This window comes from Nocardia sp. NPDC058705 (assembly GCF_042749305.1).
Taxonomy (GTDB): domain Bacteria; phylum Actinomycetota; class Actinomycetes; order Mycobacteriales; family Mycobacteriaceae; genus Nocardia.
Map to the genome: position 1 here is coordinate 57,672 of NZ_JBHYRN010000011.1, position 115,191 is coordinate 172,862.

At 65.9% G+C, this 115,191-nt stretch carries 96 protein-coding genes, 1 tRNA gene and 1 pseudogene (1 of these 98 cut by a window edge); 53 read left to right on the top strand and 45 right to left on the bottom strand.

From position 1 onward, the window contains the following. Both ACFW6D_RS15480 and ACFW6D_RS15485 read left to right on the top strand, forming a co-directional pair. On the top strand, positions 1–3,055 hold the 3' portion of the coding sequence (locus tag ACFW6D_RS15480) for a carboxyl transferase domain-containing protein (RefSeq protein ID WP_379328590.1). 2,408 nt of this gene lie to the left of the window's left edge; 3,055 of the gene's 5,463 nt are visible here — the last part of the coding sequence; its start codon lies beyond the left edge, outside the window; the stop codon is at positions 3,053–3,055. A gap of 131 nt (positions 3,056–3,186) precedes the next feature. Next, entirely contained in the window at positions 3,187–3,375 is a 189-nt protein-coding gene (locus ACFW6D_RS15485) for a hypothetical protein (protein ID WP_379328591.1), read from the top strand. A 12-nt stretch (positions 3,376–3,387) separates the two neighbouring features. On the opposite strand, the gene ACFW6D_RS15490 is transcribed toward ACFW6D_RS15485, so the two are convergent. Continuing rightward, complete coding sequence (locus ACFW6D_RS15490) at positions 3,388–3,894, bottom strand: hypothetical protein (RefSeq protein ID WP_379328592.1); 507 nt, start codon at positions 3,892–3,894, stop codon at positions 3,388–3,390. Between the two features lie 234 nt (positions 3,895–4,128). On the opposite strand from ACFW6D_RS15490, the gene ACFW6D_RS15495 reads away from it, so the two are divergent. Genes ACFW6D_RS15495 through ACFW6D_RS15510 form a run of 4 tightly spaced genes read left to right on the top strand, consistent with a single transcriptional unit; the run spans position 4,129 to position 6,367 of the window. Further along, positions 4,129–4,419 carry a hypothetical protein gene (locus ACFW6D_RS15495; protein WP_379328593.1) on the top strand — a complete coding sequence of 97 codons (291 nt, stop codon included), beginning with the start codon at positions 4,129–4,131 and terminating at the stop codon, positions 4,417–4,419. A 1-nt stretch (position 4,420) separates the two neighbouring features. Continuing rightward, on the top strand, positions 4,421–5,095 hold the full coding sequence (locus ACFW6D_RS15500) for a HemK2/MTQ2 family protein methyltransferase (protein ID WP_379328595.1): 675 nt from the start codon (positions 4,421–4,423) through the stop codon (positions 5,093–5,095). Beyond that, positions 5,052–5,372, top strand: a complete 321-nt coding sequence (locus ACFW6D_RS15505; RefSeq protein WP_379328596.1) for a CDGSH iron-sulfur domain-containing protein — start codon at positions 5,052–5,054, stop codon at positions 5,370–5,372. Before ACFW6D_RS15500 ends, ACFW6D_RS15505 begins: the two co-directional genes overlap by 44 nt. Further along, complete coding sequence (locus ACFW6D_RS15510; RefSeq protein ID WP_379328598.1) at positions 5,372–6,367, top strand: iron-containing redox enzyme family protein; 996 nt, start codon at positions 5,372–5,374, stop codon at positions 6,365–6,367. Before ACFW6D_RS15505 ends, ACFW6D_RS15510 begins: the two co-directional genes overlap by 1 nt. On the opposite strand, the gene ACFW6D_RS15515 is transcribed toward ACFW6D_RS15510, so the two are convergent. From ACFW6D_RS15515 to ACFW6D_RS15530, 4 genes are all read right to left on the bottom strand, one after another. Next, a complete protein-coding gene (locus tag ACFW6D_RS15515; protein ID WP_379328600.1) occupies positions 6,342–6,770 on the bottom strand; it encodes an anti-sigma factor in 429 nt (142 codons plus the stop codon). The two genes, ACFW6D_RS15510 and ACFW6D_RS15515, sit on opposite strands and share 26 nt — an antisense overlap. Positions 6,771–6,844: 74 nt before the next feature. After that, on the bottom strand, positions 6,845–7,252 hold the full coding sequence (locus ACFW6D_RS15520) for an STAS domain-containing protein (RefSeq protein ID WP_379328602.1): 408 nt from the start codon (positions 7,250–7,252) through the stop codon (positions 6,845–6,847). Positions 7,253–7,438: 186 nt separating this feature from the next. After that, entirely contained in the window at positions 7,439–8,275 is an 837-nt protein-coding gene (locus ACFW6D_RS15525) for an RNA polymerase sigma factor SigF (protein WP_379328604.1), read from the bottom strand. A gap of 97 nt (positions 8,276–8,372) precedes the next feature. Then, positions 8,373–8,810: an anti-sigma factor gene (locus ACFW6D_RS15530; protein ID WP_379328606.1), complete on the bottom strand. Its 438-nt coding sequence runs from the start codon at positions 8,808–8,810 to the stop codon at positions 8,373–8,375. Positions 8,811–9,167: 357 nt separating this feature from the next. On the opposite strand from ACFW6D_RS15530, the gene ACFW6D_RS15535 reads away from it, so the two are divergent. Together ACFW6D_RS15535 and ACFW6D_RS15540 are read left to right on the top strand one after the other, a co-directional pair. Then, positions 9,168–11,315: a catalase gene (locus ACFW6D_RS15535; RefSeq protein ID WP_379328608.1), complete on the top strand. Its 2,148-nt coding sequence runs from the start codon at positions 9,168–9,170 to the stop codon at positions 11,313–11,315. Between the two features lie 72 nt (positions 11,316–11,387). Then, positions 11,388–11,630 (top strand): hypothetical protein, encoded by a 243-nt coding sequence (locus ACFW6D_RS15540; RefSeq protein ID WP_379328610.1) that lies wholly within the window; start codon positions 11,388–11,390, stop codon positions 11,628–11,630. A gap of 4 nt (positions 11,631–11,634) precedes the next feature. Here ACFW6D_RS15540 and ACFW6D_RS15545 read toward each other — a convergent pair whose 3' ends face one another. Continuing rightward, the gene (locus ACFW6D_RS15545) at positions 11,635–12,297 is read right to left on the bottom strand and encodes a PAS and ANTAR domain-containing protein (RefSeq protein WP_379328612.1); all 663 of its coding nucleotides are present in this window, start codon (positions 12,295–12,297) and stop codon (positions 11,635–11,637) included. A 148-nt stretch (positions 12,298–12,445) separates the two neighbouring features. Between ACFW6D_RS15545 and ACFW6D_RS15550 the strand changes: the two genes are divergently transcribed. The 4 genes from ACFW6D_RS15550 (at position 12,446) to ACFW6D_RS15565 (ending at position 15,139) form a co-directional block, all read left to right on the top strand. Next, the gene (locus ACFW6D_RS15550; RefSeq protein WP_379328614.1) at positions 12,446–12,619 is read left to right on the top strand and encodes a CsbD family protein; all 174 of its coding nucleotides are present in this window, start codon (positions 12,446–12,448) and stop codon (positions 12,617–12,619) included. A gap of 73 nt (positions 12,620–12,692) precedes the next feature. After that, positions 12,693–13,796, top strand: coding sequence for a glutamate--cysteine ligase (locus ACFW6D_RS15555; protein ID WP_379328616.1), 1,104 nt, complete (start codon positions 12,693–12,695; stop codon positions 13,794–13,796). A gap of 147 nt (positions 13,797–13,943) precedes the next feature. After that, complete coding sequence (locus ACFW6D_RS15560) at positions 13,944–14,387, top strand: anti-sigma factor antagonist (RefSeq protein ID WP_379328618.1); 444 nt, start codon at positions 13,944–13,946, stop codon at positions 14,385–14,387. Positions 14,388–14,782: 395 nt separating this feature from the next. After that, positions 14,783–15,139 (top strand): MerR family transcriptional regulator, encoded by a 357-nt coding sequence (locus ACFW6D_RS15565; RefSeq protein ID WP_379328620.1) that lies wholly within the window; start codon positions 14,783–14,785, stop codon positions 15,137–15,139. 55 nt (positions 15,140–15,194) lie between these two features. Here ACFW6D_RS15565 and ACFW6D_RS15570 read toward each other — a convergent pair whose 3' ends face one another. The 3 genes from ACFW6D_RS15570 to ACFW6D_RS15580 all read right to left on the bottom strand — a co-directional run bounded on the left by ACFW6D_RS15570 (position 15,195) and on the right by ACFW6D_RS15580 (position 17,454). Then, entirely contained in the window at positions 15,195–15,974 is a 780-nt protein-coding gene (locus ACFW6D_RS15570) for an alpha/beta fold hydrolase (RefSeq protein ID WP_379328622.1), read from the bottom strand. 84 nt (positions 15,975–16,058) lie between these two features. Beyond that, a complete protein-coding gene (locus ACFW6D_RS15575) occupies positions 16,059–16,574 on the bottom strand; it encodes a hypothetical protein (RefSeq protein WP_379328624.1) in 516 nt (171 codons plus the stop codon). A gap of 19 nt (positions 16,575–16,593) precedes the next feature. Next, positions 16,594–17,454, bottom strand: coding sequence for a haloalkane dehalogenase (locus tag ACFW6D_RS15580; RefSeq protein ID WP_379328626.1), 861 nt, complete (start codon positions 17,452–17,454; stop codon positions 16,594–16,596). A 266-nt stretch (positions 17,455–17,720) separates the two neighbouring features. Here ACFW6D_RS15580 and ACFW6D_RS15585 point away from each other — a divergent pair, with 266 nt between their 5' ends. From ACFW6D_RS15585 to ACFW6D_RS15595, 3 genes are read left to right on the top strand one after another with little or no spacing between them, the layout of a single operon-like run. Beyond that, complete coding sequence (locus ACFW6D_RS15585; RefSeq protein WP_379328628.1) at positions 17,721–18,224, top strand: 2Fe-2S iron-sulfur cluster-binding protein; 504 nt, start codon at positions 17,721–17,723, stop codon at positions 18,222–18,224. Beyond that, complete coding sequence (locus tag ACFW6D_RS15590; RefSeq protein WP_379328630.1) at positions 18,221–19,207, top strand: FAD binding domain-containing protein; 987 nt, start codon at positions 18,221–18,223, stop codon at positions 19,205–19,207. Before ACFW6D_RS15585 ends, ACFW6D_RS15590 begins: the two co-directional genes overlap by 4 nt. Further along, the gene (locus tag ACFW6D_RS15595) at positions 19,204–21,279 is read left to right on the top strand and encodes a xanthine dehydrogenase family protein molybdopterin-binding subunit (RefSeq protein WP_379328632.1); all 2,076 of its coding nucleotides are present in this window, start codon (positions 19,204–19,206) and stop codon (positions 21,277–21,279) included. The genes ACFW6D_RS15590 and ACFW6D_RS15595 overlap by 4 nt, the downstream gene beginning before the upstream one ends. On the opposite strand, the gene ACFW6D_RS15600 is transcribed toward ACFW6D_RS15595, so the two are convergent. From ACFW6D_RS15600 to ACFW6D_RS15610, 3 genes are read right to left on the bottom strand one after another with little or no spacing between them, the layout of a single operon-like run. Continuing rightward, the gene (locus ACFW6D_RS15600) at positions 21,280–22,467 is read right to left on the bottom strand and encodes a lipase family protein (protein ID WP_379328634.1); all 1,188 of its coding nucleotides are present in this window, start codon (positions 22,465–22,467) and stop codon (positions 21,280–21,282) included. A 22-nt stretch (positions 22,468–22,489) separates the two neighbouring features. After that, on the bottom strand, positions 22,490–23,662 hold the full coding sequence (locus ACFW6D_RS15605) for a lipase family protein (protein ID WP_379328771.1): 1,173 nt from the start codon (positions 23,660–23,662) through the stop codon (positions 22,490–22,492). A gap of 25 nt (positions 23,663–23,687) precedes the next feature. After that, a complete protein-coding gene (locus tag ACFW6D_RS15610) occupies positions 23,688–24,584 on the bottom strand; it encodes an SDR family NAD(P)-dependent oxidoreductase (protein ID WP_379328636.1) in 897 nt (298 codons plus the stop codon). 238 nt (positions 24,585–24,822) lie between these two features. On the opposite strand from ACFW6D_RS15610, the gene ACFW6D_RS15615 reads away from it, so the two are divergent. Genes ACFW6D_RS15615 through ACFW6D_RS15630 form a run of 4 tightly spaced genes read left to right on the top strand, consistent with a single transcriptional unit; the run spans position 24,823 to position 36,842 of the window. Continuing rightward, the gene (locus tag ACFW6D_RS15615) at positions 24,823–31,407 is read left to right on the top strand and encodes a type I polyketide synthase (RefSeq protein ID WP_379328638.1); all 6,585 of its coding nucleotides are present in this window, start codon (positions 24,823–24,825) and stop codon (positions 31,405–31,407) included. Positions 31,408–31,426: 19 nt separating this feature from the next. Next, positions 31,427–34,570, top strand: a complete 3,144-nt coding sequence (locus tag ACFW6D_RS15620) for a type I polyketide synthase (protein WP_379328640.1) — start codon at positions 31,427–31,429, stop codon at positions 34,568–34,570. Continuing rightward, positions 34,567–35,553: an AfsA-related hotdog domain-containing protein gene (locus ACFW6D_RS15625; protein ID WP_379328642.1), complete on the top strand. Its 987-nt coding sequence runs from the start codon at positions 34,567–34,569 to the stop codon at positions 35,551–35,553. The genes ACFW6D_RS15620 and ACFW6D_RS15625 overlap by 4 nt, the downstream gene beginning before the upstream one ends. Further along, positions 35,550–36,842: an FAD-dependent oxidoreductase gene (locus ACFW6D_RS15630; RefSeq protein ID WP_379328644.1), complete on the top strand. Its 1,293-nt coding sequence runs from the start codon at positions 35,550–35,552 to the stop codon at positions 36,840–36,842. Before ACFW6D_RS15625 ends, ACFW6D_RS15630 begins: the two co-directional genes overlap by 4 nt. A 22-nt stretch (positions 36,843–36,864) precedes the next feature. Here ACFW6D_RS15630 and ACFW6D_RS15635 read toward each other — a convergent pair whose 3' ends face one another. From ACFW6D_RS15635 to ACFW6D_RS15645, 3 genes are all read right to left on the bottom strand, one after another. Beyond that, complete coding sequence (locus tag ACFW6D_RS15635) at positions 36,865–38,115, bottom strand: PucR family transcriptional regulator (protein ID WP_379328646.1); 1,251 nt, start codon at positions 38,113–38,115, stop codon at positions 36,865–36,867. A 135-nt stretch (positions 38,116–38,250) separates the two neighbouring features. Then, entirely contained in the window at positions 38,251–39,516 is a 1,266-nt protein-coding gene (locus ACFW6D_RS15640; RefSeq protein WP_379328648.1) for a YhgE/Pip domain-containing protein, read from the bottom strand. Positions 39,517–39,609: 93 nt separating this feature from the next. Next, on the bottom strand, positions 39,610–39,888 hold the full coding sequence (locus ACFW6D_RS15645; protein ID WP_379328650.1) for a hypothetical protein: 279 nt from the start codon (positions 39,886–39,888) through the stop codon (positions 39,610–39,612). A 154-nt stretch (positions 39,889–40,042) separates the two neighbouring features. Here ACFW6D_RS15645 and ACFW6D_RS15650 point away from each other — a divergent pair, with 154 nt between their 5' ends. Further along, positions 40,043–40,954, top strand: coding sequence for a hypothetical protein (locus ACFW6D_RS15650; protein ID WP_379328651.1), 912 nt, complete (start codon positions 40,043–40,045; stop codon positions 40,952–40,954). A gap of 7 nt (positions 40,955–40,961) precedes the next feature. Here ACFW6D_RS15650 and ACFW6D_RS15655 read toward each other — a convergent pair whose 3' ends face one another. The 4 genes from ACFW6D_RS15655 to fdxA form a co-directional block, all read right to left on the bottom strand. Then, positions 40,962–42,632: a DUF885 domain-containing protein gene (locus ACFW6D_RS15655; RefSeq protein WP_379328652.1), complete on the bottom strand. Its 1,671-nt coding sequence runs from the start codon at positions 42,630–42,632 to the stop codon at positions 40,962–40,964. 53 nt (positions 42,633–42,685) lie between these two features. Continuing rightward, positions 42,686–43,303, bottom strand: a complete 618-nt coding sequence (locus ACFW6D_RS15660; protein ID WP_379328653.1) for a class I SAM-dependent methyltransferase — start codon at positions 43,301–43,303, stop codon at positions 42,686–42,688. Positions 43,304–43,457: 154 nt separating this feature from the next. Next, on the bottom strand, positions 43,458–44,012 hold the full coding sequence (locus ACFW6D_RS15665; RefSeq protein WP_379328654.1) for a hypothetical protein: 555 nt from the start codon (positions 44,010–44,012) through the stop codon (positions 43,458–43,460). A gap of 182 nt (positions 44,013–44,194) precedes the next feature. Next, the gene (fdxA, locus tag ACFW6D_RS15670; protein WP_379328656.1) at positions 44,195–44,530 is read right to left on the bottom strand and encodes a ferredoxin; all 336 of its coding nucleotides are present in this window, start codon (positions 44,528–44,530) and stop codon (positions 44,195–44,197) included. 196 nt (positions 44,531–44,726) lie between these two features. Between fdxA and ACFW6D_RS15675 the strand changes: the two genes are divergently transcribed. Further along, positions 44,727–45,536 (top strand): NAD(P)H-binding protein, encoded by an 810-nt coding sequence (locus tag ACFW6D_RS15675; protein WP_379328658.1) that lies wholly within the window; start codon positions 44,727–44,729, stop codon positions 45,534–45,536. A 320-nt stretch (positions 45,537–45,856) separates the two neighbouring features. After that, positions 45,857–46,666, top strand: a complete 810-nt coding sequence (locus ACFW6D_RS15680) for a DUF4129 domain-containing protein (RefSeq protein WP_379328660.1) — start codon at positions 45,857–45,859, stop codon at positions 46,664–46,666. A gap of 8 nt (positions 46,667–46,674) precedes the next feature. On the opposite strand, the gene ACFW6D_RS15685 is transcribed toward ACFW6D_RS15680, so the two are convergent. Continuing rightward, positions 46,675–47,325 (bottom strand): TetR/AcrR family transcriptional regulator, encoded by a 651-nt coding sequence (locus tag ACFW6D_RS15685; RefSeq protein ID WP_379328662.1) that lies wholly within the window; start codon positions 47,323–47,325, stop codon positions 46,675–46,677. Positions 47,326–47,475: 150 nt separating this feature from the next. Between ACFW6D_RS15685 and ACFW6D_RS15690 the strand changes: the two genes are divergently transcribed. Then, complete coding sequence (locus tag ACFW6D_RS15690; RefSeq protein WP_379328663.1) at positions 47,476–48,864, top strand: ABC1 kinase family protein; 1,389 nt, start codon at positions 47,476–47,478, stop codon at positions 48,862–48,864. Here ACFW6D_RS15690 and ACFW6D_RS15695 read toward each other — a convergent pair. Beyond that, a complete protein-coding gene (locus ACFW6D_RS15695) occupies positions 48,848–49,525 on the bottom strand; it encodes a cutinase family protein (protein ID WP_379328665.1) in 678 nt (225 codons plus the stop codon). The two genes, ACFW6D_RS15690 and ACFW6D_RS15695, sit on opposite strands and share 17 nt — an antisense overlap. A 149-nt stretch (positions 49,526–49,674) precedes the next feature. On the opposite strand from ACFW6D_RS15695, the gene ACFW6D_RS15700 reads away from it, so the two are divergent. The 5 genes from ACFW6D_RS15700 to ACFW6D_RS15720 all read left to right on the top strand — a co-directional run bounded on the left by ACFW6D_RS15700 (position 49,675) and on the right by ACFW6D_RS15720 (position 57,577). Beyond that, complete coding sequence (locus ACFW6D_RS15700; protein WP_379328667.1) at positions 49,675–51,600, top strand: nitrate- and nitrite sensing domain-containing protein; 1,926 nt, start codon at positions 49,675–49,677, stop codon at positions 51,598–51,600. Between the two features lie 79 nt (positions 51,601–51,679). After that, positions 51,680–52,852 carry a PucR family transcriptional regulator gene (locus ACFW6D_RS15705; protein ID WP_379328669.1) on the top strand — a complete coding sequence of 391 codons (1,173 nt, stop codon included), beginning with the start codon at positions 51,680–51,682 and terminating at the stop codon, positions 52,850–52,852. Beyond that, positions 52,849–53,706 carry an acetylxylan esterase gene (locus tag ACFW6D_RS15710; protein ID WP_379328671.1) on the top strand — a complete coding sequence of 286 codons (858 nt, stop codon included), beginning with the start codon at positions 52,849–52,851 and terminating at the stop codon, positions 53,704–53,706. The genes ACFW6D_RS15705 and ACFW6D_RS15710 overlap by 4 nt, the downstream gene beginning before the upstream one ends. A 115-nt stretch (positions 53,707–53,821) precedes the next feature. After that, positions 53,822–56,104: an ATP-binding protein gene (locus ACFW6D_RS15715; protein WP_379328672.1), complete on the top strand. Its 2,283-nt coding sequence runs from the start codon at positions 53,822–53,824 to the stop codon at positions 56,102–56,104. 264 nt (positions 56,105–56,368) lie between these two features. Next, positions 56,369–57,577 (top strand): esterase/lipase family protein, encoded by a 1,209-nt coding sequence (locus ACFW6D_RS15720; protein ID WP_379328674.1) that lies wholly within the window; start codon positions 56,369–56,371, stop codon positions 57,575–57,577. A gap of 68 nt (positions 57,578–57,645) precedes the next feature. Here ACFW6D_RS15720 and ACFW6D_RS15725 read toward each other — a convergent pair whose 3' ends face one another. The 3 genes from ACFW6D_RS15725 to ACFW6D_RS15735 are packed head-to-tail and all read right to left on the bottom strand — an operon-like array spanning position 57,646 to position 62,529. Next, the gene (locus tag ACFW6D_RS15725; RefSeq protein WP_379328676.1) at positions 57,646–58,749 is read right to left on the bottom strand and encodes an alpha/beta hydrolase; all 1,104 of its coding nucleotides are present in this window, start codon (positions 58,747–58,749) and stop codon (positions 57,646–57,648) included. Beyond that, positions 58,739–60,307, bottom strand: a complete 1,569-nt coding sequence (locus tag ACFW6D_RS15730; RefSeq protein ID WP_379328678.1) for an ArnT family glycosyltransferase — start codon at positions 60,305–60,307, stop codon at positions 58,739–58,741. Before ACFW6D_RS15730 ends, ACFW6D_RS15725 begins: the two co-directional genes overlap by 11 nt. 17 nt (positions 60,308–60,324) lie before the next feature. Further along, the gene (locus tag ACFW6D_RS15735) at positions 60,325–62,529 is read right to left on the bottom strand and encodes an MMPL family transporter (protein WP_379328680.1); all 2,205 of its coding nucleotides are present in this window, start codon (positions 62,527–62,529) and stop codon (positions 60,325–60,327) included. A gap of 273 nt (positions 62,530–62,802) precedes the next feature. Here ACFW6D_RS15735 and ACFW6D_RS15740 point away from each other — a divergent pair, with 273 nt between their 5' ends. The 8 genes from ACFW6D_RS15740 to ACFW6D_RS15775 all read left to right on the top strand — a co-directional run bounded on the left by ACFW6D_RS15740 (position 62,803) and on the right by ACFW6D_RS15775 (position 77,945). Then, positions 62,803–69,207 carry a type I polyketide synthase gene (locus ACFW6D_RS15740; protein ID WP_379328682.1) on the top strand — a complete coding sequence of 2,135 codons (6,405 nt, stop codon included), beginning with the start codon at positions 62,803–62,805 and terminating at the stop codon, positions 69,205–69,207. Further along, positions 69,159–70,622, top strand: coding sequence for a condensation domain-containing protein (locus ACFW6D_RS15745; RefSeq protein ID WP_379328684.1), 1,464 nt, complete (start codon positions 69,159–69,161; stop codon positions 70,620–70,622). Before ACFW6D_RS15740 ends, ACFW6D_RS15745 begins: the two co-directional genes overlap by 49 nt. Next, positions 70,619–71,329 carry a hypothetical protein gene (locus ACFW6D_RS15750; RefSeq protein WP_379328686.1) on the top strand — a complete coding sequence of 237 codons (711 nt, stop codon included), beginning with the start codon at positions 70,619–70,621 and terminating at the stop codon, positions 71,327–71,329. The genes ACFW6D_RS15745 and ACFW6D_RS15750 overlap by 4 nt, the downstream gene beginning before the upstream one ends. Beyond that, positions 71,326–72,753, top strand: coding sequence for an MFS transporter (locus ACFW6D_RS15755; protein ID WP_379328688.1), 1,428 nt, complete (start codon positions 71,326–71,328; stop codon positions 72,751–72,753). Before ACFW6D_RS15750 ends, ACFW6D_RS15755 begins: the two co-directional genes overlap by 4 nt. A 179-nt stretch (positions 72,754–72,932) precedes the next feature. Continuing rightward, the gene (locus ACFW6D_RS15760; protein WP_379328690.1) at positions 72,933–74,585 is read left to right on the top strand and encodes a bifunctional 3'-5' exonuclease/DNA polymerase; all 1,653 of its coding nucleotides are present in this window, start codon (positions 72,933–72,935) and stop codon (positions 74,583–74,585) included. 77 nt (positions 74,586–74,662) lie between these two features. Then, positions 74,663–75,289 (top strand): LysE family translocator, encoded by a 627-nt coding sequence (locus ACFW6D_RS15765; RefSeq protein WP_379328692.1) that lies wholly within the window; start codon positions 74,663–74,665, stop codon positions 75,287–75,289. A gap of 67 nt (positions 75,290–75,356) precedes the next feature. Further along, the gene (gene ligA / locus ACFW6D_RS15770; protein WP_379328694.1) at positions 75,357–77,348 is read left to right on the top strand and encodes an NAD-dependent DNA ligase LigA; all 1,992 of its coding nucleotides are present in this window, start codon (positions 75,357–75,359) and stop codon (positions 77,346–77,348) included. 270 nt (positions 77,349–77,618) lie between these two features. Next, a complete protein-coding gene (locus tag ACFW6D_RS15775) occupies positions 77,619–77,945 on the top strand; it encodes a helix-turn-helix domain-containing protein (protein ID WP_379328696.1) in 327 nt (108 codons plus the stop codon). Here ACFW6D_RS15775 and ACFW6D_RS15780 read toward each other — a convergent pair whose 3' ends face one another. Together ACFW6D_RS15780 and ACFW6D_RS15785 are read right to left on the bottom strand one after the other, a co-directional pair. Next, positions 77,946–78,365: a MaoC/PaaZ C-terminal domain-containing protein gene (locus ACFW6D_RS15780; protein ID WP_379328773.1), complete on the bottom strand. Its 420-nt coding sequence runs from the start codon at positions 78,363–78,365 to the stop codon at positions 77,946–77,948. Positions 78,366–78,404: 39 nt separating this feature from the next. Next, positions 78,405–78,890 (bottom strand): DinB family protein, encoded by a 486-nt coding sequence (locus ACFW6D_RS15785; protein ID WP_379328698.1) that lies wholly within the window; start codon positions 78,888–78,890, stop codon positions 78,405–78,407. 435 nt (positions 78,891–79,325) lie between these two features. Here ACFW6D_RS15785 and ACFW6D_RS15790 point away from each other — a divergent pair. The 3 genes from ACFW6D_RS15790 to ACFW6D_RS15800 all read left to right on the top strand — a co-directional run bounded on the left by ACFW6D_RS15790 (position 79,326) and on the right by ACFW6D_RS15800 (position 81,233). After that, positions 79,326–79,399, top strand: a tRNA-Pro gene (locus ACFW6D_RS15790). Between the two features lie 787 nt (positions 79,400–80,186). Then, positions 80,187–80,465, top strand: coding sequence for a hypothetical protein (locus tag ACFW6D_RS15795; RefSeq protein WP_379328700.1), 279 nt, complete (start codon positions 80,187–80,189; stop codon positions 80,463–80,465). A gap of 45 nt (positions 80,466–80,510) precedes the next feature. Further along, on the top strand, positions 80,511–81,233 hold the full coding sequence (locus ACFW6D_RS15800; protein ID WP_379328702.1) for a hypothetical protein: 723 nt from the start codon (positions 80,511–80,513) through the stop codon (positions 81,231–81,233). Positions 81,234–81,589: 356 nt separating this feature from the next. Here the strand turns inward: ACFW6D_RS15800 and ACFW6D_RS15805 are convergent, their stop codons facing one another. The 3 genes from ACFW6D_RS15805 to ACFW6D_RS15815 form a co-directional block, all read right to left on the bottom strand. Beyond that, positions 81,590–82,624: a hypothetical protein gene (locus ACFW6D_RS15805; protein WP_379328704.1), complete on the bottom strand. Its 1,035-nt coding sequence runs from the start codon at positions 82,622–82,624 to the stop codon at positions 81,590–81,592. Positions 82,625–82,773: 149 nt separating this feature from the next. Further along, the gene (gene xerC, locus ACFW6D_RS15810) at positions 82,774–84,069 is read right to left on the bottom strand and encodes a tyrosine recombinase XerC (RefSeq protein ID WP_379328706.1); all 1,296 of its coding nucleotides are present in this window, start codon (positions 84,067–84,069) and stop codon (positions 82,774–82,776) included. 198 nt (positions 84,070–84,267) lie between these two features. Then, positions 84,268–84,534, bottom strand: a complete 267-nt coding sequence (locus ACFW6D_RS15815) for a helix-turn-helix domain-containing protein (RefSeq protein ID WP_379328708.1) — start codon at positions 84,532–84,534, stop codon at positions 84,268–84,270. A 167-nt stretch (positions 84,535–84,701) separates the two neighbouring features. Here ACFW6D_RS15815 and ACFW6D_RS15820 point away from each other — a divergent pair, with 167 nt between their 5' ends. Both ACFW6D_RS15820 and ACFW6D_RS15825 read left to right on the top strand, forming a co-directional pair. After that, positions 84,702–85,283: a hypothetical protein gene (locus ACFW6D_RS15820; RefSeq protein WP_379328710.1), complete on the top strand. Its 582-nt coding sequence runs from the start codon at positions 84,702–84,704 to the stop codon at positions 85,281–85,283. Between the two features lie 476 nt (positions 85,284–85,759). Next, entirely contained in the window at positions 85,760–86,347 is a 588-nt protein-coding gene (locus tag ACFW6D_RS15825) for a hypothetical protein (protein WP_379328712.1), read from the top strand. 177 nt (positions 86,348–86,524) lie between these two features. Here ACFW6D_RS15825 and ACFW6D_RS15830 read toward each other — a convergent pair whose 3' ends face one another. The 5 genes from ACFW6D_RS15830 to ACFW6D_RS15850 form a co-directional block, all read right to left on the bottom strand. Beyond that, positions 86,525–87,070 carry a hypothetical protein gene (locus ACFW6D_RS15830; protein WP_379328714.1) on the bottom strand — a complete coding sequence of 182 codons (546 nt, stop codon included), beginning with the start codon at positions 87,068–87,070 and terminating at the stop codon, positions 86,525–86,527. Between the two features lie 525 nt (positions 87,071–87,595). Further along, complete coding sequence (locus tag ACFW6D_RS15835) at positions 87,596–87,829, bottom strand: hypothetical protein (protein WP_379328716.1); 234 nt, start codon at positions 87,827–87,829, stop codon at positions 87,596–87,598. A gap of 35 nt (positions 87,830–87,864) precedes the next feature. Beyond that, positions 87,865–88,401 carry a HEPN domain-containing protein gene (locus ACFW6D_RS15840; protein ID WP_379328718.1) on the bottom strand — a complete coding sequence of 179 codons (537 nt, stop codon included), beginning with the start codon at positions 88,399–88,401 and terminating at the stop codon, positions 87,865–87,867. Between the two features lie 94 nt (positions 88,402–88,495). Then, positions 88,496–88,759 carry a hypothetical protein gene (locus tag ACFW6D_RS15845; RefSeq protein ID WP_379328720.1) on the bottom strand — a complete coding sequence of 88 codons (264 nt, stop codon included), beginning with the start codon at positions 88,757–88,759 and terminating at the stop codon, positions 88,496–88,498. Between the two features lie 48 nt (positions 88,760–88,807). Then, positions 88,808–89,014: a hypothetical protein gene (locus ACFW6D_RS15850; RefSeq protein WP_379328722.1), complete on the bottom strand. Its 207-nt coding sequence runs from the start codon at positions 89,012–89,014 to the stop codon at positions 88,808–88,810. A 288-nt stretch (positions 89,015–89,302) separates the two neighbouring features. Between ACFW6D_RS15850 and ACFW6D_RS15855 the strand changes: the two genes are divergently transcribed. Both ACFW6D_RS15855 and ACFW6D_RS15860 read left to right on the top strand, forming a co-directional pair. Then, a complete protein-coding gene (locus ACFW6D_RS15855; protein WP_379328724.1) occupies positions 89,303–90,244 on the top strand; it encodes a hypothetical protein in 942 nt (313 codons plus the stop codon). 173 nt (positions 90,245–90,417) lie between these two features. Then, entirely contained in the window at positions 90,418–90,840 is a 423-nt protein-coding gene (locus ACFW6D_RS15860) for a tyrosine-type recombinase/integrase (RefSeq protein WP_379328726.1), read from the top strand. 117 nt (positions 90,841–90,957) lie between these two features. Here the strand turns inward: ACFW6D_RS15860 and ACFW6D_RS15865 are convergent, their stop codons facing one another. Further along, positions 90,958–91,938 carry a restriction endonuclease gene (locus tag ACFW6D_RS15865; RefSeq protein ID WP_379328728.1) on the bottom strand — a complete coding sequence of 327 codons (981 nt, stop codon included), beginning with the start codon at positions 91,936–91,938 and terminating at the stop codon, positions 90,958–90,960. A 1,153-nt stretch (positions 91,939–93,091) separates the two neighbouring features. Between ACFW6D_RS15865 and ACFW6D_RS15870 the strand changes: the two are divergent. Continuing rightward, a pseudogene (locus ACFW6D_RS15870) lies at positions 93,092–94,165 on the top strand (IS3 family transposase). 178 nt (positions 94,166–94,343) lie between these two features. On the opposite strand, the gene ACFW6D_RS15875 reads toward ACFW6D_RS15870, so the two are convergent. From ACFW6D_RS15875 to ACFW6D_RS15900, 6 genes are all read right to left on the bottom strand, one after another. Then, complete coding sequence (locus ACFW6D_RS15875; protein ID WP_379328729.1) at positions 94,344–95,081, bottom strand: hypothetical protein; 738 nt, start codon at positions 95,079–95,081, stop codon at positions 94,344–94,346. Between the two features lie 474 nt (positions 95,082–95,555). Further along, the gene (locus ACFW6D_RS15880) at positions 95,556–96,035 is read right to left on the bottom strand and encodes a hypothetical protein (RefSeq protein WP_379328731.1); all 480 of its coding nucleotides are present in this window, start codon (positions 96,033–96,035) and stop codon (positions 95,556–95,558) included. Between the two features lie 306 nt (positions 96,036–96,341). After that, a complete protein-coding gene (locus ACFW6D_RS15885; RefSeq protein WP_379328733.1) occupies positions 96,342–96,692 on the bottom strand; it encodes an Lsr2 family protein in 351 nt (116 codons plus the stop codon). A gap of 324 nt (positions 96,693–97,016) precedes the next feature. Next, positions 97,017–97,370 carry a carboxymuconolactone decarboxylase family protein gene (locus ACFW6D_RS15890; RefSeq protein WP_379328775.1) on the bottom strand — a complete coding sequence of 118 codons (354 nt, stop codon included), beginning with the start codon at positions 97,368–97,370 and terminating at the stop codon, positions 97,017–97,019. A 161-nt stretch (positions 97,371–97,531) separates the two neighbouring features. Continuing rightward, positions 97,532–97,816 carry a YciI family protein gene (locus ACFW6D_RS15895; protein ID WP_379328735.1) on the bottom strand — a complete coding sequence of 95 codons (285 nt, stop codon included), beginning with the start codon at positions 97,814–97,816 and terminating at the stop codon, positions 97,532–97,534. A gap of 30 nt (positions 97,817–97,846) precedes the next feature. After that, entirely contained in the window at positions 97,847–99,781 is a 1,935-nt protein-coding gene (locus ACFW6D_RS15900) for an FAD/NAD(P)-binding protein (protein ID WP_379328737.1), read from the bottom strand. A 278-nt stretch (positions 99,782–100,059) separates the two neighbouring features. Between ACFW6D_RS15900 and ACFW6D_RS15905 the strand changes: the two genes are divergently transcribed. The 6 genes from ACFW6D_RS15905 to ACFW6D_RS15930 all read left to right on the top strand — a co-directional run bounded on the left by ACFW6D_RS15905 (position 100,060) and on the right by ACFW6D_RS15930 (position 105,827). Next, positions 100,060–101,082, top strand: a complete 1,023-nt coding sequence (locus tag ACFW6D_RS15905) for a hypothetical protein (RefSeq protein ID WP_379328739.1) — start codon at positions 100,060–100,062, stop codon at positions 101,080–101,082. A gap of 260 nt (positions 101,083–101,342) precedes the next feature. After that, positions 101,343–102,557 (top strand): fatty acid desaturase, encoded by a 1,215-nt coding sequence (locus tag ACFW6D_RS15910; protein WP_379328741.1) that lies wholly within the window; start codon positions 101,343–101,345, stop codon positions 102,555–102,557. A gap of 46 nt (positions 102,558–102,603) precedes the next feature. After that, on the top strand, positions 102,604–103,053 hold the full coding sequence (locus ACFW6D_RS15915; protein ID WP_379328743.1) for a cobalamin-dependent protein: 450 nt from the start codon (positions 102,604–102,606) through the stop codon (positions 103,051–103,053). After that, positions 103,050–104,426, top strand: a complete 1,377-nt coding sequence (locus ACFW6D_RS15920) for a hypothetical protein (RefSeq protein WP_379328745.1) — start codon at positions 103,050–103,052, stop codon at positions 104,424–104,426. Before ACFW6D_RS15915 ends, ACFW6D_RS15920 begins: the two co-directional genes overlap by 4 nt. Continuing rightward, entirely contained in the window at positions 104,423–104,887 is a 465-nt protein-coding gene (locus ACFW6D_RS15925) for an MOSC domain-containing protein (RefSeq protein WP_379328747.1), read from the top strand. The genes ACFW6D_RS15920 and ACFW6D_RS15925 overlap by 4 nt, the downstream gene beginning before the upstream one ends. 4 nt (positions 104,888–104,891) lie before the next feature. Then, positions 104,892–105,827: a PDR/VanB family oxidoreductase gene (locus tag ACFW6D_RS15930; RefSeq protein ID WP_379328749.1), complete on the top strand. Its 936-nt coding sequence runs from the start codon at positions 104,892–104,894 to the stop codon at positions 105,825–105,827. A gap of 14 nt (positions 105,828–105,841) precedes the next feature. Here ACFW6D_RS15930 and ACFW6D_RS15935 read toward each other — a convergent pair whose 3' ends face one another. Then, positions 105,842–109,567 (bottom strand): type I polyketide synthase, encoded by a 3,726-nt coding sequence (locus ACFW6D_RS15935; RefSeq protein WP_379328751.1) that lies wholly within the window; start codon positions 109,565–109,567, stop codon positions 105,842–105,844. Between the two features lie 227 nt (positions 109,568–109,794). Here ACFW6D_RS15935 and ACFW6D_RS15940 point away from each other — a divergent pair, with 227 nt between their 5' ends. Then, positions 109,795–110,475, top strand: coding sequence for a TetR/AcrR family transcriptional regulator (locus ACFW6D_RS15940; protein ID WP_379328753.1), 681 nt, complete (start codon positions 109,795–109,797; stop codon positions 110,473–110,475). Here ACFW6D_RS15940 and ACFW6D_RS15945 read toward each other — a convergent pair. Next, a complete protein-coding gene (locus ACFW6D_RS15945; RefSeq protein WP_379328755.1) occupies positions 110,458–111,015 on the bottom strand; it encodes a TetR/AcrR family transcriptional regulator in 558 nt (185 codons plus the stop codon). The genes ACFW6D_RS15940 and ACFW6D_RS15945 overlap by 18 nt on opposite strands. A gap of 78 nt (positions 111,016–111,093) precedes the next feature. On the opposite strand from ACFW6D_RS15945, the gene ACFW6D_RS15950 reads away from it, so the two are divergent. Beyond that, entirely contained in the window at positions 111,094–112,509 is a 1,416-nt protein-coding gene (locus tag ACFW6D_RS15950) for an MFS transporter (protein ID WP_379328757.1), read from the top strand. Between the two features lie 172 nt (positions 112,510–112,681). Next, on the top strand, positions 112,682–113,005 hold the full coding sequence (locus ACFW6D_RS15955; RefSeq protein WP_379328759.1) for a hypothetical protein: 324 nt from the start codon (positions 112,682–112,684) through the stop codon (positions 113,003–113,005). A gap of 90 nt (positions 113,006–113,095) precedes the next feature. Here the strand turns inward: ACFW6D_RS15955 and ACFW6D_RS15960 are convergent, their stop codons facing one another. After that, complete coding sequence (locus ACFW6D_RS15960) at positions 113,096–114,184, bottom strand: hypothetical protein (RefSeq protein WP_379328761.1); 1,089 nt, start codon at positions 114,182–114,184, stop codon at positions 113,096–113,098. A gap of 119 nt (positions 114,185–114,303) precedes the next feature. Beyond that, the gene (locus tag ACFW6D_RS15965; protein WP_379328763.1) at positions 114,304–115,068 is read right to left on the bottom strand and encodes a hypothetical protein; all 765 of its coding nucleotides are present in this window, start codon (positions 115,066–115,068) and stop codon (positions 114,304–114,306) included. Positions 115,069–115,191: the final 123 nt, after the last annotated feature.

The following is a 115,191-nucleotide window of genomic DNA, read 5'->3' on the forward strand; positions in this document are numbered from 1 at the left end:
ACTCGACCGCACGCCCGACCTCGAAGCGGCCGTCTTCCGGATCTTCCTCGCCCAGCAGCGCCCCACCGACACCGTCACCGTCGTCACCGCGCTGCTGCGCGAATGGCTGACCGAACCGATGCCCGACCAGGTGCTGCGCGAACCCGTCGGCCTGGCGCTGGAACGTCTCGTCGCGGCGACGCAGGTGCGTTTCCCGGTGATCGCCGACCTCGCCCGCGGTCTGGTTTACAGCTGGTACGGCCAGCCGCTGCTGCGTCGCAACCGCGCCCGCGTGTACACCAATGTCCGCAAGCACCTGAGCTACCTGGACGGCAACCCGCAGGCCGACGATCGCACCGCCCGGATCGCCGAAATGGTGCGCAGCACCGAACCTCTGGTGCGTCTGCTCGGCCAGCGGCTCGAGCGGAACAAGCCCGACCACACCGCGATGCTCGAGGTGCTCACCCGGCGCTACTACGGCAACAAGGGCCTGACCGGTGTGCGCACCGAACAGGTCGGTGACACCACCTTCGTCGTCGCCGAACGCTACGGCTCGACACTGGTCTCCACCGTTGTGAGTTTCGACGAGCTCGGTTCCGCACTGGACGGCCTGGCCCAATTGGCCACGGGCACAGTCTCCATCGACGCCGACATCTACCTCAGCTGGGAATCGCAGCCGGAGGACTTCGACGCGATGGCCGCGGCACTGCAGAACGTGCTCGGCGCGCACCCGATGCCGAACCAGGTGCACCGGATCACCGCGACCGTCGCGGGTAGCGGCGGCTCGGTCATGCACCACCACTTCACCTTCCGGCCGTCGGTGACCGGGATGGCCGAGGAGCGGTTGATCCGCGGCCTGCACCCCTACATCGCCCAGCGGATGCAGCTGGAACGGCTGCGCAAGTTCGACCTGACCCGCCTGCCGTCCTCGGACGAAGAGGTCTACCTGTTCCGCGCCGTCGCCAAGGAGAACCCGTCGGACGATCGTCTCATCGCCTTCGCCCAGGTCCGTGACCTCGCGGCGCTGCGTGACCACGACGGCCGCCTGATCGCCCTGCCTACCGCCGAGAGCGCCATCGCCACCTGCGTGGACTCGATCCGCCGGGCGCAGTCGCGGTTCCCGTCGGCCAAGCGGCTCAACACCAACCGCATCGTGATGTACATCTGGCCGCACATGGATGTCACCCGCGCCGAGCTCGAGACCATCGGCGGCCACGTGCTGCCGACGGCCGCGGGCGCCGGGCTCGAGGAGATCCTGCTCATCGCGCGTCAGCGTGATCCCGAGACCGGCGAGCTGACCAAGGTCGGCGTGCGGATCACCTTCCGTCCCGACGGCGGGTCCGACGTGACGGTCGGCGAGCGGACCGACGAGCCCGTCGAGCCGCTGGACGAGTACCGGCAGAAGGTGCTGCGCGCCGCGGCCCGCAACACGGTGTACCCGTACGAATTGACCTCGCTCCTGGGCGATTTCGCCGAGTACGACCTCGATGCCGAGCACGCGCTGGTACCGGTCGAGCGGCCGAAGGGACACAACAAGGCGGCGATCGTCGCCGGTGTGGTGACCACACCCACCGTGCAGCATCCCGAGGGTGTCACCCGCGTACTGCTGCTCGGTGATCCCACCAAATCCCTCGGCGCGCTGTCGGAACCGGAATGCCGCCGGGTGATCGCCGCCCTGGATCTGGCCGAGAGCCTGCAGGTGCCGCTCGAGTGGTACGCGCTGTCCTCGGGCGCGCGGATCTCGATGGCCTCGGGTACCGAGAACATGGACTGGGTCGCGGCCGCGCTCAAGCGGATCGTCGAATTCACCCAGGGCGGTGGCGAGATCAACATCGTGGTCGCGGGCATCAATGTCGGCGCGCAGCCGTACTGGAATGCCGAGGCCACTATGCTCATGCACACCAAGGGCGTGCTGATCATGACCCCGGATTCGGCCATGGTGCTCACCGGAAAGCAGTCCCTCGACTTCTCCGGTGGTGTCTCCGCCGAGGACAACTTCGGCATCGGCGGCTACGACCGCGTGATGGGCCCGAACGGGCAGGCGCAGTACTGGGCGCCGAACCTCCTTTCCGCCCGCGACGTCCTCATGGCGCACTACGAGCACACCTACATCGCCCCCGGCGAGCAGGCACCGCGTCGCGCCGAGTCCACCGACCCGATCGACCGCGATATCTCGAGCTTCCCGCATGTGTTGGCGGACAGTACCTTCGCCACCGTCGGCGAGATCTTCTCCGCCGCCGCCAACCCGGATCGCAAGAAGCCCTTCGACATTCGCACCGTCATGAAGGCACTGGCCGACCAGGACCACCCCGTCCTGGAACGCTGGGCGGGCATGGCCGACGCCGAGACCGCGGTCGTGCACGACGCGCACCTCGGCGGAATCCCGGTGTGCCTGTTGGGTATCGAGTCGCGCAACGTGGCCCGGCGCGGGTTCCCGTCCACCGACGGACCCGACACCTACACCGCGGGCACCCTGTTCCCGCGCTCGTCGAAGAAGGCCGCACGGGCCATCAACGCCGCCAGCGGTAACCGCCCGCTCGTGGTGCTGGCCAACCTGTCGGGCTTCGACGGCTCACCCGAGTCGATGCGCAAACTGCAGCTCGAGTACGGCGCCGAAATCGGCCGTGCCATCGTCAATTTCGACGGACCCATCGTGTTCTGCGTGATCTCGCGCTACCACGGCGGTGCGTTCGTGGTGTTCTCGAAGGCGCTCAACCCGAACATGACGGTGCTCGCGCTGGAAGGCTCGTTCGCCTCGGTGCTCGGTGGCGCACCGGCCGCCGCGGTGGTGTTCGCCGGTGAGGTGAAGTCCAGGACCGCCGCCGACCCGCGCGTGCGGGAGCTGGAGAGCCGGGTGGCCAACGCCGTCGGCACCGACCGCGCGACGCTGAGCGCCGAGCTCGACGAGACCCGCTCGTCGGTGCGTGCGGAGAAGCTGGGCGATGTGGCCGCGGAGTTCGACCGCGTCCACAACATCCAGCGCGCGGTCGAGGTCGGATCGGTGGACGCCATCGTCAGCGTCGCCGATCTGCGTCCGCGGATCATCGCCGCCATCGAAGCGCGTCTGCCCGCGTAGCACCAAGCTGTCCGGGCTCGGTCGAACAGCCGAGCCCGGTCAGCTACGCGCAGTTCATGGGAGTGGTCCTGACCACACAGCACGCCCCGTATACCCTGGCCTCTTCGCATCACGAAGTAGGAGCCCCGAAGATGGCCTTGGCGAGACACTGCGACCGCGACGGTTGCGACAGCTGGCAGCGCGTCGACCACGACGTCAACAACCGCTGGATCACCGTCGACCTCGGCGGCGGCGACATCCGGCACTTCGACACCCGCGACTGCCTCATGCACTGGGCCGCCGCCACCAGCGTCCCGACCGAGGTCTACCCGGCCGGGTAGTTTCGCCCTCGATCAGCGGGGGTCGGCGAGGTGCCAACCGCTCTGGCTCAGATCGGGCCGGTTGTTGGGAAACATCTGGAAGTAGATCCGATTGTCTTCGACCCTGGTGGTGCGGACGGTGACGTCGGTGCTGCTCTTGTCGGCGAGGACCGCGATGCACTGGGTGGATTCGTCGGCTTTGCCGCGCAGCATATTGCCGCAGAGCGCACCGCCGGACGGGAAGATGCTGGTGCTGAGGCCGTAGTGCTTGGAGAGATCTCTCGCCAGGCCACCGACGATGGTTTCGAGTGTCTTCGCGTACAGTGCAACGTCTTTCAGGATGACGTTCGTTCCGCCGGAATGCTCGACCTCCCACCGGCTGCCGTTGGACTCGATCGCCGTGCAGGTCCCACTCCCAGTGGGCTCGCCTGTGGGTGAGAGCGCGCACTCCACGGCGTGGAAGTCTCGACCCGTCTTGGACTTCAGCGCGGTGGCGATAGCTGTCTGTACCGCGGTGTTGTCGGCGACTCGACGTGCCATCTCGGCACTGTCGACCTGGTCCGCTCCGGCCGCACTGCTACACCCGGCCACCATGAATACGGACAAAACCACCAACCATCGACGCATCCGCGAATCGTAGGCGATCGCACGTATTCGGCCTATTCGGCAGAGCGTCGAACTCAGGCGGCTCAGTGCGGTGCCGGGTGATTGCTTTGCCGGTTTGCGGGCATGTCCAGGGAAAGGGCGGTGTCGTCCTCGAAAGGAGCATGCGCGATGAACCAGTCAGAGGAACAGTTTCCCGATGACGCTCGGACCACCCGGATGCATGCGGGGGAGTCGATCAGGGATACACGGAACTGGCCGGGGTTGATCCTGGCCGCCGTCGGGTTGGTGTTGCTCGGTCTCACGCTCACCGCGGCCGGATACGGCTTCGCGGGCTGGGCCGTGATCGCGGGAGTGGCGTGTGTGGTGTGTTTGGTGTTGGGGATCGGGCTCGTGGTCGCCGAGCATCGGCGGGTGAAGGCACAGGAGGATCTGGCCCTCGACGAACCGCGAGGTCACTGACGTGGTGGTTCTGCGGGTGCCGCGTGTCTACCGGCCGCAGGCCGACACGTGGTTGCTGGCCCGTGCGCTGCACGAGGTGCCGTCGCTGCGAGGCGGACGGGTGCTCGATGTGTGTGCGGGGACCGGTGCGCTCACACTGGCCGCGGCCGCGGCGGGTGCGGGCAGTCTGACCGCGGTCGATCTGTCCTGGTCGGCACTGATGTCGACCTGGATGAACTGTCGGCTGCGGGGGATCGCGGTGGAGTTGCTGCACGGCGACTTCGCCTCGGCGCTGCGGTTGCCGCGCTTCGACGTGGTGGTCGCGAATCCGCCGTACGTTCCCGCTGAGCAGACAAGCGGTCGCGGTGCGGCGCTGGCCTGGGATGCGGGCCACGACGGGCGCAGCGTGCTGGATCGGCTGTGCGCGATGCTGCCGGATCTGCTCACCGAACGTGGTGTCGGGTTGATCGTGCACTCGGCGGTCAGCGATCCGCAGCGCAGCCTGAGTCAGTTGCGCGGGCTCGGCGCGAGTGCGCGGGTGGTGGCGACCGGGACGGTGCCGTTCGGGCCAGTGATGCGGTCGCGGGCCGAGTGGCTTGCCGCGAACGGTTTCATCCGGCCCGGTCAGCGCGAGGAGGAACTGGTGGTGATTCGTGTCGACCGAACCTCGTCTCCCGTCGTCGCCGATCCTGCGTGAACCGAGCCCGGCCGACTCGGTCCAGCGTGACTCGGGGCAGCCGACACCGTGTGAGTCGCGTCGGTCCGAGCCTGCTCGACCGAACCCGCGTCGCGTCGTGCTCACCGAGGACGGCCCCGCGCTCATCGACGGACCGGTCGATCTCGTGACCGCCGACGGCGAGACGCTGCACTGCGACCGCTTCGTGGTGGCGCTGTGTCTGTGCCGCCGATCGAGCACCTACCCCCTGTGCGACACCAGCCACCGGCGCCGACATCGCCCGAGGAGTGCCGACTGATGCCCCTTCGACCACTGCCGAAACCGCGCGGCGAACTGTCCGCCGCCATCATCGAATTGCTCACGCGCCCACCGGGTTCCGTCGTTCCCTGCGCCCCCGAACTCGACCCCTACGGCGAGGATCTCCAGCTCACCCTGCACACCTGCTACGAACTCCACTACCAGGGTTTCGCGGGTGTCGACGAAAGCTGGGAATGGGATCCCGATCTACTGCGCCTACGCCGCGATCTGGAGAACCAGTTCCGCGCGACCCTGCACGCGGACGTCGCAGGCGGCGACGACGTCGACGACGAACTCGACCGCCTCCTCGAACCGACCAGTGGCTCCGACGGCATCGCCGGATTCCTCACCGACCACGGCACCCCCGACAAACTGCGCGAATACTTCGCCCACCGCTCGATCTACCACCACATCGAGGCAGACCCGTATGCCTGGGTGATCCCACGGCTGCGCGGGCAGGTGAAGGCCTCGCTGGTAGCGGTCGAGTTCGACGAGTTCGGCGGCGGCCGTGGCGAACGCGTGCACGCGCAACTGTTCGCCGACTTGCTCGCCGGTGCGGACCTCGATCCGACCTACCTGCACTACCTGGACCTGGTGCCCGCGCCGATGCTCGCGCTGGTCGACATGATGTCGATGTTCGGCCTGCACCGCGGCCTACGCGGCGCACTGGTCGGCCACTTCGCCACCGCCGAGATCACCTCGTCACCGGCATCGCGCCGCCTGGCCGAACTCGCGCGCACCCTGCTCCCGCACCCCGCGTGCGCGCACTTCTACGCCGAGCACGTCGAGGCCGACGCCGTCCACGAACAGGTGATGCGTCGCGATGTCATCGCCGGTCTGCTGGCCACCGATCCCGAACAGGCCCGGTCGATCGTGTTCGGCATCCAGGTGACGAACCTGCTGGAAGATCGCTTCGCCGAGCATGTGCTGCGGTGCTGGAACGCGGACCGCAGTTCACTGCGCGAGCCGATCAGTGCACTCGCCGCACCTGTGTGAAGGTGATGGCAACGGGGTAGCCGCCCTTGGCGCGGTCAAAGGGATCGTGGTCGGCGACGAGGTGATCGGTGATCGACCCCATCACGTTCCAGCCGAACCCCGTGGTGTCGATCGGGTCGGTGTCGCCGCAGACGCCGCGCACCGAGATCCTGATCCGGAATCCGTCGGCGACCACGTCGCAGTGCAGCTGGGAACCGGGCACCGCGCCCAGGACCAGGCAGGTCGCCGCCTCGTCGAGGGCGACTCGGGTGTCGGCCACCTCGTCGACCGTGAAACCCGCGATCAGGGCAACGGTTTCGGCGACGGCTCGGAGCATGACGATCTGCCCCAGGTCGGCATCGATCTGGATGTGGGTCGCTGTCGCGTGTTCGGAGTCGGTGACGATCCGGTCGCTCGAATCCACGATGTCCTCCTCCCTGGCTTGCGCTGGAGTGGGCTTCATCGAGCGCATACCCACGATCAGGGGGAGCGAAACAGTCAGGAGCCGGACGCCTCGTCGAGGGACCGGTAGTACCGGAACAGGGGTCGCACGCCGACCAGATCCAGGGCCCGCTCCACTTCACGGGTGCCGGTGAGCAGGCGGATTTCGACCTCGTGGGCCCACGCGTCGGCTTTCGCGGTGCCGAGCATCGCCGCCACCCGGATGCTCAGGAACTCGGTATCGCGCAGGTCGAGGATGACCACCCGCGCGCCGGAGCGCACCGCGCGGTCGAGCAGCGTGCGGAATCGGGGCATTCGCGCCGCGTCGAGTTCGAATCCGGCGTGCAATACCCAGCAGCCGGGCCGTCCCGGGTCGCGCAGCGCCAATTCGGCTGCGGTGTGTGCGGAGGACCCGCGATACCAGCGCAGCCGGCTCGAGTGCCGGCGATCCATGACGACAGACATACAGACCTCCTGTGCGACAGGGCGTTCCGGTTCGCACGACCGAAGGCCATTAGCCGATGGTCAGGGTGCGGTGCACGAGAACCGGGGTCGGCTGGAGGTCTCAACCTAGGACAATTCTGGCACGTGGCGGCGCTGCTGTCACTGCAAAGCGGGTGTCACTGCAAAGCGGGTGTCACTGCAAAGCCGTCACGGCGAAGGCGTCGGTTCGGCGAGTGCCTGTTCCCGCAGCAGCGCCAGGGTCCGTGACAGGATTCGCGAGACCTGCATCTGGGACACACCGAGTTCCTCGGCGATCTGGCCCTGGGTCCGCGACTCGTAGAAGCGCATGATCAGCACCCGGCGCTCCTCGGCGGGTAGCGCGGCGATGAGCGGGCGCACCGCCATCGCGTCCTCGGTGAGCTGGTAGCACGGTTCGTCCGCGCCGAGGGTGTCGGTGATCGGCTGGGTGGAGTCGTCGCGACCGTCGTGGGTGACGCCGTCGATCGAATTGCTCTGGTAGCCGTTGCCCGCGACGAGCGTGCGGGTGATCTCGACCAGGTCCACGTCGAGTTCGGCGGCGAGTTCGCGGGCGTTGGGCAGCCTGCCGAGCCGCTGTGAGAGTTCCTCGGTGGCGGGCCCGATGCGGAGCTGGATCTCCTTGAGCCGGCGCGGTACGCGCACCGCCCAGGTGCGGTCGCGGAAGTGCCTGCGTACTTCGCCCATGATCGTCGGGATCGCGAAGGACAGGAACGAGGAGCCACGGGTCACGTCGTACCGGTCGACAGCCAGCACCAGCCCCACCCGGGCCGTCTGCTCGAGGTCGTCGAACTGCTCGCCGCGGCCGTTGAACTTGCGCGCGATGTGGTCGGCCAGCGGCAGCGACAACTCGATGATCTTCGCCCGCAGCGTGTCACGTTGCTCGTCGTCGGGCGGGAGCGCGCGCAGCTTCTCGAACCACGGTTCTATGTTGTCGTAGCTGTCGCCGCGCGAGTGCGATCGGCGAGCTGTCGGTTGTTCGACTGCTGTAGTTGATTCCCATGTCATCGCGTGGTGCCTCGCTTCCGGGGCGGTTCGGATGTGTTCATGGGGTACCCACCGGGACCCGGGGCCATGCCCTGTCTACGAGACTAACCCCACTTGCTCAGGAGGCGGCGGGTCCGTGCAGTCGGCGGATCCAGCCGAACTCGACGGTGGTCGGATAGCCGTCGCGGGCCGGGTCGAAGCCGCCGTATTCGGTGCGCAACGCGTCGGTGAGCGTCGCGACCACGTGCCAGCCGAAGGAGTTCTCGTCGAGGGCGGCGGGCTCGCGGGCCAGTGCGCTCACCCGGGCGCCGAGCGCTCCGTCACCACCGGTGAACGAGCAGTCGATATGCGATTCCGGGGTCGCGACCAGCATCAAAGCGGTGGCCACCTCGTCGAGTGCGAGGAGTAGGTCGGTGACCTCGTCGAGCGCGAAACCGCGGACCAGCAGCACGGTTTCGGCGAGCGCGTGCACCATGCTCAGCTGGTCGAGTTCGGCGGGCACCTGGAATCCGACGGTCCGCGAACGGGGAGCGGTGTCGCGATCTCGAGCTCGCACGCCACCTCCCTCGTTCCACAACCGTTGTTCGGAGGTTACCCCGTAACCATCGGGTCACGCCTCGGGGTCATTTCGGGTCGTTGCCCGTCGACTCCGGTTCGCCGGGCCGCTTGCCGCGTGGCCTGCGCATCAGCAGCACCACCGCGACCAGGACGACCAGGGCGATGATCGCGATTATTTCCATATTCGGCGCGTACCCCCTCGCCCGTGACCGAACCGCTGTTTACCGAGTCGATTACGCGGTAGTCCCCGGGGGAAGGTTTTTCCCACTGGTAACAAACAAACAGGCAGGCTCGCGGTGCCCGGTGGCAGGCCCATTCTCTGAGTTTCCCGACTGCGAAGGGACGACGAAAGACTATGACCGAACACGACATTCCTCCTGAGTTCACCCGCCCGCCGACGCCGCCCGATGAGGATCCAGGGACGCCGTGTGAGCAGGCCGGTCCCGCACCGGACCAGGAGGGGCCCGCGCTGCGCAGCCCCACCGGCGCACCGATTCCCGGTGAGGCGACGCTGCGCGCCCAGCAGGGTCCGCGGTTGACCACTCCGCAGGGTGCGGGGGTGGCCGATACCGATCACGCGCTCAAGGCGGGGCCGCGCGGCCCGACGCTGCTACAGGACTTCCATCTGCGCGAGAAGATCACCCACTTCGACCACGAACGCATCCCCGAGCGGGTCGTACACGCACGCGGCACCGGCGCGCACGGTGTATTCGTCGCCAACGGCGCCGCCGCGTCGTTGACCCGCGCGAAGTTCCTGGCCGCCGACGCGCAGACTCCCGTGTTCGTCCGATTCTCGACCGTTCTCGGCTCGCGCGGTTCGGCCGATACCGTGCGCGACACCCGCGGTTTCGCGGTGAAGTTCTATACCGGCGAAGGGGTCTACGACCTGGTCGGCAACAACATTCCGGTGTTCTTCATCCAGGAAGCGATCAAATTCCCGGATGTGATCCACGCCGGAAAGCCGGAGCCCGACCGCGAGATCCCGCAGGCGCAATCCGCCCACGACACCTTCTGGGATTTCGTCACCCTGCACACCGAGGCGACCGCGCACACCTTCTGGAATATGTCCGATCGCGCGCTGCCGCGTTCGCTGCGGATGATGGAGGGATTCGGCATCCACACCTATCGGCTGGTCGCCGAAGACGGCACGACGAGTCTGGTGAAATTCCATTGGAAGCCGCGTCTGGGTGTGCACTCGATGCTGTGGGAAGAGTGCCAGCTGACCGCGGGTTTCGATCCCGATTTTCATCGCCGGGACCTGGCCGACGCGATCGCCACCGGTACGGCACCGGAATGGGATTTCGGCATCCAGGTTTTCCCGGACACCCCCGACCACCTCTTCGAGGGCATCGATCTGCTCGATCCCACCAAGCTCGTCCCCGAAGAACTCGCGCCCGTGCAGACGATCGGCACGCTCCGGCTCACCGCGAATCCGGAGAACTTCTTCGCCGAAACCGAGCAGGTGGCGTTCTGTCCGACGCACCTGGTGCCGGGCATCGAGGTCACCGACGATCCGCTCCTGCAGGGCAGGTTGTTCTCCTATCTCGACACCCAGATCAGCAGGCTCGGCGGGCCGAATTTCACGCAGCTACCCATCAATACCCCGCACGCCGATGTCAACGATCTGTTCCGCGACGGTATGCACCAGGGCGCCGTGCACCCGGGAGTCGCTGCGTACAAACCGAATTCGCTCGGCGGCGGTTGTCCGTACGCGGCGAGTTTCGCCGGCGAGGCCTATGTCGATTCGCCGACACCGATTCCGCCGCCTACCGCCAAGCTGCGAACCTCCGCCAACAGCGAGGGCGCGGTGTCGTTCGCCGACCATTACTCGCAACCACGCCAGTTCTACCGCAGCCTGACCGCAGGCGAACAGCAACACCTGGCCGACGCGTTCTCGTTCGAACTCGGAAAGTGCGCGTCCGCGACGATCAAGCAACGTGGACTGCAGATGCTGGTCAACGTCGACGACGGGCTGGCCGAGTATGTCGCGGGCCAACTCGGGCTTGACAAACCGGCACCGAACGCCGAACCCGTGGAGCTCGCGCCGAGTGCCGCGCTGTCGCAACGGCACGGCAGTTTCCCCGTCGACGGCCGCACGGTCGCGGTGCTGGTGGACGACACCACGTCGGCCGAGGCGATCCAGTCGGTCTCGACCGACCTCACCACGGCGCTCGTCACACCGATGATCGTCGCAGCGCACGGCGGCATCATCGGCGGTGAGCCGGTGGCACGAACCTTCGCCACGATGCGATCGGTCGAATTCGACGGTGCGCTACTGCTGGCCGCACCCGCTGATCCACAAGTCGACCTGCTGATCGAGGAAATGTGGCGGCACGGCAAGGCGATCGCCGCCGTCGGCACCGCGGCATCGGTGCTGCAGCGCAACGACATCGACGCCGACGCACCGGGAATCACCGTCGCGGACGCCGGTGCGGCGACCACCGGTCTGCTCACCGATCTGGGTGAGCACCGCGCCTGGGCGCGAATCGAACCGGACTCCTGACCCGCGTAGCCGTTCAGAATGTCGGCGTCCGTTCGGACCGACGCCGACCACCCGCCGACAAAGGAGGCGACGATGTTCCCGATCGAGCTCACCGAGCCGACCCCGCCGGGCCCCGCACCGGATCCGGTCCCACCTTCTCCCGGTGATCCGGTGCCGTCCCCGCCGGGTCCCGCGCCGATTCCCACCCCGCCCGGTCCCGATCCTGTGCCGACCCCGCCCGCGCCGCCCGGCCCCGGCGAGCCCGTGCCGCCGCGGCCGGATCCCGACCCCATTCCGCGGGTTTCCGCGTCGTCGCCGGGCAGGCGGACTCCGTAGATCGCTAGCCGACGGGGTCGGCCCGGATGCCCTCGTGCGCGGTCAGCAGGACGTGGTCGAGGCGAGTCCGCAGCCGGACCTCGTCGGTGGCCACGGTCGGCAGCTGGGCCACCACCCGTTCGGCGATCGCGCGCAGCTTCACATTGGTCTCCTGCGAGCGCCACCGCAGCACCCGGAACGCCTGATCGGCGCTGACACCGTAGGCGAGCATCAGCGCCCCTTTGGCCTGTTCGATCACCACCCGCGCTTCCAACAGCCCGGGCAGGGCGCTGTCGATGGCCTCGCGCCGGTATTCGGCCGCGGTGTCGGACAGATCGATGTAGTACCCCTCGGTGCCGATCACCGTCCCGTCCACATCGGAAAGCGGCTCCGACACGACCAGCACATCGCGGACCCGTCCGTGGGTGTCGACGATCCGGTGATGGCTCGAGAACGCGCCGCTGTCCTCGACCGAGGTGATCATCGCCGCGACCCGGTCCCGATCGTCAGGGTGCTTGTGCGACAACAACATTTCGGTCGTCGGCACCGTGCCCGGCGGGTAGCCGTGCATCCGCGCCACCTCGTCGGACCACTCCCACTGCCGCGTGGCGGATCGGAAGCGGAACCGGCCGACCGTCAACGGGTCACCCACTCCGATCACGCGCTCGACAAGAGCACGCTCTGTCATGGATACATCGTCCCGTTCGGTCATGCACTGATTATTCACTGCCGACGCGGCGCTTGTTTGCACCTGGCGGTCCCGGGTAGGCCGTCCTTGGGTCCCCAGGATGGCCCACGGCCACCAGGTGGCCGAGAAGCAGCCTGAAAGGAATGACATGAGCATCGCTGACAAGGCGAAGAACAAGGCCGAAGAGCTCGCGGGCAAGGCCAAGGAAGCCACCGGCCGCGCGACCGACGATCGCGACCTCGAGAACGAAGGCCGCGGCGAGCAGGCGAAGTCGAACCTGAAGGACGCAGGCGAAAAGGTCAAGGACGCCTTCCGCGACTGACCGGCCCATACACCGCCCGGGTCATCGGTCCCCACCGGACCGATGACCCGTGGTCTCTGAAGTAGGTGATGCAGTGCCCGCCCAGGTTCCGACCGTCGGCGTCGAAGAAGAATTCCTGCTGACCGATCCCGACACCGGCGCGCCCGCGCCGAAGAACACCCTCGTCGCCGAGACGGCAAAACGGGCCGGGGTCGAACTGCAGCTCGAACTGACGAGCTGCCAGGTCGAAACGAGCAGCGCGGTGCACTCCGACATCGGCGCGTTGCTGGCGGACCTGCGGACCTCGCGCCGCCGGGTCGCCGAATGCGCCGCCGAGCACAACGTCCGGCTGCTGGCGGTGGCGGTCCCGCCGACCGTGCCCGAGGGATATCCGGTCACCGATACACCCCGCTACCAGCGCATCGCGCACAGTTTCGGCATGATCGCGCACGAGCAGGGACTGTGCGGCTGCCACGTACACGTCGCGGTGCCCGACCGGGAAATCGCGGTGCAGGTCAGCAATCACGTGCGCCCCTGGCTGCCGGTCCTGCTGGCGCTGACCGCGAATTCGGCGATCTACCGCGGCAGCGAAACCGGCTATGCGAGCTGGCGCAGCATCCTGTGGCGGCGCTGGCCCAGCGCCGGTCCGCCGCCGTACTTCGACTCACTGACCGACTACGAATCGATCGTGGCGATGATGCGGGCCAGCGGCAGCATCCTGGACAACAAGATGGTCTATTGGGACATCCGCCCGTCGGAGACGTTTCCGACCGTCGAGATCCGGGTGAGCGATGTGCCTGCCACGGCCGAAGAATCCGCGCTGCTGGCCGCGCTCATCCGAGGCATCGTCGGCACCGCGCTCGACGCCGTCGCCGACCACGTTCCCGCGCCCGCCGTGCCCGGCGAAATTCTTCGCGCCGCCTACTGGAACGCGGCCCGCTCCGGACTGGACGGTGACGGCCTCGACGTCGTCGGCGGTCGCGTCATGCCGCACCGCGAGCTGCTCGCCGACTTGGTCGAACAGATCCAGCCCGCCCTGCGCCGCTACGGTGACCACGACTTCGTCACCGCCACTGTCGCCGCGCTGGTCGAACGCGGAAACGGGGCGCGACGCCAGGTCCGGGCGATGAGCAGGCGTCGTGAAATCGCCGACGTGCTCACGGAACTGGCCGACGCGACGCTCGAGGGCTGCTCATGACCGCGACACGGTTGGCATCAGATCCGTCACAATCGGTGACAGCGTCGAACGCGCGTGCTGAAATGTAGGCACCAGCCGCTCTTGAGTCACCAGGACCGGCTGGGGGCAGCAAGATTTCCTGCCGGTGCCCGAGGATTCGAGAAACTCGTGAACACCCATTCCAGCCGTGACGATCACAGCACCCCCGCCGCGCCGCCCCAGCTGCGCGCCGAACTCACCCTGCATCACACGGCCACCATCCTGCACGTGCACGGTGAGATCGACGCCTGCACCCTGCCGCAGTGGCGAACGATCCTCGACGACGCCTTGGCGGCAGAGGGGGAGTCCGGCCACCTGGTGATCGACATCCGCGACGTCACCTTCATGTCCTGCCGGGCAATTCTCGACATGGCCACCCGAGCCCAGCAGAGCAGTGCGCGCATGAGCGTGGTCAACCCCGTCCCCACGGTCACCGACCGCATCATCGTCGCCGCCGGCCTCACCGAATGGCTACCCGTCTACGTCAGCCGTACCCAAGCCCTGGCATCCGCCCGGCCACTGCGGCAGTCCATTCGAACGACGTTCCCGCCCCCGTCGCCGCTGACGACGTAACAGCGCAGGTCCCAGCCCTGACGGAACGGGATTCCCTTGCGACAAAAAATCTACTGTCGCGGGTGTAGACATTCTGAAAGTGGGTGTGTACAGTCGCTGGAGTACGAACTAGAGAGTCCAAGAGGCCGGGCAGATGAACTGCCCGGAGCAGAAGGTTCCACCGTCCCCTCCGGCGGAGAAGAGAATCCGGTGCAGTAGGCCGGACCGGCGGAGGGGACGAAGAAGCAAGATGAACAACAGCAAGGTGAACGAACATCGTGAGTAGGACTGGTGAAACAGGAGGTGGTGGGTTTCTGAAAAGTCACTTACCGTTGAAGTCAATCCCTCATCCGTAAATCTCAGGCCCCGGCGCACAGTGCGCCGGGGCCTTCCGACGTTGAATCACGAGAGGTGCTGTGCAGCAACCGAACCTGAACACGGCCGACGGCATCAGTGCCGCCGACAAGCTCGACGACGACGACTACCCCGCCTACAGCATGGGGCGCGCCGCGGAAATCCTCGACGTGACCCAGGCCTTCCTCCGCGCCCTCGACGCGGCCGAACTGCTGATCCCGCAACGTTCTTCGGGCGGCCACCGCCGCTACTCCCGCTACCAACTGCGCATCGCGGGCCGCGTCCGCGAACTGGTCGACGCGGGCAATTCCCTCGAATCCGCCTGCCGCATCGTCATTCTCGAAGACCAGCTCGCCGAAGCCCAGCGCATCAACGCGAGCTTGCAGACCGCGCTCGACAACCGAACCGCCGAGAACTGAGCCGCCCCGAATCCGGGTGGGCACGTTGGTGTTCACCCGACCGGGCGGGGCCGCTTCACCCGTTCGCCGCGATCAGCATCGGCATCAATTTCTCGGCGCTCACCATATGATCCTGTCCGGCCAGTATCTGATGGGTCGCCCCAGGGATGGCATCGGCCAGCGCGCGCGCCACCTGACGCAGTTCGGGCGGACTCTTTTCCCCGACCACCACCTGCACGGGCACCTCGATGCCGGCGAATCGTGCCACCGGCGGCAGATCCTCGGTGATCGCTATGTCGTACATCAGCGTCGGGGCGAGCGCCTTCATCGTTCTCCAGCCCGGAAACAACGGAAGCAACGCGACGAACGCACTCGGCATCCCGATTCCCCGCAGAAAAACCTTCAGCGCGCGACCGTTTTCGCCTTCGTCGACCAGCACTCGCACCTTGTCCGCCAACTGGGCGTAGGAAACCCGCTCGGCCTCGTCGTGCACATACGAAGCGTCGTAGATGACGACCCTGTCGATCTTGTCCGGCAGCCGAGCCGCCGCTTCGAGCGCCAGCGCCGCCCCCGACGAATGCCCGTAGAGAACCGCCCGCCCACCCGCGGCATCGACAACCGCCTCGATATCGTCGACCTCCCGCTCGACCGAATACGGCAGCGCGTTTCCACTGTCCCCACGCCCCCGCCGGTCGTAGTTGTAGACAGTGAACGCCGAGGAGAACACCCGCGCATCCCCGACCACCGGCCGAAACCGACGAAAACAAATCGCCCCGGTGATGTAGACCAGCGCAGGCCCACCGCCGGAAATGTCATAGGCGATTTCCGTGCCGTCCGTCGACGTCGCCGTCCTCATTGTCACGCTCCCTTATCGGTACAGGTCAGTCAAACCGATATGACGCCTTCGACCGTTGAAACTCATCGGTCTCGGCGTTCGAGGTTATGCGGGTGGCGCGACGAACAGAGCTGGGTGGTGCCGTGTCATCGCGCCGATGATGTCGGCGGCCTTGTGCGGACGCAGCCGAGTGGGGGACAGCACCAGGGTCTTGTGCCCGTCGACCGCGGTCCAGCCGCTGGCCACGGTCGGCTGGATCCTCGGCTGTCGGCCGGTGGACCGTTCGTGCAAGATGACTTCGATCGTCTCGTGCCAGTAGAAACGCCCGATTCTTACCGCGGCTACCTCGTTCCACGCGATTGTGGCGACCTGTCGCCCACTGGCCGCGGCCGCGATACCCGTGGCGTCGAGGACGAGCTCGGGCAGATTCTCGACCAGGGCTCTGATCGTCGCGAACAGGATCATGCAGGAAATAACCGCGACAGGCAGTGCGTGGATCATTCGTTGGACGACGTCGATGTCATCGTCGAACAGCAGGACCATCGCGAATGTGGCACCGGCACCGAACATCAGGATGTAGAAGATGAGCTCGCCCCGCGGCCTGGGGTACACCGTTTGCATGATCTCCCTCGGCGCGAAACTATGGGAATCGCTTGGCGATTGCGGTGGCGATGGTGTTCGGTTCGTGTTCCTGGATGAAATGGCCTGCGCGGGGTAGTTCGACGATGTCGAGGTCGGTGAAGGTGGTGCGCATTCGGGGGATGTAGGCGTTCGGGCGGAAGGCCATGTCGCGCATTCCCCAGGTGAGCAGGGTCGGCTTGTCGGCGAGCTGAGCGGGTACGTCTCGGGCGAGCTGGTCGAGCAGCGGGCGAGCGGCGCGGATTTCCCTTGGCATCACGGTGAGGCCGTGGCGGGCTTCGGGGGTGGGTTGCACCAGGCGGTAGTGGTCGGCTTCGGTTGGCGTGAGTGTGCGTCCGAGTTCGGCGAGCAGGACGCCCTCGATGAGGAAATTCTTCTCGAGGATGCGGCGCTGCATCGGACGGCTGCTCATGACCGTGCTGAACGCTCGGTTCGCCACCGATTCCATCGGCCAAAACGTGGTGTTGCCGAGGATGAGTCCGCGCACCCGATCCGCTCGGGCGGTGACCGCGCCGAGTCCGATGGGCCCGCCCCAGTCGTGGCCCATCAGCACGAAGTCGTCGAGTTGCAGGTGGTCGATGAGTTCGCCGAGAACCGCGGTGTGCTCGGCGATGGTGTAGCCGAAACCCACTGGGCGCTCGGACAATCCGAATCCGAGGTAGTCGACGGCGACGCACCGGTACCGGTCGCGCAAGTCGTTCACGAGGTGCCGGTAGAGGAAGCTCCACGCGGGGGCGCCGTGACAGAACAGGATCGGTGGGCCGTCGCCCTCGTCGATGTAGTGCATCCGTCCGGCGGACGAGTCGAACCAGCGCGACTCGAAGGGGTACAGATCCCTGTCGGGGACGAAATCGATCAGCATGGGGTCCTCCTCCCGGTGTCAGACTAGCTGTGGCGCAACAGATTTGCGATCAACGTCAACCGAGATGACTATCACGGGTGCCGCTGAGCGCTCGAACACCGTCATCCCGGCTGTGATGTCGCGACCCGCGTTGAGATGCCCGTCCCCACGCGACGAAATGACGCCGGGTTGGTAGCGTGGCGGGTGTATTGGTGCTGGTAGCGGGCCCTGGCGGGTCGGCTGCGCTAGGAGGTCGACCCGGAGTTTCCGCGACGAGAGGCCGTTCGATGCGTGCGCAGATCAATCTGACTGTCGATGGGCGGACCAGGGTGGTGGACGTCGACACCCGCGCCACCCTGCTGGATGTGTTGCGTGAGCAGTTGGGTGTCACCAGCCCGAAGAAGGGCTGTGATCGCGGGCAGTGTGGATCGTGCACCGTGTTGCTCGACGGGCGAAGGGCCACGCTGTGCCTGGCGCTGGCGGTCGCCCACGACGGGGCGCGCATCGTCACCGCCGACGGGCTCGCCGAGGGCGGTGAACTGCATCCGATGCAGCAGGCATTCCTCGAGCACGACGGCTTCCAGTGTGGGTACTGCACTCCGGGCCAGATCTGTTCGGCCGTCGGCATGCTCGACGAGGTGAAGGCGGGTGTCCCGAGTCATGTCACCGCCGACCTGACGGCCGAGATCGAGCTGAGCGTCGAGGAGATCCGGGAACGGATGAGCGGCAATCTGTGTCGCTGCGGTGCCTATCCGAACATTGTCGCGGCGATCGAGGAGGTCGGGCGATGAGGGAGTTCGTCTACGAGCGGGCCGCCGATGCCGGGCATGCGGTCACCGCGGTGCTGGCCGAACCCGATGCCGTATTCCTTGGTGCCGGAACGAATCTCGTCGATCACATGAAGCTCGGTGTGATCGCCCCCGGACGGCTGGTCGATGTCAGCGGTCTCGCGTCCGACGAGATCACCCAGCGCCCGGATGGTGGTGTGCGGATCGGCGCGGGCGTGCGCAACGCGGACCTGGCGGCGCACCCGGTGATCAGGGCGCGCTACCCGATGCTGTCGGCGGCGTTGCTCGCAGGCGCGTCGGCCCAGCTGCGAAATCTTGCCACCACCGGCGGAAATCTCCTGCAACGCACCCGCTGCCCCTACTTTCAGGACCCGACTGTTCCGTGCAACAAGCGCGAGCCCGGCACCGGTTGCTCGGCGATCGGTGGGTTCGACCGCGATCAGGCCGTCCTCGGTGCGTCGAGCCGATGCATCGCCACCCATCCCTCCGATATGGCGGTCGCGATGGTCGCGGCGGAGGCGGTGGTGCGAGTGCTCGGCGCGCACGGCGAACGCGAGATACCGGTGGTGGACCTGTATCGCCTGCCCGGTGACGAACCCGACCGCGACACCGTCCTCGAGCACGGCGACCTGATCACCGCCGTCGACCTGCCCGCCCTCGACTGGGCGCGCACCTCCACCTATCGCAAGGTCCGCGACCGCGCGTCGTTCGCCTTCGCGCTGGTCTCGGTGGCGGCGGCCCTCGACATCGCCGACGGGGTCGTGCGGGATGTGCGGATCGCGTTCGGCGGCGTGGCACCCAAACCATGGCGAGCACTGCGCGCGGAAGCCCACCTGCGCGGCCGAGCCGCCACCGAGGAGCACTTCGCCGCCGCCGCGAACGCCGAACTCGCGCACGCACAACCGCAGCGGCACAACAGTTTCAAGATCCCGCTGGCGCGCAACGTCCTCGTCGCGACCCTGCGCGACCTGAACGAGGCGCGATGAGCACCCCCGCGATCGGCAGCTCACCCACCCGCATCGACGGTCCCGCCAAACTCCGCGGTGTCGCGCCGTACGCGATGGAGCACCCGCAACGAGAACCGCTGTACGGCTGCGTCATTCAGTCGACGATCATCCGTGGTCGAGTGCGGGAGATCGACACGAGCGCGGCCGAGCAGATCCACGGTGTCCTCACCGTGCTCACCCACCACAACGCACCCCGGTTGGCCGTCGACGACGACAAAGAGCTGTTCATCCTCCAGAACGACGAGATCGCCTTCCGCGGTCAAGCGCTCGGCGTGGCCATCGCGACCAGTCTCGAGGTGGCCACGGAGGCCGCGGCGCGGGTGCTCGTGACCTACGACGAGCGTCCCGCCGAGGTCACCTTCAGCGCCGACAGTGCCGATCTCTATACCCCGGCGGAGATCGACGGTGGTTCACCCGCCGATACCTCGATCGGCGATGTCGACGCCGCCCTGGACCTCGCCCCGATCGCGATCGACCAGACCTACACCACCGCGATGGTCCACAACAATCCGATGGAACCGCACGCCACCATCGCGCACTGGACCGACGGTGCCCTGGTGCTGTTCGACTCCACTCAGGGCCCGCACGTGGTGCGATCCACGATCGGGCCGCTGTTCGGGATGGACCCCGAGCAGGTACGCGTGATCGCACCGTTCGTCGGCGGTGGTTTCGGCTCCAAGGGCCAACCGCATGTCAATATCGTGCTCGCCGCGATGGCGGCGAAACTCGCCGACGGCCGCCCCGTGAAGCTGCCGCTGACCAGGCAGCAGCTGTACTCGCTCGCCGGTTACCGCACCCCGACCATCCAGCGCATCCGGCTCGGCGCCCACCGCGACGGCACGCTGACCGCGATCGCCCACGACGTGGTCGAACAGGTCTCCGAGGTCAAGGAATTCGCCGAGCAGACCGCGATCGCCTCCCGGGTGATGTACGCCGCCGCCAATCGCTCGACCTCGCACCGCTTGGCCGCACGGAATGTGCCGGTGTCGTCGTGGATGCGTGCCCCCGGACACTGTCCCGGCATGTACGCGGGCGAGACGGCGATCGACGAGCTCGCGGTGGCTCTCGGGATGGACCCGATCGCCCTGCGCGTGCACAACGAACCCGAGGTCGACCCGGAATCCGGCCGCCCGTTCTCCAGTCGCGGCCTGGTGGAATGCCTGCGTACAGGGGCTGACCGCTTCGGCTGGGCCGATCGCGACCCGGCACCCCGATCACGCCGCGAAGGCCGGTGGTTGATCGGCTCCGGCGTCGCGGCCGCCACCTATCCGGCCGGCCTCTCCGCGGGCAATGTCGCCCGCGTGCGCCGGGTCGGCGACCGCTACGAAGTAGCCATCGACGCCATGGATATCGGCACCGGCACCTGGACTTCGCTCGGTCAGATCGCCGCCGACGCACTCGGCGTCGAGCAGCATCGGATCGAGCTGCGGATCGGCGATTCCGACCTGCCAAAGGGGACGGTGGCGGGCGGCTCGACCGGCATGGCCTCCTGGGGTTCGGCCGTGGTGGCCGCCGCGCGGGCCTTCCGCGAGCGATACGGGCAAGAACCCGCCGACGGCGCCGAAGTGACCGTCGAGGCGCCCGAAAACCCGGCCCGAGACGTCTTTTCGACGCACGCTTTCGGCGCCCACTTCGTCGAGGTCCGGGTGCACACCGACACCGCCGAGATCCGGGTGCCCCGCGTGGTCAGCGTGTTCGGCGTCGGCCGCATCATCAATCCCCGCATGGCCCGTTCGCAGTTCATCGGCGCCGTCACGATGGGCCTGTCGATGGCGCTGCTGGAAAGCAGCGAGTTCGACCCACGGGTGGGCGCGGTGGTCAACCACGACCTCGCCGGCTACCACATCCCGGTCAACGCCGACATCGGCGAGATCGACGTCAGCTGGATCGACGAGCACGACCCGCACCTGAACCCCATGGGCAGCAAGGGAATCGGTGAGATCGGCATCGTCGGCTCAGCAGCCGCGGTAGGCAATGCGGTCTATCACGCCACCGGCGTCCGGGTCCGCCACGTCCCCATTCACCTCGAGGACCTGCTCGGCGCGCTCTGATCAGCAGCGGGTGGGTGCGGGTTCGCCGCGGAAGCGGGCCTCGAGGAAGTTCCAGGCTTCGGGGAGGCCGACGACTGCGGTGGTCATGTGTTCGGCGATCTGATAGCGGGAAAAGGTCACCGGGGCGCCTGCTGCGCAGTAGCGGGCGGCTACGTCGGCGACGGCGTCGTAGGGGGTGAGGCCGTCGAAGACGCCGTGCCAGAGCATTATCGGGGTTTCCGGGATTTCGGGATAGTGGCGCAAACTGTTCTCCCGCAACACCGCTCGTGCCTCGGGGTTGTCCATCAGGGACTTGGTCGCCGCGAGTTGTTCGGCGCTGCGGGTGATGCCGTGGAACAGCAGGAAGCGGCGGCATTCGTCGGCGGTGAAGTCCCGGTACCACAGGCCCTCGCCGTTGAGCTGGTCGGAAATCGGTAGGCGCTCGGGGTATTCGCGTTCCAGGCCCATGGCCGCCGCCCAGGCGAGGCCGAAACCGGGATGGTGGCCGAAGCCGATGCCGAGGGCCATCTGTTCGAGGTCGGCGGGGATGCCGCCCGCCGCGACGCCGGCCAGCTTCAGTTCGGGGGCATAGGTGGGCTGCATGGCGGCGGCCCATGCGGTCGCCAGTCCGCCGCCGGAGTAGCCGGCCAGGGCGATCTGGGACTGGCCGAGACCGAGTTCGGTGGCGCGTTGCAGCGCTCGCACACTGTCGAGGGTGACCAAGCCGCTGAGTTTGGCCGCGCCGTAGGCGACGTTCGGGCCGAGGTAGTCCGGCAGGGCGACGGCCCAACCGCGGCCCAGCGGCAGTACCGCGCCGAACGCGTCGGGGGTTTCGTTGCTGAGCAGGGAGTGCGACGGATTGCACTTGGTACCAAGGGAATTGATCAGCGCCTGGTACGACACCAGCGGCGGGTTCGCCACGCCCGCGGGGATCATCACCGTGGTCACGCCCATGATCGGGTCGCCTGCGGAATTGGTGGAGCGGAAGGCGACGTGCCAGATGTCGGTGCCCTGGTAGGGGCCGAGGTCGACCTTGCGTTTGCGGACCACATCACCGGGGGCGAAGTCACCGATGTCGGCCGGTGCGGTGAAGAACGGGTCGGGATCGGGGGTGGGGTACTGCGGCACGGAAGTTGCTGCGGGAGCGAATATTCCGACGCTGATGGTGCACAACAGCACAGTCAGCGCGGCTGTCCAGATGCGGCGCATGGTGGATCCTCAATCGTTGGAGTCAGCAGTTGTTCGGTGCGGGCTCGCCACGGAAGCGGGCATCGAGCCATGCGACGGCAGACGGAAAGCCCATGACGGCGGTCGCCAGGTGGTCGGGGCTCGGGTACAGCTCGGACTGCACCGGGGTCCCGGCCCGGCAATAGCGCTGGTTGGTACGCTCGACCGCGTCGACGGGAATGAGCGGGTCGATGGGGGTGTGCCATTCGAAGATCGGCATCGTCGGGACGGGTTCGAACAGCTCGAGGCTGTTCAGGTCGCCCACCTCCCACGCTCGTGGGTCGTCGATGAGCGAGACGGTCGAGGCGAGATCGGAGGCGCTGTGCATGGCGCCCGCGGCGATGAGTTCGACCGTGCAGCCGTTGGCCATGGCGTCACGCACGGACAAGCCGGTGTTGTTGAGCTGTCCGCTGATCGGCAGGCGGTCGGGGTACTCCCGTTCCAGCCCGAGTGCTGCCGCCATGGCCAGGCCGAACATCGGATGCGGGGCGAAGCCGAGGGCGCGCGCCATGGTGGTGATGTTCATGGGCACACCGCCTTGGGCGGCACCGACCAGGCGCAGCTCGGGTGCGTACTGCGGGGCGAGCGCGGCGGCCCAGCCGGTCGCCATGCCGCCGCCGGAGTAGCCGAGCATGGCCGACGGGCTGTCGGCCAGACCGAGTTCGGGGACCTTGGTGGCGGCGCGGATGCCGTCGAGGGTGATCTGGCCGCCGAGTTTGGCCGCACCGTAGGCGGCGTTCGGGCCGAGGTGATCGGGCAGGGCGATGCTCCAGCCGCGCAGCAGCATCGTGTTCAGCAGCGGCACAGCACGATAGAGCAGATTGGGATCGTAGGCGTAGAGGGCACGCGAGACCGCGCACTGGGTGCCGAGGCCGTTGATGATGTGCTGGTAGGACAGCAGGGGTGCGCCGGGGCGGTGGTCTTTCGGGGTGAGAACTGTGGTGGTCGCCGCGATGGGACGGCCCTGGGAGTCGTTGGACCGGAACTTCACCAAAGTGACTGTGGCGGTGGGGAAGTAGGGCAGTGGCTCCTGCACGCGCACGGCCAGCACGGCACCGGGTTCGTGCGCGGCGAGATCGGCGGGCGCTGCGTAGAAGGGGTCGGGGTCCGGTGCCGGATAGACCGGCGGGGATGCCGTGGCCGACTGCGGGCCCGAGGCGGCGAGTAGCCCGACCATCACGGCACAGGCGAGGGTGCGCAGGTTAATTTTCACGGAGCACCGCCGCGGCGGGAAAGCGGACACCGGTGGCGCGTTCGGATACCGCCCACAATTGCTGCCAGAGCGCCTGGTCCTGCGACAACGCACTCGATGGGCAGGCGCCGACCGGTCCTCGGGAATTGAAGAGCTTGGTCGGACCCCAGTAGACGTCCGGGTCCGCATCCGGCGCGGTGGCGGCATACAGGATGGATTGTGCTGCGGCGGAACGCGATTGGCCGACCAACCGGATGAACGGTTCGGCGACGTAGTCCAGCGGCGTCTGCGTCTTGGCGACGAGCCCGGTCGGGGCGACGCCGGGATGCACGGCATAGGACCGCAGCTCCGACCCGGATTCACGCAGCCTGCGCTGGAGTTCGCGGCCGAATATCAGGGTTGCCAGTTTCGATTCCGGATACGCCGAGTGCCTGCTGTATCGACGATGTTCGAAGCGTAGATCGTCGAGCGGCAGCGTGTTGGTCCAGCCGTGCGAAATACTCGACAGCGAGATGATCCGGTCGCGGATTCTGTCCAGTAGCAGCCCCGTCAGGGCGAAATGGCCGAGATGGTTGACGCCGAATTGTGTTTCGAATCCGTCGGCCGTGCGCGCGAACGGCACATTCATCAGCCCGGCATTGTTGATGAGTACATCGAATTCGCCACACTGTTGCGCGAATCGCCGCACATCGGACAGATCGGCAAGATCGAGAGCCGCCACCGAAATATCGCCGGTGAGCCGATCGGCGACCGCCTGCCCCCTTTTCGGGTCGCGGCACGCCATGATCACCGTCGCGCCGTGCGCGGCGAGGGTACGGGTCACCACCTCACCCAGGCCGCCGTTGGCCCCGGTGATAACGAATCGTCGGCCGTGCTGATCCGGAAGCGGATCGGGAGTCCTTGCCATGGCGCATGACCTTACGAATCGTGGCAACCCGGTGGCAATGCGTTTGGAAAATGTCAGGGAGGCCGCCGCGACCTTTGGTCGTTTCCCAAAGCCGCCCTCGGCGACCGGAAAATTGTCGGCCACTGTCGTAGCGTGACGCCGGTCAGTGTTGTCGAGTAGACCGTCGGGGCGAATACCCGACCCCGCCGCACTGCTCGCCTCCCCTTCGATTACCGCTGATGCAGGAGATGTTTGCCCTATGGCTCGCGAAGACGAACTACGCACTTACATGAAGAAGGCGATCCGGGAATTGCAGACCACCCGGGCGCGTCTGGACGATGTGGAAGCGCGGGCCACCGAGCCGATCGCGATCGTCGGTATGGCATGTCGTTATCCGGGCGGAGTCACCTCGCCCGAGCAGCTGTGGCAGGCGGCGGTGGACGGGCGCAGCCTGGTGTCGGAGTGGCCGGCCGATCGTGGCTGGGATATCGAGGGCCTGTTCGATCCGGAACCGGGTGTGCCCGGTAAGTCGTATGTGCGCACGGGTGGTTTCCTCGACGGCGCTACGCAGTTCGACGCGAACTTCTTCGGGATCAGCCCCCGCGAGGCGCAGGCGATGGATTCGCAGCAGCGCCTGGTGCTCGAGACCGCGTGGGAGGCGTTCGAGCGGGCCGGGATCGATCCCACGACGGCTCGTGGCAGCGCCACCGGTGTGTTCGTCGGCTTGATGCCCGACACCGAAGGTCCGTCCTCGCGCGATATCGACGAGCGGGTGCGCGAGACGATCGAGCACTTCCTGATGACCGGTCAGGCCTCGAGCGTCGCTTCGGGACGGGTGTCGTATGTGCTGGGCCTGGAAGGGCCGTCGGTCACGGTGGACACCGCGTGCTCGTCCTCGCTGGTCGCGATCCATCAGGCAGTGCGGTCGCTGCGCTCCGGCGAGTCGACGCTGGCGCTGGCAGGCGGTGTCACCGTGATGGCGACACCGGCCGCGTTCGTCGCGTTCTCCACCCAGCGGGCGCTGGCAGCCGACGGCCGGTGCAAGTCCTTCGCCGCGGGCGCCGACGGCACCGCGTGGGGCGAGGGCGTTGGCATGCTGTTGCTCGAGCGCGTCTCCGAAGCGCGACGCAACGGGCATCAGATCCTGGGTCTGGTGCGCGGCACCGCGGTGAACTCCGACGGTGCGTCCAACGGCCTGACCGCCCCGAACGGGCGCTCGCAGCAGCGGGTCATTCGATCGGCGCTGGCGGATGCGGGGTTGACCACGACCGATGTCGATGTCGTGGAGGCGCACGGCACCGGAACCCGGCTCGGTGACCCCATCGAGGCGGAGGCTTTGCTCGCGACCTACGGGGCCGAGCGGGCCGGCGGGGACGCGCTGTTGCTCGGCTCGCTCAAGTCGAATATGGGCCATACCCAGGCGGCCGCCGGTGTCGGTGGGCTGATCAAGATGGTGATGGCGATGCGGCACGGGGTGGTGCCGCCGACGCTGAATGTCGATGAGCCGACGCCGCATGTCGACTGGTCCTCTGGCACGGTCCGATTGGTTACCGAGGCGCAGCCATGGCCGGAGACCGGGCGTACGCCGCGCGCCGCGGTGTCGTCGTTCGGTATCAGCGGTACCAACTCGCACGTCGTTGTCGAGCGCGGGGACTACCTTCCCGACGCAGAGCGCCCCGATGTTGTTGCACCGCCGGTTATTCCGTGGGTGGTGACCGCGCGATCCGCCGATTCGGTGGCCGCCCAGGCGAGCGCGCTGCTCGACCTGGTCGAGGCGGACCGCGAGGTCGAGTCGGTCGATGTCGGTCTGTCGCTGCTGCAGACCCGCGCCCGGTTCGACCACCGTGCCGTGATCGTCGGCCATGATGTCGAGGAATTGACCGAGGGTTTGCGCGCATTGGTAGCGGACCGTTCGGCGCAGAATGTGGTGCGCGGCACCGCGAATGCGGCGGTGACGGCCGTGATGTTCCCCGGCCAGGGCGCGCAACGCGTCGGCATGGGTCGTGAACTGTACGAGGGCTTTCCGGTGTATCGGGCGGCGTTCGACGAGATCTGCGCGGAATTCGATCAGCACCTCGAAACCCCCTTGCGTGAACTGGTTTTCGCCGACGGGGAAAGTGCGGACCTCGACCGCACCGAGATCACCCAGGTCGCCCTGTTCGCGACCGAGGTGGCGATGTACCGGCTGGCCGAATCATGGGGCCTGCGACCGGCATTCGTCCTCGGACACTCGATCGGTGAAATCGTGGCGGCCTATGTGGCGGGCCTGTGGTCGCTCGCTGATGCCTGCACCCTGGTCGCCGCGCGCGGCAGGCTGATGCAGTCCGCACCGGCGGGCGGCGCGATGGTCGCGGTCGCCGCCGACGCGGAGACCGTCGCCGACCTGATCCGCCTGTACGACGACGTCAGCATCGCGGCGGTGAACGGGCCTGCGTCCGTGGTCATCTCGGGTGTGGCGAGTTCGGTCGAGGCCATTGCCGAGCAGTTGACGGCCGACGGCGTGCGGACCACCCGGTTGCGGGTGAGTCACGCCTTTCACTCCCCGCAGATGGATTCTGTCCTGGCGGAGTTCGGTGAGGTCTGTGCCGGCCTGACCTATCGTCCGCCGATGCTGCCGGTGATCTCGGCACTCACCGGCAAGGTGGCCGAGGCGGCACAGCTGTGTTCACCGGACTACTGGGTGAGCCACCTGCGCGAACCGGTCCGCTACCTGGATGCGGTGCGGTGGGCGCGCGAGCAGGGCGCGGTGAACTGCTTCGCCGAGATGGGTCCCGGTGCCGCGCTGACGGCGATGGTGCACGAGATCGCCGACGACGGTGAGACTTTGACCGCCGCCGCGCTACAGCGGCCCGGTATCGCGGGTGGCCTCGCGTTCGTGGCGGGACTGTCGGCGCTGTTTTCCAGTGGGGCCGCACTCGATCTGACTGCGGTGTTCGAGGGTTCCGGCGCACGTCCGGTCGACCTGCCGACCTACGCCTTCCAGCGCGATCGGTACTGGCTCGAGGTGTCCGAAGGCAGCAATGTGCGTGGTGCAGGGCTCGACGCCGCCGATCACCCGCTGCTCGGTGCGAAGGTCGGCCTCGCCCAAGACGGCGGGCTGCTGCTGACGGGACGACTGTCGCTGCACTCGCATCCGTGGCTGGCCGGACACCGCATCGGTGGCGCGGTGCTGCTGCCCGGCACGGCCTTCATCGAACTCGCCTGGCACGCAGGACAACTGGTGGACTGCCCGGTCGTCGGGGAACTCGTGCTGGAATCGCCGCTCGTCCTGCCCGAAACCGGCGCGGTGGAGCTGCAGGTGGTCGCCGGTCCGGTGCAGGAGTCCGGGCACCGGACGGTCGGGGTGTATTCACGTTTCCAGACTGCTTCCGGCGAAGAACTGCCGTGGATCGGACACGCCACCGGCACAGTGCAACCCGCGAACGAGACCACGCCGAGCTCGGCGGACGCGGGCACCTGGCCGCCCGCCGGAGCCGTCGCCGTGGCACTGGGCGACCCGTACGACGCGATGGCCGCCGTCGGCTACCACTACGGCTCGGCCTTCCGCGGCCTCGGACAGGTCTGGCGTCACGGCGACGACGTGCTGGCCGAAGTGGCACTCCCGGAATCGGATGCCGCGGATGCCGCCGACTTCGGCCTGCACCCAGCTCTGCTCGATGCCGCTCTGCACGCGATGATCGCCACCGGCACCGTCGGCCCGACCGACTCCGGCAAGATCCGCCTCCCGTTCGCCTGGGAAGGCGTCTCGCTCCACGCGGTCGGCGCGACGTCGCTGCGCGTTCGCCTCACTCCGGTGGGCACGGACCGGATCCGTCTCGAACTGAGCGATTCGGCAGGCAGACCCGTTGCCGACGCGGAATCCCTCGCACTGCGCGAGATTCCCCTGGAAGCACTGAGCCAGCGGTCGGCGTCCTCGGATGGCGGACTGTACGAGATGAACTGGGTGACCGTTCCGTCGGTCGAACCTGTTGTGGACCAGGGTGAATGGACTCAGCTGACGTCTCCGGCCGAGAGCATCTCGGTGGAGTGTTGCGAGCGAACCGATCGAGACCTCGTCGTCGTGCGCATACTCGGCGATGCCATCGCGCTCGGTTCCGACGCTGACCAGGCCGTTGGTGATGCCTCGGCTATCGGGCTCGGCCGGGCGATCCACCTCGACCGTGCGATCGATGTCGAGTCGACCACTGACCTCGGCCCGGATGGCGTGCGCGAGCGCGTCATCGCCGTGCAGACGGTTGTGCAGGAACTGCTGGCCGATGACCGATTCGCCAAGGCGCTGATCGTTTTCGTGACCAACGGCGCTGTCGCGGTACACGGTGCCGAAGATATTGCCGATCTGGCCGGTGCCGCCGTGAACGGGCTGCTGCGTACCGCGCAGAACGAGCATCCCGGGCGCATCGCACTGCTCGATCTCGATGGTCGCGGCGACTACCGAGAGGCGGTGTCGACCGCTACCGCGTATCCGACCGAGCCCCAGTTGGCGATCCGGCACGGTGAAACGCACGCCCCACGCCTGGTCCGTGCAGGCGCGGACACCGTCGGATCGGCCGAACTGCTCAACGGCGGCGACTGGCAACTCGTCGACCATGGTCGCGGAACTCTGAACGGCGACAACATGATTCTGGCCTCGCAACCCGAGGTCGAGCCACTGGGACCGGGTCAGGTGCGGATCGCCGTCCGGGCGGCGGGCGTGAACTTCCGTGACGTGCTGATCGTGCTCGGGATGTACCCGATCCCCGACACCGCCATCGGCGGTGAAGGTGCGGGCGTGGTCGTCGAGATCGCCCCCGACGTCACCGATTTCGCGGTCGGCGACAGGGTGATGGGCATCTTCACCGGCGTCAGTGCCACGGTCGTGGCCGATCAGCGGACCGTCATCGAGATCCCGGCCGACTGGTCCTTCGAGGACGCGGCGGCCGCACCGATCGTGTTCGCCACCGCCTACTACTCGCTCGTCGACCTGGCGCAGGTGCGGGCGGGGGAGTCGCTGCTGATCCACGCCGCCACCGGTGGTGTCGGTATGGCCGCCGTGCAGCTGGCCCGCCATCTGGGGCTGGACCTCTACGTCACGGCGAGCCCCGGCAAGTGGGATGTGTTGCGCGCGAACGGGTTCGCCGACGAGCGGATCGGCAACACCCGCACCACCGACTTCAAGGCCAAGTTCCTCGAGGTCACGGCTGGTCGCGGTGTCGATGTCGTGCTCGATTCACTGGCCGGCGACAAGGTCGACGCCTCGCTGGATCTGCTCCCGCGCGGCGGCCGGTTCATCGAGATGGGCCTGACCGACCTGCGCGACGCCGACGAGATCGCCCAGACCCACCCCGGCGTGCGCTACCAGAACTTCATCCTGATGGAGGCCGGCCCCGACCGGTTGCGCGAAATCATGACCGAGCTTCGTGCTCTGTTCGAATCCGGTGTGCTACAGCCACTTCCGGTGACCCGCTGGGATGTACGACGCGCACCCGAGGCCTTCCGGCAGCTGAGCCAGGCCCGCCACGTCGGCAAGTACGTCCTGACCGTACCGACCCCGCTCGACCCCGACGGCACCGTGCTGGTGACCGGCGGCACCGGCGGCCTCGGCGCACTGGCCGCCCGCCACCTGGTGACCGCGTACGGGGCCCGACACCTGCTGCTGACCAGCCGCCGTGGACCCGACGCCGACGGCGCGCGCGAACTCGCGGCGGAACTGTCCGCGCTCGGCGCTCAGGTCGACATCGCCGCCTGCGATGTCAGCGACCGCGACGCTCTCACCGCACTGATCGCGGCGATCCCCGCCGCGCACGCGCTGACAGCGGTGGTCCACACCGCAGGTGTCGTCGAGGACGCGCTGTTCACCAAACACACCCCCGAACACATTTCAAAGGTGTTCGGCCCCAAGGCCGATGCCGCGTGGCACCTGCACGAGGTGACCGGCGGGCACGCCCTGTCGATGTTCGTCATGTACTCCTCGATCGCGGGCCTGCTCGGCAACCCCGGCCAGGCCAACTATTCCGCGGCCAACGGTTTCCTCGACGCGCTGGCCCAGCACCGCAGGCACCGCGGCCTGCCCGCGACCGCCATGGCGTGGGGGCTGTGGGAGCGCGGCACCGGCATCACCGGCCACCTGACCGAGCGCGACCTGCAGCGGATGCGCCGCGAAGGCCTGATCCCGCTCACCGACGACGACGGCATGGCCCTGTTCGACAGTGCGCTGGCGACCGGCAGGCCGCTCGCGGTCCCCGCCCGGCTCGACCTCACCGCACTGAGCTCGCTCGGCGATGTGGACGAGATGCCCGCCATGCTGCGGTCATTGCTGCGCGGTGGTCCGCGCCGGGCGGCCGGGGCCGGCTCCGACGAGTCGGCGAAGCTGCTGTCGAGCCTGATCGGGCAGGAGCCCGCCGAACAGGAGCGGATCATTCTCGGTGTCATCCGCTCGCACGCGGCTGCGGTCCTCGGCCATGCGTCCGCAGATGCCGTCCCCGCCGAAACCGCGTTCACCGACCTGGGTTTCGACTCGCTGGGCGCGGTGGAATTCCGCAACCGCCTAGAAGCCGCGACCGGCGCGAAATTGCGCACCACGATCGTCTTCGACTACCCCAACGCGGCCGCGCTGGCCAACTATCTGCGCACCGAGATCGCCCCCGTGGACGACCCGGGAGCGCGGATCGTCGGACAGCTCGACGCGCTGGCCGCCGGCTGCGTCGGGGTGGAACTGCCACCGGAGCGGGTCGACGAACTGATGGCGCGGATCAACGACCTCGTGCGCACCCTGCGCGGCGGTGCCGACAGCGAACTCGTCGACAACATCGACGGAGCCGACGACGACGCGCTGTTCGACCTGATCGACCAGGTCCGTTCGGTCTGAGTGAGAAAGCGAGAGTCGAATGGCCACTGAAACGGAACTGCGCGCCTATCTCAAACGCGCCACCCGGCAGTTACAGGAGACCAGACAGCAACTCGGCGACGAGCAGGCCCGCGCACGGGAACCGATCGCGATCGTCGGCATGTCGTGCCGATTCCCCGGCGGGATCGCCTCACCCGAACACCTGTGGGAGGCGCTGATCGAGGGCCGCGACCTGATCACCGAGTTCCCCGCCGATCGCGGCTGGGACGTCGACGGGTTCTACGACCCCGACCCGGACAAGTTCGCCAAATCCTATGTGCGCGAAGGCGGTTTCCTCGAAGGCGCCGGCGAGTTCGATGCCGGTTTCTTCGGGATCAGTCCTCGCGAAGCCGAGGCGATGGACCCGCAGCAGCGCCTGCTGCTCGAACTCGCCTGGGAATCGGTCGAGCAGGCACGTGTCGACCCGACGACCCTGCGCGGCAGCGATACCGGGGTCTTCGTGGGGTTCAGCGATCAGGGATACGGCTTCGGCGCCACCCAGGCCTGGGACGGTGCGGAGACGTACTACTTCACCGGCAACCACGCCTCGATGGCGGCAGGCCGGGTCGCGTATCTGCTCGGGCTCGAGGGTCCGGCGGTCACTGTCGACACCGCCTGCTCGTCGTCGCTGGTGGCCGTGCATCAGGCGATGCAGTCACTGCGGCTGCGCGAATGCGGTATGGCCCTCGCCGGGGGTGTCACCGTGATGTCGACGCCGATGCCGTTCGCGCTGTTCTCGCGTCAGCGTGCGTTGGCGCCGAACGGGCGGTGCAAGTCCTATGCCGCGGGCGCGGATGGCACCGCCTGGGGTGAAGGGATCGGATTCGTTGCACTGGAACGCCTTTCGGACGCCCAGCGCAACGGGCATCGGGTGCTCGCGGTGCTGCGGGGGTCCGCGGTCAACAGCGACGGTGCGTCCAACGGGCTCACCGCGCCGCGCGGGCCTGCGCAGCAGCGGGTGATCGGCTCCGCGCTGGCCAATGCCGGTCTGCGGCCAGCCGATGTCGACGTGGTGGAGGGCCACGGCACCGGCACCGTGCTCGGCGATCCGGTGGAGGCGCAGGCCCTGCTCGCCACCTACGGGCAGCGTGAGGGTGCGCCGCCGTTGCTGCTCGGCTCGGTGAAATCGAATATGGGACATACCCAGTCGGCCGCAGGCATCGCCGGGCTGATCAAGATGGTGCAGTCGATTCGCCACGAGATGGTTCCACCCACCCTGCACGTGGACGCACCGACCTCGCACGCCGACTGGTCGGGCGACCGTATCCAGCTCGCGCTGCGGCCACAGCCGTGGCCGACGACCGGGCACGAGCGCCGAGCCGGTGTGTCCTCCTTCGGCATCAGCGGCACCAACGCCCACCTGATCGTCGAACAGGCACCGGAACCGACCGCACTCGGAGCAGGTTCGGCCCACGATCGGCCGATGTCGACGCCGACGCACCCACCTATCCCGTGGCTGTTGTCGGCGCGCAACGCGGCCGCACTGTGCGACCAGGCCGCGCGGTTGCACGAGTCGGTCACGGATTCCGCGCACGACCTCGCCGACATCGCCCACTCCTTGGCGACGACGCGAACACGATTCGACCACCGCGCCGTTGTGGTGGCGAACACTCGCAACGAGTTCCTCGACGGGCTCGGTGCCGTCGCCGACGAGTCCACCGCCGCATCGGTCGTCCAGGCACGCCGCGGCGCAGGCGGCAAGCTGGCGATGATGTTCCCCGGTCAGGGTGGACAGCTCGTTGGCATCGGCAGCGCCCTGTACGACACGTACCCGGTGTTCGCCGAAGCCCTCGACAAGGTCTGCGCCGGGTTCGACGCCCACCTCGCGCAGCCGTTGCGCACGGTGATGTTCGAGGGCGGCGAGCTCGCGCGCACCGACTACACCCAACCCGCCGTGTTCGCACTGCAGGTGGCCCTGTTCCGGCTGCTCGAATCTTGGGGAACAACACCGGATTTCGTGGTCGGACACTCGGTGGGCGAACTGTCCGCCGCGCACGTGGCGGGGGTGCTCTCCCTCGACGACGCGGTCGCCGTGGTGGCGGCGCGCGGTCGGTTGATGCAGCGAATGACCGCGGGGGCGATGGTCTCGGTGCGGGCCTCGTTCGCCGATGTCACCGCCTCGATCGCCGGACGCGAGGCCGAGGTGTCGGTCGCCGCGGCCAACGGGCCGAACGCCACCGTGATCGCCGGTGATGTCGCCGCCGTCGGCGAACTCGCACGGTATTGGCGCGAACGCGGTCGCCGAGTCGCGCGACTCGGTGTCGACCGTGGCTTCCACTCCCCACACGTGGACGCGATCGCCGACGAATTCCGCGCGGTCGTCGCGGGCGTGCGCCTCGAGGAACCGCGCATCCGGATGATCTCCACGGTGACAGGTACGGAAGCCGAACCGGGACAGCTGACTTCGATCGAGCACTGGGTGCGCCAAGCCCGCGAGCCGGTGCGGTTCCACGACAGCGTGCTGCGCTTGCACGAAGCCGGCGTCGTCACCTATCTCGAACTCGGCGCGGGCGATACCCTCTCCGGCCTGGTCTACGAGGTGCTCGCCGACACCGGAAGCACCGCCGTCCCGGTCCTGCGGCCCGGCGCCGACGAAGCGACATCGGTCGTGAAAGCCGTTGCGGGAGCGTGGGTTGCCGGTGCCGACGTCGACTGGTCGGCGCTGTGCACCGACGAGACGAGCAGGCCGGTCGACCTACCGACCTATCCGTTCCAGCACCGCCGCTACTGGGTCCACACCGACAGCGCCGTGCTGGAAAGCATGATCGGCGCGGCCGGTGCCGAACTCGCCGGTGACCGATCGGGCAGCCAACAGCAGGTCAGGCAGCTGCGGTCGACCGGTCCGGACTTTGCGGCGGTACCGCGGGATCAGCGCGCCGACGTCGCGGTGCGCCTCGTCGTCGCCCAGATCCGGGAAATTCTCATCGACCTCACCGAGGACGAGATCGACCTCGACGCAACGGTTCTCGCGATCGGCTTGACCTCCCTGTCCGCACTCGAACTCCGTAGCAGAATCAATGTCGCCGCGGGGACCCACCTGTCGCTGGAGGACCTGTTCACCCACCCGACGCCACGGACGCTCGGTGCCGTACTCGCCACCCGCATCTGGAGCGACGCGTCGACCCACGAGGCGGTGCTCGCATGACCGGCGGCCTGTCGGCGGTGCGCGGCACCCTCGGCTTCGAACAATTGGTCCCTGCCGCGCTGGCGCATCGGCGCGGCCTCGCCGAGGTCTACGTCGCCGACACAGCGATCGTCGGCAGCTCGGAGTTCCTTGTCGCGGTGCAGGTTCCGCGAGCGCACTCGCTCTGGTTCGATCGGCTGGTCGCCTACCACGACCCGTTCTCCGCGGTGGAGGCTGTGCGCCAGGCGCTGCTGGTGGTCGGTCAACGGCACCTCGGTGTTCCCGCCGACGCGCCGGCCAGCCTGCAGCGGATGTCGTTCGCCGTGGAGGATCTGAGCGCGTTCCGCGACAGCGAACGAGACCCGTTCGAGGGGATCGTGCGCCTGCGGCCGGGCGCGGCGGGCACCGGGCGCGGCTATTACCACGACGTGTCCTTCGACGCCACGCTCACCGTGCGCGGAGTGCTCGCGATGACTGTGCGCGGCAGCGGAATCACGTTCCCGCGCGAGGCTTACGACGAGTTCCGCGAACTCCAGCAGGGCAAGCGCGCGACCCTCGCCCCGGTCAGTGCCCGGCCGGTGCGGCGACTGCCGCCCGAACTCGTCGGGCGTCGCGATCCCCGCAACGTCGTGCTCGCCCGCAACACCGCGCAGGAGCTTGTCGTGGTGGTCGACCGGGCGCACCCGAGTTTCTTCGACCACCAGTACGACCACGTCCCCGGCCCGCTGTTGCTCGAGGTCTTCCGGCAGGCCGCGGTCGTGGCCGCGACCGCCGCCGGGCTGCTCGAAACCCCGGTCGCCGCGGTGATCGACGTCGAGGCACAGTTCACCGACTTCGCCGAACTGGATGCCGAGATCACCTGCACCACGGCCGCCGTCGGCGACATCGACCTCGATGAGATCACCGTCGAGGTCGCCCTGCACCAGTACGGCAACCGCATCGCCCTCGCGCACGTCGAGCTGGCGCACTATCCCGTGACGCGGGAAGGAAACGAGAACACATGAGCACAGCATCGTCAGGCGCGAGGTTCGCCGTGATCGGCGGCGGCCTGTCCGGCATCGGCGCCGCGTACGCCCTGCATCGGGCCGGACACACCGTGGAGCTGTTCGAGCAGGACTCGGTGCTCGGTGGCCGCTGCGGATTCGACGCTCTCGGCGGCAGGCCGGTCATGATGGGCGGCAAGAACATCGGGCGCCGCTACGAGCAGTTGCGCGAGTTCATCGCCGCCTCGGGGCAACGGGCGTACGAGGAATTCGGGATCAACAGCTCGCAGATCATCAACGATGAACTGGTGACGCTCGACAACCCAGGTATCGCCGGATTCGTCCGCCACCTGTTGCGGATGGGCTCGCCGGTCGACGCCGCGCGCATGCTGTATTACGGTGCGCGCGTGCGGTTCGACGAACGCAACCGCTATCTGGGCTCGGACTTCGGTGGCGCGGGCAACGATGACGTGCCCCTCGGCGCGCACTTCGGTACCGATTTCGGCCGTAGTGTCCTGCGGCCGTTGACAGTTCGGTTGAACGCGGCCGAGCCCGACGAGGTCTATCTCGGCGCGTTCGGGGTGAGCCTTGGCATGGTGCAGGATCGGTACGACCAACTCGTCGACGGCATGCAGCCGGTCCTGGACTGGTTCGCCGGGCAGGTGCCGGTTCGGCTCAACACCCGCGTCGATCGCCTTGTGGTGCGAGACGGCCGGGTCGCCGGGCTCGACGCGTCGGAAAGCGGCGGAGCCACAACGTTTTCCGAATACGACGGCGTGGTCGTCGCGATCCCGGCCTACGCGGCCGCGGCACTGCTGGAACCGGTGGTCCCCGCGCTGGGCAAGGCACTGAGCGAAGTGGCCTACTACCCGTCCACGGTGGCGGTGGTGCAGTACGAGAAGCCGTTCTTCGGCAGTACCGTCCGGTCGATCGCATTCGATTCCGGCCCCTGCAGCGCCGCCGGTGTATACGGCGTCAACGATCTCGATATCGTTCGGTACACCTTCAGCGGGCGCGAGGCCCGCCCCGCACCGGATGCGCAGCAGTTGGCGCGATGGATCGACGAGGCCGAAGCGAAGGTGCGCGGTCATCTCGGCGGACCGGCGGTCGCTCGGGTACGCACCGAGACGCGCAGCTGGGCCGCGGCGCACTGCGCCTACCTGCCCGATCACGCCGGGTTCCGCACGGTGGTCCGTGAACAGACCGAAACCGTCGCGGGACTACAGCTTGCGGGCGACTACCTGCTCGGCGCGCAGCTGGAAGCCTGCTACCGATCCGGCGTCGCCGCCGCGCGCGCACTGGTCGCATGACATGGGCGGCGCCGCGACGAACCTACGCGGCGCCCATCGTGTGCACCAGGTCGTCGGCCAGCAGGGCGATGCGGGCTCGCAGAATGCCCTCCGCGGTGGTCAGATCGAGATCGGTCAAACCACTCACCCGCCGCAACCGGTAGTCGATGGTGTTGGGGTGCACATGCAGTCGGCGGCCGGTGGCTTTGCGGTTCAAGCCGGTCGCCATGTAGGTCCGCAGCGTGTCCAGCAGCTCGGGATGGTCGGCCAGCGGGGCGATCACGCCGGCGAGATGTCTGCGGGCCGGACCGGGTCGCGTCAGCTGGTACTCGATCGCGACGTCCGAGAGCTCGTACAGCCCTGGTGGTTTCGCGATCCCGCGCACCAGATCGAGCAGCTCGTGTGCCTCCTCGGTGGCCGTCGGGATCCGCTCGGTCGGGGCGGGCACCAGGGTCGCGGTGAGCCCGACACCCGAGGTCGCGCTGATCGTGGCGAGCACAGCGGCGGTCATCTGCGGCATGTCGGGCTCGTCGCTCGGAATCAGCAGGGTGCCGCCGTTGGTGCTCAGCAGTGCGAGCGACCGCGAGGCGAACGCATCGGCCAGCGCCGCCTGCACCCGCCGCAGTTTGCGGCGCGCGACCACCTGGGCGTCGATCCGGGGATCGAGTTCGTCGGGCAGTTCCGGAATCATCAGTGCCACCACCTGATACGACTCGGCCACCCTGATCCCGGTCTGGCGATTCAGCGCACCGATGCCGTGCCCACTCAGCAATGCCGACATCATGGTCTGCGCACCGGTCTGATGTTCCTTGGCGACCTGGCGCTGCTCGTCGAGGTAGGCACTGGTCACGGTCGCGTTGATCACCTCGAGTGTGCGCAGCAGCAGGCGGGTACCGGCGACGACCTCGGCCAGATCGGCCGCCGTCACCTGTCCGACCACGAGTTCGAAGCCGATCCGGAAACCCTCCGCGTACGCGCGCAGCAGGGTCCCGACGGGCACCCCCTCGCGCGCATGCTGGGCCGATGCCGCACGCAACGCCACCAACTGCTGCTCCGACGGCGTGGTCCGTTTGTCCAGCATCTCCATCGCCAGTGCCAGGCAGCGGCGGGTGAACTCGGTGACGTCACCGCGCATCGCCTCACTGGGTAGGGCTTGGCACGGCATGACGTTCTCGGCGAAATAGGTGACGAGCTGCGAAACCAACTCGTCGGCGTTGCCAAGGAAACTCGACACTGCCCTGCCGTCCGCGGTGGCGATCGGAGGAGAGGTCCGATCGATGGCTGAAGAATTCATCGAGTTCACTCCGTTGTGGCTGTCAGTGATCAAGGCTGTGTGAATCGCAACATAGTCACCCTGGAGCTGTCATTGTCGGTCCCAGCACAATCGCCTGGTGGGATCACGATGCCCCGAAAGCCGTCTTGTGTGGACTCACAAGTCCCGGTGTTGTCGGGTCGCCGGTCGATTGCGCGTCAATCCGACGCGGTCATAGATCGACGTACTCACCGCACCGAGGGCGAGCCCGACCGCCAGCCCGAGCAACGTCATCCAGAAGCCACTGGCGAGCCCGGATCCCAGGTTGGCGTCGAAGTACAGGATCGCGCGGACCGCCGTGTACACCTGGTGGAGCGGTTCGAACGCGGCCAGGACGCCGAAGTAGCGCGGCGTCGCCTCGATCGGGATCGAACCCGCCGAGGACGGCAACCCGAGAATGACGAACACGATCAGATTGACGAGCAATCCGGCCGAGCCGAGCGCGGCGAGCACCGACAGGCCGGTGACACCGACGGCGATCATGGCGAACGCGCTGTACAGGAACAGCGGAAGCGGCTGTGCTACCGGCATTTCCAGCGCATATGCGATGACCAGCAGCGCTGCCGCGACACAGTGCGCGGCCACGATGAGCACCCCCCATTTGAGCAACAGAGTGCGGAAACGGGAGATCCGGGCGGGCGGCACGTGCGGCGACCACGGCCCGTACTCGGTCGGTACGAAGCCGAGGGCGCCGTCGACCATGGTGTGGACGATCATCGCGCCGACCGTGCCCGCGAGCAGCAGAACCAGGGCGTAGAAGAACGCGCTGAGCCCGGCGCCGCTGCCGTCGGGCAGTGGATGGAACTCCGTGACGATCACCTCGACCGGGTTGCGCAAGGTCACCTCGGCCGCGCCGGGCAGCGCGTGATCCGGCCCGAGCGCCGTGCGCACGGTCGCCAGAAGCTGCTCACCGATGCGCGCGTTCACCTCGGTCAACGCGCGATCGCTGAATCGCGTGACGATCGCCGAGGCGAACGCACCCGTGCGCGGATTGGTCCGCACAGTGATCGTCGGCCGCTCCATCTCGCCGGGGAGCACGCTGCCCATGCCGAGATTGCCCAGCCGCTTGGTGAAGTCGCCGGAAATGATGATCGCGCCGTAGAGTTCGCCGCCGCGCAGCTGTCTTTCGGCCTCGGCGATCCCCAGCACGCGCAGGTCGATTTTGTCCGCGGGCACGCCCTCGCGCAATGCCGCGGTGATCTCGCCACCGATATCGCGCCACTGCGGCGGCGAACCGAGCGTATCGCCCACATCCTGGTCGACCAGCGCGATCGGGAAGTCGTGCAGATTCTTCTCGGGGTCGACGACATAGCCGAGATACATCGTGGCCATCAACGCGCTGAGCAAGGTCAAGACCATCGTCGGGAACAGCCAGATACGCACTCCCCGCACGCTAACAGCGGCGAACGCTATGTGACGGTGCGTTGGAATCTGTCCAATGCCGGGCCATCAGGACTGGCGTTGCTCCGAACGAACTCACACGACGGGTGGCAGCTTCGTGTCCGCCGGCACCTTCATGAACGCGGAGATCACGTGGTCGCTGAGGTAGAGCCGCAATTCTGTGCGCCACTGGACGGGAATATCGGTCGGGACCATGTCGAGCGCGTCCTCGACCTCGTCCCATATTCGGGGAAACGGAATTCCGTTGCGCGAGCATGTTTCGACGGCGACTTTCAGCTGTTGCGTCAGGCAATCCATGTGTACAGCCGATGTAATGGTGAATCCCGTGTCGAGTAGTACCTCGAGATCGTCCATATATTTTCCCCTTACCAATTTGCACCCCTGCTGTGCGCCCAACGTAGGTGACCGAACAGCGGTGCGGGAAATCGTGCGGGGGTTACTGGGCGTTCGGATACCTTTCGGCTGCCTGCTTGTGATAAGCACCGATTGACCGGGGTAAGTTCGACCGATGACCTCCACCGCCCTGTACTGCGGCACGCGCTGGGACGAGCAGGGTCGATGGTGCTACGAGCTGCTCGGCGACGACGGGACCACCGAACTGCTGCCCGGCATCGGCACGCGGCTGGCCTTCCGGATTACCGATTCCGGGCGGTTCTGCCTGGGCTACAACGGGTTCGGCGGCGGTCGCCGCGGCCGGCTGGTCTGTCCGCGGCGCGCCCGCGTCGATGCCGGGCGTCAGTGCGAGCAGTGCCGGATCACCGAGGGCTGGTCGGTGGTGCACAGCCATCGCGGTCCGCTCACGGCGTTGCCCGAACAGGTCCGCGACTACATGTCGCAGCCGCACCACCTCTACATCGCCTATTTCGGCGACGGAATGACCAAGGTCGGTACGGCGTCGGCGTCGCGGCGCCATCGCCGGCTCTTCGAACAGGGTGCGCTGGTTGCCCGGTTCATCACCGATTCGCCGGACGGACTTCATGTTCGCGAGCTCGAACGGGCGGTGACCGAGCGCGCCGGGATCGGGCAGGCGGTCGCCGGTGTCACGAAGACCCGCATCCTGACGAAGCCGCTGCGCCCGTGGGCGGTGCTGGAATCGGCCGTCGCCGACGCGGCCGAGCATGCCGCCGACGCCTTGCCCGCCGACATCACCCGCACCGATATCGCCTGGTCGGGCGGGCGGGATTTCTACGCCACGATCCTGGCGCACGGCCGATTCCCGGTCGCCACCGAAATCGCCGGGGAGCCAGGCGACTACGTTCTCGACGCGGTGACAGCGCACGGCCACACGATCGCCTGCCGTGACACCGCGGGCGCGAGTGAACTCGTGTTGGTCAACGACACCCGGCTCGTCGGCCGCCGCATCGAGCTCGACCCCACGATCACCGCTGTCCCGGAGCCCGCGCAGACCAGCTTGTTCTGAGTAGCTCTCAGTCCATGGCGGCGAGCTGCGCCCGCATCGTGTCCAGGCCCATGCCGCCCAATCGCAAAGCGCGGGTGTGGAATTGCTTCATGTCGAACGTTGCGCCGGTGCGTTCGCGGGCTTCTTCGCGGGCGGTGAGCCACAGCCGCTCGCCGAGCTTGTACGCCGGCGCCTGGCCCGGCCACCCCAGATAGCGGTCGATCTCGTCGCGGGCGGTGACCGCATCGGTGACCGTTCGGGTCAGCAGGAACTCGAGGCCGAGGTCGGGCGTCCAGCGTTCGCCCTCGTGGAAGCCGGTGCCGCCGGGGATCTCCCATTCCAGGTGCATCCCGATGTCGACGATCACTCGCGCGGCGCGGAACAGCTGCTGGGAGAGCATGCCGAACAGATCGCCGTCGTCGTCGAGATAGCCGAGCTCCTGCATGAGACGTTCGGCGTAGAGCGCCCAGCCTTCGCCGTGGCCGGAGGTGAACGACATCATCCGCTGGTACTGATTCAGCGAATCCGCCTCGCGCACCGCGGTCGCGATCTGCAGATGATGGCCGGGCACGCCCTCGTGGTAGACGGTGCTGACCTCGCGCCAGGTGGCGAAGTCCTGCTTCCCCGATTCCACCGACCAGCACATGCGAGCGGGACGGCTGAAATCCGCGCTGGGTCCGACGTAGTACGCCCCGACGACTCCGCCGGGAGGCGCGATGGTGCACTCGAGGTTCATGAGTTCATCGGGAACCTCGAAGTGCTTGCCCCGCAACGTCTCCAACGCCTGATCGGACATCTTCTGCAGCCAGGTCCGGAGCTCGTGCTGTCCGCGCACCCGGTATCTCGGGTCGGCGTCGAGTACCGCGGCCGTTTCGGTGAGTGAGGCGCCCGGCGCGATGCGCGCGGCGACGGCCCGCATCTCGGCCTCGATCCGGGCGAACTCCGCCCAGCCCCACTCATAGGCTTCCCGCAGGTCGAGATCGGCGCCGGTGAAGTAGCGCGACCAGAGTCGGTAGGTCTGCTCGCCGACGGCGTCCTTGGCGGGGGCTCGGGGCACGAGTTCGGCGCGGAGGAACTCGGCGAATTCGGCGTAGGCCTGCTCGGCGGCCTGCGCGGCGCGGCGCAGTTCGGTCAGTGGCGCACCATCGATTTCGTCCGCAGCGGCGGCGAAGGTAGTGAAGAAGCCGACCTTCCCGCCGGTGCCCGCCCATGCGTCGGCCTGCTCGGCGACTTTGAGGACCTGGCGCAGTGCACTGCCCTGCCCGCGTTCGGCCGCGACCTGCAGCGACGCCCGCACACCGGCCAGCGCCGTCGGCACCCCCGCCAGCCGTTCGGCGATCACCGACCAGTCCGCGGCGGTCTCGGCGGCCATCACGTCGAACACCGATCGAATGTTCTGCACCGGACTCTCGATCACGTTGAGTGCGCCGAGTGGGAGACCGGCCTCGTGGATCTCCATCTCGAGACCGATCCGTTCGGTGAACACCGCTTTCGCTACCCGTTCGTGGTCATCGGTGGCTTCCGCGGCAAGTATGGTGCGCAAGGCATTTCGTGCGATCTGCGCCCGCGCCGCATGCCCGGCGGGCGAATAGTCGGTCAGGCGATCCTCGTGTCCCGCGATACCGAACAGGGTCGCCGTCACCGGGTCGGCGGCCGCGTAGTCCTCGACGTACCGATCACAGATCTCATCAACACCCATGTGGCCACGCTAACGGTCTTCGGGTGTCAGCGGGTGGCGCTCCGAGCCGACCGTCATGCGTTCGGATCGTGGGAGAACACCGCGACCAGGAAATCGGAGTCGTCGGCGAAAGGCCGCAGATCCCAGGTGGACAGCAGCAGATCGACGGAGAGACCAGCGGATTCGGCATCGGCGAGGAACTCGGCGAACTCGTAGCCGCGTTCCGCGCCGAATCCGATGACCACCCGACCGCCCGGTGCGAGATGCGCGGCGAATCCTGCCAGCACCGCCCTGCGGGTGGAGGGCGCGAGAAAGGTCACCACATTGCCCGCGCACACGATGGCATCGAAGTCGCCGACCGGCAGATCCAGTTCGGCGAGGTCGCCGACCAGCCACGTCGGCCCGGGGTGATCCACCCGCGCCGCCTCGATGAGCACCGGGTCCACATCGACACCGACCACCGTGTGTCCGACATCGTGCAGATACCCGCCGATCCGGCCTGGCCCGCAACCCGCGTCCAGCACCCGGCTACCGCGCCCGAGCATCGCGTCGACCAACCGGGCCTCACCGACGATGTCCGTGCCGTCCGCGGCGAGTGCCCGGAAACGCTGCACATACCGGCCCGAGTGCGTCGGATCCGCGGCGACGATCTCCTCCCAGCCACTGGGTGTGCGCTCGCTCGACACGTTCATGATCGCTGCCTCCTCTGGTCCGTCCGCGACTACCGACTCTAGGCCTGGTCGGTTCGGCGGGTGCGACCCGATGCGTTGTCCGCTGGTGGCAGCGTTGCTCCGCTGTAGACGCGACGAGGTGGCCGACCCGCCGGTCGGCCACCTCGCGGATCCGTTACGGCGTCGAATAGCCGATGAGGGCGCCGATGCCCGCACCGATCGGGACGGTTACCAGTGCGCCGACTCCGCCGAGGAAGAAGCCGAGCACTGCGCCGATCCCGGCGCCGATGAGGGCGCCGATGCCCGCGTTGTGCATTTTGCGGGCCTCGGTGTCGGCGGCCGCGTCGACGAATTCGGCCATGTTGGCCGTGACGACCGCCGGTGCCGCGGTGGGCGTCAGCGTGGCGGACCGGCCGTCGGCGGAGATGCCCGCCACCAGGTCGAAATCGCCCGCACCGGTGATGATGCGGGTCGGCACCGCCGCGACCACCCGGCCCCCGGCGTCGGTGAGGGTGACCGCGCCGCCGACGACGCTGAACCTGCCGTCCGGGGCGGACACCGTGAGCCCGGAGCCGTCGACCAGCGGACTCGCGGTGAACGCCAGGCCATTGTCGACGCCTTGCACGATCGGAACCGCGGCTGCTGGTGCCGCCTGCGCGGTGTTGGTGGCCGCGAGACCGACGGCTCCCGCCGCGAGTACGGCGATCGCGCTGAATTTCGAGAAATGCATCCTGCCCCTCCAGTCTGCCCGCCTAGTCCGGCGGAACATCCTCTGCCGGACCGGATCTCGGTCCTCCGACATTTTCGCATCGCCGACGAATCTGTGGAACCCACCTGCGGTGATACCGGAAAAACATCATCACTTCGACATAAATGATGAATTACATTGCCCTACCGTAGATCTCGATACGGTCACCGCTGATAATCCCGAACGTAGACCGTGTCGACCCCCAGCACGCCCACCCCGGTCGCGCCACCGGGCTGACCCAATGCCACCGTGCGGCCCGGCAGCGGTTCGTGGAAGAACCGGGCGTTCTCATCGACGAATTGCTCCTGACCAGAAGGAATGTCGTCCTCGTAGTGAATCGCCTCGACCGGGCACACCGGTTCGCACGCCCCGCAGTCGATGCACTCGTCGGGCTGGATGTAGGCCATCCGATCGCCGATGAAGATGCAATCGATCGGGCACTCCTCGACGCAGGCCCGATCCAGGACATCGACACAGTCGGCACCGATCACGAACGTCACGTGGAGCTCCTTCGATCTTCTTGCTCCGCGGCGCGGAGCTCGTCTGATCCTGGTGCCGGGCTGGAGCGGGCGGTAGGGGCCCATTAGGTATCACTTCATAAGCGGTCCTTATGGGTGGCGCGAAATTGCCATGTGCGCGGATGGGATTTTGTGGGCAGGATCGAGTGGTTCGGCGATCCGAGACGGAGGGAAATCGATGGCGATTCTGGTTACCGGGGCGACGGCGAACATCGGGCGGATGGTGGTGGATCAGCTGCTTGCGCGCGGGGCGACCGATGTCCGTGCGCTGACCATCGATCCGGGGAAGGCGGGGCTGCCGGGGGAGGTCGAGGTGGTCGAGGGGCACCTGGGGCGGGTGGGGGCGGCGGCGTTCGAAGGGGTTGATCGGATGTATCTGGCGCCTTCGCCCGGGAATGTGGCGCAGGTGCTCGAGGTGGCGCGGGCGGCCGGGGTGCGGCACGTCGTCGATCTGTCGGGGGAACCCGAAAGCTGGTGGGGGAGTGTGTGTGAGGCAGTGGAGGGCAGTGGGATCGGCTGGACTCATCTGTGGCCTGCGGACTTCATGGAGAACACGTTGAGCTGGTCGCGTCAGATCCGCGAATCCGGTGTCGTCCGGGAACCGCACGCCGACACCGCGACTGCGCCCATCGCCATGAACGACATCGCCGCCGTGGCCGCGACCGCGCTACTGACCGATGGCCACATCGGCCGGGCGCACTCCCTCGCTGGTCCCGAGATCCTCACTCGTGCACAGCTTGTCGCCCATCTCGCCGACGCGCTCGACCGGGACATCACGTTCCGCACCGCCACGCGCGAGGAGACCATCACCGCCCTGGAACCCACCATGGGCGACAACACCACCTGGTACGTCGACAACGTCCTCATCGACTTTGCCCCACCCCCGCAATCCCTGCCCACCACCAGCGTCGAAGACATCACCGGCCACCCCGCCACTACCTTCAACCACTGGGCGCGGCTCAACGCGGATCGCTTTCTCGCGGACTGACCCCGGACGAACGGCCGGATATTCATTACCCTGCGGTAGGAAATGTTGTGGGATACAAGGATTGAGCGGGCGCAAAGGGAATTCGACCAAATCTCGAGCGGTCGGTTCCTGATGCGCGGGGGAAATGCCACTATGTGGGCATTTCGGGTGACTTCCAGGGGTTCGGCGGTATTGCTGTGGGAAAAATATTGGTCCCGTTAGGGCGTTTGTTCGCGGCGGTCGCATTGCTTGTCGCGGCGATTATCGCGCTGCACGGACGTTTACCTGGGACAGCTGTTCCCAGTGAAACCGGCGGGCCCTCACCGCTCGCTGTCGCATTGATGCCGGTATTGCTGCTGGTTTCGGTGGTGATCTTGCTGGCGGGGGTCATTGTCAGCCAGCACCGGCTGCCATTGGCGATGCCGGAGGTGGAGCGCGGACACCGGATCAGCTTCTCGTTCAAGCGATTCACGGTGCTGGCTCCGGTGGCACTCAGTGCTGTCGCGCTGACCTTCGCGGTCGGCATCACCATGCTGTTCGTGCTGCCCGGCGCACGGCGTCAGCCGGGCTCGGTGAAACCTGCGATCGAAGCGGGGGAAACTCCGGCGCCGGAAGCTGTCGACGTGCAGGTGGTCGACTCCGCGGTCGACTCGTCACAGCTGAGCGGGACCGCGTTGCTGGCGGCGGTGGGTCTGGCGATCGTACTGATCGGCGTCGCGCTGGCCGGTCTCGTCGGCGCCACTGTCGCCGGGCGCAAGGAGCCACTGGGGGATGTGGCGGAACTGACCGAGGAAGAGGTGTCGAAGACGGTCGACTCGCTCACCAGGGCGGCCGAGATGGGCTTGGCCGCGATGAACGTGCCGGGTCAGGATCCGCGCACCGCGGTGATCGCGTGTTACGTGGCGATGGAGGCGGGTCTGGCCGCGGATCGTGCTGCGGCGCCGTTGGTTTCGGATACCCCCAAGGAAGTGCTGCAGCGGGCTTTCGACAGTGGGGTGCTGCACGATGACGGCGCACACGAACTGGTCGCACTGTTCGAAGAGGCGAGGTTCAGTCCGCACGCGATGCTGGGTTGGCAGCGGATCCGGGCCGAACAACTGCTGCGCCTGGTGCTCGCCGACCTCCAAGCCCGCGAAGAAGTGTCGGTGTAACCGCTGGACTACTCGGTGCGCTGCATCTCGCCGTGCAGCCACGTACCGATCATCCGTGCGGTCATGGCAATGGCGGCGTCGCGGTCGCCGGTGGCCACATCGTCGGCCGAAGCGCGCAGGACCGCGGCGAAACCGGTGTTGACCAGGACCCAGGACATCATGTCGTGATCGCGGGCATTTCCGGGTCCGATGAACTGGATCACGATGAGCTTCACCAGCATTCGCAGTCGCGGTTCGAATTCGGGCAGCCCGCTGCTGTAGAACTGCACACTGCCGATCAGTGCGCGCACCAGATCCGATTTGGCGATCAGCACCTCGGCGAAGACAGCGAGGATCTCGGACGCTACCGCGATGTAGTCGTCACTGCTCTGCGGTGACGCCCCGACAGGCATGCTGAACACGCGCTGGGTGAACTCCTGCTCCACATGGGCGATCAGCCGATCGAGGAGTTCGTCGACGAGATAGGAACGCTCCGGAAAGTACCGGTACAGCGTTCCGATGCTGATGTGCGCGTGCGCGGCGATGGCATTGGTTGAGGTGTTGTCGACGCCGCGCTGGCCGAACAATTCGGCGGCGGTGTCGAGGATGTGTTCCCTGGTCGCGATCGCCCGCTCTTGCTTCGGGCGGACCCGCCGGTCGACGGGTTTGGGTGGTGGCATCAGCGTTCCTTTCGGCGAAGTGGGGTCCTACCCGGATGTGGTCGACCACAGTGGCAATGGTGAGTTCTCATAGATCAGCGCCCGGTGGGCTGTCGCGATCGCCTTCGCTGTCGAGAATTCGAACATCGACCGCTCGCGCAGGAGGCCCGCATGGCAGACCGGCAGATACCGACGGGTCGGCTCGCTCGCGGCGCCATGCTGGGGCGATTGGCGGCCGGGCAGGCGGCGCGCGGGGCGGGGACCAGGCTGGCGATGCTCGGGCGCACCGAGCAGGCGCGTCGCGTGCTGGCGCAGCGATCCACGCTGCAGGCCGCGCAACAGATCGTCACCGTGCTGGGCGGGATGAAAGGCGCGGCGATGAAGTTGGGGCAGATGGCATCGGTGCTCGACCTCGACATGATCCCGGCGGACTATCGCGAGATGTTCCGCACGAAGCTGTCCGCGCTGCTCGACAGTGCGCCCCAGGTACCGTTCGCGGACATGATCGGGGTGTTGGAGCACGATCTCGGCCGGGTCGGTCGCGTGTTCGTCGATATCGACCCGGTCCCGGTCGCGGCGGCGTCGATCGGGCAGGTCTATCGCGCGCAACTGCGCGACGGCCGGGTCGTGGCGGTCAAGGTGAAGTACCCAGGGGTGGACCGTGCCGTGCACGCGGACATGCACAATGTGCAGTTCTTCAGCCTGCTCTGGAAATCGTTCCTGCCGTCGGCGGGCGATCATGATGTGCTCGCCGAAATCGCCCGCAATATCGTCGCGGAACTGGACTATCGGCAAGAAGCGCGCAATCAGCACCGGGTGGCTTCGCGTTATCGCGGGCATCCGTTCATCACCGTGCCCGACAGCATCGGCGAATTCTGCACCGACAATGTGCTGGTCACCGATTTCTTCGAGGGCAGACCGTTTCAGGACGCCCGCACCCTTCCCGCAGCGCAGCGAAATCACGTCGGTGAGCTGGTGTACCGGTTCTATATCACCGCCATGTTCGACGACGGCGAGTACTGCGCCGACCCGCATCCGGGCAATGTGCTGGTAGCCGACGACGGGCGCGTCGGCTTCGTCGATTTCGGCCTGTACAACACGATCGAACGCGAACACCTCGAGTTGGAGCGGCAGGTGCTGTGCGCGGCCGAGCAGTACCGGGCCGACGAGGTGCACCGGCTGTGGGTAGCGCGCGGGATCATCGGGCCCGACTGCGCAGTGCTGCCGGAGGAGGTGCTCGAGTACGTGTGGTCGGCGGCGGGCTGGCACCTGCTCGACGAGGAGATCACCGTGACCTCCGAGCTCGCCACCAGCGCCGTGGTGCTCGCGGCCGACCCGCGCTCGTCGCAACACCGCGGCGTGCGAAATCTGCTGCTGCCACCGGAACACGTGTTCTCCCGGCGCGCCGACCTTTTCACGCTGACCGCACTCGGCCGGATCGAGGCGACCCAGAACTGGCATCGCCTCGCCAGGGAGTGGATGCACCACGAAGCCCCGACCACCGACATCGGTCGCGAGATCGAGGCGTGGCGGCGCGCCGCGATCAGATCCGAGCGGTGACGAAATCGGCGGCGGCGTCGGCATGGCGGGCATAGCGCGTGTGGACGTTCCAATCGGTGCCGTCGGGGTCGCACACGGGGTCGTTGTCGTTGCACACATCGTAGGTGCGTTCGGCATAGGTGCCCGTGACCTCCTTGCCGATGCCGCGAATCGGGTTGCCGAACAACAAGATCGCGGCAATACGGGACTCGAGCTGGTCCGGCAGGGTCGCCACGATCGGGCCGCCCACCTTGGCGCCCACGCTGCTGATGCCGATCGAGTTGTCCACCACGTTCGCGCCCTGCGAGTACCCGACCAGCACGAAACGCTGGTTCGGGCAGGCCGCGGCCTGATTCGTCACGTGGTCGACCAGATCCTGGTTGCCCTTCTGCACCGAGGCAGGCTGAACGAGGCTCGCCGGATACTCGACCCGGTAGGCGTCGACGGTGCCGGGCAGCGCGTCGTTGATCGCGGCGTACACCGGATTGCCGACCACCGTGCCGAGATGGAACTTGCTCCAGATCCCGCCGGGTTCGTTGGTGCCGCGCGCCGAAACCACGTGCACGTCGGCGCAGTTCGGTGCCGCAGTCGCCGTGCCGGTGGTGAGCGCCGCCACCGCGCCGGTCGCGACGCCGACGGCGGCCACGAGAGCCGAAACGCGGTGAGGTCGATGAATTGTCATGGGCGAAGGGTAGATATCGCACACCGGTTTTCGATGCTCGGTGGTTCGGTATTGAGTCGGCTCATCAGGGTTGCGCGCGGACGTGCGTTTCCCGCACAACAGATAGCGGAGTGCGAGTCGAATTCGCGGCGTGGACCTAGGTTGAGCCGATGCTCTCAGCTCGGCTCGGCGTTCGCACCCGCATTCTGGCGATCGCTCTCGTTCCCAGTCTCACCCTGCTCTTCCTCGGAATGTTGACCGCGGGAAATCTGGTCCGTGACAGTTACCGGATCCGGAACTGGATCGATGATCTGGAGCGAATACGTCCGGCCGCCACGGAGGCATTGGCGGCCACCCAGGCCGAGCGGTTGCTCACCCTGCGGCTGCTCACCGGAAACGAGGCGATCGCCGGGCTCGCCGCGGCGCGGGTGCGCGTCGACCGGGCTTTCGAGCTGCTCGTCGAAGCCGACGCCACGCGCCACGAGCGGGCGGCCGATCTGCCCGCCCAGCGGGCGAAGTTCGGGGAGGCCATCACCACGCTGCGGGCCGGTGTCGACGCTCGCAAGATCTCGGTCGCCGACGCCTACACGTTCTTCAACGCGCCGTACGCGATGTTCGGCGACGGATTCCGCCGGGCACAGCTTTCCGCACCGGACCCGATTCTCGCGACCAGAGTGTCCGAGGCTGTTCGGCTGTTGAGCGCCACCGAGGCGATGTCGCGCAGCAATGCTGTTGCGCTGGCTCTGGTCAGTTCGCAGGGCAGCGCGTTTCCGCTCGACGAATTCACCACGCAGGTCGGTTTCTATCACGCCGAGATCAGAAATCTCGCGGGCGAAGTCGGTTCGCCGCAGAAGCAGGTGCTGCGCGATCTGATGGACAGCGATTCCTGGCGGCGACTCTCGGCGATGGAAGCGGCGGTCAATCAGCGTTTCGCGTCGCGTGCTCTGTCGGTCGATGCCGAAATGCCGATGGGGATTCTCGAATGGCAGCAGGTTGCCGACAACGTTGTCGGTGGTCTCTTCGCCGCGTACGCCGGTCAACACGACTACGCCGGCGTCAGCGCCGCCGAGGTCGCCCAACGCGCCGAGCGGTCGGGCCTGGTGACCGGGGGGATCGTCCTGATCGGCAGTGTGGTGGCGTTGTTGATCGCCGTGGTGCTGGCCGACCGGATCATTCGGCGGCTGCGGCGCTTACGCGCGGCGACCCTCGTCATCGCCGAGGAGCGGCTGCCGAGCGCGATACGCCTGGCGAAAGCGCATGCCGAGGTCGAGGAGGCGGCGCCGACACTGGACTTCGGGCGCGACGAAATAGGCGAGGTGGCACAGGCTTTCGAGCATGCCGCGGCGGTCGCGCTGACCGCCGCGGTCGACGAAGCCCGGCTGCGCGACAGCGTGGAAACGGTGTTCGTCAATATCGCCCACCGCAGCCAGGTCCTCGCCCACCGTCAGCTCGAGATTCTCGACGATGCCGAACGCGGCCAGCAGGACCCCGAATTGCTCGATGTCTTCTTCCGCCTCGACCATCTGGCCACGCGTGAGCGACGCAACGCCGAGAATCTGCTGATCCTGGGTGGCAGCAGGCCGGGAAGGCAATGGCGCCAACCGATTCCGATGGTCGACGTCGTGCGCAGCGCGGTGGGCGAGACCACCGAGTACACCAGGGTCCGCCTCGCCGGGCTGCCCGATATCGCGGTGATCGGTGCGGTGGTGGCCGACCTGGTCCACCTGATCGCCGAACTGGTGGACAACGCCACCGCGTTCTCGCCGCCGGAAGCGAAAGTCGAGATCAGCGGTGGGATCGTCGGCAAGGGCACGGTGGTCGAAGTCTGCGATCAGGGTATCGGGCTGACCGCCGCCGAGTTCGACAGCTACAACGAAATGCTCGCCACCCCGACCGGATCGGGGCTGAGCGCGTTGGCGCGGGACTCGCGAATGGGTTTGTTCGTGGTCGCGCGGCTGGCGAGCGTACACGGCATCTCGGTCCGGTTGAACGAGTCCGACTACGGCGGCGTTCGTGCCATCGTCCTCATTCCCTCCGCGCTGCTCGCGGACGTCGAACCGGCGGCGACGGTGAGCGGGACGCGGAATCCCGCATAGATACGCAGTTCTACCGATGTCCCCACCGCGGGGCACGCGGCACGCTGGGTCGCGGTTCCAAGCGCGTGAGGAGCGGCCAATGACCGATAGACGACAGTCCGGTATCGCCCTGCTGAGCAGGCCGGAGACGATGTGCGTGGTGCGGGAATCCGAGCTCGACCGGGTGGTGCGGCTGGCCGGCACCGCCGATCACGGTCCGGGCACCTTACGCAGACACGAGGTCGCGCCGATAGCGGGTCTGTGTCTGGAACTGGTCGTCGCGCTGCGCACCGAGGAGACCGCGGACGGGGCGATCGGGCAGCTCGAACATCGCGCAGTGGAGTGGGCACGGGACGGCATCTCGGTCGACACCGTCCTCGACACCGTCCACCGGTGTGTGCGGGTCATCCTGGAACCGATCGGTGATATCCGACCGGCGCAGATCGTCGATCTGCTCGGCCGGGTTTCCACCGCGATCGCGGGCGCCTATCTGCGCTACGCACTCGAGTTGTCCGGACACGGCGGCCACGCCAGGGATAATCTCGCCGAACAGTTGATCGTGGGCAGCCGCTCCCGGATCGTCGCCCGTGATTGCGGGGTGGTGCTGGCCGCCGAGTACTGGGTGCTCGCGGTCGACATCGGCGCGGAGCCGATCGACGACGGGCTCGACGAGCGGGTGCGGTCCCGGCGAGCGGTCACCCGGCTGCGCCTCGAGCTCGATCGGGCGTGCGACGGCGACGCGCTCGCGGCGCTGTCCGCGCAGGGCGGCACCGTGCTGATACCGACCGACGACCGGCCCGAAGCCCACATCGACACCGTGGCGGCCGCGCTGTCGCGTGCCTCGGGCCGTCAGCTCACCGTGACGGTGGTGCGCGCGGCGCTCGACGATATTCCCGGCGCGGCCGAATGCGCGCACGAACTGCTTGAGATCGTGCGACGGCTCGGGCGGGTGGGTGGTGTGCACCGATTCAGCGATTTCGCACTCGAATATCAGCTCAGCCGCCCGGGCCCGGCCCGCGAATATCTGCGGACCCTGCTCGAACCGCTCTCGGTTCATCCCGAATTGCTCGACACCCTGCGCTGCCATGTCGCCAATGATCTGAACCGTCGTAAAACCGCGCGAATGCTGCACCTGCACACCAATACCGTGGATTACCGAATTCGGCGTATCGCGGCCCTGACCGGCTTGGACGCCAAGCGGTGCCCCGACCTGTGGTATCTGCGCTCCGCGCTGGTCGTCGCGGGCATGTCGATCGAAGGACAACCGAAATGAGCGGTAACGTCCGGCTCCTCCCGTGCCTCGCGGTCGCCGCCGTCTCGCTGGCGGGCGTGCTCGCCGCGGCGCCCGCGACGGCGAACCCCTCGGCCTCGGTGGTCCTGCGCAACGGGCCGCTCGCCCCTGGCAGCAGCGGTTCCGACGTGCCCGCCTCGGCCGCGGTGACGATCGACAAATGGGCCGACCACACCGTGTACCGGCCCACCGAGCTCAGCACGACCCGCCACCCGGTGGTGATCTGGGGCAACGGCACCGGAGTGGGTCCGGGCTACTACGAGCAATGGCTGCTCGAACACTGGGCGGCGGCGGGCTTCGTCGTTGTCGCCGCGAACACGACAATGGCGAATTCGGGCGCGGAGATGCTCGCGGGCGGCCGCGAACTCCTGCGGCGAAACGATCAATCCGACAGCGTCTACTACGGGAAGATCGCGACCGACGCAGTCGCGGCCGCCGGACATTCCCAGGGTGGCGCGGGCGCGATCAACGCCGGTGCCGACGACATGGTTCGCACGGTGCTGGCGCTGCAGCCCGGCCCGCTCGCGGTCCCCGGCGACATTCTCGGGCCCACCTTGTTCCTCGCCGGTGCCGCGGATCGGATCGTCGACGCCGACCGCATCGTCAAGCCCCTGTTCGACAAGGCAGACCAGGTGCCCGCGATCTTCGCCGAACTGGGCGGTGCGGGTCACCTCGAAGGTCGGAAGTACGTCGACGTGATGACCGACTGGCTGAGATATCAACTGCTCGACGACGCGGCGGCGCGCGCCCGCTTCGTCGGAGCGACCTGCGGGCTGTGCACCGACGCGGCGTGGACCAGGGTCGAACACAACGAGAAGGCGGCCGCACTGGGCTGATCGCCACTTCGGTCACCGCTTCGTTGGTGCGCAGTACTATCGCCTGTGACCCAGCACACCCGTGAGCCGGACGGGGCGCAGCTCTCGCCTCGACCGGCCGGACCCGAAGCGATAGATGGTGCGAAACACGCTCGACCCAGCGGCGACCAGCTACCTCGGCCGTGACGCCGAGATCGATACCGTGCGCGGGCTGCTCGATACGAACTGTCTGGTCTCGGTGACGGGTGCGGGCGGGCTCGGCAAGACGCGGCTGGCCCGGCGCGTGGCCGGGGAACGGGTCGCCGACTACGGCAGCGGTGTCTTCTTCGTAGAACTGGCCGGGCTCCGACAGCACGACGAGGTCGCCGCCGCGGTGGCCGACGAACTCGGGCTGCGTGTCGGTGACAGGGCGGCGACCGTCGAACGCGTCCTGGACCATCTCGCGCGCACAGCGCCCCTGCTCGTTCTCGACAACTGCGAACACCTCATCGACGGTTGCGCCGACCTGGTCGCGCGGATCCTCGCGCACTGTCCCGGCGTGACCGTGCTCGCCACCAGCAGGCAGACGCTCAGCATCGCCGGTGAGCAGGTGTTCCGCATGCCGGCGTTGGCCGTCCCCGCGCCGGGCGACGACGATCCCGCGCGCATCGCCGAATATCCGTCGGTCCGGTTGCTGCTGGACCGGGCCCGCGCGGTCCGGCCCGACTTCCGGATCACCGCGGCGAACTCGGCCGATGTGGCCCGGCTGTGCCGGCTGCTCGACGGGATTCCCCTTGCCATCGAGTTGGCGGCGGCTCGGCTGCGCTCGCTCTCGCCCGGCCAGGTGCTGTCGCGCTGGCCCGGCGGGCTCGCGCTGGCTACGGCCTGGTCGCACGGTCTGCCCGATCGGCACCAGACCTTGCGCGCGGCCGTCGACTGGAGCTACCACCTGTGTGACGACGACGAACGCCGGGTGTGGGCGTGCCTGTCGGTGTTCCAGGACTGGTTCGAGCTCGAAGCCGCCGAATATGTCTGCGCGGGTACGGATTTCGGGGTACCTGTGATGGAGATCGTCGACTCGCTGGTGGACAAGTCGATCCTGGAGAGCCGTGGCGACGAGGTCGTGCACTTCCGGCTGCTGCAGGCCGTGCGCGAATTCGGTGCCGAGCAACTCGCCGCCACCCAGCTCTCGGACACCGTTGCCCGGCGGCACCGGGACTGGTTCCGCGAACTGCTCCTGCTGGCCGATCGGGAGTTTCTCGGCCCGCGCCAGTACGAACTGGTCCGGCGCCTGCAGTTGGCGCACCGCGATCTGCGCAGGGCGATGGAATGGTCACTGTCGACCGTCGGTGAGCCCGCCGCCGCACTGGAGATGGCCTCGTGCGTCGAGGAATTCTGGACGATGATCGGGGCCAACCACGAGGTGCGCACCTGGCTGGAGCGGGCGCTGAGCCTGGTGCCGGATTCCCCGCACGTGCCGCGCGGGTGGACGACCCTGGCGATGCACTCGCTGTGGCTGACCGATCGCGAGCGTGGCTACCGTGAACTCGACGAGGCCGAAACCGCTGCCGGTACAGACCCGCTCGCGGTAGCGCGGATGCTTGTCGTGCGTTCGGCCGCGGCGAAGGTCGAGCTCGACAATGTCGCGGCGGCACGGCTGTCCGGTGCGGCGCTGCGCATGCTGCCCGCCGACAGCGGACTCCGTGAGACGGTGCTCGCCCGCAACACGCTCGCCTTGGCGACCGCGGCGTCGGATCCTGAGCATCGGCTGCCGGAGCTGCGCGAACTGGTGAAAGCGTGTGCGGCACAGGGTGATTACTACTACCAGGCGATGACGTTGTTCACGATCAGCCTGATCGAGGTGCTGTCCGGGCATTCCGACGCCGCCGAAGACGCCGCCCGCACCGCGCTGACGCTCACCCGCCGTTGGGGCAACACCTTCGGCGACGCCTACCACATCGAAACGCTGGCCTGGGTCGCGTCCGCGCGCAACCAGCACCACCGTGCGGCAACACTGTTCGGCGTGGCGGCGGCCGCGTGGAAACGTCTCGGCACCGACCCGCGGATCATTCTGGTCTACCCCCACACCCTGTTCCGCGATGCGACGACAGCGGCGATGGGCGCGGCGGAGTTCGCGACCGCGTTCGACATCGGGCACGCGATGGCGCTGGACGAGGCGGTCGCGCTCGCGCTCGAACCACAGTGTTCGCCCTGCCCCGACAATTCGCCGAACATCGCGCCGCTGACCCGGCGCGAGTACGAGGTGGCGGAACTGGTGGCGAGCGGCCTGACGAACAAGGAGATCGCCGCCCGGCTGGTGATCGCGCCGCGGACCGCCGATACCCACGTCGGCAACATCTTGACCAAGCTCGATTCGGCCAATCGCGCACAGATCGCGACCTGGGTCGCGACCAGAGGAAATCCCGCGACGAGCAACTGATTCGCGTGGATCATGGTCGGGCACAGCGAAATACGTGAACTCATGTGATCGGTATGTGACGCATCGAATTGCAGTGGAATATTGGCAAACTGCCGAAATGAAGCGCTGAATAATATTTCCTGTGCGCCACCATGGGGCCCCGAACAGTGGGTTGGTGAGGTGTACACACCTGACCGGAAGTGATTTCCGTGCCGGTTTTTCGGGCTTATCTTCGGTGCGGCTTACGAGCTGATTCTTTTTCGCTTTCGGAAAGGCAGACCTTGCATGACCATAACTCGTGGCCGCACACGCACTGTGCGTGCGGCAATACTGATCGGCGCCAGTATTATGGCTGTCGCCCTCTCCGGGACGGGGGCGGCGGCCGACCCACAGACCGAGCCCACTGAACAGGCACTGGCAGAGATCATCTACCAGGGCCGCGATGTGGCGTGGGGCACCGACGGCGGGCTGGGCGGCACGGGTTCTGCCTGCACCTCCGGAAGTGGCGCGGGCTCGGGCAACGGCTCCGGCGACTGCCTCGACGGTTCGGGTTCCAGCTCGGGTTCTTCGGGCGGTTACTCGTCCGATCCCGGCGCCATCGGACCCGCGTCGACGGCGTTCCTGCCCGCGTTCGGCTACGGCCTGCTCAACCCCGACGCGGGTGCCCCCGGCACCAACGACTGGGGCTGCAAGCCGACCGAGCAGCACCCGCGTCCCGTGGTGCTGTTGCACGGTACCTGGATGAACGCCTACAACGGCTACGCCTACATGGGTCAGCCGATCAAGGACGCCGGCTACTGCACCTTCACGTTCAACTACGGCCGTTCCAGCATGGTCGAAGGCGGCGGTCTCGGTGCGTTCCTGCCCGGTGTGATGGGTACCGGCTACATCCAGGATTCGGCCAAGCAGACCGCGGCGTTCGTCGACCGTGTTCTCGAGGCGACCGGTTCCGACGAGGTCGACATCATCGCCCACTCGCAGGGTGGCTCGATGGCGAACTGGTACACCAAGTTCGAGGGCGGCGCGGCCAAGGTCAACAAGCTGATCACCTACGGCGCCACCCACCACGGCACGACCCTCGACGGCATCGGTTCGCTGGGTCGCATGGTCAACAACCTGGGCATCGATGTGCTCGGTCCGGTCGAGATCTTCGTCGGGCACGCCGGTATCCAGCAGACCGTCGGTTCGTCTTTCGTCAAGCAGCTCAATGCCAACGGTGACACCGTTCCCGGTATCGACTACACCATCGTCGGCACGCGCTACGACGAAGTGACCAACCCGTACGAGCTGACCTTCCTCGACCAGGGCCCCGGCTCGACGGTCAACAACATCCTGCTGCAGCAGGGTTGTGAGCAGGACATCTCGGATCACCTCACGATGATGTACTCGCCGCGCGCGCTCTCGATCGCGCTGCGGGCACTGGATCCGATCCAGAACCCGAACCTCGAGTGCACGTTCAACCCGTGGCTGATCGGAGGTGGTGGTTCCCTGTAACGCCAGGCGACAAATAATCGGGTGCATCGCGGCACGGCTTGGCCGCGATGCACCCGATTTTCGTGTGTCTACCCGACGAGCAGGGCGGCGGCGCGTTCCCAGTAGGTGTGCATGTCCTGCTCCCAGTAGCCCCAGGAATGCGTGCCCGCCGGACGGAAGTCGAAGGTCGCCGGGATATTCAGTGCGGCGAGTCGTTCGCGCAACAACGCGGTGCACACCACGGTGATCCCGTCGAGAACGCCGCCGATGACCATCTGATCGATCAACTTCATCGGGCTGTTCTTGATGCCCGGCCCGCTCAGGGTGTCCAGCGGACCGGGCAGGCCGTTTCCGGTGCTCACGTAGACCTGCACACCGCGCAGCTTCTCGGCATTGAGTGCCGCGTCGTTGGCGGCCCAGGCCGGATCGGTGGGTGGGCCCCACATGTTCAACGGGTTGCCGCGCCGCGCGGTGACGATCGAGGCCACCATCGCCTGACCTGCCGGGTTGCTGGTCTGGATGCAGCCGCTGAACGAGCCGACCATCTGAAACCGTTCTGGCGCTTCCTGTGCCATGCGAAATACTGCGGAGCTGGCCATCGACAAACCGGCAACCGCATCGCGGCCGGTGCCGTGGAAGGCCGAATCGATGATCGGCGGCAGTTCGGTGGTGAGGAAGGTCAGCCAGCGGTTGCGTCCGGTGCCGGGATCGTCGACCTGCCAGTCGGTGTAGAAGGTGCCGGCACCGCCGATCGGCATGACGATGTTCGCCTGCTTCGCGGCGAAGAATTCGACGGCGTCGGTCTTGGTGAACCAGTTGCTGCCTTCGCGCCAGTCTGGGGTATCGGTTCCGCCGTCGACCCCGTTGATCAGATACAGCGAGCCCGTGGCCCTCTCGGGATCCGCGGCGGGAATGACTGCGACGGTGACCGGGCGGTTCATCGCCGCCGAATGCACGGTCAGGTCGATCACCCTGCCCGGACCGTTCGCCGCCGCCGCGACCGCGAACGAGCCGTTCGGCGCCGGGAGTGCCGCCGCCATCGCGCGGGCGGCGACCAGATCAGGGGCCGCCTGCGCCGTCGCGACGACGGGCACGCCGGTGGCGGCCAGCGTCACCGCGAGCGCCAGCCGCCGCACCATCGAATTCACCACTGTTTTGTCTCCGTTCACTGCTGTGTTGTCGCTATCGGCCATGGCGGCTCGTTCCGTCGACGAGCCGCAGTTCCAGGGCATCGGGCCACAGGGCCGACCACGGTTCGCTCGGGCCCTCGCACAGCCACACCGCGACACCGCGGTTCACGCCGGGAAAGCCGAGCGGTTCATCGATGTCGGTGAGCAGGGTCGTCTGTGTGAAGCGGGTGCGCAGCGCGGTGCCGGGATCGTCGACCCCGATGTAGAGCACGGTGGTCGCGCTGTCGGGTGGTGTGCCGAAGTAGCCGTAGCCGCGGTTGGGGCTGAACACCGCGGGCAGCTCGGTGTCGCGCGCGAATTGGTCGAGAGCCGCTGCCTGCCAATAGTTCTGGGTGACGATCACCAGACCTTCGCGCTGCTGCGGCGGGATCCGGTGGTAGGTGTCGGCCACGGAGTTGACCAGGCTGTCCCAGCCGCTCGGTCCGAAAAGCACACTGCGCGAATGGATCTGCGAGTAGTCGTCGGTGGACTGCCGCAAATCCGACTCCGGCAGCGGCAGCACAACAACGAGGCCGACACAGATCGCGGTCGTGAGTGCGCCGAAACCACCGCCGATGATCGCGCTACGTCGGCTGAACCCCCGGTCCGCCAGATATACCGCGCCCGCAGCGAACAGGCCCGGGAACGCACCGGCGACGAAGTACGGACGCAAACCGAAGAGCACGACCGCGCCCAACCCGAGCGCGATCATCGGAATCAGGAAGTAATACGGACGGAACCGTTCGGCACGCAGGCCCGCCCACATGCCGACGATCAACAGCAGACCGCCCGCCCCGGTGACCTGAATCATCGTCCACGGCACCGAAAGCAGCCCGGCGGTGGCGAGCTGTTCGTCGCGCACGATCGCGCCCATGGCCAGCTGCGGCCAGCCGTTGGTGTGCTGCCACCACAGAATCGGAATCGCCGACCCGGCAAGCAATCCCGAGCCAACCCACCACGCGGGCCTGCGCAGCATTTCTCGCGGCCCGAACACCGCGAAACCGACAGCGAGTACCGCCCAGATGATCGGGATCAGCCATTTGACCTGAAAGTCCACGGCGGCAACGAAACCGGCGGCAACCAGCAGGTAGTCCGCGCGGGTGCGCACCCAACGGATCAGCAGCCACGCGATCACCGCCGTCAAGGTGATGTCGACGGCGAAGGTACTCAGCATCGCCGACTGCATCACCGCCATCGGCGTGGTCGCGTAGGCGATCGCGGCGACGGTCTGGGGGAGCCGACCGCCGCCGAACTCCCTGGCCATCACCGCGCTGAGCACGATCGCCAGCACGGTGAACACCAGCGCGGGCACGCGCAGCGCGACAGTGGAACCGGGCGCGAGGTAGTCCGACAGTGCCGCCAGCAGCGGAACCAACGGCCCCTGATCGGCATAGCTCACCGAGGGATGTCGTCCTGCCGCAAGGAAATACAGTTCGTCACCGCCGATGAGGTAGCGGTCGATCCTGGCCAGGAACAGGGTCGTCGCCAGGGCCGCGACAATCGACACCTCGCGCCACGCGAAGGCGGGCAGTGAGGTGGTGGGGGCGGCGGGCACGTCGACGGTGCCGCTGCGGACATTCATGGGGGTACTCCGCGGATTCAGTCCCGGTCGCCGCGGACTGGCGTCGGAGCAGCTCCGGAAGGTGTCGAGTGGGCGAGGGTTTCGGGTTCGGGCTGCAGGCGTTTCAACCACCCGGGCGCCCACCAGCAGGCGTCTCCGAGCAGCCGCATGGACGCGGGCACCAGCAGCATGCGCAGGATGGTGGCGTCGATGAACAACGCGGTGACCATGCCGAAGGCGATGTACTGCATCATCAGCAGATCCGAGAGCGCGAACGCGCCGGTGACCACCAGCAGGATCAGTGCGGCCGCGGTGATGATGCGGCCCGTACGGGCGATTCCGGTCTGTACGGCCTCGGTGGTGGAAGCGCCCGCGGCCCTGGCTTCGACGATGCGTGACAGCAGGAAGACCTCGTAGTCGGTCGAGAGCCCGTAGACCACCGACACGATCACCACCAGGACCAGCGACATGATCGGTTGCGGGGTGAAGCCGAACAGTTCCGCGCCGTGCCCGTCGATGAAGACCCAGGTGAGCACGCCCAGTGTGGCGCCGAGTCCGAGCAGGTTCAGCGCGGCCGCCTTGAGCGGCAGCACCAGCGAACCGAACGTGAGCGCCATCAGCAGCGTGCTGGCGAGGAAGACGAACAGGATCATCAGCGGCATCCGCTCGACCAGCGCGTCGATGCTGTCCTTCTCCACCGCGGGCATACCGCCGACCATCAGCGTCGTTCCGGACGGCAACGGCATCGAACGCAGATAGTCGATGGTCGCCTCGGCGTTGTCGGAGCTGTCGAGCACGGTGTGGGTGGTGAGCACCTGCGGTTGGAACGGCGACTGCATCGGTTCGGCAAACGGCGCGGCCAGGCCGGGGGCCTGATTGGCATCGGCGCGGACGGTGTCGGCGGTCTTGGGGTCGAACGTGACGATGACCAGGTCGATCGGGTCGATCTGGCGGAGCGGGAACAGTTCGTCGAAATGCTGTTGGGCCAGCCGCGTCGGGTGATCCGGCGGGAGGAAACGCTCATTGATGGAGCCGAAGGCGAGGTGCTGGATCGGGACGATGAGCAGCAGCAGGCCGAGACAGATCGGAATCGCCACCATCAGTGGACGTTTCATGACTCCGGCGGCGAACCGGCCCCACGCGTTGTCGGCGACACGGTCTTTCGCGACCGGTTTGCGGAACCAGTCGACACCGAGCCAGTCGACCCGCCTGCCCAGCACGGCCAGCATCGCGGGCAGCAGGGTGATCGAGGTGAACGCGGCCAGCGAAATGGTGATGATGGCGCCGTAGGCGAACGAGCGTAGGAAGCCCTGCGGGAACACCAGAATGCCAGCCGCCGCGACCACGACGATCAGGGCCGAGAACAGCACCGTGCGTCCCGCCGTGGTCACCGACCGCCGGACCGCGTCGTCGACAGAGCGGCCGTCGGCGAGCTCCTCGCGGAACCGGCTGAGCACGAACAACCCGTAGTCGATCGCCAGCCCCAGCCCGATCATCGAAACAACGGGGGAGACAAAGGAGTTCACCTCGGTGACGGCGGTGAGGCAGCGCAGCAGCCCCCAGGCGCCGAGCATGGTGAGCCCGCCGACGATCAGCGGCAGCGCCGCGGCCACGACGCCACCGAACAGGAAGAACAACAGCACCGCGACCGCGGGGATCGCGAACAGTTCCACGCGCCGCTGGTCCTGAACCATGGTGTCGTTCAACGCGGCCGCGACCGGTTGCCCGCCGGCGAGCTCCACGTCGACCCCGGGAATCACGAACTCCTCGGCGATCTTTCGATAGTTGCGGCCCTGTTCGGTCGGATCGAGGCCGCTGATCGCGACCGAGGCGAACGCGTAATCCCGTTCGGGCGAACCGAACACATCGGGCAGCGCCACCCCGGTATCGGTCGGCCAGTACGCGCCGTTGACCCGGTCGATCTGGTCGGGGAACCGCTGCGGCAGCGCGTTCAGGCCCGCCACGACCTTGTCGGCGAACGCCGGATCGTCGATCGTGGTGCCCTCGGGCGCACGGACCAGCAGGATCACGTCACTGCTGTGATCGCGACCGAACGCGTTGTCGCGCACGTGTGCCGCGCGTACCGATTCCGACGACGGATCGTCGAACCCCTTGGAACTCAGGTCTGCGCCGAGGCCCAGCCCATAGCTGCCCAGTGCCAGCAATCCGGCCACCATCACCACGATCACCAGATAGCGCCGCCGCACGACGGTGTCTGCCCACTGTGTCAACTCGGCGAACACATTCGCCTCCCAACTGCTCGCGATGGGGACGAACTTGTCAGGAGTCGATGGTCTTTTCGGTCGCTACCGCGCAATGTTGCGGTCGGTCACAACGATTCTCGAAAACTTGTTGTGATCGGTGACCCGGCCGTCTGGGTCCGATCACAGCGATATTCACGATCTGCCGTCCGAAATTCCAGAGGTCGGTAATCACCACGATCGCCACGGTGACGAGTTCTACGTTGGCACCAACGGTCAAATGTGTACTGGCCGGTCGAGCCGAAGGATAATTGCGTGTCGGATATTGCCATTGTCGGAATCGGATGTCGGTTCGCGGGCGGAATCGATTCCCCGGAATCGTTCTGGGACTTTATCGTCGACAAACGCGACGGCGTAGTGGAGATGCCCGCCGATCGCTGGGACTGGCGGCGCTACTACGACCCCGAGCCGCGCACGCCGGGTCGTAGCTACACCAAACACGGCGCCTTCATGACCACCGATCCATGGGAGTTCGACCCCGACTTCTTCGGGATATCGCCCCGCGAGGCCACGGTGCTCGACCCACAGCAGCGACTGATGCTGGAGGTGACGTGGGAGGCCCTCGACGACGCCGGGATCGCGGGGCGCGCGGCCGGCGCGCAGGTCGGGGTCTACGTGGGCGGCTTCGTGGTCGACCAGTCAGTGATCGGCGTCGTCGGCCCCGCGTTGTTCCACACCGACATGCACACCCCGGCCAGCGCCTCCTACACGATGCTGTCCAACCGCATCGCCTACGCGCTGAACCTGGTCGGTCCCGCCATCACCGTCGACACCGCGTGCTCGTCGTCGCTGGTCGCGCTGCACCTGGCCTGCCAGGCCCTCGAAAACGACGACTGCAAGGTCGCTCTCGCGGGCGGGGTCAATGTGATGCTGCAGCCCGAAACCTTCGTGCTCATGTGTAAAGGCGGGTTCCTCGCCACCGACGGGCGCTGCAAATCGTTCGACGCGTCCGCCGACGGCTACGGTCGCGGCGAAGGCGCGGGCATGGTGGCGCTGAAGAAGCTCGAAGACGCTGTCCGCGACGGCGATCGCGTCTACGCGGTGATCAAGGCCACCGGGTCGAACCAGGACGGGCGCACCACCGCGATCACCGTGCCGAACGTCGACTCGCAGGAGGCACTGGCCCGCACCGTGTGCGAACGCTCGGGTATCCCGGCTGACGAGATCACCTACCTCGAGGCGCACGGCACCGGCACCTTGGTCGGCGATCCGGTCGAATTGCGTGCTCTCGGCCGGGTTTTCGGGTCACCGTCGGGCCGCACCGGGACCATCGGTGTCGGCTCGGTGAAGGCGACGATCGGCCACACCGAAGCCGCCGCTGGCGTGGCCAGCGTGATCAAAGCCGCACTGGCACTGCAGCATCGCACTCTGCCGCCGCAGGGCTGGCTGAACAACCCGAACCCCGACATCCCGTTCGAGGAACTGGGCCTGCACGTACAGACCGAGGCGCAGCCGATGCCCGCCGACGCCCCGCCGATGTCGGTGGCGGTCAACGGTTTCGGCTACGGCGGCACCAATGCCCACGCGATCCTGCAGGAATACAGCGCACCCGTTGCGCCGCCTGAACCGGCCCGCCACCTCGGCATCCTGCCCATCTCGGCCCGCAGTACCGGTGCCGCCCGCGCGTTGGCAGGCCGGTTCGCCGACCTGATCACCGCGGGCGCCGACCCGGATCGGCTGGCCGAAGCGGCGTGGACCCGGATGGCGCACCACCCCTTCCGCACCGGCGTACTCCTCGACGGCTCCACCGAAGAACTGGTCCGTGAGCTGCACGAATACGCGTCGGGAACCGGCCGCGACGCGGGCCGCACAGTCTCCTCGGGTGCCGCCGAACCGGTGTTCGTGTTCTCAGGGATGGGGCCACAGCACTGGAAGATGGCGCGCGGGCTGCTCGCGGCCGGAGGCGTCTTCGCCGAAACGGCCGAGGAGATCGACGCGGAATTCCGCGCGATCGCCGGTTGGTCGATCATCGAGGAACTGAGCAAGCCCGAGGACGAATCCCGGGTCACGAGCACCGAGGTCGCCCAACCGGCGAACTTCCTCGTCCAGGTGGGCCTGGTTCGTGAGCTCGCCGAGTACGGCATTCACCCCGCCGCTATCGTCGGGCACAGCGTGGGTGAGGTGTCGGCCGCGTACGTGAGCGGCATGCTGTCACTGCAAGAGGCCGTGCGCGTGGCTTACCACCGGGCGCGACTGCAGGCCACGACTGCCGGAACCGGCGGGATGCTCGCGGTCGGTATGACCACCGAACAGGCCGACGCGCTCATCGCCGATGACTCGCGCGTCGACATCGCGGCGATCAACAGCCCCACCTCCCTGACCCTGTCCGGCGACGTCGACCGGCTCGACGAGATCGCCGAAAAGCTCACCGAAGACGGCATATTCGCGCGTCGCCTCCGTGTCGAGGTGCCCTACCACAGCCGTCTGATGGACCCCATCCACGACGAACTGCACACGGTGCTGGCCGAGCTGGCGCCGCAGCCGCCGAAGGTGCCGCTGTACTCCTCGGTGACGGGCGAGCTCGTCACCGAAGGCGACTGGAACGCCGAGTACTGGTGGTCCAATGTCCGTCAGCCGGTGCGGTTCTTCGCCGCGGTGGGCAGCTTGATCGCCGCGGGCAACCGGATCTTCCTCGAGGTCGGCCCGCACCCGGTGCTGTCGGGCAATATCCGCGAAGCCCTGGTCGACGCGGACGTCAACGGCACCACCGTGCCCACCCTCGACCGCGAACAGTCCGATTCGCACAGCCTCCGGCGCACCCTCATCGGCCTGCACGCCGCCGGTGTCCTCGACCGTGAACTGCTGTTCCCGTCGGCGCGCGCCGCCACCGCGCACGTGCCGCTGCCGCGTTACCCCTGGCAGCGCACCCGCCTGCACTCGGCGCTGCCGCTGTTCGAACAGGCCCGCCTCGGCACCCCCGACGGCCACGCGATGCTCGGCGACCCGGATGTGGAGGGCCGCCCCGAGTGGCTGCTGCAAGTGGGCACCGAACTGCTGCCGTGGCTGGCCGACCACGTCGTCAACGGCGTCAAGATCATGCCGGGCGCGGCGTACCTGGATGCTGCTCTGAGTGCCACCGCGTCGCGGATCGGTAGCAAACAGGTTGCGCTGGAAGGAGTTCGGTTCGTCGCACCGCTGATCATGGGTGCCCCCGATGTTCCGCTGGTCGCGATGAGCGTCGAGGAAACCAGCGGCCGCTTCATGATCAGGTCGCGCAGTGCGACCGGCACGGCGTGGACGGTGCACTCCACGGGGCGCACGTTGACCGGCAGCCACGAACAGACCGAGGTCGAGGTGCCGACCATCGAGATCGGCGTCGACGTCGACCCGGCGATGTTCTACGCGGGTCTCGCTTCGGCAGGCCTGCAGTACGGTCCGACGTTCCGGCGGGTGACCTCGGTGCGGGTCGGCCGCGATGTCGTGGTGGCCACCGTCGACGGCGGTATCGCCGAAGGCTCACGGCACCTGGCCCATCCGGCCGTCGTCGACGCCGCGATGCAGTGCGCGGCAATGCTGTTCGCCGATGAACGGATCAACGAGGGTGTCATGGTGCCCGTCGGGGTGAACGCGGTGCGCCTGCTCGCCGAACTCCCCGCGGAGATCACCGTCATCGCCCGTCGCGACCCCGCCGCCCGCCTGCGTGCCGACGTCGACCTGCTCGACGCAGATCGAAAGCTGGTAGCGCGGTTGACCGGACTGCAGATCGGCGCGCTCAAGCCCGGCGACAGCCCACTGCACCGGATGGCCGATTTCTACTACACCGAAACGATGCAACAGCTCGACGCCCTCGACCCCGCGGCACTCGCCGAGGCCGGGACGGTATCCACGGTGATCGTCGCGCTCGGCGACAGCGCACGGTCCGGTGAACTCGCCGCCGCGATTCCAGGTTCGCGCATGTACTTCGCCGACCCGTCCGGTGACCGCCTGGAAACCGATCTGGTCGCGAACCTGGTGGCAGCCAAAGACGAAGGGGCACAACGCCTGCACGTCTGCGTCGTGGTCGGCGCCGGGACCGATGACGTCGCCGACCTGTGGACGCTCAAGCGCATCGCGGTCGCGGTCGCGGAATACGTGACCCCGACCGTGGAAGGCGCCGCACCACAGATCCATTTCGGTGACGGCAATGTCCACGCCACTCTGATCACCGAATCCGCCTGCGCGGCACCGGACAGCGATATCGCACCCGACCCACGCCAGGCCGCCCTGGCCGGTGCCCGCCGGGTGCTGCTCAACGAGCAGACCCCGCTGCGCTGGCGTCTCATCGACACCGAGCCGAGCACCCCGATCGCCGACCTCGTCACCGAACTCGGTGTGCCGGGAGCGTTTTCGCTCGACAACGCCGACGAGGTACTGCTGCGCGACGGCGTCCGCTTGGCGCCGGTGGTGACCAAACCGCTGCCCGAACGCATCGAGGAACTCGAGACCTCCCACCCCCTCGCTGACCCGGAGGTCAACTTCGAGCTCGATACGCCGCGAACCCGCTTGCTCTCGCAGGTGGCCTGGCGTGAATGCCCGAGGCCCGAACCCGGCGACGGTCAGGTCGAGGTCGCGATGGCGGTGATCGGACTCAACTACAAGGACCCGCTCAAGATCATCGGACTGCTCGGCGAACGCGAACTGGCGCCGACGTACTTCGGCACCGTGCCCGGCATGGAGGGCATGGGCACCGTGGTGCGGGTGGGCTCTGGCGTCACCGATGTGTCGGTCGGCGACAAGGTCGCGGTCGCGTCCAAGGGCATGATGCGCCGGTTCGCCGTCGTCGATCGCGCGCTCGCCGTCGTCGTGCCCGCCGACACCGACCCCGGCTACTGCACCAGCACCATCGCCTTCGGCACCGCCGAATACGCCCTGCACGACCTGGCTCGCCTCGAACCGGGCGAAACCGTGCTCATCCACGGCGCCGCGGGCGGTGTCGGCACCGCGGCCATCCAGGTGGCCAAGGCGATCGGCGCCCGCATCATCGGCACCGCGAGCTCGCCCGAGCGGCGCGAACACGTCCTCGCCATGGGCGCGGACTTCGCGGTGAACTCGCGTTCGCTCAACTTCGTCGACGACGTACTCGCCCTGACCGGTGGGGTCGGCGCCGACGTGATCATCAGCAGCGCCCCCGGCGAGATCTTGCGCCAGAACTTCAACGCCGCAGCGGAATTCGGGCGCATCGTCGAGGTCGGCAAGGCCGACATCTACACCGGCGGCCTCCTCGAATTGGCCAACTTCGACAAGAACCTCGCCTACTACTCGATGGACCTCGACCGCCTGGTCGCGGTACGCCCGCAACGACTGTCGGCACTACTGCAGCGAGTATTCGAGAAGGTCACCGAAGGCGTCTACACCCCGCTGCCGTACCAGATGTTCGAAACGCACGAGGTGAGCCAGGCGTTCGAGGAGACCCTGCGGTCCTCGCGCGTCGGCCGCGTCGCGCTGCGGATGGACGACCCGGCACCGCCCGTGCGTCCCTACCTGCCGCCGCTCGACATCGACGGCGCCGCAAGCTATCTCATCACCGGCGGGTTCGGCGGATTCGGGATGGCGCTCGGTCGCTGGCTGGCCCTGCGCGGTGCGCGCAGGCTGGTGCTCGTCGGGCGCAGCGGTGCGAACACCGAGACGGCTCGTCGCCAGCTCGAGGCGTGGGAGGCGCTCGGCATCGAGGTGATCGAAGAGCACGCCGACGTCACCGATGCCGCCGCCGTCGCCGCGATCATCGAGCGCGCACACAGCGACGAACATCCGCTGCGCGGGGTGTTCCACGCCGCCGGTGCGGTGGCCGACAACCGGCTCGCCAACATGGAGTTGAGCGAACTCGACCGGGTCTACCGCCCCAAGGTCCATGGCGCACAGGTGATCCATCAGGCCGTCGCCGATGCGGGCATCACTCTGGACATGTTCGTCCTGTGCTCCTCGGGCGGCTCGATGTACGGCATCTACGGCCAGTACAACTACTGCGCGGCCAACGTCGCCGTCGAAACACTGGCACGGCGTTGGGCCGCCGCAGGCGAACGCGCACTGTGCGTCGGCTGGGGTCACCTCGCGGGCGCCTCGGGCGGCATGGCCGCCGACGAAACCGCCGAAAAGTACCTGGACCTGGTGGGCTTCGGCCCGATCGACATGGCCGATGCCACCGCCTACCTGGAACAGACCCTGCGCCTCGGCGCCACCAACGCGGCGATCATCCCCACCGACTGGGCGAAACTGACCGGCACCTTCCCCCAGCTGGTGCGCACGGGCCGCACCGCCGCCCTGGCCCGGTCCTCGGCCAAGGACACCTCCGAATTGGCAAGACTCCGTGAGGAACTCGCCGCGATGGAGGAAGCCAAGCGGGGTCCCGCGATCGCTCGCAAGATGGCCGACGAACTCGCTGTCGTCATGGGCGTCCCGGTCGAGTCGATCGACATGACCGTGCCGGTGCCCGAGCTGGGCCTTGACTCGTTGATGGCGGTCGAGCTCGGCGCACGTGTCACCAAGACACTCGGCATCGACCTGATGTCGATGCAGATGGGGCGTTCGTTCAGTCTGGAACAGGCCGGGCCGAAGGTGGCGGAATTGATCCTGGCGTCCGAACCTGTTGTTACACCACCGCTTCCGGAGGCGGCGCCGAGCGAGGTGCCCGAACAATGGACCGTGGAACAGTCGGCGGAAGTTTCGATGGCGGGATCGCACTGATGGTCGACTTCGGCTTGATCGACGAGTGGCGCCCCGCGCCCGGGCGGCTCGTGACCTGGTTCGCCTCGGCGGACTCGGTCGCGCGCGCCGCCAGGGCGCCGGCCCACCCGGCACCGCCCTCCTTACAACAGGAGCAATACCTTCGCCTGGCCGACCGGCACTCCGGCGCGGACTTCCGGTTCTCCGGCCTGTGCCTGGTGACCGCCGAGCTCCCCACCGGTGACCTCGACCGCGACGCCATCACCCGCGCGATCCACGCATTCCTGTTGCGCCACGACACCTTTCGGACCTGGTTCACCGTCGAATCCGGTGGCACGGTACGCCGCCACCTGGTGCCGGAAGCCGATGTCGAGTTCGTCCCCGTCGACTACGGCTACATCGACGACCCGGAGGCGATCTGCCGACACGTGGAGAAGACGACACCCGGGCCGTTCCAATGGGATTGCTTTACCTTCGGCACCATCGAACACGGCGACTCCACCACCGTGTACCTGGCCGTCGACCACCTGCACACCGACGGGCTCGGGCAGTACCTGTCCGCGGCCGACTTCGCCCAGCTCTATGCCGTCGAGCTGTGGAAGGATGCTGAGCCACTCGCCCCCGCGGCGAGCTATCTCGACTACTGCCGCAACGAGCGGTTCTTCAGCGACCAACAGAGCCTGTCGTCACCGGGCGTGAAGAAGTGGCTCGCGCTGTTGGGCGGCAACGACAACCGGCTCCCGGTCTTCCCCCTTGACCTGGGCAAGAAGACCGACGGCTACCACCGCAGCGCCCACCGCAGCATCGTGCTGTTCGACGACGAGGAGGCCGACCGATTCGAAGAGGTCTGCCGGGCCAACGGCGCAGATTTCGCCGGCGGTGTGTTCGCCGCGGCCGCACTGGCCGAACGCGAGCTGGTCGGTTCCGACTACTACTTCGGCATGACGCCGGTCAGCACCAGAACCTCAGCGGCCGAGAACAATTCGGTGGGCTGGTACGTGACGCTCGTTCCGGTCGCCTTCCCGATGACCGAACGCACCACGATCCCCCGCGCGCTCAGGATCGCGCAGCGGGCCTACGACAGCGGACTCCTGTTGGCGCCCACCTCGTTTCACCGTGTGCTCGACCTGCTCCCCGCTGATTCCGAGATCAAGGCCGAGCCCGGCTGGGTCACCCCGATGATCTCGTTCATCGATGCCAGGGACTTCCTCGGCAACGAACTGTTCGACAGTATGAACGCCGGGATCTTCGCCAACCGGGCCGCTTCGGAGGAAGCCCTCATCTGGATCAACCGGCTCCCGGGCCGGACGTCGCTGAGCGTCATCTTCCCCGATACGGCGATCGCACAGGAGTCGATAGGCCGCTACCTCGACACCATGAAGTCCGTATTCGGAGCCATCATCGACAGTGCCCCGGAAGAGGTAGTGACCCCATGATCCGAGAAGAGTTCCTACCGTCCATCTTTCGTGATCCCGGCATTCCCGACGGCGAGAAGTCGACCTATCGCGTCGGCATCACCGGTCAGCCGGGCGGTTTCGAGGTGTCGCACGTCGTCGTGCACGACCGGGGCGGCTACCACACGACACTCGAGGCCAGCCCCGAAGGAAAGAGCGACCGTGCGCTGGTCATGACCGTCGAGCAGCGCATCGGGCGGATCGACGGGCGGCTGCACGCGGAAAGCTATCGCGCGCTGACGCGGTCGGGGCCGACGGTGGTCTCGCGCGAGGAAGTGAATTTCGTCGACACCGTCCACCTGCAGCTCGGTGGGCTGCCCGGCCCCTTTCCGCCGAATGTGATGCCGATCGCCGGTGGGCTGACGATGTTGCGTGGCCTGGAATTCGCCGACGGGCTGATCGAATCGGTCGACGCCTGGCTCGCCGCCTCCGTGCACTGGCCGCTGCTGGTCCGGGTGGAGAAACAGGTCGTCTTCGCGGGGCAGGCCGGGGTGTTCCCGTGCTGGCAGGTGCGGCTGCGGCCCGGGTTCGAGCAGGTGAACGGGATGCTGGACAAGATGGTCGGCTCGGTTGTGCCGCCGTTCGTCGCGCTGTTCGAGGTGGCCGCACCGCATCGGATGGTGCAGTTGAGTTTCCCGACCCAGATGTCGATGTCGGCACCGCGGGCCACGATGGAGTTGGTGTCATGAGCGAAACCACTCGGGTCGCGAAGGCGCCCGAGCTCGGCGCGTGGCTGGCGTTCGGCGCCTGCCTGATCGCGGTGTTCATGCAGATGATCGACGTGACGATCGTGAACACCGCGCTGCCGAGCCTGACCGCCGACCTGGGTGCGTCGAGATCGGCTCAGCTGCTGGTGATTTCGGGGTATGCGCTCGCCTTCGCGTGCACCCTGCTCACCGCCGCCCGGATCGGGGCGATGGTCGGTCGGCGCACCATGTTCCTGGTGTCGGTGATCGCCTTCACCGCCGCCTCGGTGTGGTGCGGATCGGCCGATGGCGCAACGGAACTGGTGATCGCTCGTGTCGTTCAAGGTGCGGCCGGGGCCGGGATGGCGGCGCAGACGATCGCGATTCTCACGGCGGGTTTTCCGCGCGAACGTCACCCTTTGGTGTTCGCGCTGTACGGGGGAGTGGCCGGGTTCGCCGGAATGCTCGGACCGATCGTCGGCGGCGTGCTGCTCACCATCGATATCGGCGGCTGGGGATGGCGATCGGTCTTCCTGATCAACCTGCCGATCGGGTTGTTCGCGTTCGCGCTGGCCTGGAAATTCCTGGACCGCAGCCGCCCGGAAGGCCGCCACCAACTCGATCTGGTCGGTGCCGCACTGTCCGGTCTCGGCTTGTTCGCATTGATCGCGGGCCTGGCCCAGATCCAGCAGCACGGGTGGCGCATGGACCTCATCGCCGTGACCATCGCCGGGCTCGTGCTGACGGCGGTCTTCATCGCCCAGCAGCGCAGTCGCACGGCGCGAGGCGCCAACCCGCTCTTGCGCCTCGACCTGTTCGGCAACCACGGCTTCCGGATCGGCTCGGTGCTGGTCGGCGCCTTCTTCGGGCTGTTCACCGCGTTCGTGTTCGCCGCCTCGATCACGATGCAGGATGTGCTCGGTTACTCACCGCTGCTCACCGGCATGGTGATGACGCTGTTCGCTGTGGGCGCGGGCGCCGGTGCCATCGGGTCGCTGATTCTGGTTCCCCGGTGGGATATCTGGGCGCTGGCGGCCGGGATCGCATTGTTCGGCGGGTGTATCGGTGCGGGCGGGATCTATCTGTTCCTGGTCGACGGTGTGGCGAACGCGTGGCTCTGCGCCGGTCCGGTGTTCGCGGCCGGATTCGGGGTCGGGGTCTTCGGTGTGCAGCTGCAGCCGATGATGCTGTCCGGGTTGGATGCGGATCGGATGGCCGAGGCTTCGGGTGTGCTGCCGACAGTCGAGCAGGTGGGGAACGCGGTCGGGCTCGCGGTGTTGACCACGGTGTTCTTCAGCTCGCACAGTCTCGGGGGCAGCATCATGATGATGGGCGCGATTGCGGTCGTGGCCTTCGTTCTCGCCGGGCTGACATTGGCGATGCCGTCGCGAGAGCGTCGAGAACTGGCCGCGGACGCCGCTCGTTGACCGCCGCTCGCATGGCGGGGACAGACTTGGGCCGACGTCGGTCGAGGGAGGGATCGGACTAACGCTTCGCGCGTGTCAGAGCTGACGCCGCAAGCTGGCTGGCGCGGATTCACACGCGCCGAGTCCGCTCTGGTCATCGATCAGCGTTTCTGTCGGACCCGGCTGCCAGACTCTCACAAGTGCGATGGGCGATTGCGGAGACGGGGGATGGTGGCGCTCGGCTGTGTCCGCTCGATCCGGACGGTCGCCCTGCTGGACCGGTGCTCGAGGAGACCTCGCTCGTCGAGGCGGTGCGGTCGCGGCCCGAGGTCGAGCGGTGGGTGTGGCGGTCCACCGCGGAGATCTACCGTGCGCTGCTGGCGGCGGGTGTGCGCGTCGAGCGGTGTTATGACGTGCAGGCGGCCGAGGCGCTGCTGATCGGGTACGAGGAAGGGCAGTCGGGCCAGGCTCGCTCGCTGGCGGCGTCCTGGGCGCGGTTACACAACCTGCCCGTTCCACCGGACACGCCGTTGCGGGCGGTGGAGACCCAGCCGTCACTGTTCGAGTCGGGCCCGGCACCATTGCCGCCGGGGGTCGACGAGTTCACCGCTCTGCTCGCGGTCTATGCCGCGCAGGTCGCCCGCACCACCGCGACCGAGCATCCGGACCGGATGCGACTGCTCCTCGCCGCCGAATCGGCAGGCATGCTCGTCGCCGCCGAAATGGGGCAGCTCGGCATCCCGTGGCGCGCCGATGTACACCGCGAACTCTTGGATTCGATGCTGGGAGAACGCTTTCCAGGCGGATCGGAACCGCGCCGCCTGGCGGAACTGGCCGACGAGGTCTCGCGAGCGTTCGGAACCGGGGTGCGGGTCCGCCCCGACCTGCCCGCCGACATCATCCGAGCCTTCGGCCGCGCCGGAATCCTGTTGTCCTCCACCAGAAAATGGGAAATCCAGCAGATCGACCACCCTGCCGTCGCACCACTCCTGGCCTACAAATCGCTGTACCGCCTCTACACCGCCCACGGCTGGTCCTGGCTCGAACAGTGGGTCCACGGCGGCCGCTTCCGACCCGAATATCTGCCCGGTGGGACGGTATCCGGGCGCTGGACCACCAATGGTGGTGGCGCGCTACAGATCCCGAAGGTGATCCGCCAAGCGATCCGCGCCGACCCCGGCTGGTCACTGGTGGTCGCGGACGCCGACCAGATGGAACCCCGCGTCCTCGCCGCGATCTCCCGCGACCCCGGACTGATGGACGTGGCAGGCCGAGGCGAAGACCTGTACGCCGACCTGGCGACCCGCGGATTCGGCGGCGACCGCGACCAAGCCAAACTCGCCCTCCTCGGCGCCATCTACGGCCAAACCTCCGGCGATGCCCTGACCCACATGGCAGGCCTACGCCGCCGCTACCCAGCCGCAGTCGCCTACGTCGACGACGCCGCCCACGCCGGCGAAGAAGGCCGCCTCGTCCGCACCTGGCTGGGTCGCACCTGCACACCCCTATCGGCCACCCCCGACGACACCGACACATCCCGCGACACCCGCACCGACTCCGCGGCCCGCGCCCGAGGCCGCTTCACCCGCAACTTCGTCGTCCAGGGCAGCGCCGCAGACTGGGCCCTACTGGTCCTGGCGGGCATCCGCCACGCCCTCCGAGACCTCCGAGCCGAACTGGTCTTCTTTCAACATGACGAGGTGATAGTGCACTGCCCGACCGAGGAAGCCGAGGTGGTGTCCGCAGCGATCGCCGTCGCCGCCGACACCGCGGGCCGAATCGCCTTCGGACAGACACCGGTTCGCTTCCCGTTCACCACGGCGATCGTGCAGTGCTACGGCGACGCCAAGTAAGGAACCGAGCCACCGTACAAGCGATGGCGCTCGCCCCGTTGTGGGTCTAGCGTTGTCTCATACTCAGTCTCGAACAGTTGATCACGTTCGGTGTGGCAGCTCTGATCATCATCGTGATTCCCGGCCCCAGCGTAGTTTTCGCCATCGGCAGGGCCCTCGCCCACGGCCGGTCCGTCGCGCTGGCCAGCGTGGCAGGCAACACCCTGGGACTGCTCGCGGTGCTGGCACTGGTCTCGGTCGGACTCGGCGCGATCGTGGCCGAGTCGGCAATCCTGTTCTGGATCGTGAAAATCGCCGGCGCGGCCTCCCTGATCTACCTCGGGGTGAACGCGATCCGGCATCGCGGAGCATTCGGCGCGGGGGACCTGAACCCGGAACGCGCCGCATTGCCGTGGCGGACCTCGGTGCGCCAGGGCTTCGTCGTGGGCGCGTCGAACCCGAAATCGTTCATTCTGGCCGCCGCCGTCGTACCGCAGTTCGTGGATCGCGGCGCCGGGCACGTCCAGCTGCAGATCTTGCTGCTCGGCCTGATCGCGGTCGCGATCGCCTTGGTGTCGGACAGCCTCTGGGCGGTGCTCGCCGCACGACTGCGCGACTGGTTCAGCCGCTCGCCGCGACGCGAGGAGACGCTCGGGACCGTCGGCGGTTTCTCGATGATCGGGCTCGGCGTCTCGGTGGCGTTCACCGGCAACCACGCCAAGTAGCGCTGCCTGCGGCCGTTCGCGAATGTCGGCCCGCTGGTTGTCGGTGGCTATCGGTAGCGTCTTGTCTGTGGAAACAGGGGAACGTATTCAAGAACTCGCCGACCGGATGGTCGAGCTTCGGGATGCCTATTACCAGGGTGCGCCGCTGGTCGCCGACGCCGAATTCGATGCGATCGAAGACGAGCTGCGCGCGCTGATCGAGGCGAATCCCGAGCTCACGCCCGACCCGAACCCGCTCGAGCAAGTCGGCGCGCCCTCGATCCTGCACGCCCCGGTGCGGCACTCGCGGCCGATGCTGTCGCTGGAGAAGTCGACCAAGCCGGAGCAGGTCGCGGCGTTCTTCGATCGGTTCCCCGGCCAGTCGGTGGTCGTGATGCCCAAGCTCGACGGCTTGTCGCTGGCCCTGGTGTTCGAGAACGGGCGGCTGGCCCGTGCGGTGACTCGCGGTGACGGCACCACCGGCGACGACGTGACCCCCCTTGTCCGCGCCCTCGTCGACGGGGTTCCCGAGCGGATCGACCTGCCCGGCCGCGTCGAAGTGCGTGGCGAAGCGGTCATGCTGCGATCGACCTTCCTCGCCTACAACACCGCGCACCCCGACAAGCCGCTGATCAACCCACGCAACGCGGCGGCAGGCACCTTGCGAGCCAAGGACCCGACCACGGTGTCCGAGCGGCGCCTACAGTTCTTCGGCTTCGACCTGGACACCTCCGCCGACGACGCCGCCCACGACCTGGGGGAGGGGCTGCGCGCCATCGGCGTCGCGGGAGCGGAGATGCGCTTGTGCGCAGATGCCGCGCAGGCGCAGGCAGCGATCACCGAGATCGAGCAGGGCCGCAACGACCTGGACTACGACATCGACGGTGCCGTACTGCGGCTGGCCGACCGAGATGCCTACGCAGCGGCCGGAACTCGGTCGAATTCCCCACGCGGCGCGCTGGCATTCAAGTTCGCCGCCGAGGAGAAAACCACCCTGCTGCGCGAGGTGATCTGGGACGTCGGCAAGACCGGCAAGATCGTCCCCGTCGCCTGGCTCGAGCCGGTGTTCGTCGGCGGCACGACAGTCACCAAGGCGACCCTGGCCAACCAGGAAGTGATCCGCGCCCGCGACATCAAGGTCGGCGACACCGTCCTGGTCCGGCGCGCAGGCGACGTGATCCCGTTCGTGGCAGGCGTACTCGACGCCGCCAAACGCACCGGCCATGAACTCGACATCATCTCGCCCACCGCCTGCCCCTCCTGCGGCCAGCCGGTCACCGAGCAGGGAAACAGCCGAGAACTGTTCTGCACCAACGTTTCCTGCCCCGCGCAAACCGTCCGCAGACTGATCCACTGGGCCTCCCGCGCAGCCGCCGACATCGACGCCATCGGCGGAGTATGGATCGAACGCCTCGCCGAAGCAGGCATTCTCGAAAGCCCCTCGGACTTCTACACACTCACCAAAGAACGCCTGCTCGAATTCGACCGCATCGGCGAAATCTCCGCCGCACGCATGATCGATTCCATCGACGCCAGCCGCCAGGTCGGCCTACGCCGCGCCCTCATCGGTCTGGCCATCCCCATGGCCTCCGACGGCACCGCCGCCCGCCTGGCTCGATCGGGCTTCGGCTCCCTGGAAGAAGTCGCCGACGCAGGCGAGGAACGCCTCGTCGCAGTGGAAGACATCGGCCCGAAGGTCGCCGCCTCCCTGGTCACCCACCTGACCCGCCTACGCCCAGAACTGGACCGCCTCCGAGAACTCGGCGTCTTCCTCGACGTGCGCGAAGAGGATCTACCACCCGTCATCGCGGCAGGCGCGCCCCTCGAAGGCAAAACAGTGGTGATCACCGGCGCGATCAGCGACCCACGCTCCGGCGAAAAGGTGGCCCGCCCAACCTTCCAGCGCCTCTGCGAACAAGCCGGAGCAACTGCGGCTTCCTCGGTCTCCGCGAACACCGACATGCTCATCACCGGCGCAGGCGTCGGCGACAGCAAGCTGGCCAAGGCGGAAAAACTCGGCGTCGAGGTCGTCGACCAGGGCGAAATCTGGAACCTGCTGATCGACGCCAAGGTCATCTAGGCATAGGCCGCTGCGGGAACGTCGGCCGCGCGCAACTCCGAACGAGCCTGTTCCACGCATCAGCCCGTCGTCATGACTTACAGACCTCGTGCCGAGTTTCTGTGACGAGAGCGGTAAGTTTGCTAGGACTATTGCCACGAGCACAGTCCGCGACTCATCATGTTCTTCTGGCCAACTTGACGCCGAGGAACCGCCGTGACGCACTTCGCTGCCCGCCTCAATGATCTTTTCGACAACAGGCCGGACGTGCGTCAGTGCACAAACCGGCACGTGGCACGCATGTTGCAGGCGGCGGGTCACAGTATCTCCGCACCGTATCTGTCCCAGCTGCGATCCGGGAATCGCGACAATCCCTCGCCGAAAACTGTTGCGGCACTGGCCGAGTACTTCCAGGTCACCCCCGAATACTTCTTCCTCGCGGCAGCCCGTCCTGACGTCGACGACCACACCCTCATCCGCCAGCTCGTACTCGCAGAACCGCGTGCACTGTTGCTGCGTGCTGTCGGATTATCCTACGAGGCAATGGATATCCTCGTTGCGATGGCGGAGCGTCTACGCGTCAGTGACGGATTGCTCGCTGTTTGCCTCGACGGCTGACTATCGATCCGCGCACTGGATCACAGCCACGGCTCGTCCGAATATCTTCCTGCCGTTCTGATTTGCGGTGATGGCGATTGTCGCAGTCTTGCGGTGCGGATCGGCAGCCTTCACTTTGCCGGTGTACTCGACCGTCGCCCCACTGGCGGGCACGTAGACCGGGCTGGTCAGCCGCACCGCACACTCGGCCACCACGCCAGGATCTCCCGCCCATGAGGTCACATAGCCAGCGCCGATCCCGATCATCAACATGCCCTGTGCGACAGGCGATTCCAGGTTCACCGACGCGGCCGCTTCGTTGACCAGGCCACATAGCAGTCGTCGGTTCGATAGGACTGCTCGAGCGTCATCGATGAGTCGGATAAGTCGAGCAAACTGGAGTCGCCAGGAGGTGTGCGCACATCCCGCAAGGTAGCTAATGGTTAGCCCGTGCGAGCGATATTTGCTGTAGTGCGAGTGTCACACGGTCTGGTCGATCTGTTCCCGAAGGATATCGCCGTGACCTGCATGGCGAGCGAACTCTTCGATCATGGCGAGCAGCGTCCACCGCATGCTGACAGTTCCTTCACGCGGATTGTGCTTGGTGTCATCCAGCTCGAACCGAGCGGCGATCACCCGCGACCGACTGCTCGCACGCTCGAATTCGGCGATCACGTCGGCCAGCGACTCGTGCTCGGCGACGGCGAACGTACCCTCGTCCCGCTTCGAGTACCCATCGCACGCGGACTCGTCGAGGCCTGCCCAGAATCGTTGAAACCAGATCCGCTCGGCCGCGGCGGCATGTTTGATCAGGGAGATCGGTGTCGTCAGCGACGCAACAAGTCTCCGACGGGCGTCTGCGTCGGACAGGCCGCGCACGGTCGCGATGAGAGCGTCGCGGTTGCGATCGAGGGTGTTCTCGATGATCGTGCGCTCGGCGCCGGTGGTAATCGGTTTGGTAGTCAAGGACTTTCACTCCATTCATTTGTCGATCGGCTCAACGATGTTCGGGTACCGCGTCGGTACCTGGTCACGGGGCAAGCGCCACGCGTCCCAGTGGTGGAGGCGAACCGGGGGAGAGGTATCTGAGTGCTCATCGGCGAAATGTTCGCTGAGAGGGCGATGCGGGTCGATCTACACCGCAGCCGGTCGAGCACCGAAGGACTCGATGCCGCCTGACGCGAGTATGTCACACAGCCGATCCGACACTGGGCACCGCGTCGAACCGCGCGACACCACGGAACCAGGTGGGACCCACTGATCTCGGCACCCACGTCGGCCCCACCACTTCGCTGCTGACCGCTCCTTCAGATCGACAAAAAGGTGCATCTACCAGCCGATTAGTACCTTCACCGGGAGGTGAGGTAATCTTTTCGAGCACCCGGAGACGGGGGCAAGAAACGGGCTGTGGCGCAGCTTGGTAGCGCACTTGACTGGGGGTCAAGTGGTCGCAGGTTCAAATCCTGTCAGCCCGACAGTGAAAACCCTCTCTGACCTCGGTCGGAGGGGGTTTCTCTGTGTCCGGAGACTTGACGTGGTTTGGCCAAACTCCACAGTTTTGAATCTGATCACCTGTCCAGTGCCTCGTGATTCCTCTCCGCCAGGTTGCTGGGAGAGCGGTCCGTGCGGTCGGTCAGGTGCAGCCCTTCTTCACGTCCGCCGTCAACGCTGACCTATGCGGGGGAGTCCCGCTCCTGCCCCGACCGATGCTGCAACGGGCCTGGGATCGATGCGAAGGCGCCATCCGTTCCACCTGTTGGGCGGTCCGCGCGTGTGAGCCGAACCTGAACTCTGAGTGGTCCCATGCGCCGTCTCTCGATGCCGGGTTTGCGCTGATGCAGCCGAAGCCGCTGCTCCCTATGGGGAATCGTGAAGTTCGGCCTTCGGATCCCGCGTGGCGGACAGCAGAGCGATCCGCGAACTCGCTTGTGGCAGTGGCTATCAAGCGACCGTAATCCGCTATCCAGTCGGCGGGCGCGGCTCCCGCGCCGGTGACCCTGCAAAGCCTAGGCTGGACCGCGCCCCGCGACGTGGCGGCGGCGCGTGGGTGCACAGGGAAGGACTCGCCTCGACCGGCTCTTCGGTCGAGGCGAGTCGTATCACGTCCGGACTCAACCTATCTCGACTCCATGCTGCTTCTGGATCAACCTGGGCACCTCTGTTGTGCGAAGGAGGGCTCGTTGGCAGGATCAGGGTGAACCCAGTTATCCCGCGAGGTTCTCTACGACCCGCCCAGCAAATGTCACCGAGGATGCCACGAGCATGTGCCGATCTTCCGGGCCGCGCACCGACGCCGAGCTGCGCCGCCAGTTCGAATGGGCACTCGGTGAAGCCCAGCAGGGTCGCAGCAGGACCCACTTGTCGCTCAACAGTGACGTCCAGGACGCGCTGCTCGAGATCATGGACGCCACACCTGACGTATCCGCGGATCTGATCGCCGCGGCCCAGTCCGCGTTCGCCGACCAACTCGCCTGCGTCGGGCGGAATACTCGCGATGCCGAATTCAAGAAGCTGTTCGAGAAGTCACGCCGATCGGGGTGATCCACAGGTTCGTGGCGGTGCGACACTGACGTCGACCCAGCGGGGTTGGGTTCGATCCTGGCCGGCCTGCTGTGTCCGGTGTGGTGTAGTGAGAGCATCTCTCACTCTGATCGAGACGGCGCCATGACCGATCACTCGCACCACCCGCTGCTGTTCCTCGATGTCGACGGGCCGCTTCTGCCGTTCGGTGAAGACCCCGAATGCGAGCCGCGCAACGCCGTATCGGGCTCGCACTTGTCGCGGCTCAGCCTCGAGGCAGGTTGTCGGCTGGCAGATCTGCTATGCCAGCCGGTCTGGGCCACAACATGGGAAGACGAAGCCAACGCCGAGATCGCACCCCGCCTCGGGCTGCCCTGGCTGCCGGTCGTGCGCTGGCCGGAACCCGCTCCCGAGCACGAACGCGAGGACCGATGGTTGGGGCTGTGCTGGAAGACCCGGACCCTCGTGGACTGGGCCGCCGGACGCCCGTTCGCCTGGGTCGACGACGAGATAACCGACGCCGACCGCTCCTGGGTGGCCGTCCATCATCGAGGTCCCGCGCTCCTGTGGCACGTCGAGTCGTTTCGAGGGCTTACCGGCGAGGACTTCGCGGCACTCGATCGCTGGTTGCGATCGATAGTCCTTGACGACACGGGGAGCAACGTCCAGCAGAGGTTGCTACGTTCGTCGCCCCAGGCAAGCATTGATGCCGACAATCACCTCGAGATAGATGGGACGGTCGGTGCGGCTGAAGCGAGGGATGCCGCTCGTCCGTGCGAGCGGGGATGAGCCCGAATTGTCCGGCTGGACGGTGCTTCCGTCGTCGCCGTCCGACCCGCGCGAACGGGATAACGCCAAGCCTTCCTGCCCGCGGGGGGGCTGTGTTTCCTGTGTAGTCGGCTATCGTGGTCGAACTCTAACCTCGCACTGTGGGGATCAGGGGTTCGAGTTTCCCGATTCAGGCAGTATGCGCAGGTCAGGACGTATTCGGGCGGTGTTGTAGTCGAACCTGGGTGATCAGGCAGGGTTCGAGTTTCGAGAGTGGTCTGAAGTGCTCAGCAGCTTCTACGAGTCTGTCGCCAGCGGAAGATTCGACGAGCTACACGAGTGGGCAATCGCTGGTCGTGCCCAACGTAGGGCCGGTTTCACACGCTGTCGCCCTCGACGCCGGGCTGACCGAGTTGGTCGACGGGTAAGCATGCATGTCTGCGTTGCCCAGCGGCGACCGGCTTGTGCTTGACCGCGAAGGACCACCATTTATCTCTCTGCTCCCATGACGGCCCATCAATGACCTGACGCACCTGCGAGTGCTTCAACGCTGGCAACGCGACCTGTATGGTGCGATCACGACGCGCCTCGTCAGCTTCGGAGAAGAGGCTTCGCTGGCCCATCCCAGGGATTCCTGGCGTGAGATCGAATGCTCTGACAGCTGACGCTCGTGCGAGCATGCGCAGGGCAGGCGTCCAGTCCCGGGCTGATATCGGGTCGGCAGCGTCCTCGGGATAGACGGTGGAGAGGAGGCGATGGAAGCGAGTTGCATCGAGGTAATCCGCCGGAATATACGCACCGCTGAGCGCGAGATCCCAGCGGGAATAGTTGCTGGCCACAACCTGTGCGGGATCGACACTCATCAGTAGCGCGGTATGTCCGGGCGGTACGTGATGGCCCGGGCACACGGGCAGGCCGTTGCCGCAGGAAGAGTCGCAGACGAGGTCCTGCAAATTTGAGGCCGGGGGCTTGTTGCGCTCGTTGGCTACGTACGCCCACACGGGCGGACTCGGGTTTTCGGCGCAGATCAATCGACGCAGGATCATGGCATTCGACATCATTGCGTATAAGGGACGGCGGTCCTCACGGACCGTGGCCCACGTCGGGACGTGTTGTTGGGTGGTTCTCCCGATATTCCACGTCTCGACTCGCTGCACGGTCCAACAGACAAGACGACCGTTTCCGTCGGTGTACTCGGAAATCTGGCCGGCGACAATAACAAGTTGCTTCTCGATGGCATACAGCATTTCCTGCACCATGTCGGCGGCCTGGGCTTCGAGTGAAATGTCGGCGTTGGGGAACTCGCCGGTCAAAGGAGGAAGGTCGGTGACCATCGCCGCGATGCGCTCCGCGCCGAGCGGGTGCTCTTGGTTGTCGTCGGAGGGCTGGGGTTCGATGAAATCGGTTGTCACGGAATATCTCTCATCGGGGTGACTGGTTTGGCCAATATCGACTGTATCGACAGAACCGAGTAGTGGACCGTGTCCGATCTGTGGCTCGGAACACTGGCGTGCGTTTCCGGCGTTCTGTGCCTTTTGCACACCGATCGGGCTATCACGGTCTACGTGTCCGGGGTCTCGAGTGGTGACTGGCGCGGTTCCTGCGGACCGCCTTTGGCCCACCGCTCGAGGATTTCGCGATTGTCGGGTGCGGTGTCTGGGCGGTCGATGTAGTGGGCTTTGGCGACCGCGGTGGTGTTGCCGAGTTGGCGGGCGGCTCGTTCGGGGCTTTCGAAGGCGTGGTCGACCGCGGTGGCGACGCCGCGTCGGAATGTGCGTGGGGTGACCCAGGCGAAGTTCTCGCCCCGGGCGGCTCGCCAGATGCGACCGAAGTTGTTGGGATTGCGGAGTGATCCGTTGCGGGCAGGAAACAACAGGCCCATCGGGTTCGGGCATCGGGTGACCTCGAGGTCGATGATCGCTTCACTGATTGCTTCAACAGTGTGTTGGGGCAACAGGATTCGGCGCCAGCCGTTCTCGGACTTCGGTGTGGGCTTGCGGACCCATCCACCGTTGCCTGCGCCTTTGACTTCCACGAGGGTGCCGGTGACGTCGAAATAGGGGACGGGCACGTCGAGATTGATCTCGTCGAGCAACAGTGCAAAGACTTCGTAGGGGCGGATGCCGGTTCCGGTGATGACATCGACAACCCAGACCATGGTCCAGTCCCGTTTCGGACCGCTGCTGTATGCCGGTGTCCCGGGAACCTCTTCGCCTCGCGCCCAGGCGCGGACCTGGTCACGGAATGCCGGCAAGGATGCCATGTCGGCCATCTTGCCGCGGGCGGGTTTGGCGACCCTTCTGAACGGTGCTACGCCATCGATGGGGTTGGTGTCGAGGGCGCCGTGCCGGACGGCTATTTGCATCATTGATCGAAGGATTATCTTGTGTTGCTTGGCTTTTCGTCGGAATCCGAGTGTGGTGAGTTGTTTGATGTGGCGGTCGAGTTCGCCGGCCGTTGCTTGCCAGATCTGGAGGCGACCGATGGAGTTGTCGATCTTGATCGTCTTCGTGTTCGCGCGGCGGTGTGTGGAGACTTCGATCTCGCGTCGGTAGTCCTCGACGAGACCCGCAGAGCAGGCCGTATCGGCCCGCATCTCGGCCAAGAGTTCCTGGGCGAGCGTGGTGAGAGTGGTGCTTTGTGTGATCTGGCTGTTGCGCGGAACCTCGCGGAAATCGCGCATAGCCTCGGCCAGTCGGTCGCTTGCCTCACCGGAGGTCGCGCCGAATCGGGTGATCTGGGGAGTGCCCCAGACCCCGTAGAAGCGAACCGTTGCTCTCCACGAGCCGTTGCGCTGCTTCTTGGGTTTGGACGGAGTCGCGAACGTACCCACGGGACGCGGACGGCGGCCGGTCATGGTCACACCCCATTCGTGTGTTGTAGACAGCACGGCAGCCCGAATACTCGGCGCGCCGAAGCTCGCAAAGTTGGGGGAGGGGACATCGCTGCCGGGCGGGCTGGTGGACGCGCAGAAGGTCCTCGGATGCATAGGGCATCGTCGGCAAGCATGTGTGATCTGTTTGCGCGAAAGGGTCTGTCGCGTGCCGCGTTTCGGTTAGCGACTATCGCGGCGCATGAACAGCTGCTGAGCTTCCCAGTCGCGCACGTCGCCGAGTCTGTATCGGCGGTAGCGGCCCATGCGGGCGAAGCGCGGTCCGGTGTCGGCGGAGGCCCATGCGGCCAGTGTTTTCACCGGGATCTTCAGACGGTGCGAAAGTTCGACGGTGCTCAGCCATGTTTCGTCGTCGGGCTGGGACGGTCGTTGTGGACCTGTCCCGTCGTTCGGACGTGGGGCTGTCGAGGGGGAGTCATGGGAAGGCATGCGTCACCGAGGTTCCTCCCCGGTCAATGACTCTTCACACTCCACTGTAGATGAGTCGTCGTCGGTATCCCTCGACCTGCCAGATTCCTCCACCGTCTGCAATGTCTACGCTGTGAAACGCCAACCATTAGCTTGCGTCAAGGCTGCGCGAGGCCAATTACCCAATCATGAACGCCCTGAGCTCGTTGGTTTACGAGGTCGGGGCGTTCGGCGCTGCGGGCCGGACCTCGGCGAAACGGCAGGGGCGGATCGAGTTTCGCGCCAGCGGTCATCTGTTCATCTTGCCCAGAGCGCCGACCCGGGACGGGCAGTTCGGCGTAGCGTGGATGAGTCAGCGAGGCCACGTGGAGGGGATCCAGATGAACGGCATGGAGGACGAGTTCCTGGACCTACGAGGGGAGTTGAAACGTGTTGGGCCCGGCCCAGATCGTCGGCGCCTGGAGCAGATACGCGAGGAACTCGATGCTCTGGTCGAGCGGCTGCAGACACGGGTGCCACGCGGCGAGCGCTACGACCGTCTGGTGAGCCTCAGTGAGGAGATCACCGAACTCCTCGGTGCCGCGATCGAGCGCATGCGGATCGCTGCGAACGTCAACCGGGTCAAACAGGAACGAGAGGCCTACGACGCAGTGCACCCAACGATCCTGAGCCCGCAGCGCAGCGCCCTCGCCGACTGGAAGCCGCGCGACGAGAACGCCATCGCCAGGTCCCTACGCGAGAACCAGCGCGGCTACGAACGCGGCCGCTGACAGCGCTGGCAACCAAGACGGCGGGCTTGGACACGGACTGGATCGCGCTGCCCGCCGGTGCACTTCAGTTAGGCGGCCGCGCGCTCGGCGCACAGTCGCCCGACTATCGCGAGCGGGTGAAGAGGGAGAACCCCATACGACCCCTTCACCTGAGGTGCGCAAGGCGCCCGCCGGAACTCTGCCAGTACCCGAGCGCTGTGACACTGCGAGGATCAGAACCTGGTCACTGCCGAGCGCAGCGACAGGTGTCCAACGCCACTCCTCGAAACTGCGGTTCACCGGAGCCTCCTGCCAACATTGCGAATGCAGGCGTGTCCGCTGACAAGCGTCGTTGGGTGCGACCATGTGCGGTCGGCACCACACGGCCGCGGCGGAGCAATACCGCGTGCCTCGCTACAGTTGTCGCCCTTGCCGATTGGTGTCGGTGCATGCGCTCACACTGATGCTCTAATCCTTGTCAACCAGGAGTATCCAATATGACTGAGACACGCGGCCTTTCGGGGGCCTCAACGCCATCGAGCGAAGAACTTCGCCAGCAGTTGGTCCACCGGTACTCGATCTCGGCGCCGTCGAAGTGGGCGTTCTCGTTCGTCGCCGTCGCGGTGTTCGCCGCGGCCGCGTCGTTCGGGGTCGAGTGGGAGAGGCTGGCGGGCGCGTCGGGCTGGGAGGCTGCGGTGTGGCCTGTCGCGGTCACCGCGGTCACTATCCAGGCTCTCTACTGCCGGGTGCACATGTCACCGGGCTGGTACCCGCGTTGGGCGCGGTGGCTGTTCGAGATCGTCTCCAGCGCCGGGATCGGGCTTGTCTTGATCGGCAACGGATTGCACCTCGGTGGCTACCCGCACGCGCTCAACGAATCCACCTCAGTACTGGTCGCCTCGGTGCCTGGTTGGTGCCTGATGCTGTCGGTCATCGTGGCCGGGACCTTCATGTACGCGGGAAGCCCACCGCAGCCCATCGCGGCACGATGGATACAGATGCAGGCCCACGAGCCCACCGGCACCGAGAACCCGAAGGCGCCTGTCCGGCCCGGCTTCCCCGACCTGCCTGATCTGCTGGCCTGAGACAGGTCTGCGAACTGCGCAGTGTCCGGTTTTTCGCACAAAGGTGAGGCGGTATGAACAGCGGATGGCCCCGGTACCCGAAATGGGGTACCGGGGCCATCTGCTGTTTCGTCCCGATCAGTTCAGGCGGCCACATCCGCGGTGAGGTCAGCCGGGCTCACGCCAGCGGCCGTGCGCTCACTCTCGCCGAGCGGCGCGGACCTTGTCCACCGGCCACTCGATGAACTCCGCGATTTCTTCGTTTGTTGTTGCTCGGTAGCCGATCCAATCTGCAAGAGCTGTGCCCAGACTCGTCGGTACGCCCTCGATGGACGGCAGGTCTGCGACTTCGGGTTCGATGTTGTCGATGTGTATCCACGTGCCTTCGGGATCGAGCCGCTGGGCAGTCTCGTCGTACCCATCGAGACCGTCGGCGCCGTAGGCGATCCTGGCGCCCGTGGCCCAGTCCGTGATTTCCCACTCGTCCTGATCGATCTGCCCACCGTCCACAATGCGTCGCCCTTGCGCCTGCAGCGCTCGGATTTCAGCATCGCGCAGGTCTGTCTCATCAGCTTGGTCCGACAGCAGAGCGCGGACATAGGCCCTGACAGCGTCTGTGCCGCTCCGGCCGACGCGACCTGCGGAACTGCCCACCTCGCGCGCAGCGCGCGTGTAGCTGACACCGGTCTCCGCCATCCGCTGCCGAACAGCACGGCTGCGAGCCCTATTGGACTTGCTCATCATGACTCTCCCTCTGGACTCCCACGCCGCCCAACAAGGTTGGAAGGCAATCGAATCGCGCTGCGTCGGAGACGGCTTGTCCTCAGTAGCCAGCCTCTGCGTGGGAGATTGCCAGCTTGGAGTCAGGTGGGCGCGGCCCGCCTGACAAGAACTATATCGCCAGAGCTCGGCGCGGATCAGCTCAGTTGACGTCGTCCGTATCGCGCATCGGAGTCAGGGTCCGAGGATCGCGCGGATCTGATCGGCCGCGCGACGGGCGATCGGCTCGTCGAGTACCGCGATCGGACTCTCGGGCTCGGCGAACCAGGACAAACCGACGGTGAAGGGGGCGCCGGTGAGCGATACCGACCGGGCCGAGGTCGCAGATGATCGCGTCGCCGCTGAGTGGATCGCTGACGACCTCGACGATGACGAATTGGCGGCGGATGCGGTTGAAGTCGTCGCTACTGACGATCAGGCACAGCATTCCGCCGGGCAGGACCGATCCCGACGGGGCGTTCCACACCTCGCCGAATCGGGGGTGGGCCATCAGCTGGCCCGGGCGCGGCTGATCAGTCTCGCGGTCAACGCGCTCGCCCGGTCGGGGGTGTAGCCCGTGGCGTTGAGGGTCGCGCTGTCGGCGGCCAGGCGCTGGCGCATGTCGTCGCGGTGGACCAGCGACGCCAGGAACGCCGAGCGGTCCATGCCTGCCTCGCTCGCGCGGCGAGCGAGGATTTCCAGGGTTTCGTCGTCGAAGCTCACCGACGTCTTCCGTCCAGCCATACCGCCGTGAGCGGTACGGCAGGCGGGTTCGCCGGTCAGACGGTGAAAGGCTGCATGCCCAGGCGGGTGGCGGTGTAGGTGACGAGCCGGTTGAGCTCGTCGAGCAGGAGATCCGGCTCAGCGTGGCAGACACCTGCGAGGGCGGGGGCATCGCTCGTGGTGTGGGAGTATCGACCACCGTCGCCGCCCGGGTCGAGACGATTGAGCTCCCGGATGAACTCGACGATCTGCGTCTGCTCGGTGCCGCCGGCGAACAGGTCGTCGCCGAGGCCCTGAAGGTAGGTGAGCAGCTTCTCCAGGTCGTGCCGGAACTTCGATGCCTGCATCGACGTGGGGAGCAGCGCCTTGAGCGCGAGCTCGGCCACCTGCCGGGTCATGAAGAAGGCGGGCTGGCCGAGCACCAGCCGACTCTTGATGAGGACACCGGCGGCGAAGGCGAACTCTTCGAAGGTCTCCTTGGTCGGATCCCCGAAGTTGGCGCGCGACAGGCACAAGACCGGATCGGCACTCTCGTGATCCTTCGTGCAGATGAAGGGGCTGTTGTAGGCCGTGTTCACGGCGTTGTTGGTCATGGTCGGCAAGTTACCTACGAGGGGTGCACGAGCCTCTGCCTCGACCAGTTCGGCCTACAGCTGCGAAGCAGGTGAGAGAAGCGGGCTTTCGCCGCTAGTCGAGAGCGCTGGGAGGCACGAAGATGAGGCGGATGGTGTCGCACGGCCACGGTCGACCGCACTCAATACAGGCGGATTCGGTGGATTGGTCTGCGGTGGTGTGAGTGTCGAAGAGCTTTTTCAGAACCCGAGCGTGGACGCCGAGTTGCTTCGGGTCAAACGGAGTCTCGGCGCCTTCGCGCTCGTATTGCTCGATGCGGAAGACAGCGGCACTCCGGATCGATGAGTAGGTGCCGGGCGGCGTGTAGTCGGGGATCACGTTGTCACGGTATCGACGCGGGCCGACAGTACTGTCTTTGATCCATGCTCAGGTGGGCGAATTGTCGAGTGCTCGTGCTGTCGACGTTGCAGCGAGTTCGAGGTCGGCGAGGATGACGGCGTACTCAGGGTCGTCCGGGTCGGGGACCTCGTTGTTTCTGAAGGCCGCGACGACCGCGGGGTACTCGGCGAACTCGGCGAGGGAGCTGAGCGCACCGTCGTAGCCCCAGTCGTTGTGGAAGAGCCCTTCAATCACAGCGGTGAGGGTTGAGGTGATGAATTCGGGAGGTGCGTCGCATTTGAGCAGAATGTCGGCTATCGGCCCAAACACGGTGTCTCCTGCGGAATTCCAGGCCATGAGGTCCTTCCGATGGTTTGGTCGGTCGCCAGCTTCGGCCCGAACCTACGGCCGCAGTCGATGCCATCGTCTCAGTGCTGGACCAGCCTCCGTGGTCGAAGTCCGCTTTGTGATGTTCGAGGTCGTTCACAGCCGAGCGGGGGCAAAGTTCTGTTCTGAGGCCTTCTGTTCGTGAACTATTGGCGAATGAACTCGGCGCAAGCAAGCATGTACGACGACATGATCCACCGGATCGAGCACCTCAAGACGATCAGAAAGTGGTCGAAGCGTGGTGCAGAGCTCAGAGATTGGGCGACGAGTCCCACCGACCCGGCTCCAGGTAGTTCATTACAACTTGACGATGCAGGCTTCCTCCCGGAGCTTGAGCTGGAGAATCCGGTGACGTGGCATGCCCGTTTTCCAGCATCGGTAGCTGCTGAACACCTGGCCGCCGTTGAGGTGCTTGCATCCAATTGGCTCGAAGGTACTGGGTCTAAGCCGGGCGGATCCCCGGCTTGGCCGTCTTCGATTCTGGTCCTCTGCAGGACAGCTGTTGAGACCTCAGCTCGGACAATATGGCTGCTCAGTAGCCAGGACCGAGAGACCCGACGCCGAAGATGCGCGGCCGAGGCCAGCAAGGAGCTCGGCGAGCAGAGCAAATGGCTGGGGTTCGAATCACTCGCTCGGGCAGCACGTAATGAGGATGCCGGGAAGCTGAGCGAGGCCTATGAGCATTTGAACGAGCATGTCATTCCTGCTTCAGCGGGGGCTGCGCGAGGAACGGGAATCCCGGGGTACAGCAACACTGCTGTCTTGGCGGCGGAGTGGATCGAAGACAATCCGCCCCCGCACGAGAAAGGTCTGAGCAGTGCCTTCGGGCCCGCAACGAAGGCCTTCTACTCGATCGGGTCGAGCTTCACCCATGGCTATCACTGGACGTTGAACGTCATTGACGGCGAAACCGACTACTACAACCTTGTTGCGGACGCGCTGATATCCGCCGTGCTCGTGACGGAGTGTGCAGTGGGGCTGTTCGAGGCGCAAACCCTCGCTGAGGGTAAACACTGGGAGACCGAGCATCTCTCCCCCCGGTTGAAACCGACTATTACAGCGTGGGCGCCGCGCTACTACCAAAGCGAACAGGAGTAGCACGAGCGGCTAGGCGTTGTTGCCCGATAACCGTGGTTATCGGGCAACAACGCCTAGGTTCGGGTCGAACGAGCTGGCGCGACGGCGCGCGGCGCAGCGGGTTCGATTCCTGGTTATCGGGCCTCTTTCGTCGACGCACGGCACGGGCGTCGCGGAGAAGGGGTTAGGGCGGCATGGAAATCGAGTTCGAAGACCGCTTCATCGGCGTGCCGATGGAAGTCCACATCGACGACTTCCTGACCGACCTGACAAACGCGAACCGGCCCACTAACACGATCCGCGCCTACCGCGGCGACCTGACCGGCTTCGCCGAGTACGTCGACGGCGACCTCGCCGCGATGGACGTGCCACCGGTGCGGGCATTCCTGTCCGGGATCACCGAGCAGCCGCCGGCGACCCGCAAACGCAAGCGGGCCGCGCTCTCCGCGTTCTGCCGGTGGGCGGTACGCCACGACCGCCTGGCCGCGAACCCGATGGACAAGGTCGACACGATCACCGTGCCCAAGCGGCTCCCGCGCCCGGCCGCAGCCACCGACATTGCGCGGGTGCTGGATTCGATCCGTGGTGCGCGCAGGAAAACGGCCGGTATCCGATAGCTGTCGACCCGGAGTGTCGGCTGGCAGAGCTGCTATGCCAGCTGGTCTGGGCAGAGGCGAGCTGACCGCAACTTTGCCTGCTGTTGACAATTTCCCCCAAATGGTCCACTCATGTAGCTATTCGGATTCCATCTGCTGAATATTGCCTTTCTTCTGGTAGGCGATGATCAAGTCCAACCTCTGGGCCCAATCGGTTCCGAGGTGTTCGTTGAGGTCCTGCGCTAGCGAGCGCCCATCGACAAGGTCTATACGGTGACGTCGCGTTGGCCCCTGGGCCCACTTGAGTGCGGCCTCGGGTCCGTGCTCGGTGAATCCGGATATCGAGATCATCACTGCGCGCGTCACCGGATCTCCGGATGAAACTCCGAAGAAAGCGCGAACCTCCTTGACATCCACCCGTTGTTCCCAATTCTTGCACTCGATGTATATGATCTCCGAGTTCTTGTGGGCGATGATGTCTTTGCCGCCGTCTTTTTGTCCTGGAGTTACGTTCACCTTGTAGCCCTTCCTCGCATAGAGTGCGGCTGCAAGGTATTCGATATCATGGGGGTTGATGCTGCGAAGTAGCGAGACTTTTGCGTCGAGCTCAGTCTCTCCTTCCATGATATAGCGGTGGCGCATGATCGCCATTGCGTCGAGCAGACCGGTGACACGCATATCCGGCATCACCTGCCAATGAACATCGAAGTATGCCGAAGTCGCACTGATGGCCTGCCGAGGATCGCGCGGAAGTAGATCAAGCACCCAGGTCAGTCCCGGCCACGTCGGCTCGCTGCTTTTCCCATGTGCCCGAAGTATGAGGCGCCGCTCATACTCGCTGAAGGACTGATGATCACCGTTGCCTCCTGAATCAGACGAAAGCCGGGCGGACTTTATGATTTGAAGCTGGAGGTCGTCCCACTCCGGGATGTTTCTGGACTGACCAAGCATGATCCGTAGTGTGTCGCGCACTTCGTTCTCCGGCCAGGCCGATGCCTTCTTCAGGTAGGCGGCGCGGAGTTCGTCAGATGGAAAAGTGATAACAGGGTAATCCGGGGTCGGGGCGGGTAGGCTTCCGCGCACCACGGCCCGCCACTCGTCGAGGGAGTAAACAGCCACCCGCTGAGGTTACTGCCCGACGCACATAGGGACGTGATGTATCGATCGCGTCGATCGGTCCCGTGATTCCAGCTCCCACGGCGGAAGATCGGCCTCGCGATCGCACACTGCCCGCGATTGCCGTGTTCGGTGCGCCGATTCGCTGAGCAGCCGCTCAAGCCCGCTCGACTGCCATGGCAGCGGCACTGCCGGGCGTTCAGCAGCCTCGGCGACTTTCAGATCGTGGACGCGCGAACAACTCGGCCCGCATGCCCTCCTCGTTGGAGCGTGGTGCTACCGCGACAGCTCCCATTCCGCGACTTCCCTTTCTCGCCGATCGCTGCCCGGCTGTCGGGTCGCGGCGGTCCCGAAAGTTCTGCGAGGTACGCGTTGACGTGCTTGGTCGACGCTCCCGTCACCTGCACGATGTCTCTCGCTGTGGTCGACCGCAGCGCCAGGGAAACTACCGCCTCGCGTAGCACATCCATGTATGGGACCTCGGCATCGCGCAGCTCCTCAAGCTCTGGTGTCACCGCGACGACAGTGACCTGGCCGCTGTCACCGACATGCGCGAGACGATCGGAAATGTTGGCACTCAACAACTTCAGCGTCCGACCGTGCCCGTAGACCCCATGCTCGGCAGCGCACCCCACCCAGGCTCGACCGCGCCTGCACGCCCGGCATTCGACGTGCTTGCTCATACCGCCTCCAAATCGGCAATAACCTGTTGAAGTGACGGACTCGGGGAATCGGGTGGGCAGCACTACTTCTTCGGTCCCCGATCTGGTACACCACGTGGGTGTCACCACTGGTGATCGCGGCGAAAGGCATGCTCAACCGACGAGCCGCCGCAAGGATATGCAGTAGAGACTCGATGTTCTGCGGCCCCGCGCCCGCAGCGCAGCGGTGACCTCCTGCGCTTGCTTCCATTCGTTCAATCTGATCACCGGCTCATGCACCACCGCGGGCGACCACACCCATTCCGACACCGGATTCTGGCGGGAAAGCCTGCGCGTCCGGTTCGGGTTGCTCTCCGGTTGTACTGAGCGGAACCAGGACGCGGCGCCGTTGGGCTGACTAGCGACCAGCGCGCCCTCGGTCCCCGGTGAATGAGTCCGCCCCGGATTAGAGCCCTGTTCGGCCTGGTGAGGGCTTAGAAGGGACACTGATCGACATGGCAGGACGGAAACGGCACTCCGCCGAGGACATCGTGCGGAAACTGCGGCGAGCCGACGAGCTGACCGCGGCAGGCAGGACCGGCGAGGAGATCGCGGCCGAGATCGGGATATCGCCTGCGACGCTCTACAACTGGCGCCGACAGTACGGCGGTGTCGACACCGCCGCCGCGAAAGAGCTGAAAGGACTGCGCGAGCAGAATGCCCGGTTGAAGCGGCTGCTGGCCGACGCCGAGCTGGAGAAATACGCGCTGCGGGAGATCGCGAAGGAAATTCTGAGCTCGGCGGCCAAGCACCGGGCGGTGGAGATGCTCCAGCAGGTCAAGGGCATTTCCGAGCGTTTCGCGTGCAAGGTCGTCGGGCTCCACCGATCGACGTATCGTCGGTTGCCGACCGCCGCAGACACCAGCCGATCCCGATGTCGTTCTACGGGCCTGCCTGCGCGGCTACGCGGCGAAAAGCCCAGGTCACGGGTTCAAGCGTGCCTGGGCAGCGTTGCGGTTCGACGAGGGCGCAGGCATCAACATCAAGAAAGTGCACCGGCTTTGGCGGGAGGAGGGCCTGCAGGTCCGCCAGCATCATCCCCGGAAACGGGCCGGCATCTCCTCGGCACCTCCGGTTGAGGCGGATGCGCCGAAAGTGGTGTGGCGTTGGATTTCCAGTTCGACTCGACCATCGACGGTCGGGCGGTGAAGATCGCGTCGATGATCGATGAACACACCCGTGAATCGCTGTTGCACGTGGTGGAGCGGTCGATCGCCGCCGACCGGCTGGTCACAGAGCTGGAGAAAGTGTTCACCGTGGTCGGTGGGCTGCCGCGGGTGCTGCGGATGGATAACGGTCCAGAGATGATTTCCCATGCGCTGCAACGGTTCTGCGCCGACAGGGTCGGGATCTCCTATATTCCGCCGGGCACGCCCTGGAACAACGGGTTCATCGAGTCGTTCAACCGCCGATTGCGGACCGAGTACTTGAACCACAACCACTGGACCACCCTCCTCGAAGCCCGGGTCGTGATCGGCGACTTCAAAGCGGATCACAATCTGCGGCATCGACATTCGGCGCTGGGCTAGCTGACGCCGGCCGAGTACGCTGCGGCCTGCACCCACACCCACCATCCGGCGGCGTGCGGGATCAACTGAACACGGAACGACATCACCTGGCTCTACTCCCGGGTGGTCTCGTCACCGGGGACCGATCAGTACGGTCGCCCGAGTGCAGCGTGCCGGAATCTCGCTGGTGGGCACTGCTCTATGGCGTCGATGTGCCGAGTTCCCAGGACGGAAGCTCGTTGATGCCTGTACGCGGGTTTATCACCAGCGTCCGGATCTGGCCTCCGATGGTGGCGATCAACTTGGGTTGTCCGGCGGTCTGGGTGAACCACTGCCGCATCTCTTCGATGAGTCTGTGGTACTGGCCCGGCGGGCTCGGAGGGTAGTCGAGCACTTTCCTGTCTTCGGGTGCGCTGAACCCCGATCGGAAGGCTGTCCGTTCCGGTAGCTCCTCGGGTTCGGGAAGCCGGTCGGCGGAAGCCGATCCCCACGAGCGCGTGTAACGCACGGGCCGGGCGCCCAGGGTGGGGTCGAAGCCGACGACATGCATTTCCAGGTCATGGCCGCATGCGCCGGGAGCTTCGATGTCGTCGAGTTCGGCCTCCCAGCGCTCGCTCTTTTCGTCGGCGTAACACACGTCGCGCGCTTCCTGGCAGTCTGGGCAGTCGAACATTCTCTCCCGCAACGCTTTCCAGGTCGCAATCGCCAGCTCTGTCACGCTGCCGAACGGCGGGTCCGACAGTGCTTCCCGCACGACGTCCGCGGCCTGCACCGGGTCGGCGTAGTTGTCCTGAGGGGTGAAGGCGCTGCGTTCGGCGACCATGACCACGGCGACTGGCTCACCCGCGGCCGCCCTGCGGTCGAGGGGGTAGGCCACCGCTTTGATGGTGTTGTCGGTGGTAGGTCGGTCGTGGTAGGTCGTGCGCGAGTCGGACATGCATATCACTACCCCGCCTGCGGCGACATAAGTGTGCAGAGTCATTGCACAAGGTTCTCGCCGGACCAGCGGATGCAACGGCAAGCCACGCTCGAATTCCGCGAGCCATCGGCTGACGCACGCAAGCATCGACTGAGCCCTGACGCGATACCGGTCAGGGTTCAGGCGTTCCCAGGGCAGAAGACATGCGCGGTCAGCGCGACGGCGGTCGGAGCTGAGCTGGGTGGAATTGCGTGGCCTGCAATGAACGCGGCTGGGTAGCTAGTGCCTCGTATCGGAGGGTTGCTGCGGTAGTCCGTCGGGTGGTCGGGTTGAACTCAGCGCCAGAGCGGTGATGCTGCCCGGTGGAGGTGGTGCCGGTGGCTCGGAAACCGGATGTATTCGTCAGAGCGGCGACCCCGGAAGAAGGTCGCAAGCTCGCCAAGATCGCGCGCAGTGGCGAGGCGCCGGCCCGTATGCGGCGCGCGATCGTGGTTATGGCCTCGGCTCAGCATCAACCTGTGGGGTTATTCGCGAAGCTAGTGCTCGTTCGAGGGTATGTCGTACACCGTATTCGATGATTTTTTGAATGGCGCGAATCGACCGAACTCGCACTGCACGCGGTGCGGTAGTGTCCGCAACCAGGCAGACGAGCTTTTCGGCAACCGCCGCGATGAGCTCGTTCACCGGACCTGCGGCGGTTGCTGCAATCGGACCGAGGTCGGTAGCGGCTTCCGGCTGGGCCTCCTCGTCGGTGTCAGATTCTGCGTCAGCCTCGGTGATACTGATCTGAATGATCGAAGGGACCGACCGAGGCGCTGTGCGATCGCTGATGAACGGCTCGGTTTCGAATTGCACAGGATCGGAGACCGCCGCGAGAGTCTTGACCGCATCGACGGCATCAGCCTCAAGGGTAGTGATTGCATACCCGGTGACGTGCAGGGGTCGAGCTATGACCCCTGCACCGCGCTCCATGCGACTCGCTACGTGGGAAAGGGTCGGGAGGGTGAGTATGGGGCATTGACGCGCCGAGCGTGGGGGCCTGCCTTCACCGGTCACGTCGCCGTTCTGCAGAAAATCGTCGCGCGGCGACATCAGTCAGCCCGCCGAATCCGTCCTGATTGGAAAGCCCTCGGCAAGAACGAATTTCGCCGATCGCTTCGTGGATGCGGAAGCGAGACCTCTTGTGCCTTTTGGCGTCGACACGGCTCGGGATGGTCGAGCTACTGGCTGGGCATCCAGTTGCGTATGCGCCGTCCTGGTCCTGACTGACCTTCTGCGCTATGCGGACGCAGCCTCATAGGCGGCGATAACGTCGGCCGAGATCCGTCCGCGGGTCGACACTGTGTGGCCGTTCTTGCTGGCCCATGTACGGATGTCAGTGAGGTCGTTGCGTCGAGTCGGTGCGGTCGCAGGAGTTTTCGCGGCGATTCGGCCGGTGGATGTCTTGGCGCGGCCGATTCGGCGGGCGTAGGGGAGCCACTGGTCGAAGGTCTCGCGCAGTTTGGTGGCGTTGGTGTCGGAGAGGTCGATTTCGTAGGCGACTCCGTCGATTGCGAAGGTGACGGTCTGGTCTGCTTCGGAGGTGCCGTCGAAGTCGTCGATGAGGCTGACAATGACTTTGCGTGCCATGGGGATCCTTTTCGTTCGAGTGCATAGGGTGTTCACGGATCGTAGTAGCCGCAAGCTAGTCGAGCACATCCTGTGCCAGCGCACTGGCAGCAGTGGGTCGCGAAGTCGAGGACCACCTACGCTGGCCGCTAACCGGTTCGGACGCCACTTTCCGTCGCCGATACAAGACTTGAGAATTCCGTGCCGCCTAGATCTGCGTTTTGCCGCGCCCAACGCGAATTGCCTGTACATCCGTCCGCTCGCGACTGCATCGCCTCGAGCGGACGGATCATGCCGAAGTCGTCAGGCCAGCGGGCGTGCTGTAGCCAGGTAGACCGGTGCGCATCAAATTCCGAGCGGTTCAGCGTCGAATGTCTGCTGAATTACGCGCATCGCAGCAAGCGCGGCTGGAGCACCGCAATATCCGACCGCATGCACAACCACTTCCGTGATCTCCTCTCGGGTCAGCCCGTTGGTGAGAGCACCGCGCACGTGCGCCGCCAATTCGTCGTGCGCGCGCAGCGCGGTGAGGAACCCTAGAGTGAGGAGGCTGCGGCTGCGGAGGTCCAACTGCGGCCTTGTCCAGATCGCAGCCCAGACGTGTTCGGTGACGAACTGTTGAATGCTTGCTGACTCTGTGTTCTCGGTTCGTGTGATGGCCGAATCGACATAGCTGTCCCCAAGTACTGCTCGGCGCATCGCGGCGCCGTGAGCGAACACCGTCGAGCCATCAAGCGCGTCCTCTTGCACCACGGAAACTCCCTGTGATCGTGTATTACTTTGGTCGGCAGTCATATTCAGAGTGCCGTGCCGACTGTCTCGATGTGGATGCCGCGGATTCCATCGCCTCGGCTGCGGGGCTATTTGCCCACGTGGCCGTGGATCGGCCGCCACTCTCTGATCTGGGTCGACTCGATCAGGTGTCCCCTCGCGAAAGGGTCCGCGGCGAGGAGTACCACCAGCAGCTGTTCCGAGGCGGCCTCGAAGATGAGCAGTCCGCCCCCACCATCGCTGAACGGCCCGGTACACATCGCCTGGCCCTCGTCGACGAGAGCCGCGAGCCATTCGTTGTGTTCGGCTCTGACGGCGGCTCTGGCGTCGGCCAGCTCGGGATCGTAGTGGTAGGTGACGGCATAGATTGCCATGTGCTTCGACCTTCCGGTGGATGGGTGCAGCTAGGAGGCGACCGAGACTGTGTCGACGGCGAAACGGGTGTGCGTCGATAGACTGGCGACGTGCTCCAGGATTGAGCGTGCGATCGAGTCGGCTTGAAGGAGGGTGCGGGAATTCACGCCGGGCCGTGCACCGATCGCCGTGACCCACTGCACCGACTCGATCGGCGGACCGTAGGAATGCACCGCCAGGTGCGGAGTCCCATTTGCTCGTAATACTCGGAACCTCTGGTCGTCGACGTCGATTCCGCCGGTCTCATAGGGTTCTCCTGCAGCGGTGGGGATGATGTGGGGTCGGCAGTGTCCCGACTTGACCATCGAGTCGAGTAGCGGATCTGTTGTCGAGCGAATGTCGTTCTTGGGCAAGAACGCATCGATGAGTACGTGTGCGGTTGCGCTGGATTCGGCGACCGCTGGCGAGCCGATTACGAAGTGGTGTGCGGATTCGTCGACAGAAATCGTTGGGTTGGGTCCGGCGAAGCTGACGATTCCTGCGCGCGAGAGCGCGGACAGTTCTGCGATGCGTGATCGGGGAGGGCCGGAGGCGATCAGGTTGTTCAGTCCGCTGAACCAGTTGTCGATGTGGTCGCGGTAGGACTCGCCGCTGATGCCCTGATGGGAGATTATCTGCCGGACCTCGTCGCGGAGGTCACGCATGATGGCGCCGACAGCTTTGAGCGCGTGCGTGATCGGTCCTTGCTCCGAGGCGCGGTAGTCGGCGTCGAGTTTCGCCTCGACCCACTGTGTGTAGGCCGCCCGGGTGCGAAAGTGAAGGTTGTCGGCGGGCCGGTCGATCGTGCGCCAATCGAGTCGGTCGTGGAGCGAGGGAACTAGTCGGTCGAGGGTGTCGCTTATTTCCGGTGTGCCCCAATGGAACTGATCAAGACATGATGTCAGCTGCGAGACTGCGGTTGGGTTTTCGGCGAGCAGTGTTTTGTAGTAGACCCAGGCGGTCTCCTTCTCCACCAGCGGCCACACCTCGGTGCGAAAGTCGATCGCGCTGCTTTGTGCTCGTCGCCGGAAGGACTGAACGACCTCGGTGGTGAGGTAGCGGGGCTGATAGCGAGCGACGTTGGCCGTTTGGTGCTCTGCTCTGGCCAGGTAGGGCACACCTCGGCGAGAAGCTGCCAGGATGACCGGTTCTCGACCGGAGGGGAGGTAGCGGAGCCCTCCGCTGTGGTTTTGAACGAATCGGCCACCTCTGCCGGCGGTCAGCAGTGTCACATAGTCGAAGAAATTCAGTCCCAGTCCATTCAGGATCACGGGGTTGTGATCGGGAATCTGGTTCAGGTCGACTTCACCTGCGTTGCCAGGTGGCACATACACGAGTCCGAGGCGGCGAGCCGTATCGAGGAGCGCGGTGGCCCGCGGGGACGGGGCTGTCTCGAAATGGCCGACAGCAAGCACCACTGCATCGGCGGTCAGCACTGATTGGTCGAGTAGCCCCACGAGGTAGCGGCCATCGTGCTCTTCGAAAGAAGTTGCTGTCGTTGTGTGCTCGACGATCTGGACATTGTGCGGTGCCCGGTCGATGATTTGGCGAAGGGCCGAGCGGAGGTATTCGCCTTGCATCGGACGGGACGGATAGGACCACGGCACCATCTGTGCGGCCTCGGCGATAGTCGGCGCGGTCGCGGTTTCCTCGCCGCGTGCCACTGACATTGCCCACTCGTAGTGGCTGGGGCCTGGAACGATCGGCCCATCACATTGCACCGTGGAGTCGGTGAACACGGTGATGTCGGAGGCGACCGTGTTCATCAGCAGTGATCGTGGCTGGTCGGTGTTCCAGATTCGCCCACCGCCGGCTGGGTACGGATCTACCAGATGAACCGTCACCGGATCGGTGATATCGAGGTCGATCACATTGGCACACAGTCGTTCTACTGTGATCACCCCGCGCGGTCCCGCGCCGACGACGACTAGATCGGTTTTCGGCATTCGACCCCCAAGAGCACGCTGCTGCACAGAATTGCGCAGCACAGTTGATGGATATGGAGAAGGGTCGACTGGGGCGATCGTGGTCAGCCCGCAGGACGCGGAGGCGCCGAAGCGCCGACTGAAGGTTGCCTCGAGGTTTCGCTGCCTGTCAACTGCGCAACACGGAACGCAGTACTAGCGAATGTCTCGCAACAATCTTCATCGATGCCATGACGGCCGGAATGTTACCGTTCGGTTGGCGCAGATTTCGGCGCCAACCGTGCTCGACAGGGGGCTTCATGTCCAGTGGCAATGCGTCCGGTTCGGATGGTCTCGCGACGAACGGGTGGACCTTCATCGACGGGCAGGTGATAGGCAACGAGTTGGTGTTGGCCCACAAACAGTCGATCGTGAACGGTCGTTCGGCCAGCCGATTGCGGCCGTCCCGCTTCGCCGAGGCAGCGGTCGGTGTCGCGAGGCGAGTCACCGAAACAGGGCTTGACGTCGATATCCGGGTCGTTCGCCGCAGTGTCCCCGAGCGTCATATAGGTCGGGGGGTGCGGGGCATCGATGGTGCGGTGCACTCTGTTGCCGTGTGGGTCGGCTCGGCGGAGCTCAACCCGCCCGAGGTGCCGCAGGCCGGAGCGTGGACTTGGGTGCCGGATCGGCGGATCACCTATTGGTCCGACGAGCTGTGCAGCCTGTACGGGCTTGAGTCCGCCTCTCGGCGGAACCGCTCGATTCACGAATTCCTTCAGATGCTGGGGCCAGAAGATGCCATCAACGTCGCTCGTGTGCTGACCGAAGTGGATGAGGCCGAACCTGATCAGCTTGTCGGTGAGACGTTTTGGGTGCCCTCGGCAAACCAGCTGCTACGGCGGTTTCATTCGTTCGGTCGGATCGTCGAGTCAGCTGAGCACGGTCGGCTCTGGCGGGGCACGAGCATCGACGTGACCGGCTTCGATGGTGCTGGTTCTTCCAATCGATCGATCCTGGGAATGCTGCACGGTCAGGCGACAGGCACGCAATCGGCCCTGGTGGAGTTGCCGAACTTGAGACTGCTGCGGTGGATCGGTCAAGGACTGCCCGAAGTCGACTGGCCGACCGGCGGTGAGCTCACCAAAGCTGTGATGATTTCCTCTTCCGATGTCAATGCCCTCGATGCCGACCGGATAGCGGCGTTGCCACCGACTCAAGCTCAGAGTCTGCCCGTGCGGCTGAAAACCCGGGACGGTCAGCTCGTTCGCGCACAGATGCGGGCGCAGATCCTAGATGAGCCAGCGGCGGTAACTCCTGCCCTGGTGGTCATTCACCGCACGTAATGTCCAGCCGCAGAACCTAGTTGACAACGCTGTACCTCGTTGAGGTAGATTGACCTTGCCCATCCTGTGGATGGAGAGTCCCGGTACGAGCTCGTCCGAGCCGCTGGTTGACCGCTTGTGCATATCTCATTCTCGACCTTTCCGTTGACATTCGCCGCGGGCAGGCGCGGGCAGTTCGGCATTGTTGTATACCTGCGAGAGCCGACTCCAGCCTCTGCACGAACGAGATGTCGACGGTGTTCTCGGAAGGAGGGGAAGCGTTGACAATTGACGAGCCCAAAGCGGTATTCGGTCGTAGTGTCGTGATGTCGGACAATCCGCGCGATTCCATGCTTCGGCTTCCTGGCTTCGCGCAGCTACCGCTGACGCTGTTCACCGGAAAGCCCTATGCTGGTCAACCGGATATTCGTCTAGGTGCCAGCTTTCATACAGTCGGATCGTGCCTCAGCATGTTGTTCGGCGTCGCGGTGACGACTGCTGCGCTCTCGCTTGCAGGATTCTGGACAGTGCTCTGTGTTATCGGTGTGGCCATGACACTGCACGGGATGCGTAACGCACGCATGATGGTGTTTCACCAAGCCGCTCATAAGAACCTGTACCGCCGTGAGCGCCTGGACAAAACGATCGGGCAAGTATGTTCGGCGATCCTGCTGGTACAGAACTTCTCTCAGTACAGCAAGGAGCACACCGGCGAACACCACTCCCGCCACCACATGACCCTTCGCGATCCCACCGTCCAGGCCTTCCTGATCGGCCTGGGACTCGGTCCAGGGATGAGCCGCGCGGTCATGTGGCGGAAGGTACTGGCCAAACTCATTTCACCGGCGTTCCATCTTTCCTTCGCGATCGGCCGGATCCGGTCGTTCTGGGCCGGGTCAACGCGAGCCGAGAGATCGATCGCCATCGGTTTCTACGTGGGAGCCGCTGCTGTGGCTACAGCCACGGGAACCTGGCTGGTGCTGCTGGTGGGTTGGGCAGTCCCACTGTTTCCGCTGTTTCAGATCTCGAACACTCTGCGCCTGTGTGTGAAACACACATTTCCGGAGCCCGGCCAGGAGAATGTCACCGGTAAGATCCGGATGGCGTCGCTGACGAACGCCATCTTCATCGGCGAGGCTGTTCCCGACCGCGGGATAGCAGTTGGCCACAGAATCGTTGCCTGGCTGCGATGGATGTTCCGGATGGCTTTTGTACACGCACCGGCTCGCTATCTGGTGTTGACCGGCGACACCGTGTGTCACGATTTTCACCATCGCTACCCTCGCCACAAGCTGTGGTTCGACTTCATCAGTGAACGCCAGGCAGACCAGGAGGCTGCCCGACCGGACTGGCCTCCGTACAGCGAAGTCTGGGGTCTGACACAGGCCATCGGTCACGTCTTCGACACACTCGGTCGAGCGAATCCAGAGTTCTACGATCGCGCCAAGATCGGCAGTGTCAGTTCGCGTGCCATCTTCGCCGCGTTCGACGACTGAATTCGGCAGCCCGTGCCGCACCTTCTTTCACGTTAGGAAAACCGAGTTGGACATCAGAGTGGCTCAGGCCCACCGCGGAACTGTCATCTTAGGGGTCGCGGCGAGCGATGCCCACGCCGTCGCCAATCAATTGATCGCCCATGATCTGCGCGAGCGAGGCTACTTCGTAGTCAATCTCGGAACCTGCACTCCCATTTCCGAGTTCGCCGCTGCAGTGCAAGAGCATCCCGACGCACTTGCGATACTCATCGGAAGTCTGAATGGGCACATTCACGAGGATCTGAGGGATCTGGGCAAGGCCAAGCTGAGCGGTGCCATCGGCTGTCCAGTTGTTGTCGGAGGCAACCTCTCCGTCGGCAGCGACAAGTCCGCGGAGTCCCACGACAAACTGTTCGGACTCGGGGTCGACTTCGTGCTTGGCGATGCCACCGAGCTCCCGACGCTCTTGACTCAGCTGGCCGAATCCGCTGGCGCACTACGCCGCAGTGCGTCATGACAGCCTCGGTCGCCGCAGACCTGCCCTCGCTTGACGACACGGCAATCTACATCCGGGACCTATCGAAACCGTCGGCCTACGACACCCTCACCGCCGCACGGCGAGACGGACGGTTCGCCCTCCAGCCGCGATGCGGTGTGGGTGACCACGATCAGATGCGTGCCTTGCTTCACGATCTGGCGCAACAGGCAGACCCGGATGTTCTGTCACTGACGATCGATTCCCACACAAGACTCCAACGCTTCGACAGTGCGCTGCGGTGTCTGAACACTCATCCCGAGACACTGAACGGCTACCCGCTGGTCACGCACGGCTGGCGCCGTGGTCGCGAGCTGAACGAGTCGGTCTCGGTGCCTCTCGAGGTCCGGCATGGGTCTCCAGATGCCCGGATTCTGTTCGATGTGGCTGTCGCCAGCGGGATCACGTCTTTCGAAGGCGGGGGAATTTCCTACAATCTGCCGTATTCGAAAGCAGTCCCGCTACCTTCGTCCCTGCAGGCATGGCGCGAGGTCGATCGCGGGTGCGGACGTCTGGCAGAACGCGGCATCATCGTCGACCGCGAACTGTTCGGGACTCTCACCGCCGTTCTCGTGCCACCATCGATAAGCCTGGCGATCAGCATGATCGAAGCAATCCTGGCGGCGGGAGAAGGTGTGAAGTGCATCTCGGTGGCCTATCCGCAAGGAGGCAATCTAGAACAGGATGTCGCGGCGCTGAAAGCGATTCCTCTGCTGGCACAGCGTTACCTACCCGCGGATGTCTCGGTCTTCACCGTGCTGCACGAGTTCATGGGCGCGTTTCCGCGCAGCCGTGCAGGGGCGGAGTCCCTGATTCTGTACGGTGCGCTCGTGGCGCGGCTCGGCGGCGCGACGAAACTGATCACCAAGACCTATCAGGAAGCAGCTGGCATACCGGACGCAGAGGCGAACGCAGCAGGGATCCGGCTTGCACGATTGGCAGCCTCGCCTCTGTTCAGTTTTGTCACCTACGACACCGACTGCTGCGATCGCGAGCTCGAGTGGATTCTCACCGAGGTCGGGGAGCTATTGGAATCGGTACTGGACGCCGGTGACCTCTCCAGCGCGGTGGTGGACGCCTTCACCGAAGGTACGCTCGACATCCCGTTCAGCGCCAGCCGATACGCTCGATCAGCAGTCATCCCCCGCCGAGACCCGACCGGAGCCATCCGATACTTCGACGCCGGCGGGTTGAATCTATCTGCGCAGTCCCGGCACCGAAACCGTAGCCTGGTTGACGACTTTGAGAATGGTCGTGACAGGACGACGGGGCTGTTCGCCGCACTCGAAGCCGACATCAACTACTTCATCACCCGCCTGGACAGCGATACCGGGATCGGCGGGGCGCCCCAGTGATCGGCATCGTCAAGGGCATCTACACCGCCGAAATAGCTGGTGCAGAGATGATTTCCCACGAATCCGCGCTCCTCGTGCCCGACCACGGTATCGATGGCGACCGCTACGCCACTGGCCGCGGTCACTACTCTCACCGCCCTCATCCAGATCGTCAGGTCACCATCATCGAACAAGAGGTGCTCGACGCCATCGCGATCGAAACCGGGATCAGGTTGCTGCCTGAGGAGTCTCGGCGCAATGTCGTCACCGCGGGAGTAAGGCTGAACCAACTGCTGGGCACCGAGTTCCGGCTGGGTAACTGCCTGTTGTTCGCGGGCCGAGAGAATACGCCGTGCGCGTACCTGGAACAACTCATCGGACTACCCGTGATGCCGGCCCTGATGGGGCGATCAGGTATCAACTGCCGAATACTGACAGCTGGAGTCGCCTATGTGGGAGATACCGTCGGTGGCAAAAAATAAGCGATTGCTGATCAAATCGACGGTCGTCGATGTCTGCCGGCTCACCGATGAACACACAGCGTTGACGTTTCGCCCCGTGCACCGCGCGGACTATCCGGAGTACCGTGCTGGGGCGCACACACTGGTGCGGTTGGACGACGGCTCCATACGCGCTTACAGTCTGTGCGGGGCCCCCTCTCAGCAGACGTGGCGAATTGCTGTGCGGTCCAACGGCGTCAAGGGCTCGGCCTCGAAGCGGCTGGCACACGAGACACAGGTCGGTGACCAGTTGTTTCTGTCCTACCCGCAAGAAGCCTTCTACCTCAATCCGAACGCGGAGAAATTCCGGTTCATTGCCGGCGGGATCGGGCTCACGCCGATTGTGTCGATGCTCTACGAACTGCACGCTACCGCGACAGCTGGCCGAGTTGTCCTGCACTACTTTGTGACCTCGCACGACAACGCAATCTTTCTCGACGAACTCGCCGATTTGGGAGTCGAGGTGAGGATTCATGCCGGAGACCGGCCAGATCGCCCGACAGCACGAGAGGTTGTCGCGCAACCGGATCCCGGCGAGCACCTCTACTTCTGCGGACCCCCTAGGATGCTTCGCGATATCGAACCGGTTCTGCCTCAATGGCAGGGTCGCGCCTATCACGAGCTCTTCGGATCAAGATCTGACCGTCTCGATGTGCGCGAAACCGAGGGATTCGAACTCCAATTGGCCAAAACCGGCGGATGCGTCCGGGTCGGAGAAAACGAGTCGGCGTTGCAAGCACTTCTCAGATCGGGTGTCGACGTCGACTACCAATGTGAAGGTGGCATCTGCGGTACATGTGTCGTCGAGGTGGTGGACGGCGTGGTGGACCACCGTGACGAATGCTTGTCCGACACAGAGCGGCGGTCCGCGATGGCCCCGTGTGTCTCTCGCGGGATCGGGGTGGTGGGATTGCTGTTGTAACACCAACACCGAGGCTATCTCCTCGATGACGAGTCGCACAGGTCGCTGATCCTACTCAGACTCTCAGCGATCTCGGAGATGTCTGTCTGAGCAAGCAGAACCGACGGCGTCAATTCCGACCGCGCGTCGACGGCACGCAGACGCCTGCATAGATCGACGGCCATCAGGGAGTCAAGCCCGTGATCACGAAGCGATAGTTGGGTATCGATACGCTCGGGGGAGGTACCCAACACCTGTGCTGCATACCGCAAGAATTGCTCGGCCAGGTCGACCTGCACAGATACCTCGCGGTGAGGAGCAACCAGATCATGTCCTTGGTCGGTGTTCACACACACCAAGCGACTAAACGTGGCCACCGCCCGGGAGTCGGGTCCAAAGATGTCGACATCGACGATGACCTCGTCCTGCGAGATATGTTGTGCGCGAACATGACTCCAGAGTTCGGCAGGAAAGGGCGACTTCTGGTCGACAGCGACGAGCCCGAACCCTGACGGTTGGAAATGGACTCCTGGTGGAAGCAGCGCCAGTAGCGGCAATAGGCACGCTTCCAGGGCAACTACCGACGGTACGTCTCCGACGTGGATCTGTGTGACGACCTCGTCGGTACCGAGCCAGACTCGCTGAGGGACAGGGAAGGAGGGATCGACATCGAAACCGTGTTGTGTCGGTTTAGCCCGGAAGTCATCGCCTGCGACGAAGAAGGCACAGTTCGACAACGCCTCATCGAGCGAGACCGCCGCGGTGGGCACGTGTCGGCGGATACGCACGGTTGCCGTCATACAGGGCTGTGTGGCACCGAGGTCGGAAGTGGGAACGTGGACAGCCGCTGTCCACGTTTCATACCGTGACGGTTCGAGGCTTACCTGGACATGGGACAACGAACCGTCTTCGGCGTCGATGGTGCGGTGCAATGCGACATTTTCGAGAACGACGTCAGCTGTCGGATCCACCGCCTGCATCGCATCGATGATGGCCTCCAGGAATGTGACCGGAGGGACGGGCCGGTATCGGCCTACTCGTATCCCGGCTGCTCGGCGATCGAGTCGTGCTTCGATGACATGTCGGCGGTTCTCGGCCGGCGTGGGCGTGTACCAGCGGTCGCGGAATTGCTCGAGGTCCCAGCAGTAGGTGGGAAGCCGGACCATCGAGAGCTGCTGTGGGTAGCATTTGCTCCAGTCGACCTCGATGCCGCAGCTGTAGAGGGTTCCGAGGGCGGCCAGCGTGCTGGTCACTGCGTCGGCGTGACGGTGCAGCGTTGCCACGGCAGCGGGTTCGACGTCGGCTTCGGTTTGCAGTTCGGTCGTCGAGGCCAGCAACAGCGGGTGCGGGCTGATCTCGAGGAAGACGTCGTTCTCACCCTCGTGGAGAAGGGACCGGACTGCCGACGTGAACCGGACTGTATTGCGGACGTTGGACATCCAGTATTCGGCGTCGAGCTCTCCTGCGACGATTCTTCGCGCTGTGACTGATGAGACCATCGGTACCCGTGGAGCCTGGGGTCGGAGCTCGGTCAATGCCCGGGTCAGCTCGTCGCGAAGTACTTCTGTGCCAGGCGTATGTGATGCGACGTCCGAAGCGACTGCGCGGGCGAGAATACCGGCGGCATCGAGTCGGTCGGCAATTGTGCCGAGCGTGGCCTTGTCGCCAGCGAGAACGCTGACCGATGGCGAGTTTTCCGCGGCGACGCATACGTCTGCGCCGTGCTCTGCGACGAGTCTTTCGGCGTCAGCGAGCCCGAGTCCGACGACGAGCATGCCACCGGTACCGGTCAGCCGACTCAGTGCTTTGCTTCGTCGACAGATGACGGTGGCGGATTCTCGCAGGGTCAGTGCACCGCTGGCGAACGCGGCGGCGGCCTCGCCCATGCTGTGTCCGATGCATAGTTCGGCTTCGATGCCGAGTGATTTCCAGTAGGCGACCAGCGCGACCTGCACCGACCAGATGATCGGTTGGATCGAGGCGACATCGATGGGCAGTTCGCCGGTCTGGAGGTGGCGCAGCACCGACCATCCGAGTTCTTCACGAACAGCGTGGTCGCACTCGCGCATCGAGGCGGCGAACGAGGGCGCCGAGTGCAGTAGGTCTTGGGCCATGCCGGCCCATTGCCCTCCTTGCCCGGGGAACACGAACGTCAGGCGGCGTCGTCTGCGGGCGGCTTCACCTGTTCCCCCCGCCTGTGTCAAGGTTCCGCGGGCCAGGGATCGCAGGGTGTCGGCCATGTCCTGGTGGGTTGATCCGGTGGCCCAATACCGGAAGCGGTGGTGGTCGCGGTCCAGCGCTGCGGTTGCACAGATGTCACGCAGGGCGGTGTCAGCTCCCGCACCGAGCAGGAAGTCGGCCATCCGCTCGGCCAGTTGACGCAGCGATCGTGGTGAGCGCGCCGACACCACGAGCAGCACGGGATCTTTTGTGCGCGCGGTTGATTCGGTGGGGGAGGGGATGGGCGGTTGCGATATCACAGTGTGCACATTCGTCCCGGAGATGCCGAACGAACTGACACCGACGAGTCCACGGGCTTTCGTGCTGGTAAGAGGCCTCATCTGGCGCACGACCTCGATCGGAGCGGTGTCGAGGAGGTGATGTGGCGTCCGCACGTGCAACGACGGTGGAATCTGGCCGTGTTCGGCGATCAGAATTGCCTTGATGAAGCCCGCGATGCCCGCGGCTGCCTCGGCATGGCCGATGTTCGATTTCACCGAGCCGATCAGTAGCGGGCGCTCCTCGGGCCGCTGAGCTGTCATGGTTTCGATCAGCGCGCCGAGTTCGACGCTGTCGCCGACCGTGGTCCCGGTGCCATGGGCTTCCACGTAGTCGATGTCGGCGGGCGCTACGCCTGCGGACTCGCATGCTTGGCGCAGCATCGCTGCCTGCCCGCTGACTGCGGGCTGCAGAAGCAGACCGCTGCCTTGCCCGTCGTTGTTGAGCGCACTGCCCAGGAGTACAGCTCTGATGGGGTTGTGATCGTCGGTGGCGTCGGGAAGCCGTTTGAGGATCACCACCCCGACTCCCTCGCTGCGTACGAACCCATCGGCGTGTTCGTCGGCGAACCTGCAGCGTCCCTTGGGGGACAACATGTTTCCTTGCGAGTACGTGATGGCATCGGCGGGGCTCAAGATGAGGTTCACGCCGGCGACGACGGCCAAGTCGATTTCGCCCGACACCAGACTCTGGCGGGCCAGATGCACTGCGGCCAGCGAGGAAGAACACGCCGTGTCGATCGTCAAGCTCGGTCCGCGCAGGTCCAACGCGAACGACAGTCGTCCAGCGGTGACTGCACGTAAACGGCTACCGGCTGACTGACGCACATCCATTGGGCCGCTGTGTTGTTCGCTGTAGTCGGCGGTGGCCTGTCCGACGAACACACCGCACCGTGATCCCGCCAGAGTAGACGGCCGGATCCCGGCATTCTCGAAGGCTTCCCAGGCCACCTGCAGTAGCAGCCGCTGCTGAGGGTCCATGGCTTGGGCCTCGATAGGCGCCACGCCGAAGAAGGCCGCGTCGAAACCGAACGGATCGGTAATGAAGCCACCGGATCGTGACACCGTCTTTCCTGGAACTGTGGTCCGGGGATCGTAGACGGCCTCGACATCGAATCGAGTAGTTGGTACGTCGCCCACTGCGTCACTGCCCGAACACAGCAGCTGCCAGAGCTCCTCGATACTGTCGGCCCCCGGAAACCTGCAGCTCAAGCCAATAACTGCCAAAGGCACCGCTGACAATCTCCTCAGGTCACTGCCCATGGCCTGTACCCCTCCCGAACCGTACCGGCGGCACGCCCACGCTGCGCGCCCGCCTGAAACCACTGTACTCAAGTATAAATATACCTGCTACGAACAACAGTGTTCAGTTTAGGTATGCTGGTAAGATCGAATTTCTCGCTACCAGCGTGGATTGGCGGCGCTAGATGCATGTACCGCAGTCTATAGATTGCGCTGACAATCCCACGGACCCGACGCTAGGAGCTCCTATGGCCATCGACGCGGTACGACCCCCGCTGTCGGGGCGTCGCGAACGCAACAAGCAGGAACTGCGGGAGCGGATCTACGCCGCGGCGATCGCGTTGTTCAGCGAGAAGGGCTACGACGGGGCCACCGTGGACGACATCACCGAACGCGCCGGGGTGGCCCGCGGAACATTCTTCAACCACTATCAGCGCAAAGATGACCTCATCACCGAGTGGTCCGAAAGGCGGCGCCAGAAGCTGGTCGAGCGATTGAAGGTTCCACTGAGCCTGGCAACGGTCGATGCCCCGTCCCTGCTGTACTTGTGTATCGGAATCCTCGCCCAGGTCAACGAAGAAGAGCGCGCCCTGTCGGAAACTATGCTGACGGCATGGGTCAAGGCGGGCAAGCCGTTGACCGAGGCGCCGCACACGGCGACCGTGTTCGCCGATCTGGTCCGGGCGGGGCAGCGCGACGACGAGTTCGACCGGCACGTCGACGCGGATCGGATAGGAAATGTGTTGCGTGATGCCTATCTCGGGGCGCTGTACCGATGGTCCGGACGGGCGACACAACCCGGAGATCTCGGCCGAGACCTGCGAGATGTACTGCAAATTCTGCTACACGGCATCATGGCGCGGACTGGGGCGTCTGAGGCGAACAGTTCGCTACGAGGCAGCGAGCAGGCATCACCGGCCGGGGATTAGCTGCAAGATCCCGGCTGCGGCCCGACGGAAGGGCTCCTCGGACTGAGCGCCACGCGCCAGGACGTAGGCGCCTTGCCTGAGCGCCAAGATAGTTGTGGCCAGGGCGTCGATGTCCAAGCCGGCCGCGAGTTCACCCTGCGCTTTACCGTCGGCCAGAACCTGTCGGATCTGGTCCTGAATCCAGGTGAACATGGTCGAGATCGGCTCCAGTAGTGCGGGATCTGCGACGACTGCTGAATCTTGAACCAGTCGGCCGAGGCGGCAACCTCTCAGGACGTTCTCGTCGACGGTCAGGAACGCGGCGATCCGGTCCCGTACCGTCGAACCACTCTGCAGGCGCTGCTGGATCTGGGCCTTGAGCTCGTCCGCCATCCGGTGTTCTGCGGCGATGGCTAGATCTGTCTTGCCGCGGAAATGGTGGTACATGCTGCCTTGACCCGCACCAGCGAGCTCCTGGACCGCCCGCGGGCTGGTCCCGGTGAAACCGTTCTCCCACAACAGTGTCTGCATGCTCGCCACGAGGCGGTCGGCGGTGCTCATCTAGCCATTGTACCTATCAGTATGTACAGTCGGCAGCGCTGTACTTGTAGGTACAGCGTTCTGTCGAAAGGGGCGACAATGGAGGCGTTGACATCCTCGGGGCACAGGAAGGCCACAGTGGCCCGCTCACAGGGGAATACGACATCAGAGGGTTCGAGCCCACGAGCCGCACTGGCGGCAATCTGCCTGGGCTTTTTCATGATCTTGCTCGACGGCAGCGCGCTCAATATCGCGCTCCCGTCGATTCAGCTCGATACCGGCGGAACCATGGCCGCATTGCAGTGGCTGATCAACATCTACACGATCCCGCTGGCCGCACTGCTTCTCAGCGCTGGCCTGCTCGCCGACCGCATCGGTGCCCGGCGGCTGTTTCTGTGCGCACTCGGCGGCTTCTCTGCGGCATCGCTGGCCTGTGCGGTCAGTCCGGGGCTCGTGGCGCTGATGACCTCGCGCTTCCTTCAGGGGTTCTTCGCCGCCGGTGTACTGCCTACCACGTTGGCGATCATCGCGCGCACCTATCCAGATCCTGCGCAACGGGCCAAGGCGATTACCGTATGGGGGGCCACGGGCGGGATAGCGCTGATCGTCGGCCCGATCGGCGGCGGACTACTGACCGAAACACTGGGCTGGCGATCGATCTTCTTCATCAATGTCCCCATCGGACTCCTCGCCCTGTGGCTGGCATGGCGTCACATCGGTGAAACGGCGCGCCGGGACGGCGAATCCTTCGACTGGCTCGGGCAGATCTTGGCGATTCTCGGGCTCGCGTGCCTGGTTGCTGCACTGATCGAAGGCGGGGAGCGAGGCTGGACCGACCCACTGACAATCATTGCACTGGTGGCGGGCCCCGCGCTGTTGATCGCGTTCATCGCTACGGAATTGCACGTCAGTGCCCCCGTTCTTCCACTGGGCATGTTCGGGAACTCGGCCTTCTCCGCATCCATCGCCAACGGATTCGCATTCCAGTTCGGGGCCTACGGCCTGCAATTCATGATCGCGATCTTCCTACAGCGCCAATGGGGATACGACGCACTCGGCGCCGGCCTGTTCTTCGTCCCCTTCGCCGCGCTGTGGACTTTTGCAACCCTCGTCCTGAACAGGCGATGGTCCCAAAAGGGAGCGCGCTGGCTGTTGATTGCGGGCTCTGTCGTCGCAGCGCTGGGTTCGTTGATCTGTTTGGGCGTGAACGATCGAAACAGTTGGCCACTGCTGTTGCTCGGCACCGCTGTCGCAGGATTCGGATGCGGGCTCTTCGGACCGAGCTGCAATGGAGCGGCAATTTCCTCGGCAGACCCCGACTACGCGGGGCTCGCCTCCGGTGTATTGAACACTGCCCGCCAGATCGGCATGGCGGTCGGCATCGCCGTCTTGGGACTGTGCCTGGTCCACACGGACCCAGTGCTCGGCGCCCGGATCGGCATCGCCATAACAGCTGTCGGGTTTGTGTCCATCGCTATCTCCGCTTACCGCTATCTCCCCGGGCACCAGAACTGACGGCAGAGACCGGGCGCTGCACCGCCAGTAGCGAGGCCAGCGGTTTCGCTCCATGTTTCCCCGCTATCCAGCGTGGGCCGGGCTCGGAGGGACGCCCCACAGATGGGAACGGGTGTACCCAGCAGGCCCGGGCATGCCACCCGCTCGCGGCTGCACCATCGCGAGCGGGTGGATGAAACAAGGGTTGTCAGGTGGACTGCGGTATGAGTTCGTGTTCGAGGCGTTGAGCATCGCTTGCAGAGGTGCCCAGCACAGTCCGACGCTGTCGTCGTCGAAGTCAGGGTTGTCGGCGAGCTCTTGGGACTGCTGCACGATCAGGTCACGCTGTCACCTGATCGTGCAGCAGCCCCATGTGTTGCCCTTGTTGCATGGTGATGACCGCGAATACAACGCCGCCGTCATCCTGCTCGAAGCTGGCCGAGTCCATTGCGGCCCCGACGAAGAGTACCAGACCGTTGACCGTCTGACGCTGAGCCCCGAAGACCGCAAGTACTGAGCGGACGTGAAGCGGAAAGCGCTCGAAAACTGGCACGTCGGCCGAGTCCCACCGCCTAACTACCCGAAGGTTTGAACCATGTGCGAGGGTTCAGCAGTCCTGATCGCTCTTGTATTTGGATCTGCCCGCGTCAACCTCGGCGGGCAGAATCCAAGTCGCGACGGCCCTCTGGCGACGGCTCGGGTTAGGTACCGCGGCAAGCGCTGTGACAACGACTGCCTCTCGATCTGTTGACCCAACCGGGAATCGCATTTCGACCTCTATCATTTCAAGTTTTCTCAGGGCTGCGCCGATCTCAGGCTCCAATTCAGTGCTGTACTGGTGAAACTCCACCCGGTCCGGGCCTCGGACCACCAACCCGACAGGGCGGTCAGTCACGCCGTATGGGTCCACCGCATTGTCCGGCGGGATAGGGCGAGGTTCATCCAGTCTGGTCCACACGCTTGCATGCTGACGGGCCGAATGGAAACTGACCTCTTCGAAGTGGTACACCTCTTTGCCGTTGGCCCGAAGCGCAACCATCCACTTATGCTTCGGCAGGACCACCTGTTTTCCCGGCTCCGCGTCGATGAACAGACCGCCTCGAAGCATGATCGAATACTCGCTCGGCGCTTCGTAGTCGACCTTCGGTATCGGTATCCCCCGAGTTGTCGGGCTCAGTGTCAGAAACACCGACGGTTCGACAAGTTCCAACGTCGGCACGCGCGTCGCTTCACTTAGTAGCGACAACAGTTCGGCTCGTGTAGCGGTGCGGGTTCCTGTGCCCGCGCGCCACGGAACTGCCGCCTTGGCCCAACCGCCTTCTGAATTCTTCACAAGGTATGGGGCACGGTCGGTTTCGAAGCGGACGCACACCACCTTGCCGTAGCCGGTGTGCACGGTCAGGGTGGAGATGTCAGGGGTCACATCATGTGCGAACTGGCTTTGCACCTGCGGCCACCAGTCCGCCAGTTCGACGTCATCGAACGAGACGACCTCGTGTCGGCCTTCGTGTAGCCCGACGATCCAGGTAAGCGTCTGCCCGTGAGCGGCGTTCGCCATGCCCGCGAGCTGCTTCGCCTTGTCCGGAGTCGGCCACTGGCTTTTCGCCTCGACCAGATCGTCCTCGATCTTCCCGCGGTCGGCGACCACATGGTTTACGTGATCGTTGACCATGGCTTCGATCTGCGCCTTGTTCACGGCAGGCAACGCTACCGATTGGCGTGTGGTCGCTGCGACTGATTTTGGAACTACGGTCGGATTGTCAATGCCCGCAGGTACCCTGGTTCCATCGATCAGCGCATCACCACCCTCTGACGCTACGGGACACCCGCTTCCGCGAGCTGGTCGATAATCCCGCCAACGGCAGCATGCATGTCCCACAGCAGTTTGATCAGAGGCCGATAATCGTCCGTATTCGGAAGGTCGATCGCAGGTTCAGCGACAAGGAAGTTGACATATTCCAGTCTCGCATCGAGCCCGATCGGCTTGACACGAAACCGGGTCAACACATCGCCTCTCGCGAGGGCATCCCCACGCTGCGGCACCTCAGACGTGATCTCGTAGTCGTCTGACGGCCTGATCATCACCTGGGCAGTGAAATTGTTGGTGACGAGCAGTTGCCGATGCTTGTCCATGTTCACGAGATTGCTTAATGCTCCGATCGGGTGATGGTGCGGCGTGTGCGGTTCCGCGACATAGGGCTGATGCTGTCTGACCAGTACCGTCACCTCGGGCGACAAGATGGTGCCGATCTTGACCGGCTTGCCGTTCTTGTCGACGTCGGAAGTGAGGGTGGGGAACTGCCTCGCATGCGGGAACACCGAATGATCGAGCGCCGCCCGCAGGCACGTCAATGCGTCGCCGGCTACCAACGACCATCCGTCCGGCACCTCGGGCGGTTCCGTCTGGACAATCATCTCGCAATCCAGTTCCCCTGGATGGGTCCGACTCGGTTGCGAGAGCGCTTGCACCCCTATCCGATTGGCCTCGGTGAACGCGCGGATCTGCTGCTCAAGGTCCGAGATGTGGTGATCGGCGCGCGCCAACTTGTGGCGAGCGCTCGCAATTCCCGTGATCGACATACCCCGATGGTACGAATTGCCCCCGGTTCTAGTGGGCCGTATTTGAAGTTCTTCGGCGGTCAGCCATGGCCAAAATCTGCTCAGCGGTCTTGGTCCAGACGAAGGGCTTCGCTCTCGGGTTCC

Coding starts and splice junctions, on each gene's coding strand:
- ACFW6D_RS15485 (WP_379328591.1), top strand. CDS start 3,187: ATGGCCTTGGCGAGACACTGCGACCGCGACGGTTGCGACAGCTGGCAG.
- ACFW6D_RS15490 (WP_379328592.1), bottom strand. CDS start 3,894: ATGGCACGTCGAGTCGCCGACAACACCGCGGTACAGACAGCTATCGCC.
- ACFW6D_RS15495 (WP_379328593.1), top strand. CDS start 4,129: ATGAACCAGTCAGAGGAACAGTTTCCCGATGACGCTCGGACCACCCGG.
- ACFW6D_RS15510 (WP_379328598.1), top strand. CDS start 5,372: ATGCCCCTTCGACCACTGCCGAAACCGCGCGGCGAACTGTCCGCCGCC.
- ACFW6D_RS15520 (WP_379328602.1), bottom strand. CDS start 7,252: ATGTCTGTCGTCATGGATCGCCGGCACTCGAGCCGGCTGCGCTGGTAT.
- ACFW6D_RS15525 (WP_379328604.1), bottom strand. CDS start 8,275: ATGACATGGGAATCAACTACAGCAGTCGAACAACCGACAGCTCGCCGA.
- ACFW6D_RS15535 (WP_379328608.1), top strand. CDS start 9,168: ATGACCGAACACGACATTCCTCCTGAGTTCACCCGCCCGCCGACGCCG.
- ACFW6D_RS15540 (WP_379328610.1), top strand. CDS start 11,388: ATGTTCCCGATCGAGCTCACCGAGCCGACCCCGCCGGGCCCCGCACCG.
- ACFW6D_RS15545 (WP_379328612.1), bottom strand. CDS start 12,297: ATGACAGAGCGTGCTCTTGTCGAGCGCGTGATCGGAGTGGGTGACCCG.
- ACFW6D_RS15550 (WP_379328614.1), top strand. CDS start 12,446: ATGAGCATCGCTGACAAGGCGAAGAACAAGGCCGAAGAGCTCGCGGGC.
- ACFW6D_RS15570 (WP_379328622.1), bottom strand. CDS start 15,974: ATGAGGACGGCGACGTCGACGGACGGCACGGAAATCGCCTATGACATT.
- ACFW6D_RS15575 (WP_379328624.1), bottom strand. CDS start 16,574: ATGCAAACGGTGTACCCCAGGCCGCGGGGCGAGCTCATCTTCTACATC.
- ACFW6D_RS15580 (WP_379328626.1), bottom strand. CDS start 17,454: ATGCTGATCGATTTCGTCCCCGACAGGGATCTGTACCCCTTCGAGTCG.
- ACFW6D_RS15585 (WP_379328628.1), top strand. CDS start 17,721: ATGCGTGCGCAGATCAATCTGACTGTCGATGGGCGGACCAGGGTGGTG.
- ACFW6D_RS15590 (WP_379328630.1), top strand. CDS start 18,221: ATGAGGGAGTTCGTCTACGAGCGGGCCGCCGATGCCGGGCATGCGGTC.
- ACFW6D_RS15595 (WP_379328632.1), top strand. CDS start 19,204: ATGAGCACCCCCGCGATCGGCAGCTCACCCACCCGCATCGACGGTCCC.
- ACFW6D_RS15600 (WP_379328634.1), bottom strand. CDS start 22,467: ATGCGCCGCATCTGGACAGCCGCGCTGACTGTGCTGTTGTGCACCATC.
- ACFW6D_RS15605 (WP_379328771.1), bottom strand. CDS start 23,662: ATGGTCGGGCTACTCGCCGCCTCGGGCCCGCAGTCGGCCACGGCATCC.
- ACFW6D_RS15610 (WP_379328636.1), bottom strand. CDS start 24,584: ATGGCAAGGACTCCCGATCCGCTTCCGGATCAGCACGGCCGACGATTC.
- ACFW6D_RS15615 (WP_379328638.1), top strand. CDS start 24,823: ATGGCTCGCGAAGACGAACTACGCACTTACATGAAGAAGGCGATCCGG.
- ACFW6D_RS15620 (WP_379328640.1), top strand. CDS start 31,427: ATGGCCACTGAAACGGAACTGCGCGCCTATCTCAAACGCGCCACCCGG.
- ACFW6D_RS15625 (WP_379328642.1), top strand. CDS start 34,567: ATGACCGGCGGCCTGTCGGCGGTGCGCGGCACCCTCGGCTTCGAACAA.
- ACFW6D_RS15630 (WP_379328644.1), top strand. CDS start 35,550: ATGAGCACAGCATCGTCAGGCGCGAGGTTCGCCGTGATCGGCGGCGGC.
- ACFW6D_RS15635 (WP_379328646.1), bottom strand. CDS start 38,115: ATGAATTCTTCAGCCATCGATCGGACCTCTCCTCCGATCGCCACCGCG.
- ACFW6D_RS15645 (WP_379328650.1), bottom strand. CDS start 39,888: ATGGACGATCTCGAGGTACTACTCGACACGGGATTCACCATTACATCG.
- ACFW6D_RS15650 (WP_379328651.1), top strand. CDS start 40,043: ATGACCTCCACCGCCCTGTACTGCGGCACGCGCTGGGACGAGCAGGGT.
- ACFW6D_RS15655 (WP_379328652.1), bottom strand. CDS start 42,632: ATGGGTGTTGATGAGATCTGTGATCGGTACGTCGAGGACTACGCGGCC.
- ACFW6D_RS15660 (WP_379328653.1), bottom strand. CDS start 43,303: ATGAACGTGTCGAGCGAGCGCACACCCAGTGGCTGGGAGGAGATCGTC.
- ACFW6D_RS15665 (WP_379328654.1), bottom strand. CDS start 44,012: ATGCATTTCTCGAAATTCAGCGCGATCGCCGTACTCGCGGCGGGAGCC.
- ACFW6D_RS15675 (WP_379328658.1), top strand. CDS start 44,727: ATGGCGATTCTGGTTACCGGGGCGACGGCGAACATCGGGCGGATGGTG.
- ACFW6D_RS15680 (WP_379328660.1), top strand. CDS start 45,857: ATGCCGGTATTGCTGCTGGTTTCGGTGGTGATCTTGCTGGCGGGGGTC.
- ACFW6D_RS15685 (WP_379328662.1), bottom strand. CDS start 47,325: ATGCCACCACCCAAACCCGTCGACCGGCGGGTCCGCCCGAAGCAAGAG.
- ACFW6D_RS15690 (WP_379328663.1), top strand. CDS start 47,476: ATGGCAGACCGGCAGATACCGACGGGTCGGCTCGCTCGCGGCGCCATG.
- ACFW6D_RS15695 (WP_379328665.1), bottom strand. CDS start 49,525: ATGACAATTCATCGACCTCACCGCGTTTCGGCTCTCGTGGCCGCCGTC.
- ACFW6D_RS15700 (WP_379328667.1), top strand. CDS start 49,675: ATGCTCTCAGCTCGGCTCGGCGTTCGCACCCGCATTCTGGCGATCGCT.
- ACFW6D_RS15705 (WP_379328669.1), top strand. CDS start 51,680: ATGACCGATAGACGACAGTCCGGTATCGCCCTGCTGAGCAGGCCGGAG.
- ACFW6D_RS15710 (WP_379328671.1), top strand. CDS start 52,849: ATGAGCGGTAACGTCCGGCTCCTCCCGTGCCTCGCGGTCGCCGCCGTC.
- ACFW6D_RS15715 (WP_379328672.1), top strand. CDS start 53,822: ATGGTGCGAAACACGCTCGACCCAGCGGCGACCAGCTACCTCGGCCGT.
- ACFW6D_RS15720 (WP_379328674.1), top strand. CDS start 56,369: ATGACCATAACTCGTGGCCGCACACGCACTGTGCGTGCGGCAATACTG.
- ACFW6D_RS15725 (WP_379328676.1), bottom strand. CDS start 58,749: ATGGCCGATAGCGACAACACAGCAGTGAACGGAGACAAAACAGTGGTG.
- ACFW6D_RS15730 (WP_379328678.1), bottom strand. CDS start 60,307: ATGAATGTCCGCAGCGGCACCGTCGACGTGCCCGCCGCCCCCACCACC.
- ACFW6D_RS15745 (WP_379328684.1), top strand. CDS start 69,159: ATGGACCGTGGAACAGTCGGCGGAAGTTTCGATGGCGGGATCGCACTG.
- ACFW6D_RS15750 (WP_379328686.1), top strand. CDS start 70,619: ATGATCCGAGAAGAGTTCCTACCGTCCATCTTTCGTGATCCCGGCATT.
- ACFW6D_RS15755 (WP_379328688.1), top strand. CDS start 71,326: ATGAGCGAAACCACTCGGGTCGCGAAGGCGCCCGAGCTCGGCGCGTGG.
- ACFW6D_RS15795 (WP_379328700.1), top strand. CDS start 80,187: ATGTGCCGATCTTCCGGGCCGCGCACCGACGCCGAGCTGCGCCGCCAG.
- xerC (WP_379328706.1), bottom strand. CDS start 84,069: ATGACCGGCCGCCGTCCGCGTCCCGTGGGTACGTTCGCGACTCCGTCC.
- ACFW6D_RS15815 (WP_379328708.1), bottom strand. CDS start 84,534: ATGCCTTCCCATGACTCCCCCTCGACAGCCCCACGTCCGAACGACGGG.
- ACFW6D_RS15820 (WP_379328710.1), top strand. CDS start 84,702: ATGAACGCCCTGAGCTCGTTGGTTTACGAGGTCGGGGCGTTCGGCGCT.
- ACFW6D_RS15825 (WP_379328712.1), top strand. CDS start 85,760: ATGACTGAGACACGCGGCCTTTCGGGGGCCTCAACGCCATCGAGCGAA.
- ACFW6D_RS15830 (WP_379328714.1), bottom strand. CDS start 87,070: ATGATGAGCAAGTCCAATAGGGCTCGCAGCCGTGCTGTTCGGCAGCGG.
- ACFW6D_RS15835 (WP_379328716.1), bottom strand. CDS start 87,829: ATGGCTGGACGGAAGACGTCGGTGAGCTTCGACGACGAAACCCTGGAA.
- ACFW6D_RS15840 (WP_379328718.1), bottom strand. CDS start 88,401: ATGACCAACAACGCCGTGAACACGGCCTACAACAGCCCCTTCATCTGC.
- ACFW6D_RS15855 (WP_379328724.1), top strand. CDS start 89,303: ATGAACTCGGCGCAAGCAAGCATGTACGACGACATGATCCACCGGATC.
- ACFW6D_RS15860 (WP_379328726.1), top strand. CDS start 90,418: ATGGAAATCGAGTTCGAAGACCGCTTCATCGGCGTGCCGATGGAAGTC.
- ACFW6D_RS15875 (WP_379328729.1), bottom strand. CDS start 95,081: ATGTCCGACTCGCGCACGACCTACCACGACCGACCTACCACCGACAAC.
- ACFW6D_RS15880 (WP_379328731.1), bottom strand. CDS start 96,035: ATGGAGCGCGGTGCAGGGGTCATAGCTCGACCCCTGCACGTCACCGGG.
- ACFW6D_RS15885 (WP_379328733.1), bottom strand. CDS start 96,692: ATGGCACGCAAAGTCATTGTCAGCCTCATCGACGACTTCGACGGCACC.
- ACFW6D_RS15890 (WP_379328775.1), bottom strand. CDS start 97,370: ATGCGCCGAGCAGTACTTGGGGACAGCTATGTCGATTCGGCCATCACA.
- ACFW6D_RS15895 (WP_379328735.1), bottom strand. CDS start 97,816: ATGGCAATCTATGCCGTCACCTACCACTACGATCCCGAGCTGGCCGAC.
- ACFW6D_RS15900 (WP_379328737.1), bottom strand. CDS start 99,781: ATGCCGAAAACCGATCTAGTCGTCGTCGGCGCGGGACCGCGCGGGGTG.
- ACFW6D_RS15905 (WP_379328739.1), top strand. CDS start 100,060: ATGTCCAGTGGCAATGCGTCCGGTTCGGATGGTCTCGCGACGAACGGG.
- ACFW6D_RS15920 (WP_379328745.1), top strand. CDS start 103,050: ATGACAGCCTCGGTCGCCGCAGACCTGCCCTCGCTTGACGACACGGCA.
- ACFW6D_RS15935 (WP_379328751.1), bottom strand. CDS start 109,567: ATGGGCAGTGACCTGAGGAGATTGTCAGCGGTGCCTTTGGCAGTTATT.
- ACFW6D_RS15940 (WP_379328753.1), top strand. CDS start 109,795: ATGGCCATCGACGCGGTACGACCCCCGCTGTCGGGGCGTCGCGAACGC.
- ACFW6D_RS15945 (WP_379328755.1), bottom strand. CDS start 111,015: ATGAGCACCGCCGACCGCCTCGTGGCGAGCATGCAGACACTGTTGTGG.
- ACFW6D_RS15950 (WP_379328757.1), top strand. CDS start 111,094: ATGGAGGCGTTGACATCCTCGGGGCACAGGAAGGCCACAGTGGCCCGC.
- ACFW6D_RS15955 (WP_379328759.1), top strand. CDS start 112,682: ATGAAACAAGGGTTGTCAGGTGGACTGCGGTATGAGTTCGTGTTCGAG.
- ACFW6D_RS15965 (WP_379328763.1), bottom strand. CDS start 115,068: ATGTCGATCACGGGAATTGCGAGCGCTCGCCACAAGTTGGCGCGCGCC.